At 64.2% G+C, this 100753-nt stretch carries 107 protein-coding genes, 1 tRNA gene and 1 other RNA gene (1 of these 109 cut by a window edge); 53 read left to right on the plus strand and 56 right to left on the minus strand.

Going from position 1 to position 100753, the window contains the following annotated elements; translation table 11 throughout:
• A protein-coding gene (locus EPL03_RS11415) for a DEAD/DEAH box helicase (RefSeq protein ID WP_135829424.1) crosses the window boundary here: on the plus strand, window positions 1-555 show its 3' end. Its footprint begins 1983 nt before the window's first position; 555 of the gene's 2538 nt are visible here — the last part of the coding sequence; its start codon lies off the left edge, out of view; its stop codon occupies window positions 553-555.
• 114 nt (window positions 556-669) lie between these two features.
• Here the strand turns inward: EPL03_RS11415 and EPL03_RS11420 are convergent, their stop codons facing one another.
• The 3 genes from EPL03_RS11420 to EPL03_RS11430 all read right to left on the minus strand — a co-directional run bounded on the left by EPL03_RS11420 (window position 670) and on the right by EPL03_RS11430 (window position 5229).
• Window positions 670-2436: a transposase gene (locus EPL03_RS11420; protein ID WP_135829425.1), complete on the minus strand. Its 1767-nt coding sequence runs from the start codon at window positions 2434-2436 to the stop codon at window positions 670-672.
• A gap of 300 nt (window positions 2437-2736) precedes the next feature.
• A complete protein-coding gene (locus EPL03_RS11425; protein ID WP_135806765.1) occupies window positions 2737-3549 on the minus strand; it encodes a hypothetical protein in 813 nt (270 codons plus the stop codon).
• Between the two features lie 48 nt (window positions 3550-3597).
• Entirely contained in the window at window positions 3598-5229 is a 1632-nt protein-coding gene (locus tag EPL03_RS11430) for a PKD domain-containing protein (protein ID WP_168216043.1), read from the minus strand.
• Between the two features lie 240 nt (window positions 5230-5469).
• Between EPL03_RS11430 and EPL03_RS11435 the strand changes: the two genes are divergently transcribed.
• Together EPL03_RS11435 and EPL03_RS11440 are read left to right on the plus strand one after the other, a co-directional pair.
• Window positions 5470-6243, plus strand: a complete 774-nt coding sequence (locus EPL03_RS11435; protein WP_135806767.1) for a helix-turn-helix transcriptional regulator — start codon at window positions 5470-5472, stop codon at window positions 6241-6243.
• A 409-nt stretch (window positions 6244-6652) separates the two neighbouring features.
• A complete protein-coding gene (locus tag EPL03_RS11440; RefSeq protein ID WP_135806768.1) occupies window positions 6653-6841 on the plus strand; it encodes a hypothetical protein in 189 nt (62 codons plus the stop codon).
• Window positions 6842-7516: 675 nt separating this feature from the next.
• On the opposite strand, the gene EPL03_RS11445 is transcribed toward EPL03_RS11440, so the two are convergent.
• Together EPL03_RS11445 and EPL03_RS11450 are read right to left on the minus strand one after the other, a co-directional pair.
• Window positions 7517-7589, minus strand: a tRNA-Pro gene (locus tag EPL03_RS11445).
• A 71-nt stretch (window positions 7590-7660) separates the two neighbouring features.
• Entirely contained in the window at window positions 7661-8104 is a 444-nt protein-coding gene (locus EPL03_RS11450; protein WP_135829426.1) for a TIGR00725 family protein, read from the minus strand.
• A gap of 120 nt (window positions 8105-8224) precedes the next feature.
• Between EPL03_RS11450 and EPL03_RS11455 the strand changes: the two genes are divergently transcribed.
• The gene (locus EPL03_RS11455; RefSeq protein ID WP_135829427.1) at window positions 8225-9109 is read left to right on the plus strand and encodes an isoaspartyl peptidase/L-asparaginase; all 885 of its coding nucleotides are present in this window, start codon (window positions 8225-8227) and stop codon (window positions 9107-9109) included.
• A gap of 80 nt (window positions 9110-9189) precedes the next feature.
• Here the strand turns inward: EPL03_RS11455 and EPL03_RS20025 are convergent, their stop codons facing one another.
• A complete protein-coding gene (locus EPL03_RS20025; RefSeq protein WP_168216246.1) occupies window positions 9190-10959 on the minus strand; it encodes a hypothetical protein in 1770 nt (589 codons plus the stop codon).
• Between the two features lie 398 nt (window positions 10960-11357).
• Window positions 11358-11558, minus strand: a complete 201-nt coding sequence (locus EPL03_RS11470) for a DUF7835 family putative zinc beta-ribbon protein (RefSeq protein WP_135829428.1) — start codon at window positions 11556-11558, stop codon at window positions 11358-11360.
• 460 nt (window positions 11559-12018) lie between these two features.
• Here EPL03_RS11470 and EPL03_RS11475 point away from each other — a divergent pair, with 460 nt between their 5' ends.
• The 3 genes from EPL03_RS11475 to EPL03_RS11485 all read left to right on the plus strand — a co-directional run bounded on the left by EPL03_RS11475 (window position 12019) and on the right by EPL03_RS11485 (window position 15202).
• Window positions 12019-13545, plus strand: a complete 1527-nt coding sequence (locus tag EPL03_RS11475) for a TrkH family potassium uptake protein (RefSeq protein WP_244605255.1) — start codon at window positions 12019-12021, stop codon at window positions 13543-13545.
• A 138-nt stretch (window positions 13546-13683) separates the two neighbouring features.
• A complete protein-coding gene (locus tag EPL03_RS11480; protein WP_135829429.1) occupies window positions 13684-14220 on the plus strand; it encodes an HIT family protein in 537 nt (178 codons plus the stop codon).
• Window positions 14221-14293: 73 nt separating this feature from the next.
• Window positions 14294-15202, plus strand: a complete 909-nt coding sequence (locus EPL03_RS11485) for a cation diffusion facilitator family transporter (RefSeq protein ID WP_135829430.1) — start codon at window positions 14294-14296, stop codon at window positions 15200-15202.
• A 44-nt stretch (window positions 15203-15246) separates the two neighbouring features.
• Here EPL03_RS11485 and EPL03_RS11490 read toward each other — a convergent pair whose 3' ends face one another.
• The 4 genes from EPL03_RS11490 to deoC all read right to left on the minus strand — a co-directional run bounded on the left by EPL03_RS11490 (window position 15247) and on the right by deoC (window position 18395).
• Entirely contained in the window at window positions 15247-15591 is a 345-nt protein-coding gene (locus EPL03_RS11490) for a hypothetical protein (protein WP_244605256.1), read from the minus strand.
• Window positions 15592-15680: 89 nt separating this feature from the next.
• Window positions 15681-16196, minus strand: a complete 516-nt coding sequence (locus tag EPL03_RS11495; protein WP_135829432.1) for a DUF7342 family protein — start codon at window positions 16194-16196, stop codon at window positions 15681-15683.
• A gap of 176 nt (window positions 16197-16372) precedes the next feature.
• Window positions 16373-17623 carry a tRNA (N(6)-L-threonylcarbamoyladenosine(37)-C(2))-methylthiotransferase gene (locus EPL03_RS11500; RefSeq protein ID WP_135829433.1) on the minus strand — a complete coding sequence of 417 codons (1251 nt, stop codon included), beginning with the start codon at window positions 17621-17623 and terminating at the stop codon, window positions 16373-16375.
• Window positions 17624-17732: 109 nt separating this feature from the next.
• Window positions 17733-18395, minus strand: coding sequence for a deoxyribose-phosphate aldolase (gene deoC / locus EPL03_RS11505; protein ID WP_135829434.1), 663 nt, complete (start codon window positions 18393-18395; stop codon window positions 17733-17735).
• 149 nt (window positions 18396-18544) lie between these two features.
• Here deoC and EPL03_RS11510 point away from each other — a divergent pair, with 149 nt between their 5' ends.
• On the plus strand, window positions 18545-19882 hold the full coding sequence (locus EPL03_RS11510) for a tRNA pseudouridine(54/55) synthase Pus10 (RefSeq protein ID WP_135829435.1): 1338 nt from the start codon (window positions 18545-18547) through the stop codon (window positions 19880-19882).
• Between the two features lie 205 nt (window positions 19883-20087).
• Here EPL03_RS11510 and EPL03_RS20335 read toward each other — a convergent pair whose 3' ends face one another.
• Complete coding sequence (locus tag EPL03_RS20335; protein ID WP_210424963.1) at window positions 20088-20429, minus strand: hypothetical protein; 342 nt, start codon at window positions 20427-20429, stop codon at window positions 20088-20090.
• Window positions 20430-20520: 91 nt separating this feature from the next.
• Between EPL03_RS20335 and EPL03_RS11520 the strand changes: the two genes are divergently transcribed.
• On the plus strand, window positions 20521-21228 hold the full coding sequence (locus EPL03_RS11520; RefSeq protein ID WP_135829436.1) for a DUF2270 domain-containing protein: 708 nt from the start codon (window positions 20521-20523) through the stop codon (window positions 21226-21228).
• A 29-nt stretch (window positions 21229-21257) separates the two neighbouring features.
• On the opposite strand, the gene EPL03_RS11525 is transcribed toward EPL03_RS11520, so the two are convergent.
• A complete protein-coding gene (locus EPL03_RS11525) occupies window positions 21258-22727 on the minus strand; it encodes an MATE family efflux transporter (protein ID WP_210424983.1) in 1470 nt (489 codons plus the stop codon).
• A 426-nt stretch (window positions 22728-23153) separates the two neighbouring features.
• Between EPL03_RS11525 and rnhB the strand changes: the two genes are divergently transcribed.
• Entirely contained in the window at window positions 23154-23864 is a 711-nt protein-coding gene (rnhB, locus tag EPL03_RS11530; RefSeq protein ID WP_135829437.1) for a ribonuclease HII, read from the plus strand.
• Between the two features lie 47 nt (window positions 23865-23911).
• On the opposite strand, the gene EPL03_RS11535 is transcribed toward rnhB, so the two are convergent.
• The 3 genes from EPL03_RS11535 to secF all read right to left on the minus strand — a co-directional run bounded on the left by EPL03_RS11535 (window position 23912) and on the right by secF (window position 26755).
• Window positions 23912-24187, minus strand: coding sequence for a hypothetical protein (locus EPL03_RS11535; protein ID WP_135829438.1), 276 nt, complete (start codon window positions 24185-24187; stop codon window positions 23912-23914).
• A 63-nt stretch (window positions 24188-24250) separates the two neighbouring features.
• Complete coding sequence (locus EPL03_RS11540) at window positions 24251-25873, minus strand: preprotein translocase subunit SecD (protein ID WP_135829439.1); 1623 nt, start codon at window positions 25871-25873, stop codon at window positions 24251-24253.
• Window positions 25874-26755, minus strand: a complete 882-nt coding sequence (gene secF, locus EPL03_RS11545) for a protein translocase subunit SecF (protein WP_135829440.1) — start codon at window positions 26753-26755, stop codon at window positions 25874-25876.
• Between the two features lie 168 nt (window positions 26756-26923).
• Between secF and EPL03_RS11550 the strand changes: the two genes are divergently transcribed.
• Complete coding sequence (locus EPL03_RS11550) at window positions 26924-27283, plus strand: hypothetical protein (protein ID WP_135829441.1); 360 nt, start codon at window positions 26924-26926, stop codon at window positions 27281-27283.
• Window positions 27284-27775: 492 nt separating this feature from the next.
• On the opposite strand, the gene EPL03_RS11555 is transcribed toward EPL03_RS11550, so the two are convergent.
• Entirely contained in the window at window positions 27776-28723 is a 948-nt protein-coding gene (locus EPL03_RS11555) for an ArsR/SmtB family transcription factor (protein ID WP_135829442.1), read from the minus strand.
• 181 nt (window positions 28724-28904) lie between these two features.
• On the opposite strand from EPL03_RS11555, the gene EPL03_RS11560 reads away from it, so the two are divergent.
• From EPL03_RS11560 to EPL03_RS11590, 7 genes are all read left to right on the plus strand, one after another.
• The gene (locus EPL03_RS11560; protein WP_135829443.1) at window positions 28905-30137 is read left to right on the plus strand and encodes a translation initiation factor IF-2 subunit gamma; all 1233 of its coding nucleotides are present in this window, start codon (window positions 28905-28907) and stop codon (window positions 30135-30137) included.
• Window position 30138: 1 nt separating this feature from the next.
• On the plus strand, window positions 30139-30513 hold the full coding sequence (locus tag EPL03_RS11565) for a DUF188 domain-containing protein (RefSeq protein WP_135829444.1): 375 nt from the start codon (window positions 30139-30141) through the stop codon (window positions 30511-30513).
• 2 nt (window positions 30514-30515) lie between these two features.
• Window positions 30516-31088 carry a DNA-directed RNA polymerase gene (locus EPL03_RS11570; RefSeq protein ID WP_135829445.1) on the plus strand — a complete coding sequence of 191 codons (573 nt, stop codon included), beginning with the start codon at window positions 30516-30518 and terminating at the stop codon, window positions 31086-31088.
• Between the two features lie 2 nt (window positions 31089-31090).
• Window positions 31091-31288 carry a transcription elongation factor subunit Spt4 gene (gene spt4, locus EPL03_RS11575; RefSeq protein ID WP_135829446.1) on the plus strand — a complete coding sequence of 66 codons (198 nt, stop codon included), beginning with the start codon at window positions 31091-31093 and terminating at the stop codon, window positions 31286-31288.
• A 49-nt stretch (window positions 31289-31337) separates the two neighbouring features.
• Window positions 31338-31856 (plus strand): GTP-dependent dephospho-CoA kinase family protein, encoded by a 519-nt coding sequence (locus EPL03_RS11580; RefSeq protein ID WP_135829580.1) that lies wholly within the window; start codon window positions 31338-31340, stop codon window positions 31854-31856.
• Window positions 31857-31917: 61 nt separating this feature from the next.
• On the plus strand, window positions 31918-32262 hold the full coding sequence (locus EPL03_RS11585; protein WP_135829447.1) for a DUF5789 family protein: 345 nt from the start codon (window positions 31918-31920) through the stop codon (window positions 32260-32262).
• 78 nt (window positions 32263-32340) lie between these two features.
• Entirely contained in the window at window positions 32341-33432 is a 1092-nt protein-coding gene (locus EPL03_RS11590; RefSeq protein ID WP_135829448.1) for an NAD(P)/FAD-dependent oxidoreductase, read from the plus strand.
• Window positions 33433-33486: 54 nt separating this feature from the next.
• On the opposite strand, the gene EPL03_RS11595 is transcribed toward EPL03_RS11590, so the two are convergent.
• From EPL03_RS11595 to ddh, 3 genes are read right to left on the minus strand one after another with little or no spacing between them, the layout of a single operon-like run.
• Window positions 33487-33981: a hypothetical protein gene (locus tag EPL03_RS11595; RefSeq protein WP_135829449.1), complete on the minus strand. Its 495-nt coding sequence runs from the start codon at window positions 33979-33981 to the stop codon at window positions 33487-33489.
• Window positions 33982-33990: 9 nt separating this feature from the next.
• Window positions 33991-34293, minus strand: a complete 303-nt coding sequence (locus EPL03_RS11600) for a CopG family ribbon-helix-helix protein (protein ID WP_135829581.1) — start codon at window positions 34291-34293, stop codon at window positions 33991-33993.
• A gap of 58 nt (window positions 34294-34351) precedes the next feature.
• A complete protein-coding gene (gene ddh / locus EPL03_RS11605; RefSeq protein ID WP_135829450.1) occupies window positions 34352-35290 on the minus strand; it encodes a D-2-hydroxyacid dehydrogenase in 939 nt (312 codons plus the stop codon).
• A gap of 259 nt (window positions 35291-35549) precedes the next feature.
• Between ddh and thiD the strand changes: the two genes are divergently transcribed.
• The 3 genes from thiD (at window position 35550) to EPL03_RS11620 (ending at window position 37832) form a co-directional block, all read left to right on the plus strand.
• A complete protein-coding gene (gene thiD / locus EPL03_RS11610; protein ID WP_135829451.1) occupies window positions 35550-36971 on the plus strand; it encodes a bifunctional hydroxymethylpyrimidine kinase/phosphomethylpyrimidine kinase in 1422 nt (473 codons plus the stop codon).
• Between the two features lie 91 nt (window positions 36972-37062).
• Window positions 37063-37551: a hypothetical protein gene (locus EPL03_RS11615; protein WP_135829452.1), complete on the plus strand. Its 489-nt coding sequence runs from the start codon at window positions 37063-37065 to the stop codon at window positions 37549-37551.
• The gene (locus EPL03_RS11620) at window positions 37548-37832 is read left to right on the plus strand and encodes a hypothetical protein (protein ID WP_135829453.1); all 285 of its coding nucleotides are present in this window, start codon (window positions 37548-37550) and stop codon (window positions 37830-37832) included. Before EPL03_RS11615 ends, EPL03_RS11620 begins: the two co-directional genes overlap by 4 nt.
• 7 nt (window positions 37833-37839) lie before the next feature.
• On the opposite strand, the gene EPL03_RS11625 is transcribed toward EPL03_RS11620, so the two are convergent.
• Window positions 37840-38190 (minus strand): four-helix bundle copper-binding protein, encoded by a 351-nt coding sequence (locus EPL03_RS11625; protein WP_135829454.1) that lies wholly within the window; start codon window positions 38188-38190, stop codon window positions 37840-37842.
• A gap of 115 nt (window positions 38191-38305) precedes the next feature.
• Here EPL03_RS11625 and EPL03_RS11630 point away from each other — a divergent pair, with 115 nt between their 5' ends.
• Window positions 38306-38503, plus strand: coding sequence for a heavy-metal-associated domain-containing protein (locus tag EPL03_RS11630; RefSeq protein ID WP_135829455.1), 198 nt, complete (start codon window positions 38306-38308; stop codon window positions 38501-38503).
• Window positions 38504-38517: 14 nt separating this feature from the next.
• Here the strand turns inward: EPL03_RS11630 and EPL03_RS11635 are convergent, their stop codons facing one another.
• Window positions 38518-38967 carry a DUF5790 family protein gene (locus EPL03_RS11635; protein ID WP_135829456.1) on the minus strand — a complete coding sequence of 150 codons (450 nt, stop codon included), beginning with the start codon at window positions 38965-38967 and terminating at the stop codon, window positions 38518-38520.
• A 180-nt stretch (window positions 38968-39147) separates the two neighbouring features.
• Here EPL03_RS11635 and EPL03_RS11640 point away from each other — a divergent pair, with 180 nt between their 5' ends.
• Window positions 39148-39552, plus strand: coding sequence for a CBS domain-containing protein (locus EPL03_RS11640; protein ID WP_135829457.1), 405 nt, complete (start codon window positions 39148-39150; stop codon window positions 39550-39552).
• A gap of 257 nt (window positions 39553-39809) precedes the next feature.
• On the opposite strand, the gene EPL03_RS11645 is transcribed toward EPL03_RS11640, so the two are convergent.
• Window positions 39810-40196: a dihydroneopterin aldolase family protein gene (locus EPL03_RS11645; RefSeq protein ID WP_135829458.1), complete on the minus strand. Its 387-nt coding sequence runs from the start codon at window positions 40194-40196 to the stop codon at window positions 39810-39812.
• 121 nt (window positions 40197-40317) lie between these two features.
• On the opposite strand from EPL03_RS11645, the gene EPL03_RS11650 reads away from it, so the two are divergent.
• On the plus strand, window positions 40318-40926 hold the full coding sequence (locus EPL03_RS11650) for a translation initiation factor IF-2 subunit beta (protein WP_135829459.1): 609 nt from the start codon (window positions 40318-40320) through the stop codon (window positions 40924-40926).
• Between the two features lie 34 nt (window positions 40927-40960).
• On the opposite strand, the gene EPL03_RS11655 is transcribed toward EPL03_RS11650, so the two are convergent.
• On the minus strand, window positions 40961-41188 hold the full coding sequence (locus EPL03_RS11655; protein WP_135829460.1) for a DUF7860 family protein: 228 nt from the start codon (window positions 41186-41188) through the stop codon (window positions 40961-40963).
• Window positions 41189-41310: 122 nt separating this feature from the next.
• Here EPL03_RS11655 and EPL03_RS11660 point away from each other — a divergent pair, with 122 nt between their 5' ends.
• On the plus strand, window positions 41311-41541 hold the full coding sequence (locus tag EPL03_RS11660) for a hypothetical protein (protein WP_135829461.1): 231 nt from the start codon (window positions 41311-41313) through the stop codon (window positions 41539-41541).
• A gap of 53 nt (window positions 41542-41594) precedes the next feature.
• Window positions 41595-42434: an NAD-dependent glucose-6-phosphate dehydrogenase Azf gene (azf, locus tag EPL03_RS11665; RefSeq protein ID WP_135829462.1), complete on the plus strand. Its 840-nt coding sequence runs from the start codon at window positions 41595-41597 to the stop codon at window positions 42432-42434.
• 633 nt (window positions 42435-43067) lie between these two features.
• Here the strand turns inward: azf and EPL03_RS11670 are convergent.
• The gene (locus tag EPL03_RS11670) at window positions 43068-43685 is read right to left on the minus strand and encodes a DUF309 domain-containing protein (RefSeq protein WP_135829463.1); all 618 of its coding nucleotides are present in this window, start codon (window positions 43683-43685) and stop codon (window positions 43068-43070) included.
• 142 nt (window positions 43686-43827) lie between these two features.
• Here EPL03_RS11670 and EPL03_RS11675 point away from each other — a divergent pair, with 142 nt between their 5' ends.
• The gene (locus EPL03_RS11675; RefSeq protein ID WP_135829464.1) at window positions 43828-44217 is read left to right on the plus strand and encodes a hypothetical protein; all 390 of its coding nucleotides are present in this window, start codon (window positions 43828-43830) and stop codon (window positions 44215-44217) included.
• 48 nt (window positions 44218-44265) lie between these two features.
• On the opposite strand, the gene EPL03_RS11680 is transcribed toward EPL03_RS11675, so the two are convergent.
• Entirely contained in the window at window positions 44266-44985 is a 720-nt protein-coding gene (locus EPL03_RS11680; RefSeq protein ID WP_135829465.1) for a lipoate--protein ligase family protein, read from the minus strand.
• Window positions 44986-45039: 54 nt separating this feature from the next.
• On the opposite strand from EPL03_RS11680, the gene EPL03_RS11685 reads away from it, so the two are divergent.
• Genes EPL03_RS11685 through EPL03_RS11700 form a run of 4 tightly spaced genes read left to right on the plus strand, consistent with a single transcriptional unit; the run spans window position 45040 to window position 48597 of the window.
• Window positions 45040-45954: a hypothetical protein gene (locus EPL03_RS11685; protein WP_135829466.1), complete on the plus strand. Its 915-nt coding sequence runs from the start codon at window positions 45040-45042 to the stop codon at window positions 45952-45954.
• A gap of 40 nt (window positions 45955-45994) precedes the next feature.
• Window positions 45995-46792 (plus strand): hypothetical protein, encoded by a 798-nt coding sequence (locus tag EPL03_RS11690; protein ID WP_135829467.1) that lies wholly within the window; start codon window positions 45995-45997, stop codon window positions 46790-46792.
• Between the two features lie 18 nt (window positions 46793-46810).
• Window positions 46811-47356, plus strand: a complete 546-nt coding sequence (locus EPL03_RS11695; RefSeq protein WP_135829468.1) for a PH domain-containing protein — start codon at window positions 46811-46813, stop codon at window positions 47354-47356.
• Window positions 47353-48597, plus strand: coding sequence for an outer membrane protein assembly factor BamB family protein (locus EPL03_RS11700; protein WP_135829469.1), 1245 nt, complete (start codon window positions 47353-47355; stop codon window positions 48595-48597). Before EPL03_RS11695 ends, EPL03_RS11700 begins: the two co-directional genes overlap by 4 nt.
• Here the strand turns inward: EPL03_RS11700 and EPL03_RS11705 are convergent.
• Entirely contained in the window at window positions 48578-49744 is a 1167-nt protein-coding gene (locus tag EPL03_RS11705) for an outer membrane protein assembly factor BamB family protein (protein WP_135829470.1), read from the minus strand. The genes EPL03_RS11700 and EPL03_RS11705 overlap by 20 nt on opposite strands.
• Before the next feature lie 86 nt (window positions 49745-49830).
• Window positions 49831-50403, minus strand: a complete 573-nt coding sequence (locus EPL03_RS11710; protein ID WP_135829471.1) for a cysteine hydrolase family protein — start codon at window positions 50401-50403, stop codon at window positions 49831-49833.
• A 159-nt stretch (window positions 50404-50562) separates the two neighbouring features.
• Here EPL03_RS11710 and EPL03_RS11715 point away from each other — a divergent pair, with 159 nt between their 5' ends.
• Window positions 50563-52089 carry an Hvo_1808 family surface protein gene (locus tag EPL03_RS11715; RefSeq protein WP_135829472.1) on the plus strand — a complete coding sequence of 509 codons (1527 nt, stop codon included), beginning with the start codon at window positions 50563-50565 and terminating at the stop codon, window positions 52087-52089.
• 4 nt (window positions 52090-52093) lie between these two features.
• Here the strand turns inward: EPL03_RS11715 and mnhG are convergent, their stop codons facing one another.
• The 7 genes from mnhG to mbhE form a co-directional block, all read right to left on the minus strand.
• On the minus strand, window positions 52094-52525 hold the full coding sequence (mnhG, locus tag EPL03_RS11720; RefSeq protein WP_394346942.1) for a monovalent cation/H(+) antiporter subunit G: 432 nt from the start codon (window positions 52523-52525) through the stop codon (window positions 52094-52096).
• Window positions 52526-52539: 14 nt separating this feature from the next.
• On the minus strand, window positions 52540-52836 hold the full coding sequence (locus EPL03_RS11725; RefSeq protein ID WP_135829474.1) for a monovalent cation/H+ antiporter complex subunit F: 297 nt from the start codon (window positions 52834-52836) through the stop codon (window positions 52540-52542).
• Complete coding sequence (locus EPL03_RS11730) at window positions 52826-53515, minus strand: Na+/H+ antiporter subunit E (protein WP_135829582.1); 690 nt, start codon at window positions 53513-53515, stop codon at window positions 52826-52828. Before EPL03_RS11730 ends, EPL03_RS11725 begins: the two co-directional genes overlap by 11 nt.
• Window positions 53516-53576: 61 nt before the next feature.
• Window positions 53577-55214 (minus strand): complex I subunit 5 family protein, encoded by a 1638-nt coding sequence (locus EPL03_RS11735; RefSeq protein WP_135829475.1) that lies wholly within the window; start codon window positions 55212-55214, stop codon window positions 53577-53579.
• A 2-nt stretch (window positions 55215-55216) separates the two neighbouring features.
• Window positions 55217-55558 (minus strand): sodium:proton antiporter, encoded by a 342-nt coding sequence (locus EPL03_RS11740; RefSeq protein ID WP_135829476.1) that lies wholly within the window; start codon window positions 55556-55558, stop codon window positions 55217-55219.
• A complete protein-coding gene (locus tag EPL03_RS11745) occupies window positions 55555-56019 on the minus strand; it encodes an MnhB domain-containing protein (RefSeq protein ID WP_135829477.1) in 465 nt (154 codons plus the stop codon). Before EPL03_RS11745 ends, EPL03_RS11740 begins: the two co-directional genes overlap by 4 nt.
• Window positions 56016-58400 carry a hydrogen gas-evolving membrane-bound hydrogenase subunit E gene (gene mbhE / locus EPL03_RS11750; protein ID WP_135829478.1) on the minus strand — a complete coding sequence of 795 codons (2385 nt, stop codon included), beginning with the start codon at window positions 58398-58400 and terminating at the stop codon, window positions 56016-56018. Before mbhE ends, EPL03_RS11745 begins: the two co-directional genes overlap by 4 nt.
• A 156-nt stretch (window positions 58401-58556) precedes the next feature.
• Between mbhE and EPL03_RS11755 the strand changes: the two genes are divergently transcribed.
• Entirely contained in the window at window positions 58557-59714 is a 1158-nt protein-coding gene (locus EPL03_RS11755) for a nicotinate phosphoribosyltransferase (RefSeq protein ID WP_135829479.1), read from the plus strand.
• Between the two features lie 113 nt (window positions 59715-59827).
• Here the strand turns inward: EPL03_RS11755 and EPL03_RS11760 are convergent, their stop codons facing one another.
• On the minus strand, window positions 59828-60430 hold the full coding sequence (locus EPL03_RS11760) for a TIGR00296 family protein (RefSeq protein WP_135829480.1): 603 nt from the start codon (window positions 60428-60430) through the stop codon (window positions 59828-59830).
• A gap of 253 nt (window positions 60431-60683) precedes the next feature.
• Between EPL03_RS11760 and rnpB the strand changes: the two genes are divergently transcribed.
• Together rnpB and EPL03_RS11770 are read left to right on the plus strand one after the other, a co-directional pair.
• An RNA gene (rnpB, locus tag EPL03_RS11765) (RNase P RNA component) lies at window positions 60684-61061 on the plus strand.
• A gap of 417 nt (window positions 61062-61478) precedes the next feature.
• Window positions 61479-64037, plus strand: coding sequence for a heavy metal translocating P-type ATPase (locus tag EPL03_RS11770; RefSeq protein ID WP_135829481.1), 2559 nt, complete (start codon window positions 61479-61481; stop codon window positions 64035-64037).
• A 2-nt stretch (window positions 64038-64039) separates the two neighbouring features.
• Here the strand turns inward: EPL03_RS11770 and EPL03_RS11775 are convergent, their stop codons facing one another.
• The 4 genes from EPL03_RS11775 to EPL03_RS11790 form a co-directional block, all read right to left on the minus strand.
• Window positions 64040-64429: a PIN domain-containing protein gene (locus EPL03_RS11775; RefSeq protein ID WP_168216247.1), complete on the minus strand. Its 390-nt coding sequence runs from the start codon at window positions 64427-64429 to the stop codon at window positions 64040-64042.
• Window positions 64419-64661 (minus strand): antitoxin VapB family protein, encoded by a 243-nt coding sequence (locus EPL03_RS11780; protein WP_135829483.1) that lies wholly within the window; start codon window positions 64659-64661, stop codon window positions 64419-64421. Before EPL03_RS11780 ends, EPL03_RS11775 begins: the two co-directional genes overlap by 11 nt.
• Before the next feature lie 239 nt (window positions 64662-64900).
• Entirely contained in the window at window positions 64901-65920 is a 1020-nt protein-coding gene (locus tag EPL03_RS11785) for a histone deacetylase family protein (protein WP_135829484.1), read from the minus strand.
• Window positions 65917-66348, minus strand: coding sequence for a histone family protein (locus tag EPL03_RS11790; RefSeq protein ID WP_135829485.1), 432 nt, complete (start codon window positions 66346-66348; stop codon window positions 65917-65919). The genes EPL03_RS11785 and EPL03_RS11790 overlap by 4 nt, the downstream gene beginning before the upstream one ends.
• 153 nt (window positions 66349-66501) lie before the next feature.
• On the opposite strand from EPL03_RS11790, the gene EPL03_RS11795 reads away from it, so the two are divergent.
• Together EPL03_RS11795 and EPL03_RS11800 are read left to right on the plus strand one after the other, a co-directional pair.
• Window positions 66502-67029: a DUF7342 family protein gene (locus EPL03_RS11795; protein WP_135829486.1), complete on the plus strand. Its 528-nt coding sequence runs from the start codon at window positions 66502-66504 to the stop codon at window positions 67027-67029.
• A gap of 5 nt (window positions 67030-67034) precedes the next feature.
• Entirely contained in the window at window positions 67035-67511 is a 477-nt protein-coding gene (locus tag EPL03_RS11800) for a hypothetical protein (protein ID WP_135829487.1), read from the plus strand.
• 23 nt (window positions 67512-67534) lie between these two features.
• Here EPL03_RS11800 and EPL03_RS11805 read toward each other — a convergent pair whose 3' ends face one another.
• Window positions 67535-68992, minus strand: a complete 1458-nt coding sequence (locus EPL03_RS11805) for a single-stranded DNA binding protein (RefSeq protein ID WP_135829488.1) — start codon at window positions 68990-68992, stop codon at window positions 67535-67537.
• 608 nt (window positions 68993-69600) lie between these two features.
• On the opposite strand from EPL03_RS11805, the gene hflX reads away from it, so the two are divergent.
• The gene (gene hflX / locus EPL03_RS11810) at window positions 69601-70920 is read left to right on the plus strand and encodes a GTPase HflX (protein ID WP_135829489.1); all 1320 of its coding nucleotides are present in this window, start codon (window positions 69601-69603) and stop codon (window positions 70918-70920) included.
• On the opposite strand, the gene EPL03_RS11815 is transcribed toward hflX, so the two are convergent.
• A complete protein-coding gene (locus EPL03_RS11815) occupies window positions 70921-71541 on the minus strand; it encodes a hypothetical protein (protein ID WP_135829490.1) in 621 nt (206 codons plus the stop codon).
• Between the two features lie 88 nt (window positions 71542-71629).
• On the opposite strand from EPL03_RS11815, the gene EPL03_RS11820 reads away from it, so the two are divergent.
• The 6 genes from EPL03_RS11820 to EPL03_RS11850 all read left to right on the plus strand — a co-directional run bounded on the left by EPL03_RS11820 (window position 71630) and on the right by EPL03_RS11850 (window position 78306).
• Window positions 71630-71983, plus strand: coding sequence for a DUF2892 domain-containing protein (locus tag EPL03_RS11820; RefSeq protein ID WP_135829491.1), 354 nt, complete (start codon window positions 71630-71632; stop codon window positions 71981-71983).
• 246 nt (window positions 71984-72229) lie between these two features.
• Window positions 72230-73489: a site-specific integrase gene (locus tag EPL03_RS11825; protein WP_135829492.1), complete on the plus strand. Its 1260-nt coding sequence runs from the start codon at window positions 72230-72232 to the stop codon at window positions 73487-73489.
• Between the two features lie 354 nt (window positions 73490-73843).
• Entirely contained in the window at window positions 73844-74029 is a 186-nt protein-coding gene (locus tag EPL03_RS11830) for a hypothetical protein (RefSeq protein ID WP_135829493.1), read from the plus strand.
• Between the two features lie 780 nt (window positions 74030-74809).
• Complete coding sequence (locus EPL03_RS11840) at window positions 74810-75334, plus strand: winged helix-turn-helix transcriptional regulator (RefSeq protein WP_049993347.1); 525 nt, start codon at window positions 74810-74812, stop codon at window positions 75332-75334.
• 316 nt (window positions 75335-75650) lie between these two features.
• The gene (locus tag EPL03_RS11845) at window positions 75651-77744 is read left to right on the plus strand and encodes a hypothetical protein (RefSeq protein ID WP_135829494.1); all 2094 of its coding nucleotides are present in this window, start codon (window positions 75651-75653) and stop codon (window positions 77742-77744) included.
• Window positions 77745-77811: 67 nt separating this feature from the next.
• Window positions 77812-78306: a zinc ribbon domain-containing protein gene (locus EPL03_RS11850; protein ID WP_135829495.1), complete on the plus strand. Its 495-nt coding sequence runs from the start codon at window positions 77812-77814 to the stop codon at window positions 78304-78306.
• Between the two features lie 163 nt (window positions 78307-78469).
• Here EPL03_RS11850 and EPL03_RS11855 read toward each other — a convergent pair whose 3' ends face one another.
• Both EPL03_RS11855 and EPL03_RS11860 read right to left on the minus strand, forming a co-directional pair.
• Window positions 78470-79861, minus strand: coding sequence for an ATP-binding protein (locus EPL03_RS11855; RefSeq protein ID WP_135829496.1), 1392 nt, complete (start codon window positions 79859-79861; stop codon window positions 78470-78472).
• Window positions 79862-80036: 175 nt separating this feature from the next.
• Complete coding sequence (locus EPL03_RS11860; RefSeq protein ID WP_135829497.1) at window positions 80037-80378, minus strand: hypothetical protein; 342 nt, start codon at window positions 80376-80378, stop codon at window positions 80037-80039.
• 97 nt (window positions 80379-80475) lie between these two features.
• On the opposite strand from EPL03_RS11860, the gene EPL03_RS11865 reads away from it, so the two are divergent.
• The 4 genes from EPL03_RS11865 to EPL03_RS11880 all read left to right on the plus strand — a co-directional run bounded on the left by EPL03_RS11865 (window position 80476) and on the right by EPL03_RS11880 (window position 83283).
• Window positions 80476-80817 (plus strand): hypothetical protein, encoded by a 342-nt coding sequence (locus EPL03_RS11865; protein ID WP_135829498.1) that lies wholly within the window; start codon window positions 80476-80478, stop codon window positions 80815-80817.
• Window positions 80818-80931: 114 nt separating this feature from the next.
• Complete coding sequence (locus tag EPL03_RS11870) at window positions 80932-81549, plus strand: tyrosine-type recombinase/integrase (RefSeq protein WP_135829499.1); 618 nt, start codon at window positions 80932-80934, stop codon at window positions 81547-81549.
• A 292-nt stretch (window positions 81550-81841) separates the two neighbouring features.
• Window positions 81842-82819, plus strand: coding sequence for a tyrosine-type recombinase/integrase (locus EPL03_RS11875; RefSeq protein WP_135829500.1), 978 nt, complete (start codon window positions 81842-81844; stop codon window positions 82817-82819).
• Between the two features lie 83 nt (window positions 82820-82902).
• Window positions 82903-83283, plus strand: coding sequence for a hypothetical protein (locus EPL03_RS11880; protein WP_135829501.1), 381 nt, complete (start codon window positions 82903-82905; stop codon window positions 83281-83283).
• A 70-nt stretch (window positions 83284-83353) separates the two neighbouring features.
• Here the strand turns inward: EPL03_RS11880 and EPL03_RS11885 are convergent, their stop codons facing one another.
• The 5 genes from EPL03_RS11885 to EPL03_RS11905 form a co-directional block, all read right to left on the minus strand.
• The gene (locus tag EPL03_RS11885; RefSeq protein WP_135829502.1) at window positions 83354-84160 is read right to left on the minus strand and encodes a nucleotidyl transferase AbiEii/AbiGii toxin family protein; all 807 of its coding nucleotides are present in this window, start codon (window positions 84158-84160) and stop codon (window positions 83354-83356) included.
• On the minus strand, window positions 84157-84990 hold the full coding sequence (locus tag EPL03_RS11890) for a type IV toxin-antitoxin system AbiEi family antitoxin domain-containing protein (protein ID WP_135829503.1): 834 nt from the start codon (window positions 84988-84990) through the stop codon (window positions 84157-84159). The genes EPL03_RS11885 and EPL03_RS11890 overlap by 4 nt, the downstream gene beginning before the upstream one ends.
• 161 nt (window positions 84991-85151) lie before the next feature.
• The gene (locus EPL03_RS11895; RefSeq protein ID WP_135829504.1) at window positions 85152-86057 is read right to left on the minus strand and encodes an ADP-ribosylglycohydrolase family protein; all 906 of its coding nucleotides are present in this window, start codon (window positions 86055-86057) and stop codon (window positions 85152-85154) included.
• 42 nt (window positions 86058-86099) lie between these two features.
• Complete coding sequence (locus EPL03_RS11900; RefSeq protein WP_135829505.1) at window positions 86100-86369, minus strand: hypothetical protein; 270 nt, start codon at window positions 86367-86369, stop codon at window positions 86100-86102.
• A gap of 54 nt (window positions 86370-86423) precedes the next feature.
• On the minus strand, window positions 86424-86780 hold the full coding sequence (locus tag EPL03_RS11905; RefSeq protein WP_135829506.1) for a hypothetical protein: 357 nt from the start codon (window positions 86778-86780) through the stop codon (window positions 86424-86426).
• 111 nt (window positions 86781-86891) lie between these two features.
• On the opposite strand from EPL03_RS11905, the gene EPL03_RS11910 reads away from it, so the two are divergent.
• Window positions 86892-87755 carry a CBS domain-containing protein gene (locus EPL03_RS11910; RefSeq protein ID WP_135829507.1) on the plus strand — a complete coding sequence of 288 codons (864 nt, stop codon included), beginning with the start codon at window positions 86892-86894 and terminating at the stop codon, window positions 87753-87755.
• A 48-nt stretch (window positions 87756-87803) separates the two neighbouring features.
• Here the strand turns inward: EPL03_RS11910 and EPL03_RS20480 are convergent, their stop codons facing one another.
• The 7 genes from EPL03_RS20480 to EPL03_RS11945 all read right to left on the minus strand — a co-directional run bounded on the left by EPL03_RS20480 (window position 87804) and on the right by EPL03_RS11945 (window position 93840).
• Complete coding sequence (locus tag EPL03_RS20480) at window positions 87804-88328, minus strand: hypothetical protein (RefSeq protein ID WP_135829508.1); 525 nt, start codon at window positions 88326-88328, stop codon at window positions 87804-87806.
• A gap of 71 nt (window positions 88329-88399) precedes the next feature.
• A complete protein-coding gene (locus EPL03_RS11920) occupies window positions 88400-88735 on the minus strand; it encodes a hypothetical protein (RefSeq protein WP_135829509.1) in 336 nt (111 codons plus the stop codon).
• Window positions 88736-88879: 144 nt separating this feature from the next.
• Window positions 88880-89950 (minus strand): HNH endonuclease, encoded by a 1071-nt coding sequence (locus tag EPL03_RS11925; protein ID WP_135829510.1) that lies wholly within the window; start codon window positions 89948-89950, stop codon window positions 88880-88882.
• A 190-nt stretch (window positions 89951-90140) separates the two neighbouring features.
• Window positions 90141-90803 carry a ribonuclease H-like domain-containing protein gene (locus EPL03_RS11930; protein ID WP_135829511.1) on the minus strand — a complete coding sequence of 221 codons (663 nt, stop codon included), beginning with the start codon at window positions 90801-90803 and terminating at the stop codon, window positions 90141-90143.
• Window positions 90803-91735: a hypothetical protein gene (locus EPL03_RS11935; protein WP_135829512.1), complete on the minus strand. Its 933-nt coding sequence runs from the start codon at window positions 91733-91735 to the stop codon at window positions 90803-90805. The genes EPL03_RS11930 and EPL03_RS11935 overlap by 1 nt, the downstream gene beginning before the upstream one ends.
• Entirely contained in the window at window positions 91732-92583 is an 852-nt protein-coding gene (locus tag EPL03_RS11940) for a hypothetical protein (protein ID WP_210424966.1), read from the minus strand. The genes EPL03_RS11935 and EPL03_RS11940 overlap by 4 nt, the downstream gene beginning before the upstream one ends.
• A 294-nt stretch (window positions 92584-92877) precedes the next feature.
• On the minus strand, window positions 92878-93840 hold the full coding sequence (locus EPL03_RS11945; protein WP_135829513.1) for a hypothetical protein: 963 nt from the start codon (window positions 93838-93840) through the stop codon (window positions 92878-92880).
• Between the two features lie 672 nt (window positions 93841-94512).
• Here EPL03_RS11945 and EPL03_RS11955 point away from each other — a divergent pair.
• The 4 genes from EPL03_RS11955 (at window position 94513) to EPL03_RS11970 (ending at window position 100639) form a co-directional block, all read left to right on the plus strand.
• Entirely contained in the window at window positions 94513-94806 is a 294-nt protein-coding gene (locus EPL03_RS11955) for a winged helix-turn-helix domain-containing protein (protein WP_244605259.1), read from the plus strand.
• A gap of 168 nt (window positions 94807-94974) precedes the next feature.
• The gene (locus EPL03_RS11960; protein WP_210424967.1) at window positions 94975-98298 is read left to right on the plus strand and encodes an ATP-binding protein; all 3324 of its coding nucleotides are present in this window, start codon (window positions 94975-94977) and stop codon (window positions 98296-98298) included.
• Window positions 98295-98888: a DUF7680 family protein gene (locus EPL03_RS11965; protein WP_135829515.1), complete on the plus strand. Its 594-nt coding sequence runs from the start codon at window positions 98295-98297 to the stop codon at window positions 98886-98888. The genes EPL03_RS11960 and EPL03_RS11965 overlap by 4 nt, the downstream gene beginning before the upstream one ends.
• A 5-nt stretch (window positions 98889-98893) precedes the next feature.
• Window positions 98894-100639: a DUF1156 domain-containing protein gene (locus tag EPL03_RS11970; protein ID WP_168216248.1), complete on the plus strand. Its 1746-nt coding sequence runs from the start codon at window positions 98894-98896 to the stop codon at window positions 100637-100639.
• The last annotated feature ends 114 nt before the right edge of the window (window positions 100640-100753 follow it).

The following is a 100753-nucleotide window of genomic DNA, read 5'->3' on the forward strand; positions in this document are numbered from 1 at the left end:
ACGCATGAGATGACCGTACAAGCTACACTAGGAGAATTTACAGTGGAGGATACGGTTACAGGGTACTTGCGGTACAGCGACCCCAGCGATGACACCCCTCAGGAGTGTGAGTTTGAGGAGCCGCTGGAGTCACAATCGATCAAGACAACAGGCCTGTTCATCACCGTCCCAGATGATGTTGAAGCTATGATTGTTGATCAGGCGGAGTCACAAGAGGAATATCTGAGTGCTCTCCACGCTATCGAACATGCATTGATATCGCTGTTCCCTATGGAGGTTTTGTGCGACCGAGGCGACATTGGTGGTCTTTCGACGCCAAGCCATGGCCAGACGTCTGGCGGGACGGTTTTCATTCACGATGGTCATCCTGGAGGTGCTGGACTTACACGTCAGGCTTTCGAGCAACTCGATGATCTTCTTGTGAAGACGCTCACGTTGCTTCAGGACTGTGGCTGTCAAGATGGGTGCCCGTCCTGTATTCACTCGCCCCACTGTGGGAATGCGAACCGAAGCCTCAACAAGCAGTTAGCAATACAGCTATTGAGGGCACCGTAGAAAGGGGTGTTCTGACGAGAACACCCCGCCCCAATCACTGGTGGTCACTCACCAGAAATTAGCCGTCACCACAGAAGCACCAGCAGACAGCGATAAACGATACTGTTTGCTCGACTATCCTGCCGACTTCTCCCGCTTCGCCTCCGATTCCAGGAATCCGGAGGCTCGCTTCAGGTTTCTCCCGATAGCTTTCGCTATTGACCCGTTTTTCACCTTGATTTTCCCTGTGAACTTTGCCTTCTCCCCATCTCTGTGGTACATCTCGTTGATCAACGACTCAGCTCCGGCACGTAACTTCAGAAACTCCGCTTCAGCCGGATCATCTAACCGCTTGCGCCGCTGCGCAATTTCTACCCGCCGTTGTCTGAAGCCGTAGCTATAGTGGTTCTGTTGCTCCTCAACGAAACAGTTCTCTCTGTGCGGGCATCCGTCACAGAACTCCTTCTCCATCTTCCCAGAAATACGACCGGTTTCGTAGTGGTTCTGGTCGAATGGTTCGTGTCCGGCAGGACACGCAACCATTCTCGTCCCGTCCCACTCCGGTGCAGCCAGCGACATCTTCTCCGCTTCTGGCCGTTGACCTGTGATTCCCGAGAAGTGCTGCGTGATCTCCTGATCACTGCAGCGCTTCTCTACTTCCTTGTGCGTGTACCCACCGTCCACGAGCAAGTCACGCAATCCTGTCTCGGTCGAGAGTGCCGTAATATCCTCGTCAAGCAGGTCGCCGTCATCAGTGTTGTTGGTATCGACTCGAACCGCTGTAATGAGGCGGAATGGATTCTCACCATTGCATGTTTCCGCTACATTCGCTTTGTATCCGTGATAATCCTCACCTTTCTTGAAGCGGTACGTTGCGTCCTCGTCGTGCGGGTTTTGCAACGAGCCGCTGTCGATCTCGTCGGGCTCTTTCAGCCCGACGTGATCGGACTGGTCGTCGGCCTCTCCTCCGGATGACTCTGTGTTTTCTTCATCTTGGTCAGTGTCTGCTCTCTCCTCGGGAGACGTGTACGTTCGGAGTGGTTGCCAGTCCGGTGACGAGTCGTCACCGGGCTGGCTTTCGTCGGCAGGATCGTCGAAGTCATCGCCGTCTTCGAGTTTTTCAATCCGATAACACTGTTCGTCGAGGACTTGCTGGAGATGAGCAAAGCTCTCTAACTCGGCGTATTCATCGACATCTTCGAACCGATCAACAAGCCACACGGTATGCTCGGCGAGTGTTTCCATGGTTGCTGGAATCTCGCCTGGCTCAAGCTGATAGGACAGTTCCAGGTTGTCGGTGTCTGCGAACTCGTCGATACCAGCGGGCAATTCCTGTACGATCTCCTCAGGGAGATCGCACAGGAAGTTGTGGAGGACTTTGGCGAGGAGATCAACACGAGAGAGTTGCTTGATGTTTGCCTCGATGAACGTCGAATCCATCCGCTGGGTACTGGCATCAATCTCAAACTCGTTTTGGAAATAGCTGCGGTGATCCTCGAAGACCTCGTGTAACAGATCTTCACCAGTCTCTTCTTCGTGTTCCATCAGCCGACGGCGGAAATTGGTGAACGTCCTTTGGCAGATGTTGTCGCCGAGTGTTTCTTTCCCCAGTGCGTTTCTGACGCGAAAATCGAAGATGTAGGCGTATTCAAGCTCTTCGTCAGAGAGATCGAGCAGGTGTTTGATAATCTCCAGAGAGACAAGCTCGTTAACAGGCTTGTTCGGACGGCTATACCCGTCGTGGTATAGCCGCCCGAACTTCGTTTCATCTATCTGGGTGAATATATGTTGATAAAAATGGGTTGACCAGTGGTTCTGTAATTTCTCCTCAATACTGGTTGAAAGGTCTTTTACAGGCGAAAATAACTTTTCCTGTTGGTGTTTGTTATTTTCTTTAAACACGTTATTAGCCAGGTTACTGATTTAACGATTCTCTGACGTAAATGCTTTATGGAAACTATTTAAAAAAGTTATACAAAAGTTATTCAATGTATTTTGATCACTCATCGGCTACCCTTTTTGCGGTGCCCTCAGCTATTGGAAGAGCTACAATAGAAATTCGATTCTGGTCTGCTTGTATCGCAGATCTGTCTGATGATGTCTCTGGTTTTCAGTCAGCTAGCCATTCGTATTGCCAACAACATTCAAATAGCCAAAATTGGGAATTAAATAGAGATGGATGGCAACTATTGGCTTAGTAAGTTAGTTGGTGTTTGGACTGGATTCGGTGGTTGTATCCGTATTTCTATTCGTCTCCATGCGACTGTCTTCTTTCTCAGCAGCATCTGCGTTTGCTTGAATCACGCCTTGATTCCATAGAACAGCTAACGCCCCACCAAGGTACGTCGTGTTGAGAAACACGAGGGATCCAGCAATCACAGCTAATTCCGATCCCAGCAACTCTGGAAGGGGCAAGACAATGTTCAGAGAGACATTGAAGGCACTGGTGATGAGACCAGCTGACATCGGTGAAAGAAGTGCGATGACATAGAATGGACCACGTGGCGAATGTAGTAATAACTTGAAACTTCGATATGGGAAGTGAAACAGTTCATAGGCACCGTACAGCAACAGAAGTGCTACAACTAGCCCAATTACCATCTCGATCAGACCATTCGGTTCTGGGAAGGCATCATAAGCACCAGTTAGGAACATGATATTAACTGAAGACACAGCCCAGAACGCGTATGGGCCAAATGAGAGGTTGTCTTCAGTTCCGTTAAGGAAGGCGTCTGTCTTCTCAGTAGAATATGGGCTGAGCCAGGTAAACGGCCATCCTAAAAGTGCAACTGCCAGTGGGATGGTAACTGGGGGAAACACCATCAGGATCGGTCGAACGATACCGTAGATAAGGTTCCACACAAAGGAGAAGACTGAGAAAATAGCCCAGATAACACCGATAATTCCGACTATAACAGCGAATATAAGTACGAAGCCAGAGCCGCCACTACCTCCGCCACCACCGCGACCACCGGTCACCCATCGAAACGCTGCGTATTTGCCAAGAAATCCCATGTGTCTATTGTGTTTTTAAATTAGTTTGAAAACACTACGTGAGCTGGATTAGTCTTGTAACCGGTTTTTGAGTGAGTAGAGGCCTCCAGCAGCACTTGTCACAGCCACACCGACTCCAACGCCGGGTAACGTAATTCGTAGATCAGTGATGGTTTGTTGGTCAGCTTGTTTTCCCACAGTAAGTGTTGTCTCTGTTGTAGCTGTCCGTCCGTTATTATCGACTACACTGAGATTGACGCTGTGTTGACCTGGTTCTTCAAACCGGTGTGTTACCGTTTTACCCGCCGAAGTTTCGCCATTTGGGAACTCCCACGTGTACGCGAGGATTTGTCCACGACTGACTTCTGTAGAACTCGCATCAAACTCAATTGGCTCTCCAACCTCAGGTTGCTCAGTCGTATATCCAATTGTTGGTTCAATGCCAAGATCTTGGTTGAAGCTACTCACGTCCTCTCCATTGAGACTCCGCTGATGAAACTCCACGATATCCTCTACTGCTGGGCGAGGACTATGGGCAACCCCTTCGTATATTTTGAACTGTGCGTCAACACCGGCTTGCTCGTATGCAGACTGACAGTATGGGAATCGCTCCGCAACCATCTTTTCTCCATAGACCTCAAGAGCGATTTCCCGCATCTCTTCACTCCATGCATCATCGTACGGGATCGTATCGTTTGAATCCTCACCGCCCATAAAGAGGAACTGATTGACTTCACTGAGCGCATCTAAGTCAACCGGCTCTCCAGTAAGTTCCTCAACGTCTGCGATTCCGATATGGAAATTCAGCGTATGGCCCTTTGCTTCCTCAAGCGGAAGCATCGCCATCCCGTTCAATCCGCCAGCAGTGACAGATCGAACACGATCTGGATGAAGAACAGCAAAGCGATCAACAAAGTTTCCTGCAGCAGAAAATCCGTTCAGTAGAATCTGATCGTCAACGGTGTAGGACTGATCGGATAGCATCTCCTGTGCGTGATCCACCATCCGTAAGAGTTGAAGATCAACTCGTTCGAGAGGGCCATCCGAAATTTGCATCGTCTGGCGATCTAACGCATGGACGTAGTGTCGCCAGTCCACCGGATCTGTTTGCGGTCGGGGGAACACAGGAATAAGTAACGGCACAGATAGCCGTTCACTGACCGTTCGTGAGATTCCGTTTTCAATCCGGTTTCGTGCAGACTGCTTATGGGTATCGAAGTTGTCAGTTGTTTGACCGCTGTTATTGGGTTGAACGAGGATTGAACCGGGACTGCTATCGGTTGGTCGTGATGGTGCGTAGAGGAAGTATGGATAATTGAAACCCGCAGCAGGGTCTGCTTCAACAAGCGTGGGGCCGATCCCAGAAGCGAACTCTCCCGGATCTCCAACAGTGATTCTCGCGGTATCACGCGCAATATTTGAGCCGCTTGAGTCATAGAGATTCGCCGAAAGCGTTTCTGCTTCTGTGAGTTCCGTTGAGAGGTCTACTTCATATTCTTCAACGGCAGTTCCTGCGTCAAATGTAACCTGGCCGCCAATTCCATTCGAGTCTTGATCACGGATTATAAAACGTGCCTCGACCTCGGTTTCGATTTTCCCGACTGTGACTGAACTACCGTCTGATATCTGGTCATTGAATGTTATGGAAGCCTCCGGGTCCTCTTGCCCAGCAGATGTGCCAGCGGTACCGAGCATTGCCATCCCTACGATTCCTGTGCCAGTACGACGTAGTAGTCCACGTCGGCTCCAAAACGTGTTCATCTTAGCACTCACTCCCCTTCGAGCAGTAACGTAGGGTCCAAACTTCGTCCATTTCGTATGGCGATTGTGATATCTACAGTGTAAATGCATTCACTGGGAAAGTGACCATGTTCTGGATGTTCTCTCAGGTACTGGAAGAGAATAATCAGCCCTAAAAAGGCCAATTTGGTTTAGTACGGTATGACAGGTACGGAGGGAGAACAGTTGCGTGATGTATTTTCGAAGAGATACTGGCTCGTTGAAGCACTTTCTGGGGAGCCCAAAACGAAACCCGAGCTAGTGGAGGAACTGGAGTATTCCAGATCAACGATCAACCGGGCAATGGATGAGCTTCTCGATGTCAGGTGTGTCGAACCAACTCAACCAGCAGGACAGCAGTTCCAATTAACAGTGGCAGGACAGGCAGCTCTTCAATTTCACCGAGATTACCGGACGGACACTAAGCAGGTTCAAAGCAATACTGCATTGTTAAACACCCTGCCCTTAGATTCGCTCGATAAAGCGTTCCTCGCTGATGCAGACGTCTATTCATCAGTCCGTACGCCAGATATAGCTCATCAGCCTGGCACAGAATTACTGGAAGAGGCAAGCAGCATGATTGGAACTGCACCCGTTGTCCAACGCGAATATTTCGACTACCTTCTGGAACGTCTACGAGATGATGACTTCGAATTGGAGCTAATTCTCGAAAGTGACCTTCTGGAAGCGATAGAGCAGAATTATGAAAACGAATTCGAATCCCTCATAGAATCAGACACAATCCAGATATATGTTATAGATGAGCCGTTTCCCTATGCGCTCTGGCTGATTGAACACGGGACATGTGAATACGCAGGGATCACACTGTACGAAAATGGGGGAGTGAACGGTACAATTGTCAACGACACGGCTTCTGCGATTACGTGGGCGAAGGCCCAGTACTCTGAGTACCGCGAATCAGCCTCGGAACTATAACGGTCTATCTGACGGCAGCGGTACTCATTCTCAAATTCCCCGGAATCTTTCTATGACACCTTCTTCCTGCTTACCCTTCCAATCATGAAGGATATATTATACTCGGGGCTCGCGCGCTGAAACGCTGTTTTATGTTGGGTTATCGTCTGGGAAACGCGCACTGTAACGGGGGGTGTCCGGAACTTTTTCGCGGGCATGAGGGTGAGCCTGGTACTCTATCCTTGAGGTATCCATTGGGTGTCCCGTTTTTCTGATGTCGCGCCAGATGTCCAGACCGTGAATCGCGGGCACGCGCCGGCAACCCCAGCGAGGTGAAGCTCCCGGTACAGACTGTTAGCGACACGAGAAGCCGAGTGGTTGAATACTGACGACGCACGCTTTCTTGTCACCGAGAGACGTACGGTTCTACATGGACGACGACAGGCGCGAACCGACCGACGAGGACCTCCGACGACGACACGCCGCCAGTCTCGCCCAGCTCAAACGGATGTTAGACCACGCAGAGGGTGAGTGTCACGCGGAGGGCGAGTGTCACGCTGACCCGATAGATGAGGAAGCCCTTGACGCCGAACTCGATGAACTGGAAGAGGAGCAGTAACACCCAGTAACGATACTATCGATCCTGTCAACGCCAGCGGACAGGAACAGTGTCACCCCAGTAACCTTGATCACCCACTGTTGCCTCTCACAGCGGTCAAGAAGTGTGATTGCTCACAGTGGCCGCGCAGTGTTACCGTACGGTGTTATCGTCCAGAGCCAACACGATAAGTGACCACGAACACAGGGAACCACTGTCCACACGACCATACTACCCGGTAACGCAAAGCAGCAACCCTGTACCCCCAACCACTGCGGTCAGGATCTGTGTTCTCCCCAGCCACCCACGGTGAGCAACCACGGTGACCGGAAAGTGTTATTGCCCACAGTGGCCGCGCAGTGTTACCGCGCAATGTTATCGCCCCGAGTTAACACGATGAATGAGCGCGAACACAGGACACTAACAGAACGAATCACGGACTGCCAGCACGACCATACCGCCATTAACGCAGAGTAGCAGCCCTGCACCCCATGCCCGCGGTCAGGTTCAGTGTTACCCACTTCTCAACAACCACCGAACCCCCACTTTCACTACGCCGACTCTCTGAAAACCGCCAGCAAGCGCCACCCGCAACATGAGTCATGTTCGACTCTCCCAGCCCAAACCGGTGATCGAACACCTGAACCCCAAGCTATACGGGGATTATCCTCGACTCTCAGAAAACACGGGCGATAGTGGGCCGGCGCAGATTCGAACTGCGGTTACGGCCACCCGAAGGCCGAAGGATACCAAGCTACCCCACCGGCCCGCGATTCGACCAAGGAGCGTCCGAAGTTTAACGCTTCCGGATTCCGGCGATTCCGCGCCGACCCGACCCGGTCACTCGACCGCGCGTTCGACGTAGTCGACGGCCGCCTCGGGCGACGCCACGGGTTCGACGCCCGGCGCGTCGTGGGCGTCGAGTCCGGCGACCGGGCGGTCGTACACGCCCGCGAAGCCGAGCTCCGAGAGGGTGCCGACGCCGCCGTCGACCGCGATCACCGCGTCGCCGTTGAGCACCACGAGCGCGTTCCGGGCGTGGCCCAGTCCCGTGGCGATTGGCACGTTGACGTGGCGGTTGGCGGCGGCGCGGTCCTCGCCCGGCAGGATGCCGACGGTCCGACCGCCGGCCTCGCTCGCGCCGCGACACGCCGCTTCCATGACGCCCCCGCGACCGCCACAGACGAGGGTGTGGCCGCGCTCGGCCAACAGGCGACCGACCGCCGCCGCGACGCCGGCCTCCGACTCGGGGACTGTACCGCCGCCGATGACGCTGATTCGCATACCGGGACGTCCCGGTCGCGGGAAGTTGAGCGTGTCGCTGGCCGCCGGGCGACTGACGGCGGGCGCTCGCGGACTGCCGATTGGGCCGGATTTAAGCCGCCACCCGAACCACCACCGAACATGCAGGTCATCGTTCACGGCGGCGCGGGAACCGTCCCCGACGAACCCGAACCCAGACAGGCGGCCCTCGACGAGGCGGCCGAGGCCGGCGCACGGGAAGCCGACGTCCTCGACGCGGTCGAGGCCGCAGTCCGGGTCCTCGAATCCGCTCCCCGGTTCAACGCCGGCGTGGGCGGTGCAATCCAGAGCGACGGCGTAATCCGCACCGACGCGGGCGTGATGACCAGCGACCGCGAGGCGGGCGCGGTCTGCTCGATGCCCGGGGTCGAACACGCCGTGAGCGCCGCCAGAGTCGTGCTGGAGGAGACGCCCCACGTCCTCGTCTCCGGAGACCACGCCGTCGAGCTCGCGGCCGACTACGGCGTCGAGACGGGCGCGGACCTCCGGTCCGACGACACCCGACAGCGGTGGGCCGGCCTCGACGACCGCCCCGAGGGGTCGCCGCGCGACCACCTCGACTGGCTCCGCGAGCGATTCGGCACCAGCCCGCACGACCCGAAAGACCACGACACGGTGGGCGCGGTCGCGACCGACGGCGACGCGTTCGCGGCCGCGACCTCCACGGGCGGTCGGTGGCTCGCGCTCGCCGGCCGAGTCGGCGACGTGCCCCAGGTCGGGAGCGGCTTCTACGCGGCTCCCGCGGGCGGCGCGAGCGCGACCGGGGCGGGCGAGGACATCGCCAAGACCACGCTGAGCCGGCGGGCGGTCCGTCACCTCGAATCCGGGCACGACGCGCAGGCGGCCGCCGACCGGGCCATCGAGGAGTTCGGCGAACTCACCGGCTCCTCGGCGGGAGTCATCGTCCTCGACCGCGAGGGCGACGCCGGCAGCGCCTTCAACTCGGACGGAATGCAGACCGCTGTCGGGTCGACTCGCGGCGAGTGACGCCCGACACCGGACGCTATCGGCTCGGGCCGCGAAAGAAGTGAATCGGGTCGAGCCCCGCCTCGCGGCGGCGCTCCGCTTCAGGCTTCGGTGGTCGTCTCGTCCCCGGCGGCGTCCTCCTCGTCGCCGTCGACGGTGGTTTCCTCGTCGTCGGCTTCGACGGTGGTCTCGTCGCCGTCCTCTTCGGTCGTCTCTTCGTCGGCACCGAGGCCGTCGTCTTCCTCGGTGGTGGTCTCGGCGTCGCCCTCGACGGTCGTCTCCTCGTCGCTCGCGTCAGCGTCGCCGGTGTTTATCTCCTCGTCGTCGGTCTGGTTCCCCTCGGCGATGGACAGTTCCGCGGTCTGGTTCGCGCCGTTGGTGTAGACGCCGTGGGTGTAGGTACCCGGCGGGAACTGGCCGATGCTGACGTTGAACGTCACGGTCTCGGCGCTCTCGGCCGGCACCTGCACGAGTTCGGACTCGATGACGTTGCCCGCGACGCGGTAGGCGACCCGCTGGACGGTCTGGCCGTTGCCGACGTTGGCGACGGTCGCCTCGACGGTGTACTCGTCACCCTGCTGGACCTCGGACGGTGCCGAGACGTCCTGAATCGCGAAGACGCCGACCTGCCCGCTCTCGACGTCGAACGTCGCGCCCGGTTGCACGGACGCAATCACGCGGTCGACCGTCGCGCTCCCGACCGAGACGCTCTCGACCGTCCCGTCCTGGGCGTCGGTCCCGTCCGCTTCGGTCGTGGTCTCGTCCTGGAGCGCGGCCTCCTCGGTCGTCGTCTCCTCGGTGTCCGCGCCGAGGCCGTCGTCCTCCGCGGTCGTCTCTTCGTCACCGAGCTCGTCGCCTGCGTCCGCTTCGGTCGTCTCTTCGTCGGCACCGAGCCCATCGTCCTCCTCGGTCGTCTCTTCGTCGTCGGCACCGACGCCGTCGTCTTCAGCTTCCTCCTCGGTCGTCGTCTCCTCGGCGTCCGTCCCGCTCGCGCCGGCCTGAACGTCGGTCAGCGCGAGCGTTCCGACGCTCAGCTGCTGGACCTCGACGGTCTGGACGGTCGCGCTCTCGACGGTCTGCTCGTCGAGGCTGGTGTCGTTCGCGACCGTCGTCTCCTGGGCGTCGGCGTCCTGGGTCGTGGTCACCTGGTCCTCACCTGCGTCGGCCCCGTCACCGTCGTCCGCTTCGGTCGTGGTCTCGTCCTGGAGCGCGGCCTCCTCGGTCGTCGTCTCCTCGGTGTCCGCGCCGAGGCCGTCGTCCTCCGCGGTCGTCTCTTCGTCACCGAGCTCGTCGCCTGCGTCCGCTTCGGTCGTCTCTTCGTCGGCACCGAGCCCATCGTCCTCCTCGGTCGTCTCTTCGTCGGCACCGACGCCGTCGTCTTCAGCCTCCTCGGTCGTCGTCTCCTCGTCCGCGGTGGTCTCGGCCGCGCCCTGCCCGGCCGTCTGGACGCTCACGCGGTCGACGGTGAGCTGCGAGACGTTCATCTGCTCGATGGTCAGGTCCTGCACCGTGACCGAATCGACGGACGCGTCGCCGGTCAGGCCGGCTCCGAGGCTCTCGGCGTCGGTCTCGACGCTGTCCATCGAGACGTTCTCGAGGGAGACGGCTCCGAGCTCGACGCCCTCGAGCGTACCGCTTTCGAGCGTCTCGTTCTTGTTCGTGATCTGTATCGTGTCGACGTGCATCCGCTCTATCGTCGCGTTCTCGACCGTGACGTCGTCTATCTGCAGTGTGTCGACGGTCGCGTCTTGGAGCATCACGCCCTCGCCAGCGTCGGCGGGCGCGGACGACGCGCCCCCGAGCGCCGCCACCGGAACGCCGGCGAACGCGAGGACCGCCGTCATCAGTACTACGCCAGTTTCTCGTTGCATATGCGTCCCATCACATCCCCGGATTCGGCAATAAACGGGACCAACCGTTTCGTTCCGTTTGGGCTTTCGACGGCCTATTACTGCCGTTATCGGGGACTTATCCGGTCGGTACGACGGCCCTAACGGCTCGGTGATATGTATCGCAACGGAACTGTTCGGTCGGGCACTGGCGTCGCGGCCCGGACGGGACTGACCCGGCGACGCGGGCCGGGTCGGCGCGTCGACTCGAAATGGACCGGGCGGGACGAGCGCGGTCGATGACGGAACGGACCCACTGCGCCACGGAGGCCCCGTGGTGGACCGGAGCAGTCGAGCCGACGGTCGGGCCACGACGCGGTCGAACCCCGGACGATTCCCCCACTTTGGCCGTGGCACGGGCGGCGCGACGCGCGGACTGGTTACGCGTTGTTCATCCGCTGGGTGGCGGTCGCTCCGCATATCTGGCACTCGGTGACGCGGTACGGTTCCCGGGAGAACTCGGCGTTCTCCCGCTTCTGGCTCTCGGTCCGAATCTGGACCGAGACCTCGTGTGGCGTCTCGCGCTGGCACTCGTCGCACGACTCCGTTATCGCCTGGAAACCCTGGTTTTGTGTAGCCATCGTGACTCTCCTCTCGGTATCTCCTTGGACTGACACGAGCATAAAAACCCCTCTCCGTTAGGGGGTGTTCGAACCGTTTATTCGGCCGCATTCATGCGGTTCTCCGCATGAACGGCACGAGAAGGTACGAGATAGTTCATGCGTCCCGCAGAAACAGTAATGAAACAGAAAACCGCTGCAACGGCCGAAGATTTTAAGTTCTAGTTCGTGTCACAGGCGGAATCATAGAGCAGCGACCGCGTAGCCGTCACGAAGCGCCAGCGACTCGGTTCCGACGGTGGGGTCGGTCGCTCAGGCCTCGGGTGGGCCGCCCGGTAGCGTCCGCGGCTCGACGAATTGTCGGCGCGCGCGGATATCCGACCGTTCGCAGCAATCGCGGGGCGAGATTCGAGGCGGCCCAGCCAGGAATCCGGCGGATATACGGTGGTCGAGGTGACAGACTCACGCAGGTCGATTCGAGGTGCACGTGGACTACCGGACGAGCGTTGGATTCGTCGGCAGCATCCTGAAGTACCTCTCGCTCGCGCCACTGTTTCCCGCAGCCGTGGCGGTGTACTACGGCGAGAGCCCGCTCCCGTTCGTCGTTACCGCCGCCACGATGGTCGCACTTGGCGCAGGTCTCGAACGGCTGCGAGCGGACGACGAACTCGGTCACAGGGAGGCGTTCCTGCTGGTCGCGCTGACGTGGCTCGTAGTTCCGGTCGTCGGCACGATACCGTATCTGGTCGCGGGACAGGGTACGGTCGCACACCCGGTGAACGCGCTGTTCGAGAGCATGAGCGGGTTCACCACCACGGGGTCGACAGTGCTCGAGGAGATATCGTTCGAGCGCCACTCCCACGGGATACTCATGTGGCGACAGCTCACTCAGTGGCTCGGCGGGATGGGCATCCTCGTGCTGATGGTCGCCATCCTCTCGGAACTGGCCGTCGGCGGTGCCCAGGTTCTCAACGAGGAGGCACCCGGACTGTCGCTGGAGAAGCTCACGCCCCGGATTCAGGACACCGCGCGTGCGCTCTGGAAGATATACGCCGGGTTCACGCTCGCGGCGGTCGCGGTGTACTACGGACTCCACCTCGCGGGGGCCGCGCCGAACATGAACTTCTACAACGCGGTCGCCCACGCCCTGACGACCCTCCCGACGGGCGGGTTCTCGCCCGAGGCGCGGAGCGTGGAGGCGTTCGCCCCGATAGTCCAGTGGGCGGTCGTCCCGTTCATGGTCGTCGCCGGCACCAACTTCGCGCTGTTCTGGCACGCGTTCTTGGGCCGGCCCGAGCGGCTCTACCGGAACGCCGAGTTCCGGTCGTACCTCCTCGCGATGGGCGTCGTGAGCGTTCTCCTGTCCGCGCTGCTGTTCGTCGGCGTCGGCCTCGAACGCGTACCGGCGGGCGTTCCCGCGATACCCGGTGACCTCGAACACGCGGTTCGGCAGGCTGTGTTCCAGACCGCGGCCATCGTCACGACCACGGGGTACGCGAGCATGGACTTCAACGCGTGGGACGCCTCCGCGAAGACCGTCCTGCTGTTGGCGATGTTCCTCGGCGGGTCCGCCGGGTCGGCGGCCGGGTCGGTCAAAATCGTCCGGTGGGTCCTCGTCCGGAAGGCAATCGGCCGGGAGCTGTTCACGACGATTCACCCCGACGCGGTCCGGCCCGTCCGGATGGCCGACGAGGTGGTCGACGAGGACACGCTCCGGGGCGTGTTCGTGTTCGTGCTGACGTTCCTGATTATCTTCGCGGTCTCGACCGTCGTGCTCTTCCTGGATGCCCACCGGGTCGGGCTCGACCTCTCGGCCATCGAGGCGGTGAGCGCCGCCATCGCGACGCTGGGCAACGTCGGCCCCGGCGTCGGCATCGTCGGGCCGATGAACAGCTTCGAGCCGTTCTCGAACGCCGCGAAGCTCTACATGGCGTTCCTGATGTGGATCGGTCGGCTGGAGGTGCTCTCCGTGCTGGTGATCCTGACGCCGTCGTTCTGGTCGCAGTAGCGGCCCGCGGGACGTGAACTTCCGAGTCCATCCCGAACCGCCCGACGAGGGGATGGTCCGTCCAGCGAGGGGATGGCCCGTCCAACGAGGGGAGGCCGAACCGGGGCTTCCTAAACCCTGCGGGCATACGGAGGCGACATGGACCAGCTATTCGCGCCGTGGCGCATCGACTGGGTCGAGAAGGAGGACAAGAATCCCGACGTCGAGGAGTGCGTCTTCTGCGAACTTCCCGAGCGCGGTGACGGCCGCGACCACCGCATCGCCGCCCGGAGCGACCGCGCGTTCGTCATGCTCAACAACGCGCCCTACAGCCCGGGCCACGCGATGGTCATCCCGCACCAACACACCGGCGACTACCGCGACCTCGACGACGAGACCCTGCTCGACCACGCCCGCCTGAAACAGCGCACCTTCGACGCGCTCGACGCCGCGTTCGATCCCGACGGCTTCAACGCGGGCCTCAACCTCGGCCGCGGGGCGGGCGGGTCCATCGGCGACCACCTCCACACCCACGTCGTCCCGCGCTGGGAGGGCGACACCAACTTCATGCCGGTCCTCTCGGACACGAAGGTCGTCGTAGAGGCGCTCGACGAGTCCTACGACCGGGTGCGCGCTGCGTTCGCAGAGCAGGCGGGCGTCGACGCCTCGGGCGAGGGCGCGGTCCGGATCGAGTGAACCGGGCGTTCGCGTCGGGTCCGACCGCCGGAAAAGCGGTACTTCCTTGCTTCCGTGGTCCCAACGTCCGACGATGAATCGAAGGGCGGCCGTCCGGCGGGTCGGTGCGCTCGTGCTGGCGGTCAACGCTCTGTTGGTGGTCTCGAAGGGCGTCGTCTGGTGGACCACGGGGAGTCTCGCGGTCGGCTCGGAGGCGGTCAACAGCCTCGCAGACGTGGCCTACAGCGTGGTCGTGGTCGCGGGCCTGTACCTGACGACCAGACCGCCGGACTTCGGCCACCCGCACGGCCACGAGCGCATCGAACCGTTCGTCTCGCTGTTCGTCGCGGTCGGGGTGTTCGCGGCCGGCGGCGCGGTGCTGTGGCGGGCCGCGACCTCGGTCCTGTCGGGCGAGGTCGCGGTCGCCACCGGCCCGGCCGCCGCCGTCGTCCTCGCGGGGACCGCCGCCGTCAAGTACGGACTCTACCGCTACTGCCTGCGGGTGGCCCAGCGGCGGCGCTCGCCCGCGCTGACCGCGACCGCCCTCGACAACCGCATCGACGTGCTGACGGCGGGCGCGGCGCTGGTCGGCGTCCTCGGCGCTCGGGCCGGAGCCCCGATACTCGACCCGCTCGCGGCCGGCGTCGTCGCGGTCGGCATCCTCTACACGGGCTACGAAATCGTCGAGGACAACGTCGACTACCTCGTCGGAAGCGCGCCGCCCGAGCACCTCCGGTCCGAAATCGTCCGCCGGGCGCTCGACCACCCCGACGTCGAGGGCGCACACGACGTCATCGCCCACTACGTCGGCCCGGAGATCGACGTGAGCCTCCACGTCGAGGTCGAGGGCGACCGCACCCTCCGGGAGGTCCACGACATCGAGACCGACGTGGTCGAGACCATCCGCGAACTCGGCGCGGTCGACGACGTGTTCGTCCACGTCGACCCCAAGGAACTCGGCGAGTGGAAAGACGACGAGACGGTCGAGGAACTGGTCGAGTGAGGAACGGGCCGCCGGCGTTCGACTCGTCGGGAGCAGTCGTCTCGCTATCGTCGCTCCCAAAGCGTCTCGATGCGTTTCTCGATGCGACCAAAGACGAGTCGGCCCACGTCACGGTGATCCGGCGGCCACCGAGCGTCCTCCGCACGGTCGCGGCTGGCGGCCGGTGGCGGATGAAAGTGATCGCGTGAGTTGTGCGCGTTCGGGTGGCGGTCCCACCGACACTCCCACGACGCGTCCCGCTGTTCTTCCTGGTAGTGGACGTTGAAGTCGTCGTTGCGGTACCAGCGAATCTCGAGGCGAGCGGATATCTCGCTCGGGTAGTACGCTCCCGAGAGGTCGACACGGAGATGCGGTTTCCCATCGTCGACTACTGCGGCCGACTCAGTCATACGACTGGCGACGAATCGGGACTGCATTCGCTCTAACACCGACCTGTCTATCGGCGCGGGACTCGCGCCGTCGTCCATCGGCACCATCCTCAACCGTGTGATGGAGCAGTGGAACCGGCGGCCTTTTTCCGGGCGCGTTCGTGAAGGCGGCGCTCCTCGATGGCGGTAGCCCAGTCACCGAGGTCGACGTACACGTCGTCGATCTGCGCCGCGTCGAATTCGAGCACGTCGACTTCCGCAGGTGAGTCAGCGTCGTACTCGTCACGATATCCCTCGATGCTGTCGGTCAGTTCCGACACACGGACCCGCAACTCGTCGACGGTGTTCTCCCGTGCCAACTCGTTCACTCGCCGCCACTCGAAGTAGTCGGCGTTCCGCTCGTACCGTACTGGCCGACCCTCGTGGCGAACGACGATACCGAGGTCGGCATAGAAGGACAGATACGTCCGCGCCGACTCCTCCGAGCAGTCCGCCCGCTCGGCGATCTCGGCGACGGTCGTCGGCTCTCGGAGATGGAGGACCGCGCCGTACACCCGTTGTTTCGTATCTTCACCCTCGAAGGGTCTATCGAACGGTGGCGGCCCGTCGCGACGAGCATCGTCCATCGTACCACGTACGACGGGAGTAGCACATATATTTCTTTTTCTCGCCAATATATATTGGCGAGGCGGTCGCCACTCCGGAGATGGGTCTCGCCGTATCTGGCCTGTAACGGGGTACAGTCGGCTACCGGCAGCGAAGCGCACTGAAGACCGTCAGTCGAGTGCGAACGAGCACCGACTCAGACGGGTTCGCCGAACGCGTACATCCCGGCGCTGCCCGTAATCTCCACGTCCGCGAACTCGCCGGGTTCGAGGCCGTACTCGTCGGCGTTCTGGACGACCACCTGCCGGTAGGCCTCGTCGTAGCACTTGACCGAGTCGCCGGTGCCCGCCTCGACGGCCAGCACCTCGTGAGCCTCGCCCACCATCGACTCGTAGGCCTCGCCGACCACGTCGCGTTTGAGTTCGGAGAGTTCCTTCGAGCGGTCCTTCTTGGTCTGGCCGCCCAGCCCCTTCAGCTCGGCGGCGTCGGTACCCGGCCGCTTCGAGAAGCGCGTCACGTTTATCTTCTCCGGGCGGGTCTCGCGCAACAGCGCCACGCTCTGGGCGTGGTCGTCGTCGGTCTCGGTCGGGAAGCCCGCGATGAAGTCGGTCGAGAGCGTCCAGTAGTCGAGGTGCTCGTCGAACGTCTCGACCACGTCGAGGTACTCCGAGACCTGATGCTGGCGACGCATGTCGCCCAGCACGTCGTCGCTGCCCGACTGGACCGGCGCGTGGATGAAGTTGTACAGCTTCCCGTTGTCGGCGAACACCTCCGCGAGCTCCTCGCGGATGCCGTGGACGCCCTTGGGGTTGGCCATCCCGACCCGTACCCGGAACTCGCCGTCGATGTCGCAGATGCGGTCGAGCAGTTCGGGGAGCTTGCGCTCGCCGTCGTCCCAGCCGTAGACGCCGGTGTCCTGGCCCGTAATCCGAATCTCCGTCGCGCCGGCGTGGACCAGCGCGCGAGCCTTCTCGACGTTCTCGGAGACCGGCGGCGAGTCTATCTTCCCGGTCGCCTCCTTGGTGATGCAGTACGAGCAGTCGGACATACAGCCCCGCGCGATGGGGAGGATGCCGATGACGCCGTCGAGGACGGGTTCGGCGTCGGGCGTGGTCGTCGGGCACTCGCCGTTCGTGACCGCCTCGGGCACCTCGTCCCAGTGGACCACGTCCGCGTCGACGTCGGCCTCGCGGAACTGCTCGCCCTGCGCCAGCGCCATGCAGCCCGTGACGACGAGGTCGGCGGCCGCCCCGTCGAGCTCCTGGGCCCGCCGGAGCATGTTGCGCTCGGTCTTCTCGACCACGGTGCAGGTGTTGAGGATGGCGACGTCGGCCGCCTCGGGGCCGTCCACGCGGCGGTGGCCCGCGTCGCGGAGCCGCCGCTCGATGCCGCGGCTCTCGCCCCGGTTGGACGTGCAGCCGTAGGTCTCGATGTGATACCGGGCCATTCGCTATCCGTGTTTTCGGCTACGCGGGCAAAAACGCGACGGATTGGGACCACCCGTGGCCGGCGCGGCGACCGGCGCGACCGCGCTCGGACGTCGCGACGAACCGGAATCAGGCCCGGTCGACGTCGCTTGCCGCCTCGCGACACTGCTCGACGATTTCGACGCCGGAGCTCGCGCCGATGCGGTCCGCGCCGGCGTCGAGGAACTGCCGGGCCCCTTCGTAGCTCCCGATGCCGCCGCTGGCCTTGACTTTCAGGCCGTAGTCGCTCATCAGTTCCACGTCCGACAGGGTCGCGCCGCCGTCGGCGAACCCGGTCGAGGTCTTCACGTAGTCGGCGTCGGCCTCGACCGCGAGTTCGCAGGCGCGGCGCTTCCGGTCGTCGTCGAGGAGGGCCGTCTCGACGATGACTTTCACCGGGAGCGGCGTGGCCTCGACCACGGCTTCGAGGTCCTCGCGGACGGCCCCCTCGTCACCGCTCAGGAGTCGACCGACGTTCAACACCACGTCGAGTTCGTCCGCGCCATCCTCGTGGGCGAGTTCGGCCTCCCGGCGCTTGACCTCGGGCCGGTGGTGGCCGTGCGGGAAGCCGACGACCGTGGCGAGGGTGACGTCCGGCGCGTACTCGGCGGCGTCGGCGACGTAGCACGGCGGGATGCACGCGTTCATCCCGTACTCGGTCGCCTCGTCCATCACCCGGCGGACGTCCGCCCAGCGGGTGTCCGCGCCGAGGACGGTGTGGTCTATCTTGGCGGCGAGTTCCGTTTCGTCCATGAATCCACGGAGGCGTCCCGTCGGTAAAAATCCGATTATCCCCGGTAGTGGATTGCTCGACGGAGCTGTACGCGGACATTCTTCGCACGCTCGAAGAAATCGCGCCCGAATGAGAAACCCGTTTACCGCCCGGACCCCACGCGTTTACCATGACCATCCTCGACGACGCGCGCCGAGTCGCCGACGAAGGGCCGGTGTGCGACGCCTGTCTGGGCCGGTGTTTCGCCGACCGGAGCTTCGGACTGACCAACGACGAGCGCGGGCGAGCGCTCCGAATCGCGGCCGCGCTGGACGACAACGAACCGTACGACCCCGACGAGGCCGAGTGTTGGGTGTGCGAGGGCGAGAGCGACCGGTTCGACGAGTGGGCCGAGACGGTGGCCGAGGCCGTGGACGGCTGGCAGTTCGACACGTATCAGGTCGGCACCCGGACGCCGCCGCTGATAGCCGAAAACGAGGCGCTACTCCGCGAGTCGGCCGGACTGCCCGAGGACGCCGGCGAGTCGTTCAAGTCGGAGTTCAACCGCGAGGTGGGCAAGCGCGTCGGCCGACTCACCGGCACCGAGGTCGACTTCGAGCGCCCGGACGTGCTGGCGCTGCTCAACGTCGAGGCCGCGCCGCGGGCGGGCGAGGAGGGAGCCATCTCCGACCACGCGGTCGACGTGCAGGTCAACTCGGCGTTCGTCTACGGCCGGTACAAGAAGTTAGAGCGCGACATTCCCCAGACCGAGTGGCCCTGTCGGGAGTGTGGCGGGTCGGGCAAACAGCTCGCCGACTCCGGCGGCGAGGAGCCGTGCGACCACTGTGGCGGGTCGGGCTACCTCTACGAGGAGAGCGTCGAGGAGCTGACAACGCCGCCGGTCCTCGACGCCATGGACGGCGGCGAGGCGCTGTTCCACGGCGCGGGCCGCGAGGACGTCGACGCCAGGATGCTCGGCACCGGTCGACCGTTCGTCATCGAAGTCAAGCGCCCCCGCGAGCGGGGCGTCGACGCCGACGCGCTCCAGCGCGAGATAAACGAGTTCGCCGACGGAAAGGTCGAGGTCACCGACCTCGCGCCCGCGAGCCACGGGATGGTCGAGCGCGTGAAGGAACTCGACGCGAGCAAGACCTACCGGATGGACGTGGCGTTCGACGCGGACGTGACCGCCGAGGCCCTCCGGGATGCCGTCGCGGAGCTTCGGGGAACCACCGTCGAGCAGGACACGCCCCAGCGCGTCGACCACCGCCGCGCGAGCATGACCCGGACCCGGACCGTCTACGACGCCGAGGCCGACCTCGAAGACGCCCGCCACGCCGAACTGGAGGTCCACGGCGAGGGCGGCCTCTACGTCAAGGAACTCGTCTCTGGCGACGAGGGACGAACCACGCCGAGCCTCGCTGGCCTGCTCGGCGTCGGCGCGCAAGTCACGGCGCTGGACGTGCTGGCGGTCGAGGGCGAGGACGAGCCGTTCGCCGTTCCCGAGTATCTGAAAGGCGAGGAGTGACCGGACGAGAAGGCGATTGGTGATGCGGTTGCAGTTACGGTCGCGGGTGCGGTCGATGCGGTTGCGGTGGCGGTCGGTGCGGTTGCGGTCGCGGGTGCGGTTCTCATTGGTTCAAGCATCGGAGCGGTCGCTGATGCGGTTGCGGTCGCTGATGCGGTTGCGGTCGCGGGTGCGGGTGCGGTCGCGGTCTTCAGTGGTTCAAGCATCAGAGCCTGGCAGTCGCAGTCTTCAGTGGCTCAAGCACCGGAGCGCTCGCTGGTGCGGTGACCGTAGTCGTTCTGCTGACTCGGTGACGACGTGCCGATAGCTCGACGACTTCCTTCGGAGGGACCGCAACAGCAACCGCCGCTATCCTTGAACCGATGAGAACCGCACCCGCAACCGCACCAGCAACCGCCTCTATCCTTGAGCCGATGAGAACCGCACCCGCAACAGCAACCGCTTCTCGACGTGAACCGATGAGAACCGCCACCGCACCAGCAACCGCCTCTATCCTTGAGCCGATGAGAACCGCACCCGCAACCGCACCGACTGCACCCGCAACCACATCTCACGCCGCAACGGCGACAGCGACCGCATCGACGACGGCAACCGCGACTGCCACAACTCGTAGGGCGATGTGTCGCGTCTCCGGGCGCATGGGGGAATCGAGTGCCGGGGAGACCGACGGCGCGCCCGACGGGGACATCGGCGAGGAGATAGCGGCCGACCCGTCGGACATGGTCGGACTGCTGGGCCACCTCTACCGGGGGCAGATGGATCGCGTGACCACGTGGCGGAGCCGGCTCGACCAGACGACCTACTGGGCGGTCACCATCATGGCCGCCATCCTGACGTGGGCGTTCTCCAGCCCGGACAACCCGCACTACCTCCTGCTCGTCGGTATGGGGACGCTCTGCGTCTTCCTGTTCGTCGAGACCCGTCGCTACCGGGCCTACGACGTGTGGCGCGAGCGAGTCCGACTGCTCGAACAGGACCTGTTCGCCCAGATGCTCGACCCCGACGAGGCGCTGTCCCACGACGAGTGGCGGCGTCGCATCGGCGACGACCTCCGGACTCCTGCGGTGAAGGTGACGCTGTTCACGGCGTTCGCCCGTCGACTGAGCCGGGTGTACTTCCCCTTCCTGCTGGTCTTGCTGGCGGCGTGGCTCGTGCGCATCACCGCCTTCGAGCCCGACGAGTCGTGGCGCGCGACCGCCGCGATTCCGGGCGTCTCCGGGACGGTCGTCGTCGGGGTCGTGGCCGCGACGTACCTCGTACTGGCCGCGGTCTCGGCGTACTACCTGTTCTGGGAGCCCAGCGGCGAGTTCCACGAGCGCGAGCAGTCCGACCCGTGGAAGGAGTAGGCCGAGCGCCCGCGGGCGTCTCGCCGGACTCAGTCGGCGGCCGCCTCCGGACGGAACTCCCGGCTGATGGCCTTCCACTTGCCCGTCGAGAAGCGGTAGTAGTTGATGGCCGCCGGAACCGTGGTCTCGGCCAAGAGCGCGAGATACAGCCCCATCAGACCCAGCGACGTGGTCGCGCCGAGGTACGCGACCGGAAGCGCGACGCCGAACATCCCGAGCGCCTGACTGTAGAAGGTCCACCGGGTGTCCCCGCTGGCGTCGAGCGGGCCCGCCGCCGCGCTCTTGACGGCCTGGGGAATCATCCCGAGACACGCCGCGTACACCAGCGGCACCGCGACCGCGACCGTGGCGGCCTCGCCCTCGCCGACGAACAGGCCGACTATCGGGCCGGCGAACGCCGCGACGAGGACGGCCGCCAGCAGGTAGGTGGCCATCGAGAAGCGGACGATGTCCCGGCCGTACGACTCGGCCGACCGCTCGTCGCCCTCGCCCAGCGCCTGCCCGACGAGACTGCTGGAGGCGAGGCCGAACCCCCAGCCGGGCGTGTTCATGATGCCGAGGATGCGGCGCGCGATGACGTACGCCGCCACGACGTTCGAGCCGAACAGCCCGACGATTGCGAGCATGGGGAACTTGGCGACCGTCCACGCGCCGTTCCGGCCCACGACCGGCAGGCCGATGTGGACGAGGTCGCTCATCGTATCGCGGTCGAGGTACGAGCCCAGCGGGGCGACCTGCACCGGGAGCGTGCCTACGCCGGGGAGTCGGCCGGCGACCAGCCCGGCGACGAACGCCGCCGTCACGAGGACGTTCGCCAGCACGGTGCCGAGCGCGGCCCCGACGACGCCCATCCCGAGGCCGAAGATGAACGTGGCGTTGAACGCGATGTTGGCGAGCGCGCCACCGCCCCGGACGACCATCGGCGTCCACGCGTCGTCGGCACCGATGTACACGCGGCTCCCGACGAGGTTGAGCCCCGCGAACGGGACGCCGAGCGCGAGCACCTTGAGGTAGGCCGCGCCGAGTTCGATCTCTCGCGGGTTGTTGGTCATGACCCCCACGAGTTCGGCCGGCGCGAGCCAGAACGCGGCCGCGACCGGAAGCGAGACGCCGAGGACGAGCGCCACGCTCGACCGGACCGCCAGCCCGAGTTCGTCGCGGGCGTCCGCGCCGAACCGCTGGGAGACCAGCGCGATGGTTCCCGCCGCGATACCGCCCCCGAGCGTGAACGCGACGCCCCAGTAGGGGTTGGCGAAGCCCAACCCCGCGATGGCCACGGGACCGACCGCGACGCCGACCATCGCCACGTCGACGGCGTTTTTCGACATGCGCGCGAGGCCGGTGACGATGCGGGGCCACGCGAGGTCGGTCGTCCGGCGGACGCGCTCGGGCGCTATCAGCCCGAAGCGAGCGAGCGCGTTCCCGATTGCGAGGATGAGCGCGCGCATCGGGTTCGGCACGCGCTCGGCGAGAGAGGAGAGCGCCGCTCGCAAGCTCATCGAACGACTCACGTTACGTAGACTATTTCGAATCGAAAGTAAAACGGTTTCCATCCGCGACGGAGAGCGGCGTGAGTTCGAAATCGGACGTCTCGGAGCCGCGACGCCGACTTCTCCCCCGGCGCGCGCTGGCGCGCCCTCCGTGGCGCGCCACCTCGCGCGAGGGAGGCGAGCGCGTTTATGCGCTCGCCGAGGCTGGGGTGGCGTGAGGCGCTCGCCGTGCGGTCGCGGTGCAGAGCGGTCGCGGTGCAGAGCGGTCGCGGTTCTCATAGGTTTCGGCAGTAGCTAGCGAACTTGAACCGAAACCAGTCATCACCCGAAACGCGAACCGAAACCAGTCACCACCGGCACTCGAACCGAAACCAGTCAACACCGACACTCGAACCGAAACCAATCCCCCAAGCGAATTCGTCCGCCCGCTCGCCGATGGCAACGTACAACTGCCCGGGGTCCGTCGGTCGGGTCGTGTTCGGAGTGGACGAAGCGGGCAAGGGACCCGTGCTGGGGTCGATGTTCGCGGCCGCCGTGCGAGTCGCGGAGCCCGACATCCTCCCGGCGGGCGTCGACGACTCGAAGCGTCTCGCGCCCGAGCGCCGCGAGGCGCTGGCGGCCGAGTTGCGCGCGGACGACCGGGTCGCGGTCGGGGTGGCCGAGATTCCGGTCGCGCGCATCGACGACCCGGAAACCGACATGAACACGCTCACGGTGGCGGCCCACGCCGAGGCCGCCGCCGAGGTACTCGGCCCGGACGAGCGCGGCGCGACCGGCCTCCTCGACGCCGGCGACACCAGCGAGCAGCGGTTCGCCCGGCGCGTCGCCGACCGGCTTCCGGCAGCGGTCGACCTGACCGCCCGCCACGGTGCCGACGAGGACCACGCGGTCGTCGGCGCGGCCAGCGTCGTGGCAAAAGTCGCCCGCGACGCCCACGTCGAGGCGCTCGCGGCGGCGTCCGCCGACGAGTACGGCCCGGCGTTCGGCGACCTCGGGTCGGGGTATCCGAGCGACCCGACCACCCGCGAGTTCCTCGACTCGTTCGTGGCCGCGTTCGGCGAGTTGCCCGACTGCGCGCGCCGGAGCTGGTCGACCTGCGAGGACGTGCTGGCCGAGGCCGAGCAGTCGGGACTCGGGGAGTTTTAGGGGGCGGTTTCGGAGGCGTGGTTCCGTCCGCGCCGAAGCTCGCGCGACTACTGGACGCTGCCCTCCCGACGGTACGGCGGAAGTTCCCACTTCAACAGCAGCGCCCGAATCGCCGCGACGACCATCGCGACGCCGAAGACGACGAATCCCGCCGCGACCGTCCCGCGACCGTTGACGCCGGACGTGACGAGAAAGAGGCCCCAGAACAGCCCGAGCGCCGAAATCAGCGTCCAGAACAGCCGCTCGCCGAGCCGCCGGAGTTCGGCGCGAATCGCGCGCCGGACCACGCGCGCTAACTGCTCGTCGGGAACGTCGGATGCCATACCGTTACTCGGTCGGAATCGCACAAGAAGGTTGCGTCGGGATGTACGGACGAGGGAAGCGGGTTACTTGTCGGTCAGCAGGCTCCGGAGGATGTCACCGTACGCCGGCCGCGTGACCAGCACGCCGATGAGCACGCCGAGGATGGTGATGATGGCGAAGCCCTGCAGGTCGCCCAGCGACAGCACCGCCAGCGGGCTCATCGCGATGATGGTGGTGGCGGCGGCCGCGCCGATGACCCAGAACGCCTTGCGGAAGCGGTTCTGGAACACCCGCGAGGAGTTGACCTCGCCCTCCGACATCACCTCGTCGGCGATGATGATGAGGTCGTCCACCCCGGTCCCGATGACCGCGATGAACCCGGCGATGTGACTCAGGTCCAGCGGCAGCCGGATTGCGGCCGCGAACCCGAGCAGGATGAACACCTCCGACAGCGCGGTCACCAGCATCGGCGCGGCGACCTTCGGGTCACCGTACCGGAGGAAGACGACGACGGTGACCGCCAGCGCCGCGACGAGCCCGGTGATCAGCGAGTAGAGCTTGAACTCCTGGGCGAGGCTGGGCGCGAGGAAGTACGACGTCCCGGCGTCCATGTCGAGCGAGGCGGGCAACGCACCGGCCTGCAGGTGAATCTGGAGCTGGCGCGCCTCGGACATGTTCGTCGTGCTCATGTAGAACGTCGGGGTCTGGGTGAACGTCTCCTCCCGGAACGTCTGTGCCAGGGTCTCGGCCATGTTGGCCGCGTAGACGACCTCGCCGTCGACCACGGTGTACAGGCAGTACCCCGGCTCGTCGGGCGTGGTCCGCCAGTTGCACGCCTGGATGCCCTCGCCCGTGAAGCCGAACCGCCGCATCGCGTTCGAGAAGTTCTGTGCGGGGTTCTCCTCGTCGTCGGCCTCGCTCGGATTGGCGAGTTGGACCTCGACGTTCGGGCCGATTTGCTGGTCGTTCTCCGCGCTCCCGATTCTGGAGAAGTCGCCCTGCGTGAGCAGCGGCACCTCGCGGTACTGGGTCTGGTTTCCGGTCTGGTTGGCGGCCGGGAACGTGGCCACGACCTGGACCTGCCCGCGCTCGGTCACGAGGTCCCGGACCTCGGTCTCGTTGGCGTTGGGCATCTCGATGACGATGAAGTTCTCGCCGCTCGTCGTCGTCACGTCCTGGACCCGCCCGCCCGAGAGACCTGCCTGCGAAATCTTGTCCTGGAGGGTGCGGACGATGTCGTTGCGCGTCTGCTCGGTGACGCCCTGGCGGACGGTCCCGTAGCCGTAGCCCGACGCGTCGAGCGCCGCCTCGAGCTCGTCGGTCGTGGCGTTGTCGCTGAACACCTCGACCGTGGTGGTCTCGTTGGCCGCCTGCGCGATCTGGGTGTTCACGTCGCTGACTTGGACGCCCGAGAGGTTCCTGGCGACGTGGCTCTCGACCTCGGGCGCGGTGGTCCCTGGCTGAACCTCGACGCTCTCGGCGGTCAGTCCGTTCACGGGCGCTCGGATGCGCGTCCCGCCGGAGAGTTCGAGGCCGTACTGGAGGTTGGTCGGGCCGTCGCCGCCGGTCTGCTCGACCGCGGAGGCGTTGCCGCCGGCCGGAGCACTGTCGCCGCCCCCGCCCACGCCGGGCGAGAACAGCGCGACGCCGCTGGCGACGATGAAGACGGCGAGCAGGATGACCCGCCAGTTGTCGCGAACGTCCATCTATCGAGCCACCCCCTCGAACTTGTACCAGCGAAGCAGGCTGAGGTTGAGCATGTAGGTGTTCATCAGGTCGGTCGCGAGTCCCAACACGAGGATGATACCGATGGAGGTTAGCAGTTCGATCTGGAAGAACGACGCAACCAGCCCCATCACCGCCATCGCCGACAGCGACGTGAGCGTCATCGTGACGCCGGTCCGCATCGCGCGGTGGGTGCTCTCGTAGAAGCCGCCCGACCGGCGCAGGATGTGGTTGTTCAGCAGGATGTCGGAGTCGACCGAGTACCCGATGAGCATCAGCAGCGCCGCGACCGTACCCAGCGTCAGCGGGATGTCGAGCACGTTCATCATCGCCAGCGGGACGACGATGTCGCTGAACGCCGAGATGACCACTGCGATGGAGGGGACGAACGTCCGGAACAGCACGAACACCAGCAGGCTCATGCCGGCGAACGCGACGCCGAGACCGATCATCGCGGTCTGCTGGGCGTCCTCGCCGAAGCTCGCGGAGGTCTGCTGATTCGAGAGGACGACGTCCTCGGACGACTGGCCCTCGGCGGGCTGTAAGTTGTTCCGCGCCTGCTGGCCGACGTTCTCGGCCTCCGGCGGGAACTCCACGATGTAGGTGTCCGAGGCGGTCTGGACCGTGGTGACCGTCGCTTCGGCGTCGAACTGGGCCGCGATGTCCGAGGCGGGGGTCGACGTCTGGACGCGGAGTTCGGTACCACCCGTGAACTCCGTGCCGAGCTGTACCGGCGCGCCGGTGGCGACGTACCAGCCCGCCAGAACCAGCAGTGCTATGGCGAGAACCACGAGGGGTATCGCCGCTAGCTGCCGGTTGGTGTACTGGGAGTAGTCCACCTCCGGCACTTCGAGAGCTACCATATGGATGTGGTGTGGTGGGCGGCCGTGAATAAGTGTTCTTATCCTGTATCGATTGACGGAACGCACCCGCGGGCCCGGTGTCGGGGCGTCGCGTTCGGTGGGTCCGCGGTCGCGCCCGACAGCCGGTCCGCCGGAACGACCAAAGCCGTCGCGTGCGTACGACCGGTCATGACGACCCAAAGCGAGGACGCGACCGACCGCCGGACCGAACTCGCGCCCGCCGACCGCGTGGTGGTCTCGTACCCCGAGGACCTAAGCGAGTGGGGCCGATTCCAGGTCGAGAAGGACTCGTTCGCGGCCTACCTCCGCAAGACCAAGACCGACCGCGTTCGGCAGGGCGACGTCTGGGAGGAGTTCGTGGGCGTGGGCTGTTGTGGGAGCGCGCTCGACGTGCCGCTCCGCGTCGAGCGCGTCGAGGGCGGCGAGACCCTCGGCCCCGACACGGCGGTCGCGTTCGAGGTCCGGGAGGCCTGCGGGATGCAGGGCGGGTGGAACGTCCAGAGCGCGAGCGGGCCGAACGAAGTGTAGAGACAACGTTTTCTTCGTCGATTGTCGCGCGTCTCGGACCTCGGCATCTGTCTCGCCTCTCGTATCCTGCGAACCCCGGCGCGCGCTGGCGCGGTACTGTACGGTTGCGGACGCGATGCTGTGCGGTTGCGGACGCGGTGCTGTGCGGTCGCTCATCGGTCGAGGCAGAAGCTAGCTTTGCAGTCTCTCACCGTCCCAGAAGCTAGCTTTGCAGTTCCTCAACGTCTGTCGTGAGAGTATACGAGCTAGCTACTGCTTGAGTCTAGGGGACTACTGCACCGCGACCGCCCCGCACCGCGACCGCACGGCGAGCGCCTCACGCCGCCCCAGCCTCGGCGAGCGCATAAACGCGCTCGCCTCCCTCGCGCGAGGTGGCGCGCCACGGAGGGCGCGCCAGCGCGCGCCGGGCAAGTCGAACCCTCGTCGAGCGACGAACCGAGTCTCATCGAGAAGCGAACCCTCGTCGAGCGACGAGTCGGTTTGGCGTCGATTTCAGTCCGACATCGCTCGCGCCTCCTCCGACGACTCGCAGGTGCGCTCCAGTTCGAGCACGTTCAGGTCGCCGTCGAGGGTGACCGACAGCACCTCGTCGTCGAGCGGAATCTCGACCAGAATCTTCCACGGGTCCGCCGAGAGAACGGTCGTGTACTCGTCGCTGACACACCACGCGAGGTCCCAGTAGGGCTTCGTGCAGAGGTCGACGCCGTGGTCGCGGTGGTAGGTTACGACGTCCGACTGGTCGAGCAGCGACAGGCCCACCGCCGAGTACAGCGAGTGTCGACACTGCTCGCACTCGTGGTCGACCCGGACTTCGAGGCCGAGTCGGTCGTCGTCGTCGCGCGTTATGGTGGTGGTCATCCGGCCGTTGCACTCGGGGCAGACGCCGTCGGCCGCCAGACAGTGGAGGTGGCGCACGCGCTGGTTGAACGCGTCGAGTATCTCCTCGCGCGTGCGGTCGTTCAGCCCGCCCGGCGGGAAGGGGTATCGGCCGTGGCGCTTGGCGCAGTCGGTACACTCGATGGTCAGCATGTCGTCCTCGTAGAACGCCTGCAGGCGGGCACCGCAGTCGGCGCAGGTGCCGTCGACTTCGAACGGTCCCATCTCGGGGTTCTCGTTGAACGACCCCGCCAGGATGGCCCGGACGACCTTCTTGCCCGCGCTCCGGAAGTCGTAGCCCTCGTCGGTCCCGACCACGAACTGGTCGGTCAACTGCTTGAGGTGGTAGTTGAACTGCGCGCTGTCGGTCATTCCCACCTCGCGGCGCAACTCCGAGAAGCTCACCGGCCGCTCGGGAGCCTTCCACAGGGCCTCCAAAATCGACAGCCGGGTCTCGTTGGCGATGACCGAGAACGCCTCGGCCGGGGCCACGCACTCCTCGCAGTCCTGAATCACCGACTCCTCGACCTCGCTCGCGGCGTTCGGGTCCGTCCGTCCGCTCATGTGCGACCCTGCGGTCCCGTTCGGCTAAAGTGTTACCGTGCCGGAATTTTTGTACACTTTCCAACTATTCCGAAGGTCGGGCGTGCCGTGGCACACCACGGCTCGGTCGGCGACGCAGAACAGCAGGTTTATCAGTCGTTCGGGGCGAATCCTTCTACAGGATTACTCTCAGGAGGTAACCGTGACAGGAAACAACGCCCAACCGGAGGTGAACATCGGGCTGGTCGGCCACGTCGACCACGGCAAGACGACGCTCGTACAGGCGCTCAGCGGCGAGTGGACCGACCAGCACTCCGAGGAGATGAAGCGTGGTATCTCCATCCGGCTCGGGTACGCAGACGCCACGTTCCGGGAGTGCCCGGACCGAGACGAACCGGAACGCTACACCGTCGAGGAGACGTGCCCGGACGGCAGCGAGAGCCAGCCGCTTCGGACCGTCTCGTTCGTGGACGCGCCCGGCCACGAGACGCTGATGGCGACGATGCTCTCGGGTGCGGCCATCATGGACGGCGCGGTGCTGGTCGTCTCGGCCAGCGAGCCCGTCCCGCAGGCCCAGACCGAAGAGCACCTGATGGCGCTCGACATCATCGGCATCGACAACATCGTCGTCGCCCAGAACAAGGTCGACCTCGTGGACCGCGAGCAGGCCGAGCGCAACTACGAGCAGATTCAGGAGTTCGTGGAGGGCACCGTCGCCGAAGACGCGCCGGTGGTCCCCATCTCGGCCCAGCAGGAGGTCAACGTCGACCTGCTCATCCAGGCTATCGAGGACGAGATACCGACGCCCGACCGCGACCCCGACGTCGACCCGCGGATGCACGTCGCCCGGAGCTTCGACATCAACCGCCCCGGCACGACGTGGGACGGACTGGTGGGCGGCGTCCTCGGCGGCAGTCTCGTCGAGGGCCGGCTCACCGAGGGCGACGACCTCGAACTCCGCCCCGGTCGGGAGGTCGAGGAGGGCGGCGAGACCCGCTGGGAACCCATCCAGACCGACGTGCGCTCGCTGCAGGCGGGCGGCGAGACGGTCGACGAGGTCACGCCGGGCGGCCTGCTCGGCGTCGGCACGGGACTGGACCCCAGCCTCACGAAGGGCGACGCGCTCGCCGGACAGGTCGCCGGGACGCCCGGGAGCGTCCCGCCGACGTGGGAGCAGTTCACCATGGAGGTCGACCTGCTCGAACGACTCGTCGGGCTCGACGACGAGGACGTCGAGGACATCTCGACCGGCGAGCCGCTGATGCTCACCGTCGGCACCGCCACGACCGTCGGTTCGGTGACCAGCGCCCGCGAGGGCGAGTGCGAGGTCACCCTCAAGCGCCCGGTCTGCGCGCCCGAAGGAGCCAAGATCGCCATCAACCGCCGGGTCGGCGCGCGGTGGCGGCTCATCGGCGTCGGCACCCTCCGGGACTAGGATGGTGACGGTCGCCGTGGACACCAGCGCGCTCATGCTGCCGGTCGAAGCCGACGTGCGGCTGTTCGAGGAACTGGAACGTCTACTCGGCGATTTCGAATGCGTCGCTCCGCGCGCGGTCCGCGACGAACTCGCGAAGCTCTCGGACGGAGCCGGCGAGGAGGCGGTCGCGGCCAGCGTGGGCGCGGACCTGGCCGACCGATGTCGGACGGTCGAACACGACGAATCGTACGCCGACGACGCGCTGGTCGAACTCGCGGACGAGTTCGACTACGTCGTCACGAACGACGGCCCCCTCAGAGGCCGGGTGCTCGACGCGGGCACACCGGTAATTCATATAAGGGGCCGGAACAAACTCGGAATCAGCGAACCTTAGCAATGTACAAACGGGTCAGACTCAAGGATACGGTCGAGGTACCTCCGGAGCACCTCGCGGACGTGACGCCCGCGATGGTGAAGAAGCTCCTCCAGGACAAACTGGAGGGTCGGATGGACGAGGACGTCGGGAGCGTCGTCACCGTCGTAAACGTCCACGACATCGGCGAGGGAGCGGTGCTACCGAACCGGCCGGGCGTCTACTACGAGGCCGAGTTCGACGCGGTCACCTTCGACCCCCAGATGCAGGAGGTCGTCGACGGGGAGGTCGTGGAGGTCGTCAACTTCGGGGCGTTCGTCGGCATCGGGCCGGTCGACGGCCTGCTCCACGTCTCCCAGATTTCGGACGAGTACCTCGCCTACGACGAGGAGGGCCAGATGCTCGCCTCCCGGGAGTCCAACCGGACCCTCGGCACCGGCGACTCGGTCCGGGCGCGCATCGTCACCAAGAGCATCGACGAGCGCAACCCGCGCGAGACCAAGATCGGGCTCACCGCCAAGCAGGTCGGCCTCGGCAAGCTCGGCTGGCTGAAAGAGGAGCGCGAGAAGCGGGAAGCGACCACCGAGAGTGAGTGACGATGGCCGGAGACCGCCTCGCCTGCCGCGAGTGTCACGCCGTGGTCGAGCCCGACGAGGACACCTGTCCCATCTGTGGCTCGACCAGTCTGACCGAGGACTGGGCCGGCTACGTCATCGTCGGCCACCCCGACGAGAGCCAGATCGCCGAGGAGATGGAAGTGAACAAACCGGGCAAGTACGCCCTCAAGGTCCGGTAGGACCCGGAGGACCACTGTGGCCGACATTCTGGTCGAACTCCCCGAGGAGATGCGCGCGGAGCTTGGCGAACCCATGGGACCGATATGTACGGACACCGAGCGCCTGCTGGCCGACGCCGGCGAACCACTCGTCGCGGTCGGCGACGTCGTGACCTACCACGTCGAGCGGGCGGGCGTCGTCCCGGACGTGGCAGTCGTCGACGGCCTGACCGAGCGCGACGCGGTCGACGACGAGGTCGCGTCCAGCGTGGCCCGACTCGGCGAGCGGGCCCGGGAGGTTCGCGTCGAGAACCCGGCCGCGACCCTCAGCCGCGAACTGGTCGAGGCCCTCCGCGAGGCCGTCGCCGACCCCGAACCGACAGTTCTCGTCGTCGACGGCGAGGAGGACCTCGTCACTCTGCCTGCGGTCGTGGCTGCGCCCCTGGGCGCGAGCGTGGTGTACGGCCAACCCGGCGAGGGGATGGTCCACGCCACGGTGACCGAGGAGTCCAAGCGGGAGATGCGCGACCTGCTGGCGCGGATGGACGGCGACCCCGAGACGCTGTTGACTGTTCTCGACGGCGCGTGACTACCGGGAGCGTGGCTCGCGGGCCACACGCCTTATTCGGACTCGCGGCGTAGCCTCGTCCATGAGTGATTCGGGGGACGACGGCGAGATGGGGGACGGCGACACCGACGACCGCGAGATGGGACTCGAACTCGGGAACGTCGTGGACGCGCTCGACGACGAGGACTTCCCCATCGACGCCGAGGAACTGATGGCGGAGTACGGCGACCGCGAGGTCGGCCTCCCGGACGGCGAGGAGCGCCTCGACGAGGTGCTGGCGACCGGCGGCGACGAGCAGTTCGAGTCGGCCGACGAACTCGAACAGACGATACTCAACCGGGTCGGCGGCGAGGCGGTCGGGCGACAGGGCTACACGGACCGCGGGGCCGGCGCGGTCGAGGGCGAGGAGAGCGACGAGTCGTTCTGAGAGCACGCCACGACTCATGCCTCTCTCCCGACCGAGCGTGCCGGAGACGACCGGAGACGGGGAGCGCGAGCGACAGCGATGACGCGCACGCCCGACTACGAGGTCGTCGTGGTGGGCGGCGGTCCCGCCGGGATGACCGTCGCGCTGTACGCCACGCGGCTCGGCCACCGGACCGCGCTCGTCGACCGCGAGGGCGGCCGGTACGAGTCGGTCGCGGCGGTCCACAACCTGCTGGGCGTCTCCGAGGAGACGTCCGGTCGCGAGGTGACCGAACTCGGCATCGAGCAGCTCACGGAGTACGGCGCGGACTACTACGCCGACGACGTGCGGGAGGTCGACCGGGTCGACCCCGGCGAGGCCGACGCGGACGCCGAGAGCGCGGCGGGCGGCCGCGGGTTCCGGATAGTCGGCGACCGCGCGACGCTCCGGGCCGACCGGGTCGTGCTCGCGACCGGCTTCACCGACGTTCCGCCGCAGGTCCGGGGCCTCCGGCGGTTCGTCGGCCGGGGGCTCCACTACTGCGTCCACTGCGACGCCTACGCGCTCGGCGACGAACCCGTGTTCGTCCTCGGCACCGACGACCACGCCGCGCAGGTGGCGTTGCTGTTGCTCAACTTCACCGCCGACGTCGACCTCCTGCTCGACGACGCCGAGCCGGCGTGGAGCGAGTCGGTCGCCGAGCAGGTCGCGGCCCACCCGGTCGACGTGGTCGACGACCGGGTGGACCACGCGTTCGCCGACGACGCCGAGGACGCCTCGAACCCGCCGCTCGGCGGGCTGGAGTTCGGCGACGGCCGCACCCGCGAGTACGCCGGCGGGTTCGCGATCCACGGCCGCGAGTACAACAACGGACTGGCCGCCGACCTCGGCTGCGACCTCGAAGACGACGGCGCGATAGCCGTGGACGAGAACCGCGAGACCAGCGTCGCGGGCGTCTACGCGGTCGGGGACGTGACCCACGGCCAGAACCAGACGCCCGTCGCGCTCGGCGACGGAGCCTACGCCGGCATCGCGCTCCACGAGGACCTCCGGACCTTTCCGGTGGCGGCCGACGAGCTCGACCGGCTCGACGACCTCGACGCGCCAGCGATGGCCGACGACCTCCGGGCGCGGATGCGGCGCGTGCGGGAGGTCGACGACTACGCGGGGATGACGCCGGAGGAGCGCTGACCCGGGAACAGTGCCCGGCCAATTGGTGAACGTTCGTGACGGCGCTGCCCGACGCTACGTTTCCTCGAAGAGGTCCGTGGCTCGTCGATAGATCGGCGAGCCGAGCCAGTCCCGGGTTTCGGCCATCGACTCCACCCGTTCGGTCGCCTCGTGGCGGTCCAAGACGCCGCGTTTGACCAAGGCCTTCAGAACGACGGGCGAGATCGCGACTCGGGCGTCGGTCAGCGCTTGGAGTTCGGGGAGGGCGCGGAGGTCGTCGGTGACGAGGAAGTCCGCGTCCGTCTTGCGTGCCAGCGCAGTACAACTGGCTTCGCCGTCGTCGACGCGTGCCGACTCGACTTGGAGGTGTCCGGTCGCGTGAACCGTCAGAGCCGTCCGGGAGTCGAGGACGTTTCGTGCCGCCCTCCCGTGGCTGTCGTCGTACTCCGCCGTGGCCTCCAGTTCTTCGAGGACGGTCTCGGTGGTGTGAACGTCGAATTCGTCGAGGACGAGTCCGAGCGCGTCGGCCGTGGCGAGCGATATCAGAGCGGCGGTGTCGGAGACGAGCATTCGATTGCGCTACAGGTCGGCGAGGTCGTCCGCGAGGTCGTCGCCCCTATCGAGCAGACGCTTGGACGCCCTGATGGATTCGGCGTCCTGCCGTCCGACGAACTCCTTCAGGACCTCGTAGCCGATTCGGTCGTCGAGGTAGAGTTCCAGGACCGCCTCCTTGAACGTCTCGTCGTCCTCGACCTCCGCCAGGTAGTCGCGGAGCGCCTCGACGATGATCTCGGTCCGGTTCTTGTGCGTGACCTCCGCCGCGACGTCCGCCTTTTCGACGAGGTCGTCGGGAAGTCGGAAGTTGACTCTGGTCGTTCCCACGACAGTCACCTGTACGTACGTTGTGCGTACGCGAGCAAAAGCGTTGGCCTTCCGCGACTCAGACGACCCGGTTCGTCAGCCCCTCGCCCTCCGCGACTCGCCCGACGTTCTCGGTGACCAGCCCCGCGATGTGCCGGACGTAGTCGCGCTCGGCCGCGGCACGGTGGGGCGTCACGACCACGTCGTCGCGGTCCCAGAGCGGCGACTCCTCGGGAAGGGGTTCGGTCTCGAACACGTCGAGGCCCGCCTCCGCTATCTCGTCGCCGCGGAGCGCCGCGAGCAGTTCGTCCTCGACGACCACCGGCCCGCGCGCGACGTTTATCAGCCGAGCGTCCTCGCGCATCGCCGCGAACTCCGCGCGGCCGAACAGCCCCTCGGTCTCGTCGGTCAGCGGGACCGCCAGCGCGACGAACGTCGCGTCCGCGATCGCCTCGTGGAGGTCGTCGGGCGTGTAGACCGCCTCGGTGTGGGGCGTCGACTCGCCCGACCGCCGGACGCCGACGACCTCCATCCCAAGCGCGTCGGCGCGCTCGGCGATGCCCGTCCCCAGGGTGCCCAGACCGACGACGCAGAGCCGCTCGCCCGTCAGCGTGAACGGTTCGTCCCACGGCGGCGCGCGCCACTCCCGGTCTTCCTGGGCGCGGACGTAGGTGTGGAGCCTGCGCGCGAACGACAGCATGAGTCCGACCGCGAACTCGCCGACGCTGTCGTCGTGGATGCCCGTCGAGTTGGTCAGCGCGATTCCGCGCTCCTCGAAGGCGTCGAGCGGGAAGCGGTCGTATCCCGCCCGTATCGAGTGGACCCACTCCAGCCCCGAGTCGAGGAGCGCGTCGGTGTGGGCGAACGTGACCGCCGCGTCGCACGAATCGAGGTCCTCGGACGCGTCGTCGCCGACGACGACGACCTCCGGACCGAGGTCGGCCAGTGCGTTCCGAAGCTCCGCCGTCGGGAAGACGGCGCTCACCGAGTCGTGGACGCCGAGACGTCGTAGTTGCATACCTACGGCTGTGCGGTCTCAGGAATTGAATCTTCGGGTCGGGGCACTGTGGCCCGGAGAACTCGGCGGGTCTCAGCGGACGGTGGCTCGGTGGAAAGGCCTCGTCACAAGGGGCTCGGAGGGGGTAACTGTCGTCATGGCCACCGAGCGTGGGTAGGACGGGTCGAGTGAAAAACGTCACGCAGTGTCCGTGTGAACAATCGTTCGGACAAGTTCGAACGCGGTACTTCTAAGTACCACTCTATTTTACCACCGGGTAATGACCAGCGAGAACGCCACGTCGGCGACCGACCCCCGAACGCCTTCACTGACCGAGAAGCCGGTCGTCCTCACCGTCGCCGGAAGCGATTCGGGCGGCGGCGCGGGCGCACAGGCCGACTTGAAGACCATCGAAGCCCACGACGCGTTCGGGACGAGCGCGCTCACGGCGGTCACGGCCCAGCACACGCGGGGCGTCGAGTCGACCCACGTCCTCCCCGCCGAGGAGGTCGCCGCGCAGGTCGACGCCGTGACCGGCGATTTCGACGTGCGCGCGGCCAAGACCGGGATGCTCGCGACCGGCGATATCGTCCGGACCGTGGCCGACCGCGCCGCGAGCGCCGAGTTCCCGGTCGTCGTCGACCCCGTGATGGTCGCGGCCTCGGGCGACCGCCTGCTCGACCGCGACGCCGAGGCGGCCTACGAGGAACTGGTCGCGCAGGCCGCGCTGGTCACGCCCAACGCCGACGAGACCGCGGCGTTGACCGGCGTAGAAGTCCGGGACCGCGAGTCGGCGAGGGAGGCAGGCGAGCGCCTGGTAGCGACGGGCGCGGACGCCGCGCTCGTCAAAGGCGGGCACGTCGAGGGCGGGGAAACCGGCCGCCGCGGGACGGTTCGTGACGTGCTGGTGACCTCCGAGGGAACGCGGACCTTCGAACACCCGCGCGTCGACGCCGACGCGACCCACGGTTCGGGGTGTGCGCTCTCGGCCGCCATCGCGGCCCGCCTCGCTCGCGGCGAGGACCTCGAGTCGGCGGTCGAGTCGGGCGTCGACTTCGTCCAGCGGGCGATTCGCTACCCGCTCGACGTCGGCGAGGGGCCGGGGTCGGTCCACCACGCGGTCGAGGCTCGAAATCGCGCGGCGCGCGAGCCGACCGCCGAAGCCGTCCGGAGCGTGGTCCGGGAGTTGGTCGCGGCGGACGTCTCGCCTCTCGTGCCGGAGGTCGGGATGAACGTGGTCGGCGCGACGCCCTACGCCGAGTCGGTCGGCGAGACCGCGGCCGTGGAAGGACGCATCACCCGCACTCGCGCCGGCGTGAAACCCAACCGGGGCGTGCGCCTGGGCGCGTCGAGCCACGTCGCGCGCTTCCTGCTTTCCTGCCGGGAGTTCGACCCCGACCTGCGCTTTGCGGTCAACTGCCGGTTCGATTCGGACGTCGAGCGCGCGCTCGACGAACTGGCGGCGGACGGCTGGACCGTCGCGGAGTACGACCGCGCCGCCGAGCCCGACGACGTGAAGACCGTCGAGGGCTCGACGATGCAGTGGGGCGCGCGGCGGGCGTTCGAGTCGGTCGAGGCGACGCCCGCGGCGGTGGCCGACCGGGGCGAGGTCGGGAAGGAGGCGATGACGAAGGTGGTGGCCAGCGACGCCGAGGAGCTGACCGAGCGGGTCTCGGCGTTGCTGGCGGCCGCGTCGCGATAGGTCCAGCGTCCCCGGGTAGGTTGAACGGGCGGTTCTCAGAACCGGAAACCGGAGGTGAAGGTTTAACCCCCATAACCGGGAAACGACGGGTATGACCGCAGTCGACGGAACGGACGCGACCAACGGGCAAACCGGCGTCGAGGCGCTCGCGGACCGGTTGGTGACCGAGATGGACGACCTCGACTACCTTCGCGGCGTCGGCTACTACTCCCCGGAGGGCTGTGACACCGTCTACCTCCGCAGCGACGTCCGGCACGGACCCGACGACCACTCGCGCGCGCTCGAGGACGCGGTCCTCGAATCCATCGGCGCGCAGACCCTGGAGGACTACTTCGACGACGACCTGACCGGGACGATACGCTCGTTCGAGACCAAGGTCGTCATCTACTCCTGTGCGGCCACCCACCGGGGCGTCGTCGCGTCGTTCGACCGCGAGCCCGGCGTCGACTACGTCGGCCTGCTGTCGACGCTCGAACGCCTCACCGACGCCGGCCTCCCCGCCGGCCGCGAAGCGCCGTCCGCCGGAGACGCCGCCTCGGACGGGGAGTCGTACGAGCGCGGCGCGAACCGACGAGCGTGACCGACCCGGACGACCCCCGCGAGCTCGTCGCGGACCTCCACGCACACCTCGAAGCCACCGCCCATCTTCCGGTCGAGGAGTCCGCGAGCCGGTGGCTCGGCGAGGCCGAGGCGGTCTGCGAGGACGCGGCGGGGCCCGACGTTCCGGAGTCGGTCGTCGGGAAACGCGTCGAGCAGGTCCGGATGCTGCTCTCGAACGTCGAGACGACCGGCGACGACGCCGCGGACGAGCACGTCGACGCGGCGCGCGAACTCGTCGCCGAACTCGAATCGCGGCTGTAGGGAGAGCTTACGCGGCCTGCCGCATCATCTGTCGACACGACTCCGCACAGTCTTCGAGCACGTCGGCACAGACCCGACAGTGGTCGTGGTCGTGACGCGAACACTCCTCGGCGCACTCCTCGCAGGCACCGGCGCAGGCCTCCGCGAGTTCGGCGCTGTAGCTGGAGTTTCGCGCCATGAACCGGGCGTGTTCGGTGGTCAGGTCCGCCACGTCCCGGCAGAGCCGAATGCACCGTGACATGTCCGCGTCCTCGTCGAGACACTCGTCGGCGCACCACTCGCACGCTTGCATCGCTTCGAGGCAGTTGTCCAGGCACTCCTCGGCGGTGTCGCTCAGGTCGAGTTCCTGTAGCGCCATGGCCTCGGTGCCACACTAGCGACGGGGAAACCGGTTGTGGCCCGTTCCCCGACCGCAGTCCCCGGGAGGGCTCGAAGGGAAAAGTCCGAAGGCGCTCGGGACCCAACCGTCGCCCATGGCACGAACAATCACCGTCGAAGGGATGAGCTGTGGCGGCTGCGAGGAGAACGTCGAGACCGCGCTGCGTGAGTTGCCGGGCGTCAGCGACGCCGAAGCGGACAACGAGTCCGACAGCGTGACCGTCGAGGGCGACGCCAGCGACGAGGAACTCGCGGCGGCGGTCGAGGACGCGGGCTACGCGCCGAAGGTGTGAGCGGCGACCGATACTTACTCGGCGGCTTCCGCCTCGTCGGCCTCAGCGCGTTCGTCTTCGCCGGCGTCAGCGTCGTCCGCGAGGTCCTCTAGCGCGTTCTTGAGACCGGGGACCGTGCTGGCGAGGTCGCCGACCTGCTCCTCGGCGGCTGCCACGTCCGCGATGGCCTCCTCGACGCGCTCGATGCGGGCCTCGAGGTCGGCGGCGTCCTCGAAGGCGTCGGCGCGTTCGCCCATCGTGTACCACTTCTTGGCGTCCCGGAGCGCGTCCTCGGCCTCGCCCGCGTCGAGCGCCGACCGGAGCGCGTTGAGCGCGCCGAGGGTGTTGTCGGCGTCGACGTTCCAGACTGCGTCGGCGTCCGGGAGCGCGGCGGTCGCCTCGTCGAGGCTGGCCTCCACGTCCTCGCGGACCTCGCTGGCGGCCTCGCCGAACAGTTCGTCCTCGTCGAGTGTCGTCTGGCTCATGGGTCACCGTTCGGCTCGACGCCTTTTAAAATCACGCCCGAAACCGGAAGTGAAATCCGGTCACTCGACCGGGACGACTCGGGCCGAACCGAAAGCGACGACCCGAAGCGGTCGCGCCGCCGCCGCGTCGGGGCCGCATCGAAGCAAATGCTTATCCCAGCGGGAGCGGAACGGACCCACATGGAGGACATCTTCGTCGGACGACTCATGTCGTCCCCCGTCGAAACGGTTTCGCCCGAGACGCCCGCCCACGTCGCCGCCGAGACGATGCTGGACGAGGGCATCGGGTCGGTGGTCGTGACCGACGAGGAGGGCCGCCTCGAAGGTATCCTCACCGCCACGGACTTCGTTCACGTCGCGGCCGAACAGCGCTGGGCCGCCGACGCCACGGTCGAGACGTACATGACCACCGACGTCGAGACGACCACCGCGAACGAGGACCTCCGAGACGTGTCGGACACGATGATAGAGCGGGGCTTCCACCACATGCCTGTCGTGGACGACGACGGGACCGTCATCGGCATCATCACCACTACGGACATCACCGCCTACGTGTCGACGGTTCAGACGCCGAGCCCGGCGTGATCTGACGGTGCGGATTCTGAGAGTGTTGCTGGCGTCGTTTTCGTCCCCGGCTCGCGGTGGCGTTCCCTTTCGACCTAACGTGCGCAGGGTTGACTGGCCTCTCGGCGCGCGCGAGCAACGCGCGCGACACGAGGTCGCGCCAGCACGCGCCGGACGGAAGAAGAACCCAGCGCGCGCCGGACGGAAGGAGAAACAAGCGCACGTCGTATCTGGGGGGAGAATAACGGAACCCCGACGAACCAACTCCCCGTCTCGCGTCACTCCGCGACCGACTCGATCCGCATCAGCGGATAGCCGTCCTCCATCTCCATCCGGGTCACGACCTCGACGCCCTCGTGTTCGACGACGATCTCGACCGCCAGAAACCGGCCCGTGAGTTCCGTGTACCCGCCAGTCATCTCGTCGGCCAACTTCTCGGTCAGAATCTCGACGGTCACGTCCTCGCAGAAGGGTTGGTTCCCGATGGACTCGGCCATCGCGGTCTCGAGGCTCGCGGCGGTGTCGGGGCTGACCGGCGTGCCCGCGAACTGGTGGTAGAGCGCGCCGAACTTGATGCCCGCCTCGAAGCAGGCCGCGTCGCGGTCGGTGGGCGAACTGTCGCGGTCGGACGGCGCGTCGGTCGCGGAAGCGTCGCGGTCGGTCATGGCTACGCCGACGCGCCCGGGGCGATTAAAGCCGCGTGGTCGGGGTCGGGCACGCGGCCGGTCGAGCGCGTGGTCGGACCCATCACGGAATGCCTTTTAGTGTCCGACCCCTCGATTACCCATGGACTACGCATCGAACCTCGACCGCGCGATGGAGGAGACCCCCGACTTCGAGGGCAAGGACGAGCGGTTCAGCTACCCCGACGCGGCCGCCCAGAAGGACGGCGCGTTCACCCGGCTCACGAACCTCGACGACATCGCCGACGCGCTCGACCGCGACCCCGAGCACATCCACAGCGCGCTCCAGCGCGAGCTCGGGACGAACGGCAAGCTCGAAGCCGGCCGCGCCCGGTACAACGGCACCTTCTCGGGGTCGGACTTCGATGCCGCGCTCGACAGCTACGCCCAGGAGTTCGTGCTCTGCTCGGAGTGTGGCCTGCCCGACACCCGACTCGTGCGCGAGAACCGCAACCTGATGCTGCGGTGTGACGCCTGCGGGGCCTTTCGCCCGGTCACCAAGCGCTCGACTCAGACCCAGACCCAGAACCGCGAGGCCGTCGAGGAGGGCGCGACCTACGAGGTCAAGATTACCGGCACCGGCCGCAAGGGCGACGGCGTGGCCGAGAAGGGCAAGTACACCATCTTCGTCCCCGGCGCGGAGGAGGGCGACGTGGTGCAGATTTACATCAAGAACATCAGCGGGAATCTGGCGTTCGCGCGCCTCGCCTGAATCGAGGACTCGCCCCGACGGCCGTCCGCGCCCGTCACTCGGTCAGCGGGAGGACGATGCCGAACAGTAGCGGCGAGAACAGCGCGCCGAGCACGCCGACGATCTCCATGTCGACGAACAGCGTCTGCTCCCAGCCCGAGAGCGTGAGGTTCGTCGCGGCGACGGACAGTTCCGCGCCCGCGCCCGCCGCAAACACTGCGACGCTCAGCAGGAAGCCGGTCTTCGCCCAGTACTGGTAGTCCAGGTCTCCGTAACGACCCATGCCCGCGGGAGCGACCCGAGTCGACAAAAGCGTTGCTGAACGCCGGCGGACCGCCTCGCACCCCGCGAGCCACACGTGCCGGCACGAAAGGCACTTGTACGACGAGTTCCTTCTCGGACCCAATGTACGAACCCCTGGTCGACGTCTCGAGCGAACTCCTCTCGGTCGTGGCGTACGGGCTCGGAACGCTCACGCTGTCGCTGTTCGGATTCGCGGTCGAGTACAACGGCATCCAGCAGCTGCTCAGCGGCGAACAGTTGCTCGGCGCGTGGTACGCCTACGTGGGCCTGCTCGCGCTGGTCGCCGCCACGAAGCTGGGCCGGGAGAAGCTCCTCGCAAGCCTCGCGTCGTGACGCGACGGCCGAATCGCACCTTACTTATCGCCGGCTTCCCTCCCTCGAACTGAATGGACGACCCTGTCCTGCTCACGGGCGCGGAGGGCCGCGTCGGACAGGCTATCCTCTCGGACCTCCACGACGAGTACGACTGGCGACTGCTCGACCGGGACCCGCCGACCCGCGACACCCGACACGAGTTCGTCGTCGCGGACGTCACCGACGAGGACGCGGTCCGGGACGCGATGGCGGGCGTGGGCGCTGTGGTCCACCTCGCAGGCGACCCCCGGCCGGAAGCGCCGTGGAACAGCGTGCTGGCAAACAACATCGACGGGACCCGCAACGTCTTGCAGGCCGCCGTCGAGGCGGGCGTCGAGCGAGTCGCGTTCGCCTCGTCGAACCACGCGGTCGGGGCGTACGAGACCGACGAGCGCACGCCCGAGATGTACCGCCCGGACGACGAGTTCCGACTCGACGGCGAGGAGTTCCCCCGGCCGGGCAACCTCTACGGCGTGAGCAAGGCCACCGGCGAGGTGCTGGGCCGGTACTACCACGACGAGCACGGCCTGAGCGTGGTCTGCGTCCGCATCGGCAACCTCACGAAGGGCCACCCGCCGCGCGACTACGAGCGCGGGCAGGCGATGTGGCTCTCGCATCGGGACTGCGCCCACCTGTTCGACCGGTGCCTGCAGGCCGACTACGGCTTCGAAATCGTCTACGGCATCTCGGACAACGACCGGAAGTACTACTCCATCGAGCGCGCTCGCGAGGTGCTGGGCTACGACCCGCAGGACAACTCGGCGGCGTTCGCGGACGCGCAGGTGGACGACGGGGACGGGAACGAAAGTGGTGACGGGAGCGATGGCGAAAACGCGAACGAGAGCGCGACCGAGAACCCGCCGCAGAACTAGCGACGAGCCGTTTTCGACGGGTTCGGACGCTCGATTCCGATTGCCGACTCGGCGCGCTATCCCGGACACTCCACCCGGCGCGTGCGGGCGCGGTCCTCGTGACCGCGCCAATTCGCGCGAGGGATGAGGCTTGCGGGAGGCCGAGGCGTCCCGCTGATATGCGAGCGTGGTTCGCAGACATCGCAGCGGAGCGAGAAGCGCAATCGGCTGGGGAGGCGTGAGGTTTCTGCTGCGCGGTCGCGGTGCCGTGCGGTTTCTCAGAGGCCTCGGCAGTAGCTAGCTCGGTATACTCCTCGACAGACCGGACGGCAGGAAGAAGCTGGCTACTGCCTCGACGACTATCAGCGAGCGCCGAGTCGGGAGTTTTCCGAACGACAGGGAGAAGCTAGCTACTGCCTCGACCTGTGAGAAACCGCCCCGCACCGCACCGCGCCGCATCCGCACCGCCTCACACAGCACCGCACCCGCACCGCGCGGCGGGAGCCTCGTCCCTCCCGGGGCGCACGAACGCGTCCCGCCACCGGAACTGGTTGCGTCGAATCCCGAAATTGGAGCCGATAGACGACCGTGAGTGGAAACTTCTGTGGATACTATCGCGTCTCGCCATCTTCCACGTCGACGCTCATCCGCGACTCAGTCGAACAACCCCTCGACGTCCTGCTCCTCGTGTTCACGCTTGCCAACAGCGCCGTCCAACCGCTGGAAGATTATCCCTCGATTCGCGGCGTCGCGGGCGAAATCCAGCACGAACGTCACGAACTGGCTGGTCGCCCGCCCGGCTTCGAGGTCCTCGCGGGCGTACGCCACGGCCTGCTCGATGACCGCCTCGTCGTAGCCGTACTCCTCGGCCAGCACCTCGGCCGCGATTGCGCCGCCCTCGAACCGCAGGTCCTCGGGCACCAGCGCCCGGCCCTCGTGGGTCAGTTTCGGCGCGGCGACGCGCTCGACGTGTTCGGGGTCGGCCGCGACCGCTCGGAGGTACGCCCGGACCCGCCCGACGTTCACCCCGCGATAGTCGGCCGGCAGGTCCGACAGATAGCCCGCGCCGCTCTCGGCGAGGCCGCGAACGCCCGCCCAGTTGGCGCGGTGGGCGTGGTGGGCCGCCGCCGTGAACTGGATGAGGCCGTGGAGGAACCGCTCGTCGTCGGTCCCCGAGTCGAGGTCGAGCCAGCGGTCCTCCCACGCGTCGTGGGCCGCGTGGTGCTCCCCCGCGTTGTAGACGGCGATGCCGGCCCGGAGGTGGTCGCGCATGGCTCGACCGTTCGGTGCTCCGGCGGGAATGCGTTTCGGGCCGTAGACGAGCGACACCGAGTAGTGAAAATAAGGCCCAGTACAAAAGTAATAAAGAAGGGTTTTATCGGCTCGACGCCCTACCGTCCACCTAGACTCTCCGATGGCTACGGAAAACGTGCCGAACCCGGACGATTACGAGTGGGAATTCGAGAAGCGAGGGACCGTCGGCGTCTGGTTCATGAAGGGCTGGCAGGGATTCGCCGACGCGGACCTCGAAGCCGCGAGCGACCATTACCGAGAGCGGGGCCGCAACAGCGACATCGAGGCGACGCTGGCGGTGTTCGGTGACGAGACGAACCTCCCCAAGGAGACCCAGGAGTACATGGGCGAGGAGTGGTCGGTCAACGGCGAGTACACCGGCGTCGACAGGGTCGGATTCGTCTCCGACGGCGTCACCGCGATGGCGGTGAAAGCGCAAGTCGACATCCCGGACGCCGAGGTCGAGAGCTTCGGCGACCTGGACGCCGCGCTCGACTGGGCGCGAAGCTGAGCGAGTTCGAATCCGCGTCTCGTCCGGGAGCCGCGAGAGGCCCGGTCCTCAGTTCGTCTCGTTCCCCGTCGAGTCGTCGCTCCCGACGAGGTCCGGCACCGCGACCACCTCGGCGTCCGCGTCGCCGACCAGCAGTTGCTCGACCGTCCGGGCGACCGCGTCGGGGTCGTCCGTGCCGCCGGCGTCGGCGATGCTGCCGACCGACGCCGGGTCGAAGGGCTGGTCGAGCGCGGCGTACACGGGGTCGAGCACGTCCGCGATCGCCTCGCTGTCCCGGACCACCACGACGCCCGAGACCAGTGCAGCGCCCTTCCGGACGCGCTGGGCGACACCGACCAGCTTGCCGTCGTCCCGGAGCGAGTAGTCGCCGGGGCAGAAGCTCGCCTCGGGTTCCCCGCGGCGCGCGGGCACGCCCAGCCGCCAGCAGGCGCGCTGGACCGCCGTGGTCACGTCCTCGTAGCGCTCGTCCATCCCGACCCGCATGTCGTCGAGCGGGACGACCTTGGCGAACGCCACCGTGTTGCCGGTGTAGGCCACCGCCCGGCCGCCGACCGACCGCTCGATGGGCTCGAACCCGCAGGCGTCGGCGGCCTTCACGGCCACGTCGTAGTCGTCGGCCCGGGCGTCGCGGCGGCCGAACGCCAGTTGCCGGTGGGGACGCCACGCGCGGACCGCCGGCTCGCCGTCCTCGGCCGCCCGGTCCAGCATCGCGGCGACGACCGCCCGGTCGGCGTCCCGGCTCGCTGCCCGGCCCCGAAGTACGCGCATGGTCGCACCTCGCATCCGGAGTACCTAAATCCTCGCGTCTCCCACCGACGGACGATGGTCACGGTCGGTCCGAACGCGCTGGAACGGTTCCCGCGATTCTCGCTGTACAACTCGCCGTACGCCGCCCACGACGAGGGGTGTGCCGTCGACCTGTATCCCCACGAGGGCGACTGGCGGAAGACGGGAGACGACGGCGAGAGTCGGGCGACGCGCGCGCCCAGCCCCGTCGCCGGCGAGGTCACTCTCACGCGGACCGTCTCCGCGCCCTCCAAGCCCTACGCCGTCGACCACGACCACCTAATCGTCGTGGATACGGGCGAGCACCTCGCGCGAATCCTCCACGTCGACCCCGGCGTCGAGCCGGGCGAGACGGTGGCTGTCGGCGACTCGCTGGGCGAGATGGTCCGCTCGGGCTTTTTCGCGCCGTGGGTCGACAACCACCTCCACCTGGGGTTCCGCGAGCGCGACGCCGACCCGGTCCGGGCGTCGGGGTCGCTCCCGGTCGCGGTCGCGCCCGACGACGGCCTCGTGGGCGTGGCCTGGGACGGAACCGGAACCGTCGTCGCGCGCGGGGACACGTACGCCGTCCTCGACGCGCCCGACCACCCCGCACCGGGCGAGCGGTTCGCCGGCATCGCCTCCGGAGGCGAACGCGACCGCATCCTCGACGGCGGCCTCCCGCACTATGACGGCGGAGGCGTCCTCGGGGACGCGGTCGGGGACGACGCCGACCGCGTCCCGGTGTCGCTGGCGGGACGGCGCGCCGGCGTCGCCGACGGGCGGACCGTCGCGTGGGACGACCTGACCGTGCTGGCCAACGGGACGCCGATAACCGGGCTCTCGCTGTTCGTCGCCCGCGAGGCGCTGGGCGCGAAACTGGTGTGTCCCGAGGTGGAGTTCGCGGTCGGCGAGGCGGTCTCGGTCCGCCTCGAACCGGCCGACGCGGCCGACTGTTCGAAACACCATTGAAAAATTTTATATCGCGTTGCGAACGCTGGGTAACCGTAGCATGTCACGGACGGTGAGCGTGGTCTCGGGACTGTACGACGCAGTACTGAGACCGGCGGCACTCGTCGAGGCGCGCACCGTCCGACAGCGACAGGGGTCGCTGCTGACCCAGCTGGGCCAGCTCCGCCGGCTGCTGGTGGTCTACGTGGTCAACCTCGCGGCGTACGCCGGGCCGCTGACCCTCGCGGGCTTCGGGCGGCAGGACGTCCCCGCGATGCCCGCGTGGTTCGACGGCTCGCTCGGCGGCGTCGGCGGCCCCGAGACGTGGCAGCTCCTGTTCGCGTTCGCCCAGAACTCGCTGTTCCTGCTGGCCGCGACCGGGCTGACCCTGCTGAGCGTCCACGTCTCGATGGTGGTCACGTTCCAGTCGAACGGCTTCCTCCGGACGGCGTACGCGGTCATCTACTCCACGAGCGCGTACCTCGCCGGCATCTTCACCGTCGTCTGGTACCTCTCGACCGCCGAGGGCGTGACCGCCGCCCGGGGCCTCGTCGTCGACCTCCAGAAGTCGTTCATCTACGCGGTCATCGACTGGTTCGGCGCGGACCTGGGCCTCCCGGGCGGTCGCCCCGGCGCGCTCGAACTCGGCCAGTTGTCCGCGCACGGCCAGTCGGTGCTGGCCGTCCTCGTCGTCCTCGTCGCGTACTACCTCTACTCGCTGTACCTCGGCGCGCGACTCAACCACGGGGCCGACCGCATCAAGGGCCTGCTGGTGGTCCTCGCGGTGGTCGCCTCCCCGGTGGTCTACATCTCCGCGTCGATACTCGCGTACACCACGCCGGCCGTCCCGACGCTGTGACCCCGCGATTCTCACACCATGAGCACGCAATCACCCGACACGCCCGACGAAGCCGCACCGACCGACGCGGGGAGCGACGCGACCGCCCCGACGTCGAACCGGACGACGGTCGAGACGCCGATACGGACCCACCCGACGCTGCGGCCCACCGCGATCTGGCTCGGCTTCGTGACCGTGCTGGGCGTCGGGCTGATCACGGCCATCCAGTCGGCCCCGGGACTGCTCGGCGGCGCGGGGGCCGCGACCGTCGCGATGCGAGCGGTGGCGCTGCTGACCGGGCTGGGAGTCGTGCGCTTTCTCGTCCGGCTCTACGTCCTCAGACAGACCGAGTACGTCGTCGACGAGGACACCATCACCCGCCAGTACGAACTGTTCTTCCGGACGTGGCAGCGCACGGTGCCCCTCTCGAAGGTCCGGAGCCACGAACTCCGCCAGAGCAGGGTCCAGAAGCTGCTGGGCTACGGCACCATCTCGATGAACCAGGGACTCGGCGCGATAGAACTGGAGAACGTCTCGGGGCCGCACTCGCTGTACGATGCCGTCAGCACGCTCGTCGAACGATGAGCCGGGACGCGGACGTCGACTCGTCCCGACTCCGGCGTCGCGGCGCTCTCGCGGCGCTCGGCTCGCTGGCGGCGTCGGGCTGTCTCCGGCTGACCGCGAACGAGGAGGCGGCGACGACCGCGTCCGAAACGGGGGCGAGCGAGCCGGCCACGACCGACGGCGAAGCCGGTGCCAGCGAGACCGCGACGACCAGCAGCGAGACCACCGAGACGACCACCGAGTGGGACGTCGAGTTGAACCCCCAGTGGAGCCGCCACCTCGCTCCCAGCGAACACGTCCTCGACGGCGACGCGCTGTACGTCGCCGACCGCGACCAGAACTCCGACCTCGGCCTGCTCGCGGTGGACGTCGCGGACGGCTCGCGGCGCTGGACCGTCTCGGCCCCCTATCGGACCCGGTCGCTCGCGCTGACCGACGACGGGACCCTCTACGCCGGCGTGGGACAGCTCACCGAGACCGACGGGTCGCTATACGCCGTCGACGCCGAGTCGGGGTCGGCCGAGGTCGCCTTCGACGCCGACCAGTCGCCGACACGGGGGTCGCCCCTGACCACCTCCGACGTCGTGGTGTTCGGGACGAGGTTCCACGAAGACGGCGAGGACAGACTCTACGGCCTCTCCCGCGACGGCCACGACGTCCGGTGGTCGGCGAGCGTCGAGGACGGCAGCTACACCGGCGGCGTCATCGCGGACGACACCGCCTACGTCGGCGGGTTCGACTACCGGTTCGGGGCGCTCGACCCCGCGACCGGCGAGTGGGCGTGGCGCGACGACTGGCAGCTCGCGCCCGACACCGACCCGGTGGTCCGGGACGGCTCGGTGTTCTTCGTGGACGCCGACGAGGGACTCGTGCGCCTCGCTCCCGACACCGGTGCGGAGGAGTGGCGACACGCGGCAGAACGGGACACGAACGTCCTCTCGCACGTCTCGGGCCCGACGTTCGACGGCGAGCGAGTCTACTTCACGATGGGCTCGACCGTCCACGCGGCCGCGGTCGGCGGCGACGGACTGTGGTCGGTCGACCTTCCCAATCCGGTGCGGTACTCGCCCGCCGTCGTCGGTGGCGTGGTCTGGGTCGCCACGCAGGACAGCGACGTCCTCCACGGGCTCGACGCCGAGACCGGCGAGACGGCGTTCCGAACCCAGCTCCCCGCCAACACCGAGCGGACCGCCGCCGCGGGCGACCGCCTGCTCGCGTTCCTCGACGACCGCGTGCTGGCGTTCACGACGTCTCGACCGTAAAAGCCTCGACGCCCGCGTCGTGTTCGACGTACAGGCGGTCGCCCGAGCCGGCGAGCCACTGCCCGCGTCCGTCGAGTTGCGTCTCGAACATCACCTCCTCGTGGGTCGGCTCGACCGCGAGCAATCGGTTGTCGACCGTGAGAATCCAGACGTAGCCCGCGTGGAACGCCGGCGCGGTAGTGACGTAGGTCTCGTCGCCGCCGGTCTCGACCACTCTCCGCCCGTTCGAGCCGTCCGGTTCGACCGCGTAGAGGCCGTCCCAGCCGCCGACGTACAGCGTCCCGTCGGCCAGCGTCGGCGCGGTGTGGAGCTTCTCGTTCTCGAACGACCACTGTTCCAGCCCGCTGGCGACGTCGAGCGCCCGGAGGCCGGCGTGGGTCGTGAGGTGGGCGACGCCGTCGACCACCAGCGGGCTGCCGGAGACTCCCCAGTCGGTCGTCATGCCGACCGACCCGTCGTCGAGCGAGTAGGTCGCGAAGTTGTTGAGATAGCCGACGAGCGCGGTCCCCCCGGCCACCGAGACGCCCTCGACCGCGTCGGTGGCGAACTGGCTCGCGGTCCACCGCTCGTCGAGGCCCGGAAGCGCGAGCGCGAACAGCGTCGGCCCCTCGCGCTCGGAGGTGGTGTTGGCGTAGCCCGCGAACACCGTCTCGTCGGTGACGCCCACCAGGTCGACCGTGCGAGCCACGTCGACCCGGTTCTCGACGTCGCCGTCCGGACTCAGCGTGGCGACGGTCCCCGACGCCGGCGTCTCCTCGTCGCCGTCCACGCCGCCCGAGACGACGACGCCCTCGTCGGTCGCTTCGACCGAGTGAATCTGGAAGTCGGTCGCCTCGGTCCACAGCTCGTCGCCGGAGTCGGGGTCGAGCGCGATCACGCTGTCGCTCCGGCCGGCGTAGAGCGCATCGTGACCGAGTGTGGTGGCGGCCGGTCGCTTTCTCCACAGCCACGCCGAGTCGAGCGAGAGGGATTCTGGCACCGAGTCGGCCGTCGTCGTCGCGGTGCCGGACGGCTCGTCGTCGGTCGTCGCTCCGGCCGTCGCCGAACCGCTGGCGGTCTCGGTCCCGGTCCCCTCGTTCGAAGTCAGCCTGAGACAGCCGCCGAGCGCGGAGAGACCGGTCGCCGCGAGAACTCGTCTTCGACGCATTTCCCCGGGGGTTTCGGCCGGCTGGAAGTATATCTACTGGTTCCCGAAACGGCGGGTCGAGCGCTCGCGCCGACGGGACGTCGGCGCTACGCGAACGCGATTTCCTCGGTCGTCGCCACCTCGCCGAACAGCCAGTCGGCGTGCTCGACGGTGTACTCCTTGTGGGCCTCCTCGATGTAGCCCAGCGCGTCCTCGACCAGCACGGGCCGGTAGTCCCGCAGGCCCGCGCTGCCGGCGGTGTGGAGGACGCAGACGTTCGCCAGCGTCCCGCAGAACACGAGGTCGTCGATGCCGTGGGCGTCGAGATAGCCGTCGAGGTCGGTCCGATGGAAGGCGTCGTAGGTGTGTTTCTCGACCACGTGGTCGTCCTCGCGCACGTCAAGGTCGTCGTGGAGTTGTGCCTCCCACGACCCCTCCACGACGTGCTCGCCCCAGCGGGCGAACTCGTCGTAGTAGTGGTTGTCCTCGAACTGCTCGGGCGGGTGGACGTCGCGGGTGTAGACGACCGACGCGCCCGCGTCGCGGGCCGCCGACACGAACGCGGTCACGTCGTCGACGGCCGCCTCGCTGGCGGGCGCGTGGAGGCTCCCCTCCGGATGACAGAAGCCGTTTTGCATGTCGACGACCACCACCGCCGTCGAGTCGGGCTCGACGTTCATGTGCGACCGTAGGGCCGTGTGGCGGAAAATACCTTCCGACGAGTGGCCAGTACGGAGCGTCGGACGCGAGTGCGGCGGCGGCCGCGACCCGGGGACGCAGTTTTCAAGGTCCCATCAAGAGATTTTTGACGGAGTAGTCCGAGAGAGCGGACACAGGAAATGCGAACGAGCATCGCAGTCGCAGTCGTCCTGATGCTCGTCGTCGCGGGCTGTTCGCAGGCCCCCGGCGGCGCGACCGAGACGACCGACACGCACGTCAACGCCACGACCCAGCCCGAGCCGACGACCCAGTCGGGTTCGGACGGGACCACCGACGCGGACGAATCGCAGGCGGTCGTGAAGCCCGACGACCCCGAGACCGACGTCCTCGGCTGGGAGGACGGCGTCTGGTACAACGAGACCATCGCCGTCGACGCCGAGGACGGACTGAACGACACGGAGCTGAACCGGACCGTCTCGCGGGCGATGGCCCGCGTCGAGCGGATTCGCGGGCTGGAGTTCGACGAGCGCGTGCCGGTCACCATCCAGACCCGCGAGCAGTTCCGCGGCGAGCAAGACGACGGGTCGACGCCGGCCGACCGCCGGGTGTTCGACAACGTCAAGTTCGAGTCGCTGTTCATGATCGGCGAGGACACCGACTCCATCGCGGTCCAGAACTCCAACGCCGGGTCTTCGGTCGGCGGCTACTACGACCCGGGTGCCGAGGAAATCGTCGTGGTCTCGGAGAACACGACCACGCCCGAACTCGACGAGATTACCCTCTCGCAGGAGCTGTTCCACGCCCTCCAGGACCAGAAGTTCGACTTCTCGTCGTTCAACCAGTCCACGCGCGAACTCCACAACGCCAAGGACGGCCTCATCGAGGGCGACGGCAACTACGTCGACCACCTCTACTCCCAGCACTGTGCCGACGAGTGGGGCGGCGACTGCCTGCGGCCGGACAGCGGCGGCGGCGGTGGCGGCGAGCTCGCCAACTACGGCCCGTACCTCCTGCGCTATCAGCCCTACAGCGACGGCCCCGCGTTCGTCCGGCAGGTCCGCGAGCGGGGCGGCTGGGAGGCGGTCAACGACCTGTACGAGGACCCGCCGGCCAGCACCGAGCAGGTCATCCACCCCGAGAAGTACGGCGAGGACGAACCGGCGGAGTTCACCGTCGACGACGCCTCGGGCGACGACTGGGACCGCCTCCGGCTCGACGCGCGGCCGAGCTACGCCAGCGTCGGCGAGGCGGGCGTCTTCACGATGTTCTTCTACCCCTACTACGACAGTCAGGGCGGGACCCAGCTCGTCCCCGCCCGGGACTTCTTCAACTTCCGGGAGGGCACCGACCAGCTCCGACAGGTCGACCCCTTCAACTACAACAGCAGCTACTCCCACGGCTGGGACGGCGACAAGCTCGCGGTCTACACCAGCGAGACGGCCGGGGAGAACGAGACCGGCTACGTCTGGAAGACGGTGTGGGACTCCGAGCGGGACGCCGAGGAGTTCGTCGACGGCTACCGGCAGGTGCTGGAGTACAACGGCGCGTCCGCGGTCGGCGACCGCGCGAACACGTGGCGAATCGAGGGCGACGAGTTCGGCGACGCCTTCTACGTCGACCAGCAGGGCGACGAGGTCGTAATCGTGAACGCGCCCACGGTGTCGGACCTTTCGGGCGTCCGCGAGGGCGCGGCACCCGAACAGTAGCGACTCACCTCTCGTCCGCCGACGACTTCTCCCGCGTCTCGCGCTCGTCCGACCGCTCCCCGGAGTCGTCCGCGCGCGCGGTGTCCTCCGAACGCGTTCCCTCGTCGGAGCGCGTCGGTCGCTCGGACCGGTCGGGCCACGTCACGCCGCCGAGGAAGGGGACGCCGACCTGCTGGGCGGCCCGGGATATCATGTGCGCGCCGGTCGGCACCGACAGGAACAGGAACAGGATGCCGACCAGCGACGGCAGGCCGTAGCCGCCCGGCCCGAATCGGACGAAGCTCGCGAGGAAGATGGCGGCGGTGCCCAGCGTCGTGGGCTTGCTCGTGGCGTGCATCCGGTTGTACACGTTCGGCAGTCGGAGCAGTCCGACGGTGCCGACCGTCAGGAAGAAACACCCGACAGCGACCAGCGCGACCACGAGCCAGCCGCGTATCGTTGCGACCACGTTCACTCCCTCCGTTCGATGATGCTGCCCTCGGTGATGTACTTGGCCACCGTGACCGTCGAGAGGAAGCCGATGATGGCCAACACGAGGCTGACGGTCACGAACAGGCCCCGGCCAGTCCGGAGCGCGAACAGCACCGCGATGGCGACGACGTTGGTGGCGATGGCGTCGAGCGCGACCACCCGGTCGGGGACGGTCGGGCCCCGAATCGCCCGGTAGCTACAGAGGACGCACAGCGCGCTGACGACGACCAGCCCCGCGTTCGCGGCCGCCTCGACGCCCGCCGACTCAGCGGCCATCGCCGTCACCCCCGTCGTCGGGCCGCTCCCGGGCGTCGGTCGGCTCGGAGCCGCGGGGCTCCGGCGGCGATTCCGCCTCGGACTCGCTCGCCGGCTCGGACCCCCGAAGCTCCGGCGGGAGGTGTTCGTCGGGCGGGTGGACCCGGAACTCCGGCGCGGGCTCGCCCGGCGCGTGCTTCTCGTCGAGGAAGACGAGCGCGTAGTCCTCCCACGTCCGGATGGGGTCGACGATGGCCGCCGGGTCGCGGCCGTCGATGACGTGGACGTACAGCGCGTTCTGGTCGGGGTCGTGGTCGAGCGTGATGGTCCCGGGCGTGATGGTGATGCTGTTGGCGATGGTGGTCACGCCCAGTTCGGTCTCGACCCGGAGCGGGACGAGGATAACCTGTGGCTCTATCGGGCTGGACGGCGCGAGCACGCGGTAGGCCACGTCGAGGTTCGCGACCACTATCTCCCGGAGGAAGACGAGGACGTACAGCCCCACGTACGGGAGGGTCCGGAGGAACCGCCGGACGTCTATCTCGTCGGCGTACAGCCGCCGGAAGACGAACGCGACCGGCAGCCCGACCGCGAGCCCGGTCAGGAACCGGGCCAGCACGGCGTCGGCCGCGAGGTCGACGCCCCGGACCAACACCCAGAGCGCGGCGAACCCGACGCCGATGACGGGCCAGCGCCGTATCACGCCGTCCCACCCCCGGGCCTCCGACGCCGCCGCGTCCCGCGGCCCGCCGGCTCCGGGTTCACGAGCCGCCACCTCCCGCCGAATCCGCGACCGCCGCCGGGTCGACGGCCTCGACGTACGCACCTCGGTCGAGCGCGGCCCCGGCGGCGGCGTCGGCGAACTCGAACACGGGGTCGAAACCCGCCCCGAGGACGACGATGGCCGCCGCGAGCGCGGCCAGCACCGCGACCTGTCGGCCGTCCACCTCGGCGGTCTCGACCGCGGGCGAGCGCTCGCCCCAGAAGGCCCGGGTCCACAGCCGCGTGGTGTAGAGGATGGTGAGCACCGCGCCGGCCACCACCGCGAGGACGAGGGCTCCGGTCGCGACGCCCGACGAGGCCGCGAACTGCCGGACCGTGGCGTCGAACACGAGGAACTTGCCGAAAAAGCCCGTCAAGGGCGGAATCCCGACCAGCGACGTGCTCGCGACGAAGAACGCGCCCGCCAGCACGGGCGCGCGACCGGCGAGGCCGCCGAGGTCCGCGACGTGGCCGGTCCCGGTCGCGCTTCGGACGGCGGCCGTGGCGAGGAACAACAGCCCCTTCGCGAGCGCGTGGTGGAGCGCGTACACCAGCGCGGCGGCGACGGCGAACCGGCGCAGGCCGGGCGACTGGGTCGCGGCCGCGACGCCGACGGGGACCGCGACGAAGCCCACCTGCCCGATGCTGGAGTACGCCAGCGTCTCCTCGAGGGTGTCGCGGACGATAGCGCCGAGTCCGCCGACGAAGATGCTGGCGACGCCCGCCGCGACCAGCACGGGCGCGAAAAAGGCCAGCGGGGCGTCGCCGGCCAGCCCGGTGAACACGTCGCCGGCCGCGCCGGGCACGGACGCGCCAGCGAACACGGTGAAGTAGAGCCGCACGATGGCGTACAGCCCGACCTTCTTGGTCACGCCCGCGAGCATGGCCGCGACCGGGAGCGGTGCCGCCCGGTAGGCTCCGGGCACCCAGAACTGGAACGGGACCAGCCCGGCCTTGAGTCCGAACGTCACGAACGCCAGCGCGGCCAGCCCGACGACGGGCGCGGGGTCGACGCCGTAGGCGGCCGGGTCGGCCAGCCGCCGGGACATGTCGGCGAGGTTCAGCGTCCCCGTGACCGCGTACAGCCCGCCGACCGCCAGCAACAGCGTGACGCTGCCGACCACGTTGAGCGCGAGGTAGCGGAATCCCGCCGCCGTGTGCTGGGCGTCGCCGTAGAACGCCACGAACACGTAGCTCGCCATCAGCATCACCTCGAACCAGACGAACAGGTTGAACAGGTCGCCGGTCAGCACCGCGCCCGTGACCCCCAGCACGAGACAGTGGAACAGCAGGTGGTAGTACACCCGCTGGTTGTCGGGGTCGACGAACAGCACCGAGAACGCGACCGCCGGCACCGCGACCGCCGCGCAGACGACGAGGACGAACGCCGAGAGGGCGTCGGCCACGAGCGAGATGCCGAACGGCGCGGGCCAGCCGCCGAGCTGGTAGGCCGCCGCGCCCGGCGCGCCCGGCGCGAGCACGACCGTCCATGCGAGCGCGCCCACGGCGAGCGCGTACGCGAGGATACCGCCGACGCTGGCGGCCCGCTGGGCGCGGGGCCACCGCCGCAGGAGTAGGGCGAGCAGGAGGCTCCCGAGCGCGGCCAGCACCGGCGCGACGACGAGCTGTTCGACCATCGTCACTGCCACTCCTGGACGTTCATCGTCCCGTTCTCCTCGTAGGCGCGGTAGGTCAGCGCGAGCGCGAGCGCGGTCGTGCCGAAGCTGATGACGATGGCGGTGAGCACGAGCGCCTGCACCACCGGGTCGGCGGTCTCGGGCACCTCGCCGCCGTGGCTCGCCAGCACGGGCACCGAGTCGTGGGTCGCGGGCTCGACGCCGCCCATCGATATCAGGAACACGTTCGCGGCCTGGGTGACGACCGCGAGGCCCAACACGACCTTCACGAGGTCGCGCCGGAGCAACAGGAAGGTCCCGAGCGCCAACAGCCCGCCCACGACGGCCGCGAACGCGGCGGTCACTCCGCACTCACCACCGAGAGGACGGTCAGGAGCGCGCCCACGACCACGGCGTAGACGCCCACGTCGAAGACGAGCGCGCTCGCGAGCTCGACTTCGTGGTAGAGGGGCACCGACTCGACGACGACGAACGTCTGGCTCATGAGCGGCTCGTCGAACGCGAGGCCGGCGACCCCGCTCGCGACCGCGAGCACGAGCCCGAGCGCGAACGTGCGCTGGAACGCCGCCACGGAGCGGTGGCCGAGCACGCCCGTCCCCTGCTCGACCTCGCGGCCGAGGACGCCGCTCTCGACGAAGTCGAGCCCGTACGCGACGTATATCAGCGCGACCCCCGCCACCGTGAGCACGCCGCCGATGAAGCCGCCGCCGGGGAGGTTGTGGCCCTGCAACAGCAGCGAGAGCGCCACGACGAACACGATGGGCGCGACCACGCGCGCGGTCGTCTTCGTGATGACCGTGGTCACCGGGTCTCACCCCGGTTTCGCATCGTGACCAGCACCAGCACCGAGACCGCCGCGACGGAGATTACGAGCAGTTCGCCCAGCGTGTCGAACCCCCGGAAGTCGACGAGTATCACGTTCACGACGTTGGTGCCGCCGGCCGACGGGAGAGCCGCCGTGGCGTAGTAACGCGCGGTGGCGGTCGGCTCCGCGCCCGCCCGAGCGCCGGCGAGCAGGACGGTCACGAACCCGGTCGCCCCGACCGCCAGCGAGACGCCGGCGTCCCGGGCGAGCACGCGCGGGTCCGGGTCGGCGTAGAACGACGGGAGCTGTTCGAGCACCAGCAGGAAGACCAGCAGTATCAGCGTCTCGACCACGAGCTGGGTCAGCGCGAGGTCGGGCGCGCTTGCGAGGATGTAGAAGATGGCGACCATGAACCCGAGGATGGACAGCGAGAGCACGCCGGCGACCTGCGAGGACGCGACCGCCACCGCGACGGCCGCGACCAGCGCCACCACCAGTACGAGCGCCATCGGAGCCGTGGCCCCGAAGTCGAGCGCCGGGAGCGTCCGGACGGTCGCGGCGTACCCCGACAGGACCAGCGCGCTCGCGGCCGCGACGACCCACGTCACGTAGCTCCGGAGCGACCCGTCGTGGACGACCGCGTCGACGCGGACGCTGGCGGCCTCGGTCGCCGACAGCCACCGGTCGTACCACCAGTTGGCCCGGAGCGCGTTGACGTTCGCCCCGACCTCGATGCCGGCCCGCACGCGGTCGAGGAACGGGTAGGCCGCGAGGCCGCCGCCGACCGAGAGAACAGACATCGCCACGGCGGGCGAGAGGTGGTCGGGAAGGCCCGCGTGGAACTCGACGGCCCCGACCGCCGTCGCGGCGACGGCCTCCCCGACGACCGCGTCGACCGCGAGTTGCGGGGCCGCCCCGACCGCCGCCGCCACGGCCGCGAGTACCGCCGGCGGAGCCACGAGCGCGACGGCGGGGCTACCGACCCCCGAGACCACCGCCGCCGTGCGCTCGCCGAGGAAGACCGCGAGGAATCGCAGCGAGTACAGCACGGTGAAGACGCTGGCGACCACCGCGACCGCCGGGTAGAGCCACGCGAGGCCGCCGGCGGCGTGGGCGGCCTCGTAGCTCGCCTCGAACAGCAGCTCCTTGGAGTAAAAGCCGTTGAACGGCGGGATTCCGGCCATGCTCAGCGCCGCAACCCCGGTGACGGCGGCGGTGACGGGCAGGTCGCGCCGGAGGCCGCCGAGGTCGTCGATATGCCGGGTGCCGACCTCGTGGGCGACGACCCCGGCGACGAGGAACAGCGCGGCCTTGAACAGCGCGTGGTTGAACAGGTGGAACGCGCCCGCGGCCGCGCCTGCGGTCGACGCGAACCCGAAGCCGGCGACCATCAGCCCGAGGTGGCTCGCGGTCGAGTACGCCAGCAGTTCCTTGACGTCGGACGCCACGACCGCCAGCACCGCGCCGACCAGCATCGTCGCCAGCCCGAGGGTGGCAAAGAGCAGCGTCCACTCCGGGCCGACGAACAGCGGCCGGATTCGGCCCGCGAAGTAGACCCCGACCGTCACCATGGTCGCCGAGTGGAGGAACGCCGACACCGGGGTCGGCGCGACCATCGCGTTCGGCAGCCAGAAGTGCAGCGGCACCTGGGCCGACTTCGCGCCGACCGCGACCCCGAACAGCGCGAGCGTCGGGACGAACAGCCCCGCGTCGCGGAGCGCGGTCGCGACGGCGTCGGGCTCCGCGAGCATCGCCGAGAGGTCGAACGCCCCGACCCCGGCGTCGCCGGCCGCGACCGCGAGGAGGAGGACGCCCGCGAGCAGGCAGAGTCCGCCGCCGACGGTCACGACCATCGCCATCCGGGCGGAGTAGCGCGACTCGGCCGCCTCGGTGTGATGGCCGACGAGGACGAACGAGCAGAGGCTGGTCAGCTCCCAGAACAGGAACAGCGCTATCAGGTCGGCCGCGAGCGCGACCCCGAGTATCGACCCCATGAACGCCAGCAGCGCCGCGTAGTACCGGGCGAGGCCCGCCTCGTCGCGCACGTAGCGCGCCGAGTAGGCGAACACGAGGACGCCGATGCCGCTGGCCAGCAGCGCGAACAGCACCGCCAGCCCGTCGACCCGGAATCGGAGCGCGACGTCGAGCGAGGGCACCCACGGCAGCGAGACGGTGCCACGAGTGCCGAGCAGCGAGCCGACGAGACCGAAACAGGCCAGCGCGACCGCAGCGCCGGCGTAGCCGGTCCCCTCGCCGGTCCGGAGCCGCTCGCCGGAGGAGCCGGTCGGCCGGCCCGCGAGCCGGTGGCCCAGCGGCGTCAGTCCTGCCGCGACGAACGGGAGCGCGACTGCGGCGACGACGACCGGGAGGTCGGGAGACATCCGCCCGTCGAACAACCACTACCCCGGACTTAGGCGTTGGGCCCGAACGAGCCCGCGACGACGTCGCGTACGACGCCGAGAGGCGGGTTCGCGAACGGGTAGCTTTTTCGCTCGGGACGGGGTAGGTCGGGGCATGACACTCCGGAGGTCGATTCGATGAGCGACCGGTTCGACGTGGTCTCGGAGTCGGCGGTCCGCGACGGGACGGCCACCGACGCCTACTTCCTGCGGACCGAGGAGACGTTAGAGCGGGCCGGCCGGAACCCGCGCGTCGTGGCCGAGGTGACCCGCGACCAGTTCCCCACCGGCGAGTTCGACCTGCTCGCGGGCGTCAAAGACGCCGCCCGCCTGCTCGAAGACCTCGACGTGGACGTCGACGCCATGCGCGAGGGGCGGCTGTTCGACGGCGGGCCGGTGGTTCGCATCGAGGGGAAGTACCTCGAGTTCGCGCGGTACGAGACCTCGCTTTTGGGCCTGCTCTCCCACCAGAGCGGCATCGCCACCGCCGCGCTGGAGGTCCGGCGCGCGGCCCCCGACTCGACGGTGCTGAGCTTCGGCGCACGTCACGTCCACCCCGCGATCACGCCGGTCGTCGAGCGGGGCGCGCTGGTCGGCGGCCTCGACGGCTTCTCGCACGTCGCCGCCGGCGAGGTGCTGGGCCGGGCGGCCGGCGGGACGATGCCCCACGCGCTGGTCATCGCGTTCGGCGACCAGGAAGCGGCGTGGACCGCGTTCGACGAGGCGGTCGCGCCCGAGGTGCCCCGCATCGCCATCGCCGACACGTTCTCCGACGAGAAAGACGAGAGCTTGCGGGCGGTCGAGGCGCTCGGCGACGCGCTCGACGGGGTGCGGCTCGACACCACGGGGTCCCGGCGGGGCGACTTCCGGCACATCGTCCGGGAGGTCCGGTGGGAGCTCGACGCGCGGGGCCACGAGGACGTGGAGATTTTCGTCAGCGGCGGGCTCGGCCCCGAACAGCTCCGGGCGCTCCGGGACGTTGCCGACGGCTTCGGCGTCGGCGGGCACGTGAGCAACGCCGACCCGCTGGACTTCGCACTCGACATCGTGGAACTCGACGGCGAGCCCGTCTCCAAGCGGGGCAAGCTCTCGGGCAAAAAGCAGGCGTTCCGGACGCCCGACGGCGGCCACCACGTCGGACTGGCCGACCGCGCGGACCCGGCGGACGGCGAGCCGCTGCTCGAACCCCTGCTCCGGGACGGCGAAGTCGTCCGCGACTTCGACGTGGACGCGGCCGCAGAGCGCGCCAGCGAGGACGCCGACGCCGTAGGGTTCCGCGAGGACGGACGGGAGTAACGTCGCGAGTTGCGGCGCGGTGGGGGTCGCGGTGCTGTCGGTGCAAGTTACTGGCCCGCGAGCGCAGCGACCGACGGCTCACGTCGTTGGCCGAGACAGCAAACGGTCGTATCTTACCGCTCTTCGACGGTCCCCTCGGGCTCGCGCTCGGTGAACACCTGGCCGTCGAACAGCGTCACCATCACGTCGTCGTCCTCCCACGCGCCCCGCGGCAGTCCGGCCTTCCGGCAGGTCCGGTCGAGGTACTCGAAGACGCTCCAGTCGTTCTCCTCGGGCAGGGTCGGATACATCCACGCCTGCTGGCCCCGACCCTCGACGGCGACGCCGTGGTTTCCCAGGTCGATGTCGGCCGCCGGGTCCTCCGAGAGGTGGGTGTCGCGGACGACGCAGACCGATATCTTGAGGTTGGGGAGTTCGGCCTCCTCGACTTCCGACCCGCACGAGGTGTCGCTGGCGGCGCTGATGGCCGAGTCGACGATGAGGTGTCCGAGCTGGTCGGTCCCCTCGTACGCGCCGTCGCATCCCCGGAGGCGACCGCGACCGCGAGTGGACGCCAGCCGCACGAAGACCCCCGTTCGCGCGTAGAACGCCTCGCGCATGCTCCCGGGCTGTTCGCGCTGGCCGTTGATGACGTAGGATTCGACGGATTCGCGTGCGAGTTCGACGGCCCGCGTGCCGTCCTCGTAGGAGAGAGTCACTGCCTGAGCCTGTGCCATACACGACATCGTTAGGCGGCGATTACCTTCAAGTCTTCCCTTCAATACTAAAGACGGAAACGTTCCGCTACGTTTCAGATGCTCTCGGTTAAATGTGGTAACGTCGGGGGCACGCGATGGTAAGGCCGGGTTTCCGCCGAGGTTCCGTCCGTTCCACCGAACGCCTTAAACCCGGCCGGGGCCTACCGCTTCTCGGCAGAGGGAGCCGAGTTCCCGCGGACGCGCGGGGCACTTGCCGCGCGCACACGGCGCTGGCAGGCGTCAGCGTCCACGTGAGGAAAGTCCCCCCACCGTCCGGGCAGGCGACCGGGCGCAAGCCCGGAGCGGGAGACCGCTGGCTCTGGAACAGAAACGAGACCGCTCTCCCCGACCGACGAGGTGCGCGAACCCGAACCGAACGAAGGCACCGACCGAGCAAAGGGACGGGGAGTTGACCCACCGAGGGACGCTCCGGCCCCGCCGGAGCGCGTGGCGACTCGCCACGGACGGGAGAGAACGGATGGAACGGCGAATCCTCGCCGGTGCAAGTCCGCGCCGCGCGATGCTCCGCATCGCCAAGGTAGCCCGGACGACGGCGCGGACGCTCAGCCGAATGCTCGGCCGAACAGAAGGGGGCTTACTCCCCTCAGCCGCTATCGGACGACCAGCGGAGCGGGCGCTAACCGACGACGAGCGGAGCGGACGCTAACCGACGACGACCAGCAGGACGACGAGCGCTGCGAGAAGTTCGGCCGCGACCACCGTGACCGCGGCCCCGATCTTCAGTGCGTTCGTCCCCGTCTCGTAGGCACTCATCTCGGCTTGCACCGTGGCGGGGATTCACAATAAGTCGGACACACGGTTGCCCATCGTTCGCGGTTACGAGCGATTCCTAACGCAATGAACGCCGACGAACGGTCTCAGTCGCGCGGAAATCTCCGCTTGAACTGAGACGAACGACGGCGAGCGCGGGGTTAACAATAGAATCGGATTCGATTATTAATGAATCCCAATTCGGGCCGCGATTGTGGTAGCAGGATTAATATCCGCACGACGACTACGGTCGACTATGACGCGAGGCGACCCCGGTCGGACGGTCCGCTTGTCGGTCCCCGAGATGGACTGTCCGTCCTGTGCCGGCAAGGTGACCGCGAGCGTCGAGTCGCTCGACGGCGTGCGCGACACCGACGCGGCACCGACGACCGGCACGCTCGCGGTCACCTACGACCCCGAGTCGACCGACGGCGACGCGGTTCGCGAGCGAATCGAGGCCGCCGGCTACGCGGTCGCGGGCGAAAGCGACGCCGACCGGGAACTCCGGCTCTCGGTCCCCGAGATGGACTGTGCCTCCTGCGCCGGCAAGGTCGAGCGCGCGCTCGCCGAGGTGGACGCCGACGCGGTCGAGACCCGGCCGACGACCGGCGAGGTCGTCGTGACGGGCGAGGTCGACCCCGACGAGGTCCGTGCGGCGGTCGAAGGGGCCGGCTACGAGGTAGCCGAGTCGTCGGCGAGCGCCGCGGGAGACGACGCCGGACCGAGCGTGGCCGAGAAGAGCGACGTCTGGACGAGTCCGCGCGCGCTCAAGACGTGGGTCGGTGCGGCCCTCCTCGTGGCGGGGCTCGCGGTCGAGTTCGTCTTCTCGGGTGCCGACGCCGTCCTGTTCGGCGCGCTCGGTCGGGAGTTCCACGTCTCGTCGGTGTTACTCCTGCTCGCGGCCGGGATCGCCGGGCAGGCCATCCTCCGGAACGGCTACTACTCCGCGAAGACGCTGAGCCTCGACATCGACCTGCTGATGGGAACCGGCGTGGTGAGCGCGGTCGCGGTCGGCCTCTACGTCGAGGCCGCCACGCTGGCCGTGCTGTTCAGCGTCGCCGAGCTACTGGAGCAGTTCTCGATGGACCGCGCGCGCGACTCGATGCGCGAACTCGTTGACCTCTCGCCAGACACCGCGACCGTCCGACGGGGCGGCGAGGGCGACACCGGCGAGGAGACCGTCCCCGTCGAGGAGGTCGCGGTCGGCGAGACGGTCGTCGTCCGCCCCGGCGAGAAGATTCCGGTCGACGGCGACGTGCTGGAGGGGGCCAGCGCGGTGAATCAGGCACCCATCACCGGCGAGAGCGTGCCCGTGGACAAGCGACCCGGCGACGAGGTGTACGCCGGCACGGTCAACGAGGAGGGGTATCTGGAAGTCGAGTCCACCGCACGAGCCCACGAGACCACCCTCTCGCAGGTGGTCGAACTCGTCGGCGACGCCCAGCGCGACCGCACCGACCACGAGCAGTTCGTCGACCGATTCGCGTCGTACTACACGCCGATAATCGTGGTCGGCGCGCTCGTGACCGCGTTCGTCCCGCCGCTCGTGTTCGGCGAGGTGTTCCGGGTGTGGTTCGTGCGCGGACTGACCCTGCTCGTCGTCGCCTGCCCGTGTGCGTTCGTCATCTCGACGCCCGTCTCGGTCGTCTCGGGCGTGACCAGCGCGGCCCGGAACGGCGTGCTGGTGAAAGGCGGCCCCCACCTCGAATCCGTGGGCGAGGTCGAGGCGGTCGCGTTCGACAAGACCGGGACGCTCACCGCCGGCGAGTTGACCGTGACCGACGCGGTCGCGTTCGGCGAAAACAGCGAGGCCGACCTCCTGCGGTGTGCCCACGACCTCGAACGCCGGAGCGAACACCCCATCGCCGAGGCCATCGTGAGCGAGGCCCACGAGCGCTCGGACCCCCACGACGAGGACGGCGACGACCGGGAGATCGAGAACTTCCAGAGCCTCACTGGCAAGGGCGTTCGCGCCGACCTCGGCGGCGTGACCCACTACGCCGGCAAGCCCGGACTGTTCGAGGAACTGGGTTTCGACCTCGGACACGTCCACCTGAGCGCGGACGCCGGGGACTCGCGGACGGGCGACGAGTCGGTGACCGACGGCGGGCAGGTCGTCGCGGACGCCGCCGACAGCAAGTGTGCCGACCGCGAGGACTGCCTCGACCTGCTCGGGGACGTGGTGCCACGGTTCCAGCGCGAAGGCAAGACGGTCGTCCTCGTCGGCACCGACGAGGAACTGGAGGGCGTGCTCGCCATCGCCGACGAGGTGCGGCCCGCCGCCCGCGAGACGGTCGCGCGCCTCCGGTCGTTCGGCGTCGAGACGGTGATGCTCACGGGCGACAACGAGGGCACCGCCCGCGCGGTGGCCGAGCAGGTCGGCGTCGACGAGTTCCACGCCGAACTCCTGCCCGAGGACAAGGTCGCGGCGGTCGAGGACCTGACCGACCGCCACGGTTCGGTGGCGATGGTCGGCGACGGCGTCAACGACGCGCCCGCCTTGGCGGCCGCCACGGTCGGCGTGGCGATGGGGGCGGCCGGCACCGACACCGCCATCGAGACCGCCGACATCGCGCTGCTGGGCGACGACCTCCGGAAGGTGCCGTACCTCTACCGGCTCTCCCGGAAAGCCAACCGCGTCATCCGCCAGAACATCTGGGCGAGCCTCGCGGTCAAGGCGGTGCTGGCGGTGGGCGCGCCGCTGGGCTACGTGCCGGTGGCGATGGCAATCGTCGTCGGCGACATGGGGATGAGCCTCGGCGTGACCGGGAACGCGATGCGGCTGGCGCGAGTGGAACCCGAGACCGACGAGTGACGCTACCGTTCGGGAGCGAGCAGGTCGACCGAGAGGTCCGGCACCCGCTCGAAGTCGGTGTCCCTCGTGACCACGGTTCCACCCGCCTGTCGGACCGCACCTGCAAGGAGCACGTCGGGAACGGGTATCGGAGTTCCGTTCGAGTACAGTTCGTCACGGACGGTCGCAGCTTCGGCGGCATCCTCGAACGTGAGCGGCACGACCTCCACCCACGACAACGACTCGGCGACCGTTTCTATCGTCCGTGACGGGGCGTCGCGATCGAGCGCCCCGTAGAACAGTTCCCACATGATGATGCTCGACGTGTGGAACGTCGTCGATTCGCGATTGCGGACGTACTCGCCCGCGTACTCGCGACCCCGAAGATAATCGGCGAGAACGCTACTGTCCAAAAATATCATCCGCTCGCTCCCTGTAGTCGCGGTCCATTCTCTCGCGGGCCTCTTCCACACTCGCCGCGAATTCGTCGCCTTCTTCGCCAGCGAACACGCCAAAGCCCTTCATCACGTCTTCGTCTCCGCCCGAGAGACGTTCGAGGAGGTCGCTGAAGCTTTCTTCCTCTCGCTTCATGGACTTGAGGCGGTCGTACACGTCCTCCCTGATCGTGAGCGTCTTCGTAGCCATATGACATATGTTTACGTGTACACGTAAATTACTTCTGGTGGACGTACCGTTCCGGAGTCAGGGAGAACGCGATGTGTCTGGCGCGGGTCGAACCGGAAACCGACGAGTAACCGCACACGCCGCAACTGCAGCGTGCTTCGACCCCCGCCACGCCCCGTACCGCCTGCCGCGCTCGCGCAGTTCTGCGCGAGCGCGGCACATCCCGTGGTCCGGGTCAGTTCACGTGACCGAAAGAGACCTCACCCCTCGAACGTCGGATGCGACGCCCGGACGTCCGAGATCAGGTTCCGAGCCCCGTCGCTGGCGTCCGCTTCGGGTATCAGGGGCCGCTTGCCGTCGAACGTCTCGTGAACCTCGACCACGCCGTCGGCCAGCGTGTCCAGTCCGTAGCCGCCCTCCAGAACGAACCCGAGCGAGGCGTCGACCGCCCGGGCCGTCTCGCGGACCTGCTTGGTCAACATGCCGTACCCCTCGGTCGAGACGCGCATCCGCGAGATCGGGTCGTGGCGGTGGGCGTCGAATCCCGCGCTCACGAGCAGCAGGTCCGGATCGAACTCGTCGAGGGCGGGCGCGACCAGTTCGTCGACCACGTCGCGGTACTCGGGGTCGCCCGCGCCCGCCGGAAGCGGGACGTTGAGGGTCGTCCCCGCGCCCGGACCCTCGCCGGACTCGCCGACCTCGCCCGTGCCGGGGTACAGCCCCTGTTCGTGGATCGAGGCGTAGAACACGTCGCCGACGTCGTAGAAGATGTCCTGCGTGCCGTTGCCGTGGTGGACGTCCCAGTCGAAGATGGCGACGCGCTCGGCGCGGGTGTCGTCGCTCGCGATGGCGTGGCGGGCCGCGACCGCCACGTTGTTGAAAAAGCAAAATCCCATGGCGTCGTCGGCGACCGCGTGGTGGCCCGGCGGTCGCCCGAGCGAGAACGGCGTGGCCCGGCCCGTCGCGCCGTCGAGCGCGGCGTCGGCCGCCCAGCAGGCGAGTCCCGCCGACTGGAGCGCGGCCTCCCACGTCGCCTCGACCGCGACCGTGTCGGGGTCCCAGTTGCCGCCGCCGCGCTCGCAGAACTCCCGGACCTCCGTCACGTACTCGGCGTCGTGGACGGCCTCGACGGTCGACTGGTCGACCGGGTCGGCGTCGACGTACTCGACGCCGTGCTTGCGGGACAGGCCCTCCCGGACGGCCCGGAGCCGGTCGGGGTTCTCGGGGTGGCGCTCGCCCGTGTCGTGAGCGAGGCAGTCCTCGCTGTAGCCGAAGTTCATTCGAAGAGCTGGAAGTAGGTGTCGATGTCCTCGGCCTTAACGGTTCGCCGGTCGGCGTGGCGCGCGAGCGTCGCCGCCGCCCGGGCGACGTTGTCGGCGTAGTCCTCGAGGATGTCCGCCAGCGCGATGCGGGCGTCCATCGCCACCCGGTAGCTGTCGTCGATGCGGAGCCGGGCGATGCGGTCGACCGGCGCGACCGGCAGTTCGAGGTCGGCCTTGTCGACCACCTGCTCGACGCCGAAGTCGGCGCTCATCAGGGTCTTGCGGCCGTCGGCGGTCGCCTCCTCGGCGGCGTCGACCGCGAGGTCGGCCCCGTGAGACTGGATGCGGCGAGCCAGTTCCTCGGCCGCCTCGGCGCTGACCCGGAGGTCGCCCGCGTTCCGTCTGATGATGGTGTCGACCGGCGCGAACGGCAGCTCGACGCTCATACCCCAAACCCCGGATTTTACGCCCTTAGTTCTTTCCGTAGCGTCGTTGGGCGAACCTACGTCGTTTTCGAGAGCGAGTCAGACGACGAGTGCGAGCGAATCATGAATATAGCCGTCCAAAGAGTAATATATTTGGGCCACCAGCTATTCACCATGTCCGAACTCCCGGCCGACGGCGAAGACGTGAACGAACACGCCGTAGACGAGTGGGTCGAAGCGACGACGCCGTTCGAGCGCGTCCGGACGGTGATGAAGCGGACCTACGAGGCGGAGTCGGCCCCGACTATCGCCGAGCGGGCACGAACGACCCCAACGACTGCGCGAACCCACCTCCAACAGCTCGCGGACAGCGGATTCGTCGACGAGGTATCGGCGAGCGGCGGGACCACCGTTTACGAGCGGTCGAACGAATCGCTCGTGTTGGAGCAGGCCCACGACATCCTCGACGCGACCAGCACGGAGCGACTGGTCGACCGCATCGGGGAGATGCGCGAGGAGATTCGAGCGTATCGGGACGAACTCGACGCCGATTCGCCCGAGGACGCTGCAATTCGTGACCGCGAGGTCGACAGTGGGACGCTTCGAGAGTGGCAGACCACCCGCCGAAATCTCGACATCGCCAAAGCCGCGCTCGCGCTCAGCCAAGCCGAAGAGACCGTCCAACGGACGAAGGCGGTGTAGTTTCGGTGTCGTCGCGTGACTCCGCGAGCGAATCCCACGCGCTTCGCGGGCCGACCGACCGAGGCGCGCTCCTCGACTTTCGGGACGTGTTCACCGAGATGGAACCGCTGGCAGAGGGCGAACTCGACGACTTCTTCGAACCGTCCAAACTTCACATCCATCTTGGCGACGGCGTGGGTCGGGCCGAGAGTGCGCGACTCGACGTTATCTGGACGACGCTTCACGACTACAACATCCACTATACGGACGGGTTGGACCGGAATCTCGGCTGGGACGTACATCCCCACGACTATCCGGCTCCGCCCGGGGATGGGCACTTTCATCCACAGCCGGACGCCGCCACCGACCCCGAGAACGTCGAACAGTCGTGTATCGCGGTCACCGAACTCCCGCTCGTCGCTCGCGCCTCACACGCACTCTGGCGACGAGTCTACGAACAGGGGTCGTTCGACGGCGTCAACGACGTAGTGAATCCACCGTAGTCGACAGGGCGACGGCCTCGATTTCAGAACACGTCCTCGGCGTCGAGGGTCCCGTCGGCGAGCTCGCCGCGCGCGGTCACTTCCTGCCCGAGCGTCACCTCGGCGCTGGACTCGACGCTCACGGTCTCCTCGCCGTCGTCGAGGATGATGGGGTCGCCCGCCTGCACGACGGTCCCCGTGAACTCGACGTGCTCGCCGTCCGACCCGGCGTCCTCGGCGCTCGCGGACGCGTCGGCGCTGGCCGCCGCGCCGTCTCCGTCCTCGGCGAACGCATCGAGGCCGGTCGAATCGCTGCCCGAACCGCTCGCGTCGGCGTCGTCGCTCGCGCCCCCGCCAGTACTCGCACCCGCACCGGCGACGCTCGCGTCGGCCTCGCCCAGCACGGTCACGGTCGACTGCCAGCCGGCCGACCCCTCGATGTCGTCCTCCCAGCCGTCCTGTATTTCGAGGTCGGCCAACTGTATCTCGTCGCCCGGCGCTATCTCCGCGTCGGCTTTCTCGCCCCAGAGCGCGACCCGGATGTCGCCGGTCCCGTCCTGCACGCGGACGTTCCGGACCTGCCCCTCCGAGCCGTCGTCGCGGTCGAAGGTGCGCTTGGGGTCGGCCGAGCGCACGACCCCCGAGATGTCGACCTCGTCGCCGATCTCGAGGTCTGCGATGTCGGCCGTCTCGGGCACGTACTCGACGTCCTCGTCTATCTCTTCGATGGCTCCGCGATTGCCGACGTGGAGTTCGAGGTCGCCGTCGCGCTCGCGGACGTAGCCGTCCACGACCTCGACCGAGACGCCGGGGTCGAGGTCCTCGGCGGCGGCGGTGCGCTCGTCCCAGAGCGTGACCCGGATGCGGCCCGTGGAGTCCCCGAGTTTGAGGTTGGCGACCTTGCCCTCGGAGCCGTCGTCGCGGTCGAAGGTGCGAATCGCGTCGGTGTCGAGCACCTTGCCGCGCAGGTTCACGTCCGAGAGCCCGAGCGAGAGGTCCTCGACGCGGTAGGTGTCTCTGACCGGCACGTCCACGTCGGCGTCCGGGGCGGGTTCGGCGTCGTTGACGTTGACCTCGACGCCGTTGTAGCCGTCCTTGGGACGACCCGCGACGCGGAGCGTGTCGCCGACGTCGAGTTCCTCGCTGCCTGCGTCGGCCTGCTCGTCCCAGAAGGTGATTCGGATGGAGTCGGTCTCGTCGGCGACCTCGACGTTCAGGACGCGACCGTCCTCGCGCTCGTCGTCGTCGCGCTCGAACGTCCGGAGGTCGTCGACCCCGACCACCTTCGCCACGAACTTCACGTCCTCCATCCCGGGTTCGACGTCGGCCACGCTCTCGACCTCGCCGCCCTCCTCGTCGAGTTCGTGGGCGATGAGCATCGCTGCCGTCTCCTCGTCGGCGAGTCCGCCCATCTGCTCGACCTTCTCCTCGACGGCCTCCCGGAACTCGTCGAGGGAGACGTCGGCGTCGAGGTCGGCGTGAACGTCCTCTATCGCGCCCATAATCGTGTTGTATCGCAGGGGTGGCCGTCGCTTAAGTATTGTCTTTGCTTCGGGTGGCAGTTGTACCCGTTGCCGTCGGGCGGTTCCGTCGGCGTCGGCGGTCCGGGGTTCGAGGGGCGTCGAGCGGTCACGTCCCGAACTGGCCTCGCCTTCGGATTTAAACTCTCGGGTGAGCCGACAGGGCGTCCGGACGACGAATAGCGCCGGGGTTCCGAACGAGTACCTTCGTCCCAAATCTTATTACAGATTACGAACAATCCGATGGCACGGCGAATGAAGACCTCTCTCCTCACTCGCTGACCGGGCGCGTCCGCAGTCACGACGGCCGTCGCTCCGCGGTTTCGGTCGCGTCGAGTCCTTCGAGTCCCCGACGTCGCGTCCGGCTCGGAACGGTGCCCGCCGGACTCGGCGGCGACTGCTCCCGTCGCGCTCGCGGGGCGTCGTCCGGTCCTGGTCCGCGAATCAGTCGCCCGACGGGCGACCCGCCCGTCGCGAAGTCGAGTCCCGCGGAGTCCGAGCAGCGAGGCTCGCCCCTCGGTCGGGCGACCCTCGCCGCCGACGCAGTCGGGGAAGCGCCGAGCAATCGCCACGACGCCACCGCATCCACCATGCAATCGAGCAACGCAGTAATCGCTGCACGAGACGATTCCGAAGAGAGAGGTTCCAGCCGACCGAGCACCGAGGAGATACGAAATCTGGCCGAGGCCGCCGGATACGAGGTCGTCGCGGAGGTGACCCAGACCCGTCCCGAGGACCCGGCGACCCAGTTCGGTCGCGGGAAGGCCGAGCAACTGGCCGAGACGGTCGCCGAGACCGGAGCCGGCGTCGTCGTCTTCGACAACGAACTCACGCCGACCCAGACCGTCGAACTCGCGAAGCTGTGTCCCGAGGGCATCGAGGTCCTCGACCGGTACCGGCTGGTCCTCGACGTCTTCGAGGACCGGGCCGGCTCCGAGCGCGCGACGCTGCAGGTCGAGCGCGCCCGACTGGCCGCCGACCTGCCGCGAATCCGCGAACGGGTCACGCGAGAACTCGCGGGCGAGGACCTCGCCCACGACGAGCGAGGCGGCGGCCGCGTCCGGGACGTCGAGCGCCGCATCGACGAACTCGACCGGACGCTCGACGAACTCGGCGACGAGGTCGCGGCCCGCCGGGAGCGCCGCCGCGAGGAGGGGTTCGCGTTCGTCGCGCTCGCCGGGTACACCAACGCCGGGAAGTCGACGCTGCTCCACCGACTCGCCGACGACCTCGACTTCGACGCCCGCGACGCCGACCACGCCGACCTCGACGGGGCCGCCGAGGTCGAGGACCGGCTGTTCGAGACGCTCGACACGACGACGCGTCGCGCGACCGTGGCGGGCCGACGGACGCTGCTGACCGACACCGTCGGGTTCCTCGACGACCTGCCCCACGACCTCGTCGCGTCGTTCCACGAGACGCTCTCGGAGACCGAGACCGCCGACTGCGCGGTGCTGGTCGCCGACGCCAGCGACCCACCGGCGGAGCTCCGCCGGAAGCTGAAGACGAGTCTCGCCTTACTCGACGACGCCGACGGCGAGGTCGTCCCGGTGTTGAACAAGGCCGACCTGGTCGGCGACCGCGAACTCGCCGCGCGCGAGCGCGCCGCCGCCGACCTGCTCGACGCCACCGACCCGGTCGCGGTGAGCGCGGCCGAGGGCGAGGGGCTGGAGGCGCTCCGCGAGCGAATCGCCGACGCGCTCCCGGCCCTGTGCGAGGCGGAACTCGCCGTGCCGAACGACGACGCGGCGATGAGCCTCGTGTCGCGGCTCTACGACCGCGCTCGGGTCGCGGACGTGACCTACCGCGACGACGAGGTCCGGGTCGCGTTCGAGGCACCCGAGCCGGTGGTCGAACGCGCCGAGGCGAGGGCCGACGCGCTCGCCGACGGGAACGCGGACTCGACCTGATCAGACCCCGCCGCCGCAGCCGGTGGCGGCGCTGCCTGCGGCCGCACAGCTCGCGGCGCTGGCGCTGGTCGCCGACGTGGCCGCCACCACCGCCATCCCGTCGTTGCGGCTGTAGTCCTTGCACTCGCCCCACGCGACCGGCGCGACCTCGTCGTCGATGTCGTGGCCCGACTCCACCGCCTCGCGGAGTTCGTCCGCGTCGAACCCCGGGTCGGCGACGAGTCGGTCGGCGAGTTCCGGCGGGACCGCGACCCGGCGACACTCCTCGGCCTCGAACAGTTCGTCGCCGTCGAACGTGAACTGGACGTCGTAGTGGCGCACGAACACGTCCTCGAACGCGGGGTCGAGCGCGCGGACGGCCGCGCCGACGAGCCGCCAGACCCGGTCGTAGTCGGGCGACTCGACGTCCTCGCCGAGCGAGAATCGTGCGATGGGCACAGTCACGGGCTCCTCGTCGGGCCCCTCGTTGACCACCGCGACGCCGGTCACGCCGGCGTCGTCGATGCCGTACGCGTCGGCGTCGACGCGCTCGTCGAGCGCGTCGCCGGCCGCCCCGCGAGCGTCGTCGATGCGGGCCTGTGCCTCGTCGTCGCCGCCGAGCAGTCGCTCGATGAGTGACATGGTTCGACCGTCGCGGGCGACGGGCTTGAAGATTGCTCCGGCGGCTCGCGGGGATGAACTACAAGGGGTCCCAGTCCGATGTCCACCCATGGACTTCGATACGGACGTCAGCAGTCGCGGAACGCTCGCTCGCGTACTCGTCGCCGCCTTCCTCGGCGTCGCAGCGATTCGGTGGCTCTGGTCGGGCAAGCGGGCGCGCGGCGCGCTGGCGGGCGTCGGCGCGCTCGCGCTGGGCTACGCCGCCACGAGCGAGTCCCCCGAGCCGGCGGAAGCCGTCGACCTCGGCGGGGCTGATGAGAGCGCCGATTCGACCGACGACGGCGTCGGCGCGACCGACGAGGACGCGGAACTGCGCTGTGCGGCGTGCGGGGAACCCATCCAGTTGGGCGAGTCCCGCGGGCCGAACGAGAGCGGCGAAATCGTCCACGACGCCTGTCGGTAGTCGGTATCGTCGGCGTGACGTGCGGCGCGTGAACCGAGACGGTCGACCCTGACTGGCTTTGAACCGGAGTCAGAGGTTCCTGCTCGCTCCGCTGGGCGGGGTTCCTCCGACAGGGTTCGAATCCGCTCGGGAGCGCTTTCGCTGCTCACAGTTCAGTCGCTGCGCTCGTTCACGTTGTTCGCAGGAAAATGCCGCCTCCCGGACATATACCAAGAGTTCAAATGCCTACCCGTTCTAAATTAGAGTATGCCAAGGTTGCCACCCGCGATCGAAACACTCCACACGCGGATTGAGAATTCGGAGACCCTCGCACCAGAAGATAAGGACGTCCTCCTGAAGTTCTCTTCAGAGCTCGGGGTGCATAACTACTCTGTGGGGCGATGGTCAAAGCTCCTCCAGCACTGCACGATGATGGCTGGGGATTCGTCCAAATACTCCCCAGATGAACTACCCAAGCCAGATTTAGCAGAAATCATCGGAGAGTCAAAGACAGAGAAAGACGCCGCGAAGAAATACGTCAGGTGGATCAACGCGAACTATGATAACGAAGAGTCGAAACGTGACCATCGAGTCGCGCTACGAATGCTTGGTGGGCACCTAACAGAAGGTGATTACGAGGAAGAGAAACCATCAAGCGTTGAGTGGATCTCGGCTGATCTCCCTAAGGACTATGATCCAAAGCCCGACCCGACGAAGATGTGGTGGTGGGACGATCACATTGTTCCCGTCCTGAATAACGCTAAATACGCACGCAACAAGGCAGCGGTCGCTGTAGACTGGGATGCTGGTCCACGCTCCGGGGAGTTTCGTGAACTCACTGTTGGTGACGTTAGTGACCACAAGTACGGGATGGAGATCACCGTTGATGGGAAGAAAGGTCGCCGCTCAATGGTGCTCATCTCATCAGTCCCATACCTCAAACGCTGGTTAGAGGTTCACCCTCGGGGTAACGAGCCTGATGCACCGCTTTGGTCGGACTTAGACACCGGGCGGGATGTGAGCTACAACATGAAGTTGAAGATGCTTCGAGCACCCGTCAAGCGAGCGGTTGATAACGGCGATCTCAGAAAGCCATCGAAGATGGAATTCACGCGGATGCGGAAGTCTTCCGCGAGTTACCTCGCGCGAAAGAACGTGTCACAGAATCATATAGAGAACCATCATGGCTGGGTGAAAAACAGCGATGAAGCTCGACGATATATCGATGTGTTCCGGGAGGATACTGCTCGTGAAGTGGCCCGTGCCCATGGAGTAGACGTTTCGGAGGATGAGATCGAGGATATCGGGCCGGTGCAGTGTCCACGTTGTCAACGCGATACGCCCAGGGGAGAAGCCCAATGTATGTGGTGTGGGCAGGCTCTGGGTCCGAAGGGTGTCGAGCGGCTCGAAGAACGGGAAGAACGACTCTTCGACTCCGCGTTGGAAGCTGATGGCGACATGAAAGAGCGAGTCAAGAGCATCCAAAGCGAGATCGAGGAACTCCGTTCATTGGGGCTTGAGATATAGAACATACACTTCCGGTAAAGCCCCAAGATAGAGTTAGATTCGGTCTTGTTCTCTGATATCATTTTTCAGTTATAACTAGTCCCCTGTTCGTTTTCGATTTGTATCCTCTCACAACCGAACCAATTCAGTCAACTCAGATTCGCTGTACAGCAGCGGGATGATATCTCATTGACTTTCGGCGGTTGGTAGACTCAACCAAATCCACCGGACAGAACTCCCCCTTGTGATTTCGGAGGGGTCACAAGCCACTCAACACAGATAGTGATAAAAACGACATATGGAATTGATACATGGCAAGGGCTACGATCCGTAATCGGCATCGAAGTTTTGTCAATAGAGTATACACCTTCTATTATGGACGAGGAAGAGTTCCGGCGCTACTTCACTAGTCTCGATCAGTTAGATCGGATGTTCAGCCATCCAATCGATGATCACGCCGAAGATGAAGAAGACAAGCCACCAGAGCAGGTGGATGATGCTGAACTCGATGCAGAACTTACTAACTTAGAAGCGGAACTGCGAGAAGATCTCAGTCGGTAAGTTCAGTTCACAGTTGAGCAGAGCCGTCAAGCGCGGGCAGCCCAGTAACCCTATCACTACGATACGGCGGGACAACCCCCTACCACGCTGCAGACGCACGCCACCGACGTCCCAGCGGACGCCCAACCACGTGATGAAAACTTGGACTATTCGACGGTCTGAAGCGCCCGAATTCGGCCACCTCTCCCCTCAGAGGTCGATTCGTTCCTAAGTACTATTGACGTAGTATTCCAGAGACTGAATGGTCGCTTCATCACCGGTGGGCCATCTCCCGTTTTTGCGGACACCAAACCCTGCTCTCTGAGAAATTCGAGGAGGGTTTGTCCGTACAATTCTTTGGACCTGTTGTTCAGTCCTTCCGCAGAGTACCGGGTATTCGCGGTGATGTATTCCCAGGATGGTTCGTGGTCGCGCGGCAGTCCATCCAGTTGAAATTGCTCGTGGAGAATCGCTGGTAACTGTTCTTCGAGTGTTTTCTGGTCGGCACGTCACCTCACTCTGAGTCGTCACCTCGTGTTCGATCTAATTCTTCTAAGATGCGTTCGGCGTCGTAGGCGAACGGGAGATCGCTCGCTGCGATTGCCTCCAAATCATCTCGTAGGTCCTCTGCCGTGTCGATAGCCGACTGGTATGAGTCAGAAGCTTCAGAACTCATGTTGACTCTGTTCACCTCTGTTCGGTCGATTGTTGCTCAAATGCATAGTAGTTCTAATTTTGAGTAAGTAGTGGTTTGATTCACTGTAAGTTAAAACCTTGGAGCCCGAAGAGGAGGATAACAACATGCCGAACGACACCTCAAACACCTCTGATGACGAAACAGAGACTGTCGGGAATTTAGAGAAAACCAGCAACTCGGGCTCTGAATACCCTGATAAGAACAGTAAATCCGTAGACGCTACTGAAGATACAAAACCGGATGATGAACCGGAAACCGAGATTGATCATCAGAAGGTCAGAGACTTCTTCCAGAAGAAAGGCGCAGTAGAAATCCTCGCTCAGCTCGCTGATGGGCCCAAGCGATTCAGCGAAATCGATGATGCACTCGCGGTGAGCCACGGCACGGTTGCAAGTCGGCTCACCGAAGGTGCCAAAACTGGACTCTGGAAAGAGTATTTCCAATATCCAGATGATGGCGGGAAAATCAAGCTATACCAACTCAACCCTGAAGCTGAAGACCTCGCTGAGATCGCTCAACACAACAATATCGCTGAGACAACGGAACGCAAACGACAGGCCACCGAACAACACGCCGATGCTGTCTCGAACTTCCAAGACGAGATCAAAACAGACGACTCTGAAACGTGAGCACCACAATCAACACTCAAGTGGCTGTATATTTTGCTCTTGATGGATTCTGTATACTTTAGAGATGATTCCGACGTGGAGGACACTACGTTCGGTTGTTTTTACCCAATATTGAAAAATAAGACACATTATAATTTGTCGCCGACGTGAATTCTTCTCGGTCTGTGGGGGATATCGACAGACAGCGACACTCATTCTATGGGGCCATATTATAGAACCCAAGAGGCGACTTATTTTGCTCTTAGCAACTGTTGCGGCATCTGAATACGGGGGCAATCACTTATCACGCACCACAAGTTATGATAATCTATATTTGGTGTACGACGGCCCTCCAATCAAGCATACTGATGACTCAGCTCCTGTGCAGGCACCAGACGATGGCACCTACACAGCGCCGACTGCCTATGCACCGTTTCCAGAGAAGGATGGCGTTGATTCGGATAGACGGAAGTATGGACCGATAGAACGCCGTGGGATTGACATCCAAGTCTCTTCGCCCGTTGATGACGTTGAGACGTTATTCCGTCGGACACACCTCACTGCGCAGTTTCATGCCGAGAATCGTGATTTCTGGAAGGATATATCAGAGTATGAGAACGATGGTGGGAAGCTCTATGATGAGGTTGTTCTGAATCTCTGTGACGAGAAACTGGCACTTGAGGGGATTAATACGGCGGAACTTGATATCCCCGAGCGCCGGCTGAAAGCGCTCTTTCTGCGATTGGCGCGCGGGCAAAATGGGACGGAACTGCATGCGTACTTATCTGGTCCCGATCCTGTCGATTCTGTCGTTCATACACTGCTCGGGTACGAAGGGCCGGATGATATCCCCTCGTACAACGTCTTACAGCGTGAGTTCCGCGAGCTTAGCGAAGGCAACGATATAGATCTGGATGCCTTCAAAGATGCGGTTACCAGGACTGTGTATGCTGTCTTTCGAGCGGGAGTCGTTCCACCGGACGCAATCAAGGAATCGTACAGTTTTGATGCTGTTGCGCCGCCACTAAATGAGAAGTCAGTCTCACGTGAGACGAAAAAAGAAGAACTACGAAATTGGGTGCGTCTCTTGCTGGATCACACCACCGACCCGCTAACGTTCGGCCGCACTACCGAGAAGGTTAATCACGATATGCGGGCGTTTATCGGTGCCCTCGCTACATCGGCACTATTTGACTGTGGCTTAGAAGAAATGAAAGATGTCTGTGATTGGGACTATCCCCGAGAGAATATCCCATCCGGCGGCTGGCTACACAACTACGTCCCTGAACGAGTACCGGCCGAGTATGACTTACGCGACTTTACTCCTGACGCAGATCCCGCTTCGATACCATCCATCGATGCACAATTCGATGCGGTACATACCCGGACGCTGGCCCTAGCGAAGGAGTTTGGATTTTGGTCACGGTCAGATCCGCTCAATATTGGCGCTGATATGTTCCGCATCGATTGGACAGGAGACTCTCTTGAAGCCACAATCGGTCGTCCACCGAAAGCTGACAACGACGCCGTTACTGAGCAGTGGACCTTTCTCGTCGCCGGTGGCATTGACACAGAGAGCCGATTTGTCCTCGGCGGTCGTTTGGTAGCGACACTATATGACTATCCGACGGCTCTTGCTGAGATTCTATCGAATACCTTCGACACCGTCGATATCGACTCTATTTTCATCGACAGCGAAATCATCGGGGGCGAACTGATCGAGACAGTCCGACGCTTCGCGGGCGACGATTGGGTCATCAGTGCGCCGGACCACACGATTATCAAAGGTTTGAGACGGTTGACGCCAAGCAACTGCATCGGATTCGCTCAGGACGTGAAGTGGAACGTAGAGCCCAAGCCAAATGTGGTCACATATCCATACAACAGTGATGATCCGGACCTCGTCGAGATCGACCCTGAGAAGGTATTAACAGAAGAGATACAACATGAAGAAGACGGCGAAAAGGTTCGCGTTCCACTTGCGACCGGAGATGAGGGGGATACCAGGGTTCAGGGTCCACTAGTTCCTGACGATGCAATACCGATGCTTACTGAAGCGTTTTCGGACCTAGCTGCACAGGACGGGGTTGGCATCAATAAACATGCCACGCATGCGACGTATCTTACGGACCGCTCCCTACGGTATCGCTCAGGGGCTGGCGTTCGAGATGAGTATATCCAGCGGTGGGCCATCGAACCGACTATCGGCCAGATTGTCCATAATTTTATGCCACACATCAAGGGCAAAGATCCCAAACAGCGTCTGTACGGCATGCACATCGCTATTCTGTTTTACAATTGGCACACGATGATCAATCGGTGCCTCTCACCACGCGGGCTTCGGCTTGATGTCACCGATACCCAACTCCTTCAAGCAATTCGGGACGTAGCGTTTGATCCAGTGGACTACGATGCCTTCTGGTCAGAATAGGATGCGACAAGCCGAGAGTGGCGTACCAGAATAAGCCACTAACCTCATCTTACACGTCGAATCAACCATGAGATTCCGATACTACGCTGATTCCGACATTCGTGAACACCACGAGTACGTTCTCCAACTGTTACGGACGCTCCACGACAACCACGGTATCGTGGTGGAGATTGACCGTATCGACGAACAGCATGGGCCGATCACGGAGTTCCCCGGTGAGGTGCGGGCTTCGACGCCAGAAGACATCTACGAACGCGATCTCAAACGGAACCGTGCCCTAAACCAGTCCATCGAACCGACCCCCTCGGAAGGGTTCAAACGGTACGGCAAGTTCGATATTGCCGGCAACATCGCACTCGTTGATGACGAAGGGACTGTCCAGTGGGCTTCGACGCTGCCGGGCTATGCTGACGGCTACGGACCAGGTGTCGAGGACCGAACAGCCATGGACTTCCTCGAAGATATCGCCACGCCGCCAAGCAACCGTGTCTGTGTCGAGTGTCTCCACCTGCTGGACGGCGACGAACGCTTCTGTCCGAACTGTGGCGCAGAACTCCGGTAACGAACAGTAGTAGTCCCGCGATTCCACAGCTTCCATTGTTCCTGCGCAACTAAGGGCCTGCTTGTACGCGCCGACTGATGGGCAGCACACGCTTTGGAAACAGAATCGAAGATGTCGATCACTATTCTCTCGACATCGGTCGATCCCACAGTTCTCGACGCACCTACTGCGACGCGCTCGGGTCAACGATTTGCTCAAGATCGAACAACTGCAGGTCGTCACGATCGGCTGCCGAATCATGAACAGACTGCGTGAATCCGTTCCGGGCGAACAACGCATACTCGTGCTCAACGCCTGTACCATCGGGCGACCATCGAATTTCCTCCGTGTGGGATTCAAGTGAGGCGAGCGCGCTGTAATCGAACGGTGCAGACGTGAACTTGCACTCGCCCGTCACCATCGTCCCGTTTGCGGTGAGCCCGACGACATCCACTTCGTGTTCGTTGTACCACCAGCGTCCGATGTCGGTGAACATCGTATCGGGATAGAGATCAGGCAAGATATCTTGACACCGAGTTTCGAATGCCGGGCTCACGAAATCCGCTAGTTCCGGTTCGATAACCGTCTCGTACGCATCGGCCCCCAATCGCTCGTACCGGTCTTCGTTCCCGTAGACGAACCGGAACCAAAACCGGAACAACGGGTCGAGAATCCGGTACCGCCCGCGCCGTGACTTCGCCTTATCTTCCGTCACCGGCACCTCCCGTTCGACCAGCCGTAGCCGCTCCAGTTTCTGCGTATACGTCGAAATCTGCTTACTCTCGATCCCGACCGTTTGCGCGATTTCATTCGACGTCGTGTTCCCGGCCGCGATCGCCTTCAGAATAGCAAAGTACCGGTTCGGTTCAGTCAACTCAGTCCGAAGGACGTACTCCGGTTCGTCATGCAGGAATCCCTGCCGTGACAGCAGCGACTGCTGGATGACTGTTCCGAGGTCACCATCCAGGTCGATGCCGTCCAAGTAGTACGGTGTCCCGCCGAACACGCCCCACGCGAACAGCAGTTGTTCGGGGGTGTAGCTTTCGGGAAAGAACGTCCGCACGGCAGAAAAGTTGAGCTGGCGGAGATCGATCTTCTCGGTGAATCGGCCATACAACGGACTGTTCCCGAGGAGTGTCGCCTCCTCCATCATACTAATCGAGGATCCGACGAGCACGAGCGTCACGCCCGTGTCACGCAACTCCTGATCCCAGAGTCGCTGGATAACCGACGGAAGACTCTCGTCGGCGTCAATCAGGTACGGGAACTCGTCCAGCACGATGACCGCATCCTGGTCAGCGAGATACCCAAGCAGCGATTCCCACTCGTTCTCGATCCGGTCAATCCCAGGAAACGACTCAGCCGCTACATCCACAAACGCGTCCAGTTGGATTTGCCGGGTTGTTTCAGTCGCTTGGTACAGAACGGCGTCATCGCGGTTTGTTAGTGACTCGCGGACGAGTTCGGTTTTCCCGAGACGACGACGCCCGAAAATCACGACCATATCAGCGTCGTCCGACTCATAGCAGTCTCGAAGCCGACTGAGTTCATCTTCCCGATCCACGAATCGCTCCATATCCTTTGACTGCCGCCCAACCAGATAAAACTCTCGAATAGCCTAATACAGAATAGGCTAACTGAGAATTGGCTAATTGACGATTGTCCCCAGATATAATTCGGTGACAGCAGAAACAGCCCTCTATTGCCGAGGCGACTTCAAGCACGGCTGGTGTCTCGCCTCCGACCGGCGGCTACCGTGTGTCGCTTATCCGTCGTCTCGCTCGCCCGTCCAGTACGTGACTGGCATACCCGGCATCATCTCGATCACTCTCTGCAACGGTTTCGAACGCCTGGCGCGAAATCTGCTTTGTCAGTAACTCACCGTCCTCAATCTTCCAGGCAAACGGCTCAGTAGGATCTATCCCCCGCTCTTGCAACATCTCCTCGTCCACGCGTAAAGACATCACAAGCTCGTCGCCATAGGCACGTGCCTGATCACGGCTCAACACCAAGTTATCCAGATACCCGTCACCATCTGGCGTAGGTGTCGCCCACTCGACTGTCCAGTCAGATCCGACGTGATTTGAATGCATGCCTCATCGTAGGTCGTGGGAGAAGAAAACCTTCGATGACGTGGTTCTCGATTGATCGCCAACTGTGCTTTTGCCACTCGAAATAGAACGTGTCGCCATGTCCACAGACGAAACGTATCGTGTGCGGGAGAATACGGGAAACTCGGCCCATCCCTCCGTCGATGACGTCATTGAGCTCACCTTAGAACGAGCGGCTGATCCCCGACCGGAACAGGACCCGGACGCCCACTTCGATCGATACGTCAGCACTGCTGTCGAAGCGCATAGCAAATCTGCAGTTACCGAGTGTATCTGTCTCGTCCTCATTGAGGGATTCACCCAACGCTCAGCTGGCGTCAAAGTCTTTGGCGAAGAAGACTACGTTCGCGGGATTGAGGTCGGCGTTGCCAGTCGTTCCTATCTCCGGGAGCTCCTTGATGAACAAATAACCGAGTCGTGAGCAGCAAAGAGAAGCTCAGTCGAGAAGTTCGTTCCTCAACTTTGGAGTCTCTTTGTAGACTCCAAAGTTAAGGGCGTCCAGGCCAATAGCAGTATATAAAGAGGGCATCCCGAAATGAGCAGTCTTGCAAACTCCAAAGTTCGCGCGAAGGTATGGATGACACCGGACCAAGTCGAAGCACTCCGATCAGCATGCTACACCACCGGTGCAGAATACCTCCAACAACGTAACGAAGCGATCATCACGTTCACGTACGATACTGGACTCCGCGTTGGAGAACTCGTCCAGATTGACAAGCCGTTGCTTCGAAACGGAAACTCGGAACTCTATCTCCCGACAGACCTCCAGAAGGATTACCCGAACGAAAATTCCCCACCGCCTGTGACCCTCACACTATCGAAGGACACGGCACGATTGCTCTCAGCATATCTTAACTCCCGCTGGAAAGACCCGCAAGCACTCTTCCCGTCTCGATCCTCTGATCGGATTTCTGAACAAGGTGTTCGGAATATGCTTCACAAGATCGCCGAGGAAGCAGAGGTTCGGCCATACAAGATTGATGGCACTCGGGGTAACGCCAGTGACGTGACACCGCACGCACTCCGACATAGTGTCGCCTACAGAATGATGAACGAAGAAGACGAAAATACGCTCTACGATGTCCGGAATCGATTACGACATCGCAGTATCCAGACCACTGAACGAATCTACGATCATATGCTGAAGGTCTAATCCAGCTTGAGGACAATGATCGGCTTTCCAACGCGACTTCGCAGCAACTATTAACACGTCCAACGCCGTGGATGGGCTGGAAGCTGAGGGGCGCTCATCGATCCCAATCGAAACGCAGGGAGGGCCGAAAAAGACACGCCAACTGAGAGCAATCGGGAGCGACTCACAGTACGAATATATCGCCAAGGCCTGTGGCCACGGCTGAATATCTCGATGTGACCCACGGGAATCGAACAACAATTGGACGCGCTTATCGCGCGGATTATCTCCGTAGAGACCCTGTCTGGATGGCATGCCGACGATGGACTACGAAGCGGCAGCCGCCCGAGTACTGAACTACGTTGAGTCAGCCACGCATATCCACCCGGAGAATAAGCGACTGGTTCAGGCGTATCACAGGGACATGGTTCTCGCGGACATCAGTCCCGCACAACAACAAAAAGTACTCTCTCATTTCAAAATCATCACTGACCACGTCGGTCAGACCCCGTTTACGGAACTCGACAAAGACGATATCGTGGATCTCGTCGCGTGGCTGTACACCCGCGGAACGAGCGCTTCGACAGTCGTTGATTACAAGCAGGCGATCAAGCAGTTTTGGAAGTGGATGAACGATGGCGAGGACCCCGAGGAAACCAAGTGGATCCGGCGCGGGCCGGTAGAGCAGAAACGAATCCTCCCACAAAGTCTCCTCACACCACGCGATGTCCAGGCGTTAGTCGATGCGTGTCGCAACGAACGTGACCGCGCATTCATCGCTGTACTGTGGGAAACCGGAGCCAGGATTGGCGAACTCATCGACCTCCAAGTAAGCCACATCGAGAACACGACACTGGGAAAGCAAGTCGTCGTTGCAGGGAAGACCGGTTCACGCCGACTACTACTGCTCGAATCTGAATCGTACTTCGACTCGTGGCTTTCAGCCCATCCCAACAGACGGCCAGATGCGCCGTTATGGTGCAAAATCGACGAAAAGCAAGGCTCTCCAGATGAAACGATCAGCTACCAATACATCCGACTACGGATTCTCAACAAGGCGCGAGAGCGCGTCGGAATTGAAAAATCCGTCAATCCCCACCATTTCAGACATAGTCGCGCAACCTACCTAGCGAACTACCTCACAGAAGCACAGATGTGCGTCTGGTTCGGGTGGGTTCCCGGGTCACGCGTCCCCGGTCGCTACGTCCACCTCTCGGGCCGAGATATCGATCACGCGTACCAATCGATGCTCGATGAACCGGGTTACACCCGTCTCGCTGGAGCGAGTTGAGCAACGGTCCCCGAACAAGATTTACCTGACGGCGATTCGGGTTTGGGAAACAGATTACTGGCATCCCGGTGAATGGCGCATCAATGCCCCAAATATTCGATTTCTACTGTACGAACTCGGACTGTGACTTCAAGATGCCGTCCGGCTGGGGGTACTACATGTACGCGATTGCGGATGACGACGAACGCGTCCACTGTCCACATCCCGGGGAAATAGGGCGAGCGAGAGAAGTGATCGGCGAGGACGCATCCCAAGAAGAGATTGACCGTCGCACCGGGTTCAACACGTACTGCTTCTGCATCCACTGTGAAACCCAGGTAGATCTGGACTTGGATAGAGATGAGAAAGCGTGTCCTGAGTGCCGGTCGAACGCGGTCAAGACCATTGATGAACTCGTCGACGAACAATGCCCTGTCTGTGAAGCTGGAACGGTTATCGCCGAAGACACCGGCGCAATAGCATAGCAGAACGGTACGACGTGACCGAAAGCCAACGCACCCGGGCACTCGGTCCTGCCGTTGCCCACTTCCAGAACTAGCGTTGCTGCTCGTCTACTAGCGAATCGACGTAGTCTTCGAGTGTGTCATACACGGTGCCGAACTCGGGGAGGTCTGCAACCAAATCAGGAAGCGTATTCTGCCAACCGTCACGAATCTCGTCCCGTTTCTCTCCAGGAAGCCCGTCCCGAAGGTCAATGTCTAGCCCGTCGTGGTCGCACTTCCGCATGAATGCCGGAAGAATAACCGAGTCATCAACGTCAGCCTCCGTAAGCATCCGATACAGGTCGTAGTAGTCACGCGCCTGTGACCGCTGATAGAGTGCTCGTAACTTCTCCGCGAAGATTTCTTCCAAGCTGTACGCGGTCAGCTCGAATTCCGGGACATCCTGGTAACCGTGGCGATGGTCCACCGAAGCAAACGCCACGTATTCATCGATCATCACGTCCAGACTCGTCGTGTTCTTGTGACCGAGCACAGCGTCGTACTGAATATCAATATCGACGTAGTGCGTCGGATACGCTTCTTTCTGCAGTTCGCGGTGTTTGGTCACCTCGAAGTCGATATCGGAGGCGATGGTCGCGTCTTCCAATGCGCGTTGCAACCCCGCTTCGCTCCCGTGATACTCTCCCTCGACACCGAAATCGAGGTCTTCCGAGTAGCGCCACGTCTCCGGGAAGTACAACTTGCTGAGCGCAGTGCCGCCCTTGAACAGCAGGTTGTCACCGTAGGGACTCGTGTAGATCGCCCACAGAATCCACGAATTGACGTAGTTCTTCTCCGCGTAGCCGAGTCGAACATCCAGCTCTCTGGCCAGCCGTCGGAGTTGCGCTTCGGAAATCATGAGAAGTCACCAGGAAGGAGCGATTCGGGGTCAACATTTAGGCGGAGTTGGTACGTGCTGTCCCGGGTTCCCGTCGCTTCTCTCGTCGGATCGAGCAGTGGGTACCCGGTCGTGAAGCTCTCGACGAGGTCCTGGTACTCCGGAAGGTCGATGTCCAACTGGTCGGCGAGATACACGAGTCGTTTGGTTGCGGCACCATTCCCAACCCGCCGCAGGTACTCAACGACGCGTTCCCACGAACAGCGTGTGTCGACGGCGTTCTGCATTGCCTTCGCAAGCTCGCTGATACCCCCGCAGAACTCCGGATGGTCGGCGCAATCGACCAGCGTCTTTTCGATACTCGACAGATTCACCTGGTTCGACCCGACCGCAGTCGGTTGATACCCGAAGAACTTCTGCTCAGTAACCGTCACCGGACGGTACGTGACCCCGTGGATTTCACGCTCCTGGGCGCGCTCTGTCGTCACGACATACACTGTGCGAGACATCTGCTCGGTCAGCCCGTGGTGATTCAACGCACTCCAGTACCCGATATACATCGGCTCCACAAGTGCTGACGCGATCACGAACTCGTGCTCGGTATACACGGCGTTCTCACCGGCAGAGAGCGGGAGAATCAGATACTTCCCGTGCGCGATCCGCTCAAGCCACCCTTTCTCCTTGAGGGCATACGCCATGTCCTTTGCCGACTTCCGCGGAATGTCAAGCGCGTCCGCGATGTCACTAATACTGATGACCTGCCGGTTCTCGCTTGCGAGCCGTGACAGTGCCCGCGACTCACGCGTCGACAGGCTCTTCCGTTGAGTCTCTTCGTCGTTTGTTGACTCCATAGCCGCTCAGCGTACATAGAGTCTAAATCCTCTCTCGGTATAAAGGTAGTCGTTGAGAGTCATTTTGATGAAAGTCGTCTCCACAGCCGCTCATAATACATAGACTCTAAATATGTCTTCGACACCGACACAAAACAGGAGTGTTCCTTCCGTCACCTGTATCATACCGCCGCGAGTTGCTCCGCCAGTAATTCGAGTTCGTCAGTCTCATCGATAGCAGCAAGCCACCGATCCGGAAGCTGTGACGCTCCAAACCGCGCGCCAGCGACTGCGCCAGCAATCGCCCCAATCGTATCGGTATCACCGCCACGATTGACCGCCGTCACAATCGCGTCCTCAGCACTGTCCGCGATGAGGCCATCGTGGAGTGCCGTCTGTAGTGAATGCACGACGTACCCTGACGTTTCCAGCGTGGAGGGTGAGTCACCACGAGCGAGTGGTTCGAGCGCCGCCACAAGCTCACCAGGCGCGTCTGCACCGACGGAATCGAGCGCATCCTGCAACGGCGCGTCCGCGTCGTCGAGGAGGCCAGCCACTGTGAGATTCAGGACAGCGCAGCCTTCAGTACACCGCGGGTCAGCGTGCGTAATCTGTGAGGACTGCCGGCTCACTTCGGCGAGTCGATCCCACTCCGTCGCGTACGGGATGGCGAGCGGCGGACACCGCATCACACTCCCGTTCCCCGCATTCTGCCCTTCCGGACTGTTCTCCCACACGTGCTGACCCGCCTTGTTCCACGCGTCGCCGCGTTTGAGCCGGGTGAGCGACCGCCTCGTCATTCCTCCAATATCGAACGGGCCACTGTCGTACCACGCGACAAACCGGTCAGCGATATCCGCCGGCTCGAACGCTTGGTGTTCGACGAGACTTCGAGCAATACACAGCGCCTGTTCGGTGTCGTCCGTGATCGTCCCAGCCGGTTGGTTCCACGTGCCGTGCCCCACCATCTCGTCAAGCCGTCCGTGCTCAGCGGAGATCTCCGACGCAGACGTAAACTCGACTGGCCGGCCAAGCGCATCCCCAGACGCTAATCCAAGTAACGCACCACGCGCCCGATCCAAATCCATACGTCATCAACGACTACCGCTGCGAAAAATGTAGGGTCGCAGTCACTCGCTAGGTTTCGTTCCGGTACGGAGGTTCTCCCGGTACTCAGCCCACGCCCGGTACATTTCGATCCGTTCCTCTTCCGTCATCGTGTCGTGCTCGTCCGCGTCGTAGAACGGGAGTTCGTCCTTCTCGGGCATCGCTATCACTCGTCCGAGCGGGTACAGTTGCTCGTAATAGTGTTCCAGCACCCAGTCTTCGCCGTGTTCGTCGACGGCTTGCTGGATGTACGTGGCGGCTTCGGGATACTCGTCGGCGAGTGTCTTAGTCATTGAGAGTCGTGTACTGCTGGCGCTGTTTGCGTCAGTACGTCCAAGTGTTGATGGTCAGGCGTCGGTAAACTCGGCGAGTGAGTGATTTGCGCTGGTACTGTTCCACTTGCCGATCTGGATGAACTCGAACGTGTCTACGGGGTCGTCAAGCTCGTTGGCGAGCCGGGTCTGAACTGCAGTGGAGAGACTGTCGACGGGAATTGCGGTGAGCGCGTGCTGAGTGAGGAAGTAACTGGTTGCAAGACTCGTTGGGGCGACGACGATGACGTCCGAGCCATCGACGTCGTCGAGCGCGAGTTGGGCATCTCGGTACTGGAGCACTGTCGCATCCAGGTCGCCGACGGGGAAGAGGCAGCCCGCAGCACCGTACTCGATACTCGCCCCCGCCGACTCAAAATGCCCTTTGGGCATAATCAAATAGAAATATATGCCTTACAGGTATTAACTTTGTGGTGGGTTGGTACCTCGCCCCTTCACTATCGCACCCTCATTTTGACTACCCTCGGCGTCCCACCGGGCAATATGCCCCGCGACCTCTACGACTGCACCGCAGCTGAACTCGCCACCCACTCCGTCGAACACCTCCAACACGACACGCCACCACGCACCGCCGCCGAGTGGCTCGCCGAGAACGGCTACGACGCCGCCCCGGTCTACGCGAACGACGACCCAATCGGATTTATCCACGAAGATGACGTCACAACCGACGACGACGGCAACACCCTCGACGACCACCTCACCCCGCTGACCATCGGCCACATGATCAGCGGCGACACCTCATTCACCGACGTCCTGTCCGCACTCATCGAGCAACCAGTCTATTTCCTCGGCGGCCACAACAACGTCACCGGCATCCTCACCCGCGCCGATCTCAACACCGCCCCAGTACGCATCTACCTCTTCGACCGCATCACCTACCTCGAAGAACACCTCCGCGAGCTCATCCTCGACAAGAAACCAGACTGGAAAACCACGCCCGTCACCGCAGACGAACTCGACGACATCGAAGACCGGTACGAAGACGCACAAGCCGCCAACGTCGCGTTAGACGAGATCCACTACGCACAATTCTCCACGCTCGAAACCATCGTCACCAGCGTCGAAGCCTGCTGGCAAACCTGCGACTTCTCTACGAAAGGCGGTGCAGACTCCCGTCTCCACGAAGTCACCGACCTCCGCAACGACGTCGCGCACGCCAACCTCCTCGTCGAGAACACAGATAGTAACGAGTTCCTCAGCGACGGCCGTACCACAGAAAACCTGTATGACACTCTCGACACCATCCACGATGTCCTTTCGAACCTTCAAGACGCAGGATACGATCCAGGAGCGACGAAACCACGGGACGAAACCTCTCTAACACCTCCAAGTTCATCCGTTGAGTAACTACATATCACGCGATATTCTGTACACCAGCAGCCCTCAACCGTTGGCCTACGCGATATCGTTCTCTTCTCGATACCGCTGATAGTACGCTTTCTCCACCGTTCGGAGACCGAACCCTCCCGGATTCCGGTCATGCAACTCCGAGAGCAGCTTTGGATAATCCGTCACCCGCATCTGCCGATCTTCACCGAAGAACAAATCCACCATGTATCGATCCCCCACAGCGTACCGCTCAGGGTCATAGAACGTAAGCACGACTGTCGCTGTCGCATACCCAATTCCAGGAATCGAGGACAACGTCTTGAGTTGCACCTCTGGATCGTCAACCAACAAGGCAGCCTCGCTTACCCGGCGCACAAACTCACCGGGAACCAAATTCACTCGTTCAATATTCCCGCTTCGACGCCCCGCTTGGTTATCCAATTTCCACGTGACTACATCACGAAGCTGTCCTTGCGTAATGTACTCCTGTGCTTGTAGCGCTTCATGGAGCGTCTGTTCAATCTCGTGGAGTTCCTCATCGTAACTTTCGTCGTATGATTTCGCCCACTCCCGGATCTCGGCCGTATCCATACCACCCGTTTCCAACGCTACAGTAATATGTCTCATTCACAACCCACCGTCACTCCGCAAGCACCACCTAGTTATTCACTTCCTTCAATGACCTCAATCTCAACCTCATGAAAAGTCGTCCCATCGATGTAGGCGACAGGTTCGATGTATGTGACTTCAGCCTCGCCACCATTCTCTCGAATCTGGTCACGGATGTGGTAGGCTCGACCGAGAGCTTCTGCTTCCGTGTCACCAGGATACGTACCTCGGGCAACGGAGCCGGTCTTTGGTAACTCACCGGTCGTATTACCGATGGAAAGAGCGACTATCTCTTGACTGTCTTCGAGCAACTCAGCCATCCTGGATACGCGTTTGTCTTTAGGTAATTTGTCGAGGTTCTCCGCTTCCGGAAACGGTATTTCGCTCATTTAGGGTCTACACTCCGGTGTGATTCTCACATATTCCGTCAAGCAGCACCGGCACATTGATTGCTCGTAATTAGAGCACCTGTATCAATAAAAACAGGTGATACATCCCAGTCCGGTCGAGTCTCCGACTAGCTCGTATTTCAGTTACAGCCCTTGCTCTACCTCTTGTAGCGCATCAATTGCGTGCTGCAGATGCACGCGCAGCTCGTCATCTGCACCGTTCTCACTCACCGCTTGATCAGTACCCTCCACGCTCTCATTCGAGGGCTCCGATTCGGGAGTCGTCTCAGTCGCACCCCACGTTTCAGTTCGGCCCACCGAGTCTGTGTCCTGTTCGGGGGCTGCGTCAAGCCGCTGCTGTTCATCACCGTCGTCCTCTCCTGTGTCGGTCGTGGCGGGACTGCGTTCCGACCGGTCGCTGTCGGTCGTCGGCCGTCCCCCGCGGTTGAACGCGGCAAACGGGAAGTCGTACGCACAGGCTCGCTTCTGCTTGTTGAACGTCGTCCGACGCGAGACATCGAACACGTTGATGACGTCGTTGCGATCACACCCGCGGTCGAGTGCCTGTCGGACTTTCTCGTCCTCCATACGCTGGAGCAACAACTGCGGGTCATCTGGGATGTGCCCACGAGCGGAGTTCTCGATCTGCTCGGTGAGCCCCCATTCCCCGGTCTCGACGTCCTTATCGACGATCTGCCGGTCGCGGGCTTCGACCAAGTTGTCGAGCCCCATCAGCACCCACAACCGCTCACGAACCGCTGACACCGTCAAGTCAGTCGGCACTCCGGACGCAATATCACCCGTTCGCGCCGGACCCGCATCTGCTAAGAACCGCAGGATCTCGATGTCCTGCGGAAGCAACACACTCTGGTCTTCCTCAGTGATCTCTACCGGCGCGTCGTCAGGCGTGCTCTGTTGATGGAACCAGCTGTGGCACGACCGACACAGCAACGTCAGGTTCTCCATATCATGCTCACCAATCCCGTCCGGGTCGCGTTCGATATGGTGGACATGCAGCGTCGCTAACCCGCCTTTCTCCGGTCCGCGTCGCCCGCAGACCTGGCAACGATGGGCGTACTCGTCAAGCACCGCTTCCCGCGTCTTCGGATCAACTGTCTCGTGGCACTCCTCAGGCGTCAACCGCTCCGTTCGTTCACCGCTCGATTCGCTCATCCTCGGCGCGTCGTCGTGATCGTGTGACTCTGTTTCTGTCATTCGCTGATTTCCAGTGGTCGGTTCTGCAGCTGTTCACACCGGGGAACGGGAAGTCGTGGAGTATCGCTTCAATTCGCAGCCCGTCGTACCCGCGTCGCCGCCGCGTACCGCTCACAGCAAATCCGGCGGCACCACCCAGTCACGAACCAACCTGCCGCGAACCCCGCGTCGGACTCGATCCACCTGCATCTCAGATCGACCTCGTCGGCGTCAGCGACTTCACTTTGAACTCGGATTTCGAACAGTACCGCTCCGCAACGCGGCCGAGCGCCCGTGTCCGCAGCACATCCGCCACGTTATGCAACACGAGCTCCGCAAACCGCCCGTCCTCGAACGCCGCCACAGCCTCTGCACTATCGTCGAACGGGTCGAGATCACCGTATGAACCGTCGCACAACACGTCGTACGCCGTCACGAGATCACCCTGCTCGGTCCCATCAACGGTCGTGTTGAACCGGTCAGTGACGAGCGGCATCACGTCTGCGTACGGCACGTCGACGAACGGCCATGCTAAATCACGCTGCGCGTACCGCGTTCGCAGGAACGGTACGTCGAACCCGCCATTCCACCGCTCTCCATTGTACGCGACGAGCAGCATGTCATCACGGATCCGCTCCGCAACGAACTCAGACACTGCGGCCAGCAACTCGCTTTCAGACGCATGCGCAGACACTCGCACGAGCGTCTCCGACACCTCAGACTCAACAGCCGATTCAATCCCCGGCGCGTCCCGCTCGCCAGTCTGCACGAACACGCGGACGCCCATCGGCACCGCAAACCCGACCGTCGTCACCTCGTCATCAACGTTGAACCCAGTCGTCTCGATATCGAACGCCACTTGCTCCAACACCATCACACACCACCTCCGTCCGACGCGGCCGCCGCACGCTCCGGCACCCGGTCCGCACCGCTCGGGCGCAGCCGAAACTCCCCGAACCCGAACCGAGAATGCGTTCCAACCCGCGTCACACCGTTCTTCGCCGTTCGCACCGCGTCATCTCCGACGTACTCGACGACCTGCCCGTGATCAACCGTCGCCACAGCGTACGACTCCTCACCATTAACGAGGCGTGTCTCCCGGCGACGCAACCCGCCAGACTGCACATCCCACCACCACGGCACCGACTGTGAATCCGCGTTTGGAGCCTCGCTCGCTAGCACGTACGGCGTCACAAGCTCCAACTGCAACTCGTCAGCCCCGCGCACTCCAGCGTAATCCAACGCATCGAGATCTACGAGTTGTGTCTCCACCACGGACACCTTTCCGAACCCGTAATTCCGCGCCCCACCAACACGAATCCCGTCCAGTACATCCTCCGCGACCGGTACGACTCCGTCACGCCCGGCGTGCAAGTAGCAGTGCAGGAACCACGACACTGACCGGCGGTGATCCCGCATCTCCGCCGGCCGCCCGAACCAACACGAATCGTCGAACGCAAGACGGCCACCATGAGTTTGCAACGGGTGTACGTTATGCGCGTCCCGCGGCCGTGAATCCAGCAGCCACCGCTGCGCCGCGTCCCGAAACACGAACAAGTCCTCGTACGACTCCACGTCCGGCAACGACAACCCGAGCTTCCCCGCATACCCATCCTGCGACGCGCCTGCCGGGTACTTACCGTACTCACCCGGGAGAAACACGCCGTGACTCACATGCAGCGCCCCACGCGTCGCAGCACCGACACGCCGCGCCACCGCATTGAACACGGCGTTCCCCGACACGAAATACGGATTGCCGGAGTACGACGACTCCAACTCGAAGAGAACCTGTTGAAGCCGCGTCATCGACCCTCACCTCCACCTCGACGGCCACGGCGACCATGCCCAGCGCACTGCGCCGGTGCGAACGCCGCGATGTAGTCCTCGATAAACTGTAGCGCCACCGACCACGAACGGATCCGCCGCAACTGCGAATCCAGCACGCGCCACCGACGTGACCCGGCCACGTCAAACGGGAGTGCCGGGAGCCGCGCCCACGTGTCTGCGAACGACCGCGCCGGCACATCACCCAACCGCGCTGCCGGCCGATCCCCCGGCTCCCCAGTCACAGCCAACGAGACCCCACCCGTCGAGAGTACTGTTCGATGCGGTGTTACAGACTCCGTGTCTGCAGCCTCAACTGCCAGGAATAGGTCGCCGAACTCGTGACCGTTCCGGTAATTATCCAGCAGCACCGCCGTCAGGAGCGTGTGGTACTTTACTGACGTATACGGGTAGTACGGCGACTCATTGAACCCCGCTGGCAGCGTCGCCGACACCCACGTCGCGTGCAACTGCTCAGCGTCATCGGCCACGAGCAACTCGTCCAGCGATTCACCCGACTCACTCGAAACGACCTCCCCAGTCAGCAACGACATACGCCGCCACGACGCGTACGCATCCACCGTCTGCTCCGGATCACCACGCGGCCGACTCAACAACGCCGCATCCCCGTCCGCCCCGTCCGGCACCGGCTCATTCACCCGCACACCGCCAATCGAATCCACTGCATGGCTATGCGTCCGCGCCCGCAGCTTATGCACATCATGCCGATACGCCGCCACCAACGGATCCACCGCATCGGCATCAACCTCCCCCTCAGAATCGGCGATCGCATCACGCATCCCAATCACCTGCCCGGCCAGCGTCATCATCGTCGTCGTCCGTCGACGTATCCGCCTCTTGTTCCTGGGCTGTGCGGAGCCCCGTCGACGGCTCCATCAACTCATCGAGACCATCAGTGTCGGAATTACCAGTCGCTGATGACCCGTCAGTCGCAGCACCCGCCTCTCCACCGCCAGACGCAACAATCGACTCCTCCGATGCCGTCCGTTCTTGAGCAGTCCGCAGACCAGTCGCTGGCTCGGCTAGTTTATCCAGCTCCGCACCATCCTGATCCACATTCCCCGGATCATCATCACCAGCATCCCGGTCGTCACGCCCACCAGTCATGCCGAACCACCCGCTGACCTATCATCACCAGGGAAAGGCACGTCACCATCACGCTGCGCAACCCGCGCCTGCAACGCCCTCACGAACTCCGGCCGACACTCCGACCGCCACAACTTATCCTTCTCCTCCATCGCCGATGTCGTCGCCTGCGCCCGATTGAACACACGCCGCACCTCCTGCTCAGTGTACAACGGATTGATCACCCACACGTCAGCAATCCCAGCGCCGAAATTCCGTGCACCGCCGACTTGAAACCCATACTGGTCACTGTGCGCGTCAAGGAACGACACCGCCTCCAACAACAGCCCCACGAACTCCGGCTTCAACTCCCGAAGCGTCAACTTCCACGTTCCCTCAACATTCCCAAGCATATCCCGATCCGCCTGGCGGAGCGGCTGCCCACCGTCCTCCTCGTTCCGCGACCGCACCTGATTCGATATTTGCCGGTAGTGAGCCTCCGCCTCCCCGTCAAGAACGTCCACGTTTCTGCGGATCGGGGAGAACGTCACTGGCCGGCGCAGCAACTTCCCCGGCTGCGCACCGAACCCACCGAACAAGTCGTAGACGACGCACCCATCATCGTGTTCATCCAGACAGGTCCCCTTCTCGTGGTACCCGGACTCCAAGTCACGCTCGTACGTCTCCGCACGCATATAGTCAGCATTCGGTTCACCAGGGTGGCACGCCGTCGCCCCTGCAATCTGGACAACCTCCTCACACCCGTGCCGCAGCCAGCCTGACAGGGTGAATGGCGAGATCTGTCCTTCAATCTGATTCATCGGATCATCCGACTCATACCGATCCGCCGATGCGTGATGTCGATCCGTGACGATCCCATCACCTGGGGACAGCAGATCGATTTCAAGCCCAACGTACACATCCGGCAGCAACATCTCCTCCACCGACCGCGGCACATCCAACTCGATATCCAGGTGCGAATCCACGAGGGCCGACGTCATCGCTGCTCACCCCAGAATAACCCGCGAATCACATCGCCGTCTGGATGACTCGCACGACTTCGCGCCCCTCCCAAGGACACCTTCGCCGCAGCCTCGGGCGTTTCTGGTTCCTCGACGTCCGACGCAGCGTTCGCAGGGGACCCACCATCTGGGATCTTCCGAACCGACTTCGTTGCCGCCGCACTCACCGCCACCGCCTCGGGGTCCAACAATACCGGCCACGACGACTGCGTCGCTCCATCGGAACACCACCCTACACGACTTTCAACCACCAGTTCGCGCACACCCAACGTATACGCCTCTGGCAACTCGTGACCTTCATCACCGCACACTACGTACCCGACCCGAAACATCACCTCTCCAGCTGGCCGAAACACGTACACAACGACCGAATTTCCCCCGTGAAGAGGAGAGCCGCACACTTGACACGTCGCGGCCCCTTCCCCGAGCGAAATTCCACATATTTGATATATGTCTTCAATTAACTCGGTGTCGACAGCTTCTTGATTCGCAGGTTCTGAATTTTCCATGGGTTTGCTCACATCCGTTGGGGAACCCAGCCCGGGTGTCTTCAGCACCCGGACACTTCTGACTGTGATAGTGCCCCGAGGGGCTGAGTTCCACACCCGTTATGAGAACTCCTATTGGTAAATGCCTTTCGGAGAACTCATAATGGATTCGGATACACCGTTAGGACTAATCATAGTGGCCGAAAATAGGGAAGTAATGCCTGGCCGCGACGAAGAGACTGGCCGCTATACCGGTCAGTACTCTACTGATGATTTCCTCCATGCGATTAATGCAGGAGGAGGAGTGGCCGGCACAGGTGAGATCGCAGACCACGTAGGCTGTGCACACGACACGGCGTATAAGCGACTTCAAGAGATGGAGGAAGAAGGGTTAGTTTCCTCTCGGAAGGTTGGGAACACTCTCTTGTGGGAGAAAACGGGTTCAGAAGAAAGCTGAATCCTTGACGAGATATTTTCGGGTGGAGAATTCACTGGCCATGGATATGGGTTCTCATAGAAGTTATACCGCCCTAAGACACCTCACTGTCCAGTTCGGAGGCACAGACGTTGTGCCTGCCCGTGTTGGAACTTTTAAGATGGTGTGAACACCACGTCTTGTCATACGATGAGTACACAGAAGGAAGAGATTACCCCGCTCTTCGAGGCGTGCCAACCTCGATCCGACGTCATCGACGGGACGTTGGAGGAGGAGCAATTCGCTGCAAATCTGGCCACTGTCGCACACGAGCCAGATGAAGCAGCGTCTGTATACCGGAATACAGACGAATTCTTCGAAACAACTTATCCTACTGAAGGGCTTTCCACGTTACTGAGCAACCTCACTGGCCGGTTCCTGAACGCAGACGGTCGGGACTCACATGGCTACAAGAGTAGCATTCTCTGCCTCGACACGACTTTCGGCGGAGGGAAGACCCACCAGCTGATCGCCTCCTATCACCTTGCTACCAATCCATCTGCAATCGGCGACCTCACCAGGTTCGTAGACAAGGACGACCTCGCATCGGATTATCTAACTGCTGCTGACCAGGGGCTGGACGTAAACACCGCTGTCTTCGTCGGTGGACACGTTGACGCCCAGAGTGCTCGGAGCAGCCGGTCCGATCCCCAGGCACCCGACACGAACACGATGTGGGGGGAGATTGCTTACCAGCTGTTCGGTATCGAGGGATACCGACAGATCGAGAGCTATGATCGAGAATACGACGTCCCTGGAACGAACACGCTGAAGGACCTCTTGGAGCTCAATGATCAGCCATCTCTCGTCCTCATTGACGAGATTGCGGAATATCTCGAAGACGGGTCCTCAAAATCTCTCGGAGACGCTACCCTTGCGAGTCACACCGTTTCGTTCATCAAGAAGCTACTCACCACCGCTGCCCAGGACGACTCCCTGACCGTCATTTACAGCGTTGCCGACTCAGCGTTCTCAGAAGAAGCAGAGGAGATTCGGGGGATCGTCGATGAACTCGACCAGGTCGTCGTCCGCCAGCAGAAGATCATCACTCCGACGGGTGAAACCGAGGTCGGGGCGGTCCTCCAACATCGACTCTTCGACGAGATCGATTTCGATGCAGGCAGCGAGATCGCCGAGGAGTATCTCCAATTCTACGACGAGGCCCCACGCCAATTCCCACAGGAGGTGAACAGCGATCAGTACCGGGAGAAGCTTGAGCGAGAGTTCCCGTTCCACCCGACGGTTACGGAAACACTCACTGAGAAGATCGACACGATCCCGGACTTCCAGCGTACACGAGGTGCACTCAAGCTCCTCGGCCGTGCAGTCCACTATCTCTGGAACCACAAGCCAACGGAGTATGATCGCCATTTCGTTCGTCTGCACGATCTGACGCCTGCAGACGACGCACCAGACGGGAGTATCCGAGCAACGCTGAACCAGACTCTCTTCGAGTTCGTCGATCTCAGTGCTGCGGTTACTGCGGACATCTACAACCGGGACAACACCGCCCACGCACAACTCGAAGACAAGAAATGGACCGAAAAGGGAATCCCACCGCTCGGATCGCACATCACGACCACCGTTCTCTGGAACAGCCTCGCGTTCGGTGAACAGGCGTCGGGTGTCTCTCGCCGCGCCCTCAACGAGGCAATCGGACATCCCGACGTCTCCTTCGACCACTACGATAACGCGCTGAAGAACCTCGGCGGCGACGACATGAACGTCGCCTGCTACTACCTCTACGACGAGGACCAGATCCGGTTCAAGGCGGAACCGAACCTCATTCGGATCATCGACCAGCGGATTCAGAACACCGCCGAAGAGCAAGCTCGTAGCCGGTTCGAAGCCCGGCTAGAGCGGGAAGTCGGCAGTGGTGGGTTCAACATCGAGATGTTCCCCGAGGAGCCCGCCGACGTCGGCGACACGGCGTCGCGGCCGACGCTCTCCGTGATGCACATGCTCACGGCTCCGGTTCGAACGGAGCGAGGAGAAGAAACGGAGGTTCCGGACAAGATCCAGCAGCTCTACGAGAAGACCGCCGCGAAACACGGCGGGAAGATCCAGAGTCGGTCGTACAAGAACTACGTCCTGTTCCTCGCACCGGACTCTGAACTGTTGGAGAACGCCATTGACCAGGCGACTCGTCTAGAGGCCATCGAGGACCTCCGTGACGACTCCCAGCAGACTGCAGACCTCTCCGACGAGCAGCTCCAGGAACTCCGCGAACGAGAAGACGAGGCACGTGGGCTCCTCGGGGAGAGCGTTCGGAACGTCTACCGGCACCTGTTCTACGTCGGCGACGACGGGCTCACGCACGTAACGATCACGTCGGTGGACGCAGGTGGCGGTACGAAGCTCGTCGATGCGGTCCGGACGACGATGGAGGACATGAACCGCATCATCCGGGACGACGACCAGCCCAAGGGCAAGGTCTGGTTCGAGCAGAAGCTCTGGCAGAGCCAGAAGGTTCGGATGACGACCGGAGCCATCGAATCCCAGTTCGCACGGAAACCGGGACTGCCCTTCCTCTTAAGTACGAAGCCGCTGCGAAAGACCATTGCTCGAATGGTCTCCGATCACGGATACGCGTACTGGGACAGCGAAACGGGAACCGCCTACTGGAACGCACAGAGTCAGCCTGAGAACTGGAACCACGACCGACCACTTCCCGACTCGCCGGACGTCACGACATCGATCTCGGACTCACAGGTCAAGATTGGCGAGGAGTACGAGCTGTTCGATAGCATCGATGCACTTCTCGAACAGCACGGGGACGAGATCGAACCACCGAAAGCCACGGAGTGTGACAACTGCGGCGCTGAACTTCCGGAGAACAGCCAGCACTCCCTCTGTGAGGAATGCCGGTCGAAACCCGCCTCGTGTAGTGAGTGCGGGACGACGATTGAGGGCACGACCAAATCGGACGAGCCGATCAAGTGTGAGGAGTGCAAGAGAACTGGCTCGAAGCCCTGGAACAAATCGACCGGGTCGATGAGCGCGAAACGAGCCTTCAGTGAGGTTCGGAGTCATGCAGTCTCGCAAGCGGGAGGCGACTCGACGCCCGGCGTATCGTCGCTCATCATCGACGTCGAAGGAGACGAGCCGTTCAAACACGGCTCGTTCGTCGCACAGCGTTCGCCTGTGAAGTCTCGGAGTGAGAACGTAACGGTGGACCTCACCTACAAGAGCCGGGCCAACATGGGCGACGGCGACGCCAACTTCAGTGCAGACTTCAACGGACCGCTGGAGGCGTTCACAACGCTCGATCAGAGTCCCGAAGGATTCAGCGGCCGTGCCGGTGGCGAGAAACGTATAGAACTCAAGTTTAAGTGGCAGGTAGACAAACCCGAAGCTATCACGGACGAAGAAGACGACATCCTGGCCGAACTTGGTGACGAGCTGGACGGGACAAACATCACTGTCCGTGCGCAGGCGAAAGGCCCGAGCGACGTCGAGGAGGACGAAGGATGAGTATTCAATACGACGAGGAACAGACTGAGTCGTTCGCGCTCGGGAGTAGCGTCTATGGTGGGCGTCCGACGTTCGCCCTTGTGAGGGATGAAGATGGGAAGGACGTGACTCTGACGCTTTACGAGCTACTTCCGACAGAACAGGCGGATGCTCGACGTCGTCGCCTCGAACGTCGTCGCCAGCAAGCCTCGAAAACAGAGGGATTCCTGAGCGTGATCGGCGATGATGCTGAGGGATGTGGAGAGTGGACTTGGGATGACTGGGTCGCAGTAAAAGTACGTCAAGTATCTGGTTCCAAACTCCGAACCATCATTCCGTTGATTGATTCCACACTCCGAGAGACCGTTCTTAACCCGTCAAGAGTAACGAGTACAGGGGACGCATCCCTGTTGATCTCCGAAGCGGCTGGAATACGTCTATCACTAGGTTTCATCGGCGTAAAACCATTAAAACGAGTTGATAGGATGAGAACACTCGCAAGGAATATTGAAAAGATGGGTCTGGAGGAGTGTTATTACTGGCATGCTAAATGTCGCTCCCCCAATTGCCCGAATGGAGCAAAAGCAATGCGGACCCTGTTAAAGGAATAACAAAAATGTCTCAGGAAAACCGGCCACGCGACGAGGAAGAATTGAAACGTGTTGCAATTGAGGGGAAATTGCCACTTAAAGCGGTTGGGATTGAAAATCTAAAGGAGGCAAACCCGAAACATATGCCACCCCACCGTTATCTACATCCGTGGTTTGCTCGACGACCAACTCCTGCCTCTAGGCTCGCCATTTTAGCGTCTGTCTTGCCGAACTCAGTCGAGATTGACGATCTCCTCAAGTGGATGCAAATAGGGCCAAAACGGCCAATTGATTCGTCTATTAATGACTACGTGAAGGAAAAGAAACAAACAGAGGGTGAACGTTCGGGAACGCTGGGGGATCACTACGGATATCCACGTCCATTTACGTCAACTCCTGGCAATGAAGAGCGGGAGGAGATCCACTCAAAGCTCCGTGACTTCTGGGGAGGCGAGTTACCAACGGTCTTGGACCCGACTGCTGGAGGAGGCGTTATTCCATTTGAATCGCTCAGGTACGGGCTTCCAACCCAGGCGAATGAACTGAACCCAGTTGCTTCGACAATGTTGAAGGTGCTTCTAGAATATGCACCGGAAGTTGGGTCATTAGAGGATGAACTCATAGAATGGAGTCAGAAGATTGATCAAAGGGCCCAAGAGAATCTGGAAGAATACTTCCCTGGGAAGAACTCCCGACAGGTCCCTGAATACTACGCTTGTAGTTACACCGTCAAATGTGCCGACTGCGGTTACGATATTCCTCTTGTCCCGAAATGGTGGCTACGAAAGAAATCTGCTTCGAAAGGAGTAGCTATTAAACCTTCATTTGACGATGAGGGTAATCTCAAATACAGAGCCGTAACTCTACCTGACGATATTAAAAAGTCCGAATTCAACCCGCAGAATGGCCCCGTGACGCGTGGTGACGCAGAATGCATGAACTGCGGAGTAGTGACTGAAGACGAAACTATAAAAGAGTATTTCAACGACGGTGAATTCGAGTACGAGATAATCGGCGTCAAATATCGTGAAAAAGAAGGAGGCTCCGGCTATCGAGCGCCTACAGACAAGGATGTGGAGGCTTTTAATCGTGCAGCTGAGCAAGTCAAGAACGATATAGACCTCTCCACGATTCTATCAATTGATATACCAGATGGCCAAGAAACTGCACGAACATCTCGACACGGAATTGAACAATGGCGAGATATTTTCAGTCCCAGACAACTGATATCTCACCACGAATACCTTCAATCATTCGAACATTTCAAATCAGATATTAGGGAGAAGCACTCTGAGAAAGAGGCAGAGGCGATTCTCACCATATTGTCACTAGTCTCTAGTAAATTGGTAGATAGGAATTCAAGATTAACTCCTTGGGATACAAGTAAGGGCTACCCCAGCCAAATCTTCAAAGGAAATAACCTCGCATTCCGCAGAGTGTTCATTGACAATAACCTAACCATAAGCGGGATGGGATATCAAGCTCAGATCGAGAAAATCATTGAGTCCTATGAAGAAATTGAATCATATATACCAGATGATGGTGATTCTGCTTGGTTAACCTCTGTCGATGCGGCGAATTTACCGCAGGAGTCGAATTCTGTAGAAGCAGTCGTTATCGATCCGCCATACTATAGTAGCGTACAGTATTCGGAACTATCAGATGTTTTCTATGTGTGGCTGAAAGAGTATCTAGACGATGTACACCCCGATCTGTTTACCAGCGAACTTACGAATAAAGAGGATGAAGCCGTCGCTAAGAGGGTGTCATAGAACGATTCCCACACCAAAGAGCAGGGTGAATGCTGAGATGGTATGGCCTCAGCGACCCTGCAAGATGATCCTTCGGTAGAGACGTTCTTCAATGTCGCGGAGACCGAGACGCTA

Source organism: Halorussus halobius, assembly GCF_004765805.1.
In the GTDB taxonomy this organism is placed as follows: Archaea; Halobacteriota; Halobacteria; order Halobacteriales; family Haladaptataceae; genus Halorussus; species Halorussus halobius.

Coding starts and splice junctions, on each gene's coding strand:
- EPL03_RS11790 (WP_135829485.1), bottom strand. CDS start 66,348: ATGAGCGTCGAGCTGCCGTTCGCGCCGGTCGACACCATCATCAGACGG.
- EPL03_RS11510 (WP_135829435.1), top strand. CDS start 18,545: ATGACCATCCTCGACGACGCGCGCCGAGTCGCCGACGAAGGGCCGGTG.
- EPL03_RS11650 (WP_135829459.1), top strand. CDS start 40,318: ATGGACTACGCATCGAACCTCGACCGCGCGATGGAGGAGACCCCCGAC.
- EPL03_RS11470 (WP_135829428.1), bottom strand. CDS start 11,558: ATGGCTACACAAAACCAGGGTTTCCAGGCGATAACGGAGTCGTGCGAC.
- EPL03_RS11700 (WP_135829469.1), top strand. CDS start 47,353: ATGAGCCGGGACGCGGACGTCGACTCGTCCCGACTCCGGCGTCGCGGC.
- EPL03_RS11495 (WP_135829432.1), bottom strand. CDS start 16,196: ATGGACGATGCTCGTCGCGACGGGCCGCCACCGTTCGATAGACCCTTC.
- EPL03_RS11480 (WP_135829429.1), top strand. CDS start 13,684: ATGGACCAGCTATTCGCGCCGTGGCGCATCGACTGGGTCGAGAAGGAG.
- EPL03_RS11965 (WP_135829515.1), top strand. CDS start 98,295: ATGAGTATTCAATACGACGAGGAACAGACTGAGTCGTTCGCGCTCGGG.
- hflX (WP_135829489.1), top strand. CDS start 69,601: ATGCAATCGAGCAACGCAGTAATCGCTGCACGAGACGATTCCGAAGAG.
- EPL03_RS11895 (WP_135829504.1), bottom strand. CDS start 86,057: ATGGATTTGGATCGGGCGCGTGGTGCGTTACTTGGATTAGCGTCTGGG.
- EPL03_RS11695 (WP_135829468.1), top strand. CDS start 46,811: ATGAGCACGCAATCACCCGACACGCCCGACGAAGCCGCACCGACCGAC.
- EPL03_RS11770 (WP_135829481.1), top strand. CDS start 61,479: ATGACGCGAGGCGACCCCGGTCGGACGGTCCGCTTGTCGGTCCCCGAG.
- EPL03_RS11930 (WP_135829511.1), bottom strand. CDS start 90,803: ATGGTGTTGGAGCAAGTGGCGTTCGATATCGAGACGACTGGGTTCAAC.
- EPL03_RS11595 (WP_135829449.1), bottom strand. CDS start 33,981: ATGCTCGTCTCCGACACCGCCGCTCTGATATCGCTCGCCACGGCCGAC.
- EPL03_RS11425 (WP_135806765.1), bottom strand. CDS start 3,549: ATGGGATTTCTTGGCAAATACGCAGCGTTTCGATGGGTGACCGGTGGT.
- EPL03_RS20480 (WP_135829508.1), bottom strand. CDS start 88,328: ATGGATACGGCCGAGATCCGGGAGTGGGCGAAATCATACGACGAAAGT.
- EPL03_RS11860 (WP_135829497.1), bottom strand. CDS start 80,378: ATGCATTCAAATCACGTCGGATCTGACTGGACAGTCGAGTGGGCGACA.
- EPL03_RS11485 (WP_135829430.1), top strand. CDS start 14,294: ATGAATCGAAGGGCGGCCGTCCGGCGGGTCGGTGCGCTCGTGCTGGCG.
- EPL03_RS11935 (WP_135829512.1), bottom strand. CDS start 91,735: ATGACGCGGCTTCAACAGGTTCTCTTCGAGTTGGAGTCGTCGTACTCC.
- EPL03_RS11855 (WP_135829496.1), bottom strand. CDS start 79,861: ATGGAGCGATTCGTGGATCGGGAAGATGAACTCAGTCGGCTTCGAGAC.
- EPL03_RS11535 (WP_135829438.1), bottom strand. CDS start 24,187: ATGGCATCCGACGTTCCCGACGAGCAGTTAGCGCGCGTGGTCCGGCGC.
- EPL03_RS11755 (WP_135829479.1), top strand. CDS start 58,557: ATGAGCGACCGGTTCGACGTGGTCTCGGAGTCGGCGGTCCGCGACGGG.
- EPL03_RS11635 (WP_135829456.1), bottom strand. CDS start 38,967: ATGAGCCAGACGACACTCGACGAGGACGAACTGTTCGGCGAGGCCGCC.
- EPL03_RS11795 (WP_135829486.1), top strand. CDS start 66,502: ATGTCCGAACTCCCGGCCGACGGCGAAGACGTGAACGAACACGCCGTA.
- EPL03_RS11850 (WP_135829495.1), top strand. CDS start 77,812: ATGAGATTCCGATACTACGCTGATTCCGACATTCGTGAACACCACGAG.
- EPL03_RS11705 (WP_135829470.1), bottom strand. CDS start 49,744: ATGCGTCGAAGACGAGTTCTCGCGGCGACCGGTCTCTCCGCGCTCGGC.
- EPL03_RS11520 (WP_135829436.1), top strand. CDS start 20,521: ATGGGGGAATCGAGTGCCGGGGAGACCGACGGCGCGCCCGACGGGGAC.
- EPL03_RS11660 (WP_135829461.1), top strand. CDS start 41,311: ATGTACGAACCCCTGGTCGACGTCTCGAGCGAACTCCTCTCGGTCGTG.
- EPL03_RS11925 (WP_135829510.1), bottom strand. CDS start 89,950: ATGACAGAAACAGAGTCACACGATCACGACGACGCGCCGAGGATGAGC.
- EPL03_RS11615 (WP_135829452.1), top strand. CDS start 37,063: ATGACCGCAGTCGACGGAACGGACGCGACCAACGGGCAAACCGGCGTC.
- EPL03_RS11680 (WP_135829465.1), bottom strand. CDS start 44,985: ATGCGCGTACTTCGGGGCCGGGCAGCGAGCCGGGACGCCGACCGGGCG.
- EPL03_RS11910 (WP_135829507.1), top strand. CDS start 86,892: ATGCCCCGCGACCTCTACGACTGCACCGCAGCTGAACTCGCCACCCAC.
- EPL03_RS11590 (WP_135829448.1), top strand. CDS start 32,341: ATGACGCGCACGCCCGACTACGAGGTCGTCGTGGTGGGCGGCGGTCCC.
- EPL03_RS11920 (WP_135829509.1), bottom strand. CDS start 88,735: ATGAGCGAAATACCGTTTCCGGAAGCGGAGAACCTCGACAAATTACCT.
- EPL03_RS11555 (WP_135829442.1), bottom strand. CDS start 28,723: ATGAGCGGACGGACGGACCCGAACGCCGCGAGCGAGGTCGAGGAGTCG.
- EPL03_RS11880 (WP_135829501.1), top strand. CDS start 82,903: ATGCCCCAAATATTCGATTTCTACTGTACGAACTCGGACTGTGACTTC.
- EPL03_RS11870 (WP_135829499.1), top strand. CDS start 80,932: ATGAGCAGTCTTGCAAACTCCAAAGTTCGCGCGAAGGTATGGATGACA.
- EPL03_RS11625 (WP_135829454.1), bottom strand. CDS start 38,190: ATGGCGCTACAGGAACTCGACCTGAGCGACACCGCCGAGGAGTGCCTG.
- EPL03_RS11785 (WP_135829484.1), bottom strand. CDS start 65,920: ATGAACTTCGGCTACAGCGAGGACTGCCTCGCTCACGACACGGGCGAG.
- EPL03_RS11585 (WP_135829447.1), top strand. CDS start 31,918: ATGAGTGATTCGGGGGACGACGGCGAGATGGGGGACGGCGACACCGAC.
- EPL03_RS11710 (WP_135829471.1), bottom strand. CDS start 50,403: ATGAACGTCGAGCCCGACTCGACGGCGGTGGTGGTCGTCGACATGCAA.
- EPL03_RS11940 (WP_210424966.1), bottom strand. CDS start 92,583: ATGATGACGCTGGCCGGGCAGGTGATTGGGATGCGTGATGCGATCGCC.
- EPL03_RS11440 (WP_135806768.1), top strand. CDS start 6,653: ATGGACGACGACAGGCGCGAACCGACCGACGAGGACCTCCGACGACGA.
- EPL03_RS11450 (WP_135829426.1), bottom strand. CDS start 8,104: ATGCGAATCAGCGTCATCGGCGGCGGTACAGTCCCCGAGTCGGAGGCC.
- EPL03_RS11945 (WP_135829513.1), bottom strand. CDS start 93,840: ATGACGTCGGCCCTCGTGGATTCGCACCTGGATATCGAGTTGGATGTG.
- EPL03_RS11435 (WP_135806767.1), top strand. CDS start 5,470: ATGACAGGTACGGAGGGAGAACAGTTGCGTGATGTATTTTCGAAGAGA.
- EPL03_RS11955 (WP_244605259.1), top strand. CDS start 94,513: ATGGATTCGGATACACCGTTAGGACTAATCATAGTGGCCGAAAATAGG.
- EPL03_RS11565 (WP_135829444.1), top strand. CDS start 30,139: ATGGTGACGGTCGCCGTGGACACCAGCGCGCTCATGCTGCCGGTCGAA.
- EPL03_RS11550 (WP_135829441.1), top strand. CDS start 26,924: ATGACGACCCAAAGCGAGGACGCGACCGACCGCCGGACCGAACTCGCG.
- EPL03_RS11725 (WP_135829474.1), bottom strand. CDS start 52,836: ATGGCCGCTGAGTCGGCGGGCGTCGAGGCGGCCGCGAACGCGGGGCTG.
- EPL03_RS11500 (WP_135829433.1), bottom strand. CDS start 17,623: ATGGCCCGGTATCACATCGAGACCTACGGCTGCACGTCCAACCGGGGC.
- EPL03_RS11690 (WP_135829467.1), top strand. CDS start 45,995: ATGTCACGGACGGTGAGCGTGGTCTCGGGACTGTACGACGCAGTACTG.
- deoC (WP_135829434.1), bottom strand. CDS start 18,395: ATGGACGAAACGGAACTCGCCGCCAAGATAGACCACACCGTCCTCGGC.
- rnhB (WP_135829437.1), top strand. CDS start 23,154: ATGGCAACGTACAACTGCCCGGGGTCCGTCGGTCGGGTCGTGTTCGGA.
- EPL03_RS11640 (WP_135829457.1), top strand. CDS start 39,148: ATGGAGGACATCTTCGTCGGACGACTCATGTCGTCCCCCGTCGAAACG.
- EPL03_RS11875 (WP_135829500.1), top strand. CDS start 81,842: ATGCCGACGATGGACTACGAAGCGGCAGCCGCCCGAGTACTGAACTAC.
- thiD (WP_135829451.1), top strand. CDS start 35,550: ATGACCAGCGAGAACGCCACGTCGGCGACCGACCCCCGAACGCCTTCA.
- EPL03_RS11455 (WP_135829427.1), top strand. CDS start 8,225: ATGCAGGTCATCGTTCACGGCGGCGCGGGAACCGTCCCCGACGAACCC.
- EPL03_RS11645 (WP_135829458.1), bottom strand. CDS start 40,196: ATGACCGACCGCGACGCTTCCGCGACCGACGCGCCGTCCGACCGCGAC.
- EPL03_RS11825 (WP_135829492.1), top strand. CDS start 72,230: ATGCCAAGGTTGCCACCCGCGATCGAAACACTCCACACGCGGATTGAG.
- mbhE (WP_135829478.1), bottom strand. CDS start 58,400: ATGTCTCCCGACCTCCCGGTCGTCGTCGCCGCAGTCGCGCTCCCGTTC.
- EPL03_RS11865 (WP_135829498.1), top strand. CDS start 80,476: ATGTCCACAGACGAAACGTATCGTGTGCGGGAGAATACGGGAAACTCG.
- EPL03_RS11715 (WP_135829472.1), top strand. CDS start 50,563: ATGCGAACGAGCATCGCAGTCGCAGTCGTCCTGATGCTCGTCGTCGCG.
- EPL03_RS11970 (WP_168216248.1), top strand. CDS start 98,894: ATGTCTCAGGAAAACCGGCCACGCGACGAGGAAGAATTGAAACGTGTT.
- EPL03_RS11890 (WP_135829503.1), bottom strand. CDS start 84,990: ATGGAGTCAACAAACGACGAAGAGACTCAACGGAAGAGCCTGTCGACG.
- EPL03_RS11805 (WP_135829488.1), bottom strand. CDS start 68,992: ATGGGCGCGATAGAGGACGTTCACGCCGACCTCGACGCCGACGTCTCC.
- EPL03_RS11580 (WP_135829580.1), top strand. CDS start 31,338: ATGCGCGCGGAGCTTGGCGAACCCATGGGACCGATATGTACGGACACC.
- EPL03_RS11490 (WP_244605256.1), bottom strand. CDS start 15,591: ATGACTGAGTCGGCCGCAGTAGTCGACGATGGGAAACCGCATCTCCGT.
- EPL03_RS11735 (WP_135829475.1), bottom strand. CDS start 55,214: ATGGTCGAACAGCTCGTCGTCGCGCCGGTGCTGGCCGCGCTCGGGAGC.
- EPL03_RS11525 (WP_210424983.1), bottom strand. CDS start 22,727: ATGAGCTTGCGAGCGGCGCTCTCCTCTCTCGCCGAGCGCGTGCCGAAC.
- EPL03_RS11885 (WP_135829502.1), bottom strand. CDS start 84,160: ATGATTTCCGAAGCGCAACTCCGACGGCTGGCCAGAGAGCTGGATGTT.
- EPL03_RS20025 (WP_168216246.1), bottom strand. CDS start 10,959: ATGCAACGAGAAACTGGCGTAGTACTGATGACGGCGGTCCTCGCGTTC.
- EPL03_RS11655 (WP_135829460.1), bottom strand. CDS start 41,188: ATGGGTCGTTACGGAGACCTGGACTACCAGTACTGGGCGAAGACCGGC.
- EPL03_RS11675 (WP_135829464.1), top strand. CDS start 43,828: ATGGCTACGGAAAACGTGCCGAACCCGGACGATTACGAGTGGGAATTC.
- EPL03_RS11905 (WP_135829506.1), bottom strand. CDS start 86,780: ATGCCCAAAGGGCATTTTGAGTCGGCGGGGGCGAGTATCGAGTACGGT.
- EPL03_RS11815 (WP_135829490.1), bottom strand. CDS start 71,541: ATGTCACTCATCGAGCGACTGCTCGGCGGCGACGACGAGGCACAGGCC.
- azf (WP_135829462.1), top strand. CDS start 41,595: ATGGACGACCCTGTCCTGCTCACGGGCGCGGAGGGCCGCGTCGGACAG.
- EPL03_RS11670 (WP_135829463.1), bottom strand. CDS start 43,685: ATGCGCGACCACCTCCGGGCCGGCATCGCCGTCTACAACGCGGGGGAG.
- secF (WP_135829440.1), bottom strand. CDS start 26,755: ATGGTAGCTCTCGAAGTGCCGGAGGTGGACTACTCCCAGTACACCAAC.
- EPL03_RS11570 (WP_135829445.1), top strand. CDS start 30,516: ATGTACAAACGGGTCAGACTCAAGGATACGGTCGAGGTACCTCCGGAG.
- EPL03_RS11830 (WP_135829493.1), top strand. CDS start 73,844: ATGGACGAGGAAGAGTTCCGGCGCTACTTCACTAGTCTCGATCAGTTA.
- spt4 (WP_135829446.1), top strand. CDS start 31,091: ATGGCCGGAGACCGCCTCGCCTGCCGCGAGTGTCACGCCGTGGTCGAG.
- EPL03_RS11760 (WP_135829480.1), bottom strand. CDS start 60,430: ATGGCACAGGCTCAGGCAGTGACTCTCTCCTACGAGGACGGCACGCGG.
- EPL03_RS11540 (WP_135829439.1), bottom strand. CDS start 25,873: ATGGACGTTCGCGACAACTGGCGGGTCATCCTGCTCGCCGTCTTCATC.
- EPL03_RS11960 (WP_210424967.1), top strand. CDS start 94,975: ATGAGTACACAGAAGGAAGAGATTACCCCGCTCTTCGAGGCGTGCCAA.
- EPL03_RS11820 (WP_135829491.1), top strand. CDS start 71,630: ATGGACTTCGATACGGACGTCAGCAGTCGCGGAACGCTCGCTCGCGTA.
- EPL03_RS11840 (WP_049993347.1), top strand. CDS start 74,810: ATGCCGAACGACACCTCAAACACCTCTGATGACGAAACAGAGACTGTC.
- EPL03_RS11685 (WP_135829466.1), top strand. CDS start 45,040: ATGGTCACGGTCGGTCCGAACGCGCTGGAACGGTTCCCGCGATTCTCG.
- EPL03_RS11780 (WP_135829483.1), bottom strand. CDS start 64,661: ATGGCTACGAAGACGCTCACGATCAGGGAGGACGTGTACGACCGCCTC.
- EPL03_RS11430 (WP_168216043.1), bottom strand. CDS start 5,229: ATGGCAATGCTCGGTACCGCTGGCACATCTGCTGGGCAAGAGGACCCG.
- EPL03_RS11900 (WP_135829505.1), bottom strand. CDS start 86,369: ATGACTAAGACACTCGCCGACGAGTATCCCGAAGCCGCCACGTACATC.
- EPL03_RS11630 (WP_135829455.1), top strand. CDS start 38,306: ATGGCACGAACAATCACCGTCGAAGGGATGAGCTGTGGCGGCTGCGAG.
- ddh (WP_135829450.1), bottom strand. CDS start 35,290: ATGCAACTACGACGTCTCGGCGTCCACGACTCGGTGAGCGCCGTCTTC.